This window comes from Halovenus anhuiensis (assembly GCF_037080055.1).
Taxonomy (GTDB): Archaea; Halobacteriota; Halobacteria; order Halobacteriales; family Haloarculaceae; genus Halovenus.
This window is the reverse complement of record NZ_JBAOJI010000010.1, coordinates 1-82,927: the sequence shown is the minus strand read 5'-3', so window position 1 is coordinate 82,927 and position 82,927 is coordinate 1. Positions and strand designations below refer to the sequence as shown.

Here is an 82,927-nt window from a genome sequence, read left to right as displayed (position 1 = left end):
CTGTCGAGATACTCGTAGGCGTCGTAATAGCCCATCACGATCCGGTCGAAACTGAACTCCTCGCCGCCCTCGGCGATGTCGTCTCGTATTCATCCGAGAAAAAGTATTCTGCGTGGGGCGTGTCTCGCTCGTTGTCGGGAAGCACGTAGTCTGTTTCAATGCGCCCGTCAACGGTTGCCAGCGACACGTATTCGTCGTGGAAGGTGGCGGTACGGTGGTCGTAGACGACGTGTGGGCTGGTGAAGTGGGGCATCGACGCTTTCTTGCCCTGCTTCCATTTTTCGACCACGCTCTTGCAGGCGTCGGCGGCCTTGTTTCGGGCGGCTTGGACATGGTTGCTGTGTAACGGTGTGTCGTTTCGCACGTCCTCGTAGGTCTCGTCGTGGAGCGTGGTCTTGCTCGTCGTGACGTATTCACCCTCGAAAGCGTGGCTCGTCACGTAGTTAGCGGCCCACAGGAACTCGTCTACGGTGTTGTGGAGAAGTGCGGTGTCATCACTGTCCACGTCGAGTTTGACAGGGACAGTACGCCGCTTCTCCATACATCATAAGTAGCCTTGATGATTCAAAATTATTCGGGAGTTGGCCCTGTCGTAGTCGGTGGGCTGTCGCACGGAGCGTACGCGCTTGCTCCCATCCCTTTAGGGGTGGGTTTCCGCGCTGTTTCCGGTATGAGAGCCGAAACAACTCCCAAATGCATGGGGACTCGGTCAAAGAGGCCACCCACACACCCTAGTGTCCGCAATTCCGGGGTGGGAAAACAGGTTGGATACCCCGCCGAAACGCGTAATTCTTGGAACCGTGTGCATGCTCTGTCAAGGGCGAGAGGATGTGACTGTGTCCATGGTTTCCTGAATGGTGACCACCATGGACAGATTCAATAACTGAAGAAAATCACCACAAGGCGTTCTGTAGCCGAGGAATCAAAGCGGATGGGATTCAGGACCCCCACACACCCTGGTGTCCGCAATTCCGGGGTGAGAGAAGAGTCACAAATCCAGGTGCTGAGGGTTCAGTATATAAAGAGTCTGCTGGACAGAAACCAATTGCAATAGGAAGTGCTGTACTACTACTTACTAGCATCTTTACCTAGACTAGTAGAAAGAGATAAGAAGGAAGACAGTATCAGACGAGAAATATCATCACGCCGGTCAATTCGGAGGCTGTTTCAGAGACAATAGGCCTGTCTCTCTACTTTATGCTGTCTTCTGCCCCCCTGTCCTCATCGCGGTGGAATTGCGGACACTGGGGTGTGTGTGGGTGTGGACAGAGCAGACATTCTGGACTTTCCGGACACTAGGGTTTTATTATGTACGCCTTCATCATCAGAGTCAAAAATGGGATCACGATACGACGCGTCGTCGGCGGTGTTCGAGGACGAACAACCACTCAGAGAAGGGCATCGTCCTGACGACCTCCCAGAACGTCAAGAGGAGTTGGAAGAACTCCATATGGCACTCCGACCAGCAGCCCGTGGTGTCGGAGCAAACAATGCGTTCTTATACGGTAAAGCAGGCCAAGGCAAGACTGCTGCAGCGAAACGTGAACTTGCTGAACTCGAAGAGCATGCTGAAAACGAATCGACGCACCTCGACCTCACCACTGTGTATATTTCGTGCCAATCTCACGACTTATCCACCACGTTCAGGTCTGCTTCACGGATCTACATGGAACTAACGGGGAACGACCGGCCTACCGGCCATTCGACAGATACTGTCATGGACATGATGTTCGACGCGATGAACGACATCGGCGGTACTATCATTATTGTCCTTGACGAAATCGATACGCTCGGCAGCGATGATCGACTTTTGTATAGCTTGCCCAGAGCACGATCTCAAGGGTACGTTGGTGAGCACGTGTACCCGAGCATCATCGGGATCAGTAATGATCTGCAGTGGCGAGATAACCTCTCACCAAAAGTTAAGAGTTCTCTGTATGACGACCAGATCCTGTTCAGTCCGTACAATGCGGACGAAATCCAGCAAATCCTGCGTCGACGCGCTGCGAAAGCATTCCAGCACACGGAACTCATCCCGCTTGGTGATGTTGCTGATCCCGAGGCGGCAGCTGAAAACCCGGATTGGAAAATCGTTGAAATCGATAACACAGGCGACGAGTACGTATTCAAAAGCGACGTATTGACGACTGGTGCGATTCCGCTCATCGCAGCGCTGTGCGCTGAGGATACGGGCGATGCTCGGCAGGCAATCAAGTACCTTCGGAAGGCTGGAGAGTTTGCTGATGTCAGTGATGATGCGATCATAACAGAAGAGACTGTCCGGAAAGCACGGTCGCAAGTGGAGAAAGAAACGGTCAGTGAGGCGATGCGGGAGATGACGACCCAAGCTCAACTTGCGTTGGCGGCGTTAACGATTCTTGAGAAAACAGGTGATACGCCAGCTCGCACGAAACCGGTGTACGGTGTGTATACGGGGATTGCCGATGAACTCGGGTCGAATAAGCTTGTCCAGCGCCGAATCCGCGAACATCTTCTTGATTTAGATATGCAAGGCATCATTACCGCGCGGAAGAAAGCTGGAGGGTCTAGAGGCGGTCCGGCATGGCATTTCTCGCTGCAGGTGAGTTCTGACATCGTTATTGACGTGTTGAATAGTATTCCACGACTTGATGGGATTGAATTCGATCAGATCGGGACGGCGTCGACGCCGAATCTTTCGGATTTTGACTAAGTATTGCCGAGTAGCCTCGTGGTGAGTTTGTGAAGTACCCGGGTCAAGTGGTTTGAGAGACCTCTTCTCTTGTCATCACGGAACTCTTCGATTCCGCACGAGCCCGAAGGAGTCACCCTGAAACGCCTGAGAAATCTTTTGATGGCTGGTTGGTCTTTGTTCCGCGTTCTGTGTGAGGATACTGATGTTTTTACGACGTGAACTCGTGGTAACACGTGTAGTGATGAGCAAACCAGACAACCTAGGGACTATTCCACCACGGAGTGGTGTTGAAGTCCGCGGGCACGTTGTGGTGTTGGTTGTCCCGAACCTGAGTGCGTTGCGCCGGGAGAAAGAACTCGAATGGACCTGCCAGCAAATCACGCGGCAAGCCCCAGCAGAAGCGACGACAGAAGCAGCGACTGAATGCATCCATGGGCTACTCGCAGTAACTCCGTGGGTGACTGACAGTCTTCCGAGCCCAACGATGCTGGAGAAACACTGCCAGGAAATCGCGTCTGAATTCGACATTTCAGACATCGGAATCGTTGCGTCGGCGTCGTTCAGCGCTGACAACATCGAGACGTACGATTCGATCACCGATGGGCTTGCGGCGTTGCGTCGTGATCCACAGCCTGACCCCGCGTGAGTCCAAGATTGGGTTTCAGTAAAAGGCCATCTTCTGTTCTTCCCGTCAAACTTTGTCTCTTAAGAATATTGACAAATTCCAACTATCTGATACTCCGAGTTGTTTCAGAAAGAACTCTGAAATACGGCTAGGGGTGACTAGCGCCTACTGTCACCTACCCACCGACTAAAACTGGTGGACTTCCGCACTATCTCAGCTGTGAACGAGAATGTCCGGGTTCTTATCGTCGCAGCACTGACCGTGAACATAGTGAGGTATGCCTCAGAAGCAACTCAACCGAAGACACGTCTTAGCCGGCGTTGCAACCGCCGTTACAACGACGGTTGCTGGATGCTCAATCACGTTCGAAGATGGAGAGCAATCCTCTGAAGATAACTCATCCGGTGAAAACGGAAACACAAACACAGGTACCCAGCCGGGTCAACCAGCGTATCAATCTCAAAGTATCAACGTTGGCGTGGTGTTGCCGGGGTGTGTTGCTGGTGATTCCCTGTCTCCAGACGTAGTCCCAACAGCAGCACTGCAGGACGCCATTACATCCGGGCTTTCTGGCCACGTCACTGCGCCAGTCAATGTTGTCGTCGAAAAATCACAAACTGGAACGACAAGCAACGCGACGATCCGGAATACACAGTCCGGGGTAAGAGATGAAACACCGCAATCAACAGTAACCGTAGAACTAACTGTGATTCCAGTTTCACCGCCGACTAACCTCGCTAGTGACAGTGCGGCTGTCGGTATGCAGACGCAATCAGCGATGCTGACAGCGGTTGCGGAGAACAACTTCGATGTGGCGGTTGTCGTTACGCGACCTGGTACATTTCGCCATGACATCACAGCGTCTGGTGAGTTCGGCGCGGCAACTACGCAAGTAACGATTCCACACAGCACCGTCACCGATCAACACCCAATCGGCGTGCCAGCGTCATGGTTCAAAGGCGGAGATCTCGTAAGTGACACGTATCAGGCAATACCGATCGCGTACGACGCGTTCGTGATTGCGAGTCACAAAGATATCGTCGCCCGTGCTGGCGAATTACCCGGCACGATCCCGGAACTAAACCGATGGGTAAGTGAAGGTCGCTCAACAGTCTCTGCAGAAGCTCCGTCTAAAAGCGGTGTTGTTGTGCCGCTCACATCGAAAGGCGAGAAAAGCAGAGCGTTGTTGGCGTTGTTCCGAGCGGCTGGAGTGCACAGTTCATATCCGCACACCGTTGGTGTGCCGGAAGACACAGCTGAGGGAGAGGTTTTCGCTGGCGGAGACGACGGCATCAAATCTGTGTATGATGTTGTCACGGAATTCAAACGCAGCATCGATCCTCGATCAAGAAACAGCACCGAGGGCGATGCGGCAGACATGATCGCGTCGAAAACCGCGCCAATCGCTGTTGGAAGACTCAGCCGATTCTTGCAGCACCCTGACAGCAAATCGTTCGTGTTCGGGCATTTCCCAGTCGGCGGCGCAGCTGGGTCTCGGTCAGGGAAATTCCGCGAGGCAACCATCGTCGAGGGAGTGTGCGTCGGTGGTATCATTCCTGCAGAACCAGGAGTCGTGAAACCGAGTGAAACGCCGTTCAAGCAGGCGTTCAATCAGTACGCTGCGCCTGAAATTGTGCGGAGTGTCTCTGCACACGTCTCACCAGAGATTCCGAAAATTAACCGCGTATACGCGCCTGGTGTTGAGAAAGATGCTGTAGGTAATCGAGCGAGTGGTGGTAATATACTCCAGAAACTCGCTACTACGGGGATGCCGTGGCCATTGGCTGGGAGTGTTACGGCGGCTGAGACGCTGGCACCGATTGCGATGCAGTACTTGGCGGAAGAGATACCTCGATCTCGGTTAGCGGTCATTACTGAAGGCGCTGAGACTGAATTACAGGGGTTGTATTGAATCGGCCTCAGCAACTGGTTTGTGTACGGTTTACCGGGTATTCGTTCCGAAAGTACGTAAATTCAACAAGAAAGAGCGGGTGTTCTTGCCGCGGGGTTATTTTGTTCCAAAGGCCTGGCGAGAGCGGGGTCGTTGACACTTCCTGCTGCCAGTGCCTTCACAAGTACTTGCTTGTGAAGAAATTGATCCTGTTTGGGTTAACAGAACTCCGTACTTCAAGAACACCACGATTCACAACCACGTCACAGTGATTTCTAGCGTCACGACAGACGCATATCTCGGTGGTCGAATCGGTTCATCTCCAGTGTTTGACGTGGCGCGGTCGAGAGAACGCATTTGTATCCTCTGCGGTGGTGTTGTGCAGAATTAAACCCAGACATCTTCGATACACCAAGATGGTCGTTGTCATTGTGGAATCTGAACGAGAAAACCCGGGTTTAAGAGTGGACATCGATAATGCTGACGTGATGTTGGATAGACTTACAATTATCGACAATGACAGAGCTGTATCGATAGTCATCGGAGTGATTTCGATGATTGCAACAGTTGTGGTGTTTGCCGCCGTCGTTCCCGGATTCGTGTTCGGAATCGGTGACAGCGTCAACGAGAGTGCCCTTCAGGCACAATACGAATTTAATCACGACACGTCTCCGAACAGTGGCGACAGGGCAGTGACGATTCCCTACGACGGCGGTGAGGCGTTGTCCGAGGAAAGCGTCGGCGGGTTCAGAGTTGTTGTCAGCGGCGCAGCGACGAACAAAGATTGTAGCCTCGGTGAGAACAGTGATTTACCACCGCTCGAAGTCGGTGACGATTTTCAAACCAATCGAGATGCAGCTGACGTATAGACACGACAAATTAGAAACGGAATCCACGGTGTACCTACATGACCAACCACAGACGCGACAACAAGCACGACGACCCCCACACTGACCGCTCAACTAGTGACGAGACTGCCGAACGGAATCGACGAAGCGATGAATCAAATAGTCGTGGTGAATCACAGCGGCAGTCGGAACGCACTGACGATGAACGGCGCAACGAGACCAATGTTGATGATAAAAGAGAGAATCCGAGAGAGAGGCAAGGCGGCGAGTGGCAGGATCAGGAACAGGCCTCAGGTCTACGCGGAAACAGACGCAGGCAGAGAAATGACGACTGGCAGAAAGATGAGACCGCGGGCCCGTCCCGTCGTGATCGCCCGACAAACGGGCATCGTGATGAATCATCACGACGGCCTGTTGCGGAAGAAGCACCGCAGCAACAGCCTCGGCAGCATCAACGACAACAGCGGACGCAGCGCCAGCGGCGTGATCCGGCTGGCGGTCATGGTGATGAAGAGCAACAGGCAGACTGGAATGACGTTACTACTGAAATCAGTCGGAGTTTGAGTAATTTAACGAGCGCAGGCGGTGATGCGGCGGTGCTTCCAGTATCCGCTGGGATGCAAGGATTCACTTCCGGGGTGGTGATCGCGGTTCTGTTAACCAGTGTTCTGAACTTTTCGCCGTTGCTGGTCCTTGTGCTCATGCTGGCAGTCGTTGTAGCTCGTGTCGTGTGACTTGTGCAGATGACCGCGTAGGCCGTCAAGACCGCGAAAACCCCGATATCTTAGCTATTTCAAGGCGGAGGGCCCACGGTTAAGAAGCGTCGGGCTTCCGGCCCCGAGCAAAAAAGGGTAGGGTAGAGTAGTTCACACCGGGCGTGAAGCGTACACAGTACACCTGAAGTGTGTCAGCGAAGAATCGCGTGTTTTTATTCTTCTACGTTGAATTACTGTGTATGAAGCGGAGGTTCGACTTGCCGGTGCGTCAGTCACGGAATAGACGTGCGATGATCAGCGTAGCAAAATTTCTGCTATTAGTCCTGTCGTTCATGTTGCTGTTCACTACAATCGGTGTGTACCTCTCCGGGTGGGGTGACCACAGCGAAGAAGATCCGCGTGGTGAATACACAGTTTCGTACGATCACGACGCTGGTGAGTTACGATTAACGCATGAGAAAGGGCCGGCGTTACGGAATTCGACGACGGGCGGAATTGCGTTCGTGGTGAGAGACGCGAATTTCTCAAAGAAACCACCGGTTATCGTTGAGTTCGGGCGTGAAACACCAGCTCCAGTGTTTCGTGAGACGATCACTGAAGTCGACATGGAGTATGTCGAGGCTGGTGACACGATCGGGATTTTGTACCTCTCGCAGAGCGATCTCGAATCAATAAGCAGTAGTGCCGCTACGAGCGGCGGTGAGGGCGGAAGCAGTGGCATGCCTGGTGAGAAGGCGCAGGAAGACAGTGAGTCTGGGGCTGCAGCGAATTCACGACAGTCGCCGGGGACTGGTGGGAATTTGAGTTTAGAAGCTGCGATTGGTGAGTCGATGGGTGACGCAGGCAGTGGAGACGATGACCGCCAAGCACGTACCAAGGCTGCGCGGGAGTTCGATGCGACCGTGATGTACGAGTACACAGTTCCGGAGGAAGGGACTGGTGATTCGGCAGTCCAATTTGGTGAAGTCTTGGACTTCAACGACTGAAACGCGTCGTTTTAGATCACGTTGAATGGTTATGAGCGGGATTACGACCATTTTTGACACTGTGGTGAATTGCTTATTATACGGAATGATTCAGCAGCAGCGAACCCGGCAAGCCGCCGGTGACAGAGCGTTAACACGCCCGCAAAACGTGATTGTTTTCGCCGCAATAACCGTGACGTTGTTCGTGGTGATTACCGCGTTTTTTGCTGGAGTTGGCGGGCATCCAGATGAACCACCGAATGGCGAATACACAGTTTCGTACAGTGCTGATGCGGAGAATCTGACAGTGTCGACAGCACAAGTTAGTCCTGCAATCCACGCGAGCGATAACGGGGCGTTTCTTGTGTTGTGGGGCGGTGAGCAGGGCGGAGCAGAGCTTATTGAATTCGGCAGGGATACGCCGGGGATCATTACTGGCGGGCAAACGATCGCTGAGGTGAACGTCTCGACTGCACAACACGGAGACTCTGTGCGGATCGTGTATTTATCGCCGACCCAAACAGACGCGTTGACTGATCCGGACCTAGACCCGCCGACAGAAAGTGACGTGACTACCGTTACGACGCTGTCGATCCCGCCTGAATCCGTTGGTGATGCAGAGGCAAGCTTCAGCGTCGGCGTGTGATGCCGGGAGGTGAGCAACAGCACGGGGAACCTCACCGTGGATAACAAAAAACACCCTCACCTGCGACCAACCACAGCAGTACCCCTTCAGAACTACTCAACAACGACCACAACTAATCCATGTATCGGATAGGTCATTTCGGTGTGAACGCAGCTGTCGCTGCCATCTTCACAGTCCTGACAGCCCCGGTCGCGTCGATGCCGCTTCGCATGACTGCTGTCGTTGTCATCCTCGCGTTCGCCAGTCTCCCCGATATTGATACTCGATTCGCTGGCATGACGAATCACGCGGCGGTCTGGCAACGAGTTCCAGTCCAGCACCGCGGCGTTACGCACACCGTCTGGTTCGCCTTGTGTGTCGGAACAGTCACCGCTGGAGCGTTCACATTCGTTCCATGGCGCTCGCAGACGAACTTGTTTATCGTATTGTTCATCGGGTTCACCGCCGGGTTCCTGAGCGTGATCGGGCATCTTGCAGGCGACGTGATTACACCAGCTGGCATCACGCCGCTGACACCGCTCGATGATACGAAGATCACACTGCGATGGTGTACGGCCAGTAACCGTATCGCAAACATCGTCTTCCTCGTCGGTGGCACGATTCTTCTAGGGGTGACGCTGTCGATTTCAGTAATCACAGCTGCCGTCACGTGACTGCAGCACCGCATCGAGGCTTGATGATAATGACGATGAACCGAAACGGCACCGACGTAACCCTAACTTTAGCTCTGTAATTGACTGATGTAGTTCTCATATGCCGATTCAAGACGCGGGAGGCATTGCGGTGTAATCCCAGCGCAGTACCGCAGGACGCGCGTCGGATGGCTTCTCGTCGGGAACACAGACACGACAGACCCGTCTTTGTACTCTCGGACAGTACTGTTCTCGATAGCCGCTCTCTCCGCCGATACATACGCCGGGCGCGCTTGGACAATGCATAGGGAATTCTGAGCGGTCGTGGCCGACGCACAGAACTCCGTTTCGGTTACTTCCAGTGGCGGTGACGGCTGTGTGCCAGCCGAGACTGTCCGCGCAGAAGTCTCGCTTTGCTTTCCGGCACGCGAAGCAGTTCTCGCATCGTGGTTTGCCCGTGGCTGTTGTTTCGGGGATTGCTCGTAATGTTCACGGGGTGTGTGGAGAGTTTCAGCGACTCTTACGAGCGATGTCGGATCACGAGCGAGTATCTGGGCATCCGTTGTTGGCATCCCAGCTCCGGTAGTCTCACTTGCGGCTTGGTCGGCCGACGGTGCTGTTGGTTCTGACGCCGCGTGTGATGATGGTGGTGCGGGTGATTCAGGCCTTCCTGGATAAGTCTGCGAGTGAGGCGGGTCCGATTGTGCCTGTGGCTGAGGGTGCCGCGAGGACCCACCAACGCGTTCCATAGCTGTCTGCAGTAATCTTTGATACACATCACGAACTGCCGTTAGCGATGGACCTTGATCTGCAGCAACCGTCTGGATCGTCGAAATCGGTGCGGAGAACACGAGTTCTCGGAGTAATTCTGTCGTGATCACACCGGAATGATGCTTAGGAACCGGTGGAGTGTCCGCGGTCAAGAGCTGATACACAGTTGCCGCGATACGCTGATTGGCGTCCTGGAACACCTCAGTTATCCACGGAGCCACTAACCTTTCGCGTGCGTCGAATTCCGATACAGGAACGTCGACTGCGTCGTTATCGACGACGAGCAACGAATCGACGCTTGCCACCCATCGGTTGAATACTGCAGCTGTATCGGCGAGTAATTGTTCTGGCAGACTGCGCGACGGCAGTACGCCAAGGCCAAGAATCCCGAAATCAGTGCCCGGCCCGCAATCATCGCGGAATGATGCGAGTTCATCAGCAAGCACGGGAACACCGCCGCCACCGGTGCCGCGCGCGAGCCCGCCGACGATCAGGCATACGTCGCAGTCACGTAACTCGTCAGCTGCGGGCTGCAACACAGCGTGACTGGATGTAGCCGCGAATGATGCCCCACCTCGTGCATTAGTTTTCGCCCCGCGTGAACTCCGGAGGACACTCTCTCGGCGAGGATACACAACCTCTGATGATGGGTGGTGTGACATGGAGCGGATTGAATCAATCACGCCGATAAATTCGCAGAGTTCTGCCGCAGTCAACGCATGCCGTTCGTCCTCAATGACGCGTTCCTGTAGTCGATTAGCTTGCGCGTTCAATTCACGTATCTCTTGAGCTGCCGCACCCCTTTCTTTGAAATTGTCCGCCAAGGGTTCACGTCCAAGGCCGAAATACACTTGCTTCTCAGCTGCAACACCCGGTGAATCGTTGGCGTGGTATCTGAGTAGTTCCTCTTCTGGTATTGGTTCAGTTCGTGACTGGTCTTCGAGGTCTTTTGTGATTATAGTTTCTTCGTCAGGGACGAGGAACGATTGTAAGTCAGTGTCTGCAAGGACGCAGTCTTTGATCGTGTATCCACTCCCAGCGTCACCACTCCAGTTAGGGTCCTGAGCGAGGAGTTCTCTCGTAATTCGGATGCCGCATCCGCCGACACCGATCACTACTACATTCATGGTCGTGATCGCAAGTATCTCCTCAGCGGAATTAAACCCGAGTTTTCTCGTTTCGCTGTTGCAGCGCTGTGGTGAGTTGATCTCAAACTTATAGATTTTCGAGGCGGAAACCCACGGCTTGCGGTGGGTTCCTGACAGAGTGTCTGGACTGTATGAAGTACATACACTGAATGCGGAGTAGACGGTCTATGAACGCCATAGAACACGGGTGCTATCCCGAGTTTTTATAAACCCGTAGCGGGTAATGAAGGATAGGTAGTCAAACGCCGAGAATAGCACTCGGTATGACCGACTCCGCGGTAGATGCCTGTGTGCTTAGAGTGCAGAGGCAGTCACTCCCCGACCCCTTCAACATCGGACGATGAGGGGTGGAAACGCTGATGTGGTGGTAAGCGACAAACAGCAAGACGGCGGGATTCCTGTGTTGTCGCTTCCCACCAGTTCGCCGGTACGCGTCGGCTCGTGCAGAGCGGACGACAGGCTCGCACGAAGAACTGACAACTACGTTGCCACGCGGCACAAAAGGAGTCACCACGCGCACCAAGCGTGGTGAACCCGAAGCATCACCTTCGGGCTCCTATCGTCGCGCGTTTCCGCTTCGGTCATCCCGCCATAGCGAGATGACGCGGCGTTTGACCCGAACCACCGAATCATGATCACCGGAATCTCCACGGAAACGCACGACAGATCGTACAGAACCGAACCGGTTAGAGCGGTCCAGTTCTCCCGACCTCGCACGCAATCTCACGCCTCAGAGCGCTCGAAGACTCCAGAGCAACGAACACGGCGTGAAGCCGCGAAGCAGCCCAGAGTCACGAACACTACGAAGGCATGTTAGACAAATACCTTTTCGGACAAAAAAGTTCCGCAAAGCGGTTCACAACGCCGATACACAGTCGGCAGTACCGTTCTCAAACCTCGCGTGTTAACTGTTCCTCGGTGACCGGCGTTCCTCACCACTTTTCGACGGAGGGAGAGCAATGACCGGGAACGGCCTATCATTTACCAATAACGGCATCCCGGAACCCGACGCACAACAACTGACGCCGCCAGTCACCGACACCGCAATCACGTTCAACACTACCAACATCAACACGTTGGAAGACTCAGCAGTCTCACCGGAATCAGCAGAAGCTGATGTGCATCTTACGCTCTCCGGTGAAAACACCATCACCGAGGTTTGGAACGAATTGTGTTCACACCCGGCGATCGTCGAGGCGTACGGGCGCGCGATCCGAACTATCGCTCAGAACCGCACTGTAACCGAATTCTACAGCGATCTCAACGAACTCGGCATCACACCCAGTTTCGGGCACGGTAACCCTGCATCGCTTTGCGTCTCCGTAGCCCGCGGGCAGCAACCAGCCTTATACAGGTTCGTTGACGCTGTCAGTACGCTCGGCCAAGCACGCGGCACAAGCACTTCAGATATCGACACTGCTGCTACGCTTCTCCGATTTGCTGTCCTCAACCCTGCAGACCACGACACCGAAAGCCACGCCGCCAGCACCGGTACGGAAACGCCGGATACACAGTACACCGTCGATCCGGCGCAGAAGCTCTACATCGAAGCCACGATCACCAGCAAATTCACTTCGCAGAAACGGCATCAACGCGTTGACCTGTGCCACCTCCTCGACACTCTGGCAGCTACGCACGATGTGACGATCAAATGCTCGCCAGTCACGGAAGCGGTCCTGCGAACAAATCATACCGATGACTTACAAATTGATCCACCAGGTGTTGCTGGCAGCGACGGTACACCCCGGAGCGAACAAGCAGTGACTACTGCCGTTGCAGACCTTGACCCGGATACGGTCGCGGCTGATGTGCTGCGAACGCTCACCAACACCGCGACCGGAACCCGGCTTTTTTCAGAATTATTCGCCGCAACTGAAGCCGCAAACTCAACGGTCAGAAACGCGCTATCCACACTCGAATCCAGTGGGCTAATCGAAAAAACCGGGCCGCAAAGGCAGCGACAAGCCACAATTCTCCCGACCGGTGAACGCGTCATCGAAATCCTCGATGCCGAATATGGCCGGCAAACCTCGCTTGACAACGCGTTCCGCGCTGCCACTGAATCCAGGACAACCACTGCTACCGATTCACAAGCGTCGACCGCAGAAGCCAGCGTTTACACCCCCGAACTTTCAACTAACAATAACCGTGAAACGAGCGCTCGTGACGCAAAAGCCCCGACTGAGCACCCGACCCAACCAGTTACAGCCGGCACCGATTCACTCAGCAACGGTGAAGAGGGTGAGTTGACGGATAGCCACCCCGATGAATACGCACCAGCGTTCGTTTCGTCGGAGCCAGCACGCGATTCAACCGAGGAAGATGCGTATCGGGTGCTTCGGATGCGGCCTGCGCACCGGGATGCGTTGCACGGCGTGGTGAGCGAAGGCAAAGGACGTGGACCCAACGTGGTGTGTATCGAATCGGCGTTGCCGACCGGGGATTCTGAGACTGTAAAAGTCGTTGACGTTGACGATGATCGTAACGTGGTGGCGGTGTCCGTCGCTGGGAATTCAGCGTACCAAGTCGTGACGAGTACATCGTTAGCGTTGTGCTCGCCGAGGGTGCTGGAGTTGTTGTCTGAGGAGCGGTTGTCTGCCGCGATCGACGAGTACGTCGAGGAGGAGTTACCGAATGCGCGAGAGCAATTACTTGCTGAGCGGGTTCGTGAGTCTGAGTCGGTTGATGATCGGAGTGACGTTGATTTGGCTGAGGCAGACGTTCGTGCTCGGAGTCGTGAGCGAGTGATGCAGACGATGTTGTCGGAGCGGTGTTTGGGGTGGATTGGGTCGGCTGTCGTGACGGACCCGGGGAGCGTGGCAGATCGGTTGCGTGAGGTTGCTGATGGGATTCGAGACGCGATTGCTGAGGCAAGTGCTGAATCGGACGCGGAAACTCGTCGTGAGAAGCGCAGCGATATTATGCAGTCTGCACACGGGTTAGCGGGTGTCGTTGCGGATTTACTGGAGTTAATTGGTGTTGATGTGTGTCGGGAGATCCGCGTCAGCGAGCATTTCTCGACGGATAGATTCGGCGAGATTGCGGAGACAATCGTTCACAACGTTTCGGTGTCGTCGCGGTACGGTGATGCGGTGGCGTATCGGCAACTGTTTGAGCATCGTGATGAGAAGCGGTCGTCAACGCCGGATGTGGATGTATCTGCTGTGGACCCGTTTGGTGACGCGATTGGGATGTGGGTAATTCGCAGCGAAGCTGCGTCACGGTATCATGAGGCGGTTACTGAAGAGGTGGAGGCGTGGCATGACCGGGTGCAGGAGGACGCGCCGGAGTTTGCAGTGCCGGTGACGGTGCAGAGTGGTGCTGGGCGACAGGCGTTCGCTGTGGCGGCGGCGCAGACGCTGCAACGGAAAGAGTTGGTGTTGAGTCGGCCTGCAGTGTCCGTGTTAAGCACTGTGTGTCGGGCACCGTTTGCGGCGACGGCTGCGTTAGAGCGGATCGTGCGGGCTGCGGATGCTGGGAAGCGGCGCGTGTCGAGTGTTGAATTGAAACGCGTGTTAGCAACGCTCTCGTCCGAAAGCGTGTTTCCACAGTACACAGACTCTGTGTCGGAAATCTTGTCTGCGGTGTTAGCTGTCCCTATTGGAGAAAAGGTCCGGCGAAGTGAATTAATGGAGCGAACGGGGTTGTCGGTGAAACCGTTCAAATCGCATCGTGATGCGATTGCGTCGTGCGGGTTTGTCGATGTTGACCGCGCTGCGAACGGTGAACCGGTGTATGCACCGGTGCTGGGGTGTGAATCCGCGGGCGTCGAAATTTCAGCAGTCGGCGAGAGACACCGGTCGTATCGTTCGCGTGGTGGCGACGCACCGGACGATGAGAGTCGTCGTGGTGGGCGTGACGACGACAAACAAGTGCTGTGCGATGGTGGTGTGATGGCTGTGTTCGACGAGTACGCCGGGCCGCCACCGGCGGGTACAGCGCGAGGTCAGCCGGAGACGACAGTTGGTCCTGATGTGGCTGGCAGCTCGAGATCCTCCAGTCGCCGCGGTGGTGGTGTACGAGCAAATCCACCGTCGTCGTGGCCGAGTGTACTCGGTAGTGAAGACAGCGCTGGGGTTACAATTGAGGCGGAGTGGGTGACTGGCGGGTGGCCGTCGCAAATCAGTGAGGAAGCAGATACGTTGTTAGATTGGTATCGTGATCGTGTGAGTCACGACGCGGACGGATACACAGGCAGTCGAACTGTATCTGCGGAGGAGTTAGACCCGACTGAACTGACACTGTTATCGTTGTGTGGCGTCGGGACGACGGGGATTCACCCGACGGTTGAGCGACGGTCGACGGTGTTGTTGGGGCCGTCTGTGACTGTGCAAGAGCAAATCGGTGAGACGGCAAATTCGGGAGTATGCGGTGATGGTGAGACCGGAACAAGCCGACGCAGTGGCGACGGCGGTGTGTCTCTGGGCTCGGTTGTTCCGCAGCGGTTGTACACAGATATTCGGTCTAATGAAACCGGTGCTGGAGGAGATCCGCAAGCTGCAACCCGAGTACCGGCGCAGCGTGGGACTGGAGTTGCTGATGAGTCGTTGGCGGGACGGACACGACAAGGGAGTACGGAGAGTAAAACTGGAGATGAAGTTGTGGTAGCAGATGGGTTGGAGGCAATTCGAAATAAAGCCGATTCGATCCGCGGGTTCACTGGCTCTGAACATGATCGTGGAAGTGGAAACGCGGAGTGAAACCGTGTATACGCCGTAACGAGGGGTTGGTGTAGAAGGCAAAGGAGAGGGGTTTGACGCTGGTGCCCGGTCAAAAGCTGAGGCCGAGAGTTCAGTTGTTGGTCGTGATGATGTCAGTGGCCAGTTGTTGATCGTAGTCCATAGTGAGCGATTGCTCGTCCTCAGGGAGTAACGCCGCAACAACGAATACGCCTTTGTCGGCGAAGTATTCAAGCAGGGCTTCTAGCCGAGAGTTATCGAAGGCTTCGACGGAGTCAATCAGAATAAACGGGATTTCATCATCGAGGTCGTGGGCGAGGTATCCGGCGAGCGCGACGACCATCCCGATCATTTCACGTTCTGATTCAGAGAACGTCTCGATCGAACGGTTTTGTCCGTTGCGGATGACGTTAAGTTTGAAGCCTTCAGCTTCCCGCAATCCAGTTTCACTCCTGTTTTTGACCTCCAGCCAGATTCTGTCGATGTTTTCGTAGTCGAGTGCTGAGACCAAGCTTTCCATCTGCGTGTTAAATTCCTCAACCACCTGGTCTTCTCTATTTACAATTTTCTCACGTTGGTTCTTGATAGAGTCGCTGAGATCGTCAATCTCGGTTTCTAACTTCTCAGCTTCGGGTTTTAGCTGCTGTGCTTCCTCGATTTCTGCCTCTATTTCAGCGATTGTTTCCTCTACTCTTTCCTGCTCAAGTTCGAGCTCAGTGATTTTACGTTGGATTGTGTCACGCTGTTCAAACAGTTCTTGTTCAACGTCTTCTTTTTGCTCACGGAGCTGGTCGAGTTCTGCTTGTTTGTCCGCTAGTTCGTCTTCTACGTCGCTGAGTCGTGGTTTTTTATCTTCAAGTTCACTTTTGTACCGTTGAATTTCGGCTTGCTTGTCTTCAAGGTCAGTTTTGAGCGTGTAGAGTTGTTCAACATCTGAGGTGATGGTCTCGATTTCTTCATCAAGCGAATTAATTCGTTGAATGATCTTGTAGCGTTTCTTTGATACTGCGCTTTTGAGTTCGGAATCCAAGTGTTCGTGTCGTTGTTCCAGCTGTTTTTGAGTGATTGATGCTCCGCAAACGACGCACTCCCGTTCTTCGGTGTCTGATGAGGCCGTGAGTTGGCTGGTTAGCTCGTCTGCCGACGTAGTTTGGGTTTCGGAGTCTTTCTCGGTGTCTGTTCCCGTGTCTGTGTATTGTTCTTCTGCATCTCGAATGGTGCTTCCACGATTGTTTTCTAATTCGTCTGAAATGAATCCGGTGATTTCGTTAATCGAATCGATTAGCGAGTTAAACTCCTCTTCCTGAGCTGCGAGATCAGATCTCTTTGCCTCAATGTCTTCGACGGTTTCCGCAGCAGACGGAACATCACTCCACGGGATTTGTTCTTCGACCGGCGGCTCAGCATCTACATCCACACGTCGTAGCCGGTTCAGTGAGTCAACGTCTTTAGTAATAATTTCCTGATTGTAGTGTGTCGCCAGCTTGCTTCTAACCTCCTCGATGTCGCGTTCAACCGCTTCAATCGAGTCTTCAAGCACATCTATATCCGTTACGATATCTCGCTTTGTGGCCTGCAGGTCATCGACTTCAGATTCGACAGAACTGATTTCCTCATCAAGATCGGTATCGGGCTGGTCCTGGCTGTGACTTTCTAATTCATCCTCAACGTCTGATAAACTGGTTTGCTTATCGCTGAGTTCTGATTGTATCTCCTCAAGCCGATTTTCTTTCTTTGTCTTTTCTTCAATTTTCTCAGTAAGCCCCCCGATTTGCCGGTTTTTGTCGTCGAGTTCCTGTCGCTTATTTTTCCGAGTGGATTTGAGGTCTGATAACTCAGCCTCGATCGCCGCTACGTCCAACGGTTGCATTAACAAATCACGGAGTGACTCTGAGTCAATATTTTCAACAGCTTCACGCGCTGGATTTCGTTCTAGAAGAGAAATGAACGTATCCACCGTTTTTTCATTCGAATAGAGCGAATCACCGACTACACTCCCCTTCTGCGTATGCTTTTGCTCAAGATCAACAAGTAAGTCATCGTCATTTTGTATTTCAAGAGAGATTGACCCTGCTCCTTCATCGGAGTGCTCATTTACTGAGGGAGCCGACCCGCCGAGAATACTGGTAAGAGACTTGAGAAATGATGTCCGACCAGTCGTATTTTCGCCTGATAACACAGTCAATCCTGGAGTAAACTCTGTTTCAGCTTCTTCAATCCCGCCTAAATACTTGATTTCGACGAGCGCTCGCAAGTCGGCCGGATCGATTCCATCAAGACCTAGTCTGGAGTTAGAATCCGTCGTTGCCATGCGTACACTGTACAGAACCGGATGACAAAAATACGTTGATACTACTAACTAATCGTCTTAGGCTCAAACACGGACGGTAGTCGTCTCTACAGCTGGTCCAGATCAGTCTTTTTCATCGGGTTCTTCATCGGCAAGCAATCTCTCGACGTTCACAACATCACCGGTTTTAGTGTTTTCAACCGTCACATCAACAGTTATCCGCATATCATCAGGGGTTGATGGGACCGTTATATCTTCACCGATATCAGCGAGTCTGCCGTTCTTCTGTAACGAAGCAAGCATTTGCGGCGTAATCGCTTCAATCCGGTTGACCTTCGATAGCAGAGTTTTTCTGGCGACCTCTCGCGTAGTCGGTGACCGGCTCGTGTCAACTTCCATGTGTTCTTTCAAATGAGTTTGAATCGACCGGTATGACGTGTAATCCGCGCGAAGGTCGTCGGTGTCAATCCCAATTGTCTCTAATGAACTTGCGATTTCTCTTCTAGTTTGCTCTCCAACCTCCCGCTTGTTGCTGAGAATCTCATACACATCACGAGGTCTGTACTTCACTACCTGCTGACTGGAAGGCTCATCAGCAGTTGTGATGGCAGCTTCCGTGACTAACGCGTTGAAATGTGCGTCAAGATCACGAAGACTGTCGCCGGTATGGTTGCTTGTGGAATCACCGTGGTATCTGGCGGCGAGATACCGGTCGAATTCGGTTGGATAGCCGTAATTGTGACTGTTCCACGGGGCTGTTTCAGCGTAGTCTAACACGTCGTATTTAGCAGCTATTCGTGTGACTTTACAACAGGAACTATCGTATTTAGCGTCAGATTGGGTTTCAGGGGCATCGGTCATTAGGATCGTCTTCGCTATGTGTAAAGTTAAAAACAGCGAGATGACAGTCCCACGGTGTTCAATCTTCCACGCTAAGTTCCCGTCCTCTAAGAGCCGCTGAAAGCGGCGAGTAGGCCGGGTTGGTTCACACACGCTCGTCTTTTCCAGATGTACACGCAATTGTTTTGTCTCGTCCTGCCATACGCTCATTTGTACAGGCAGAGTGCGTGGACTGTACACAGCCTGTATGGCATGGGCTTCCGTCTCCGTGCCTTCCACTGCGGTAACTGAGCATGTCCCCTGCCTCGGGTCGACAACACCAGGTGGAGGGCCAATAGGTGGAGATCGACAAGTTGGCCGTGGCTGTGTTTTCTTCACAGTTGTAAGTGTGAAGTTTGGGCTGTTTGAGGTCTGGTCGGTGATCTGCGTTGAGAATCGGTGAACCGCCGGACAATAGCGTCCTCTTACAGTCCATCCATTTAATCTATGCTATTCAACGCATATACCCCACTAACTCCATAGACTTCATACAGTTCATACGCTCTATGGAGTTCATACACTCCACCAATAACATAGACTCTATATGTTCTCATCATTCTATGCACTCTATTAGCTCTATGGACTCTATACAGTTCATACACATCATGGAGTGTATGCACTCTATCTAGTCCAGTAACTCTAATCACTCCATCAACTCTATGATTCCCATAGGTTGTATGGATGGCATAGAGTAGATGCAGTGTTTTAAGTACATTCACTTCATACAGATGCGTATGCGACACAGTCCACGCACACACCGGGAACAATCCCGCGCGGTAAACCACCACACCGATCATCAAGACCGTCAACCAGGAGGTGCTGACGAATGCTGAGTTACGCAACTTATTCAGAAGCAGGCGGCGTCGGGAAAACCACGCTCGCTGCGAACCTAGCGAAAGCACACGAACGCGCCGGCCTTGATGTGCTCGTTGTCCCCCTCGACCCGCAAGACGGCAACCTGTCGTACTATTACGGCGTCGACGATGAGCGTGATGCAGACGTAGACACGCTTGTCCGGCACATGATTGACCGAGGGACCGGCGAATTTGACGATCTTATCCGTACCGCAGAAGGCATTGATATCGTTCCAGAACACAACATGCTGTCGTCGTTGGGCCAGTACCTAGATCGTGAAAAACAGCAAGCCGAAGAACTCGGAGAGTCCTTTGGAATTCACGCTCAACTACTCCGTGTACTCCGCGAAAACAACGTCAACGAAGAGTACGACGTGTTGATTTGTGATCCACCAGCAACCGAAGGCCCGCACCTGTACAACGCGATCAACGCGACGAGATCACTGTGTATCCCACTCGAACCGTCGCCGAAGGGGAACGCTTCAGTCGGCGGGCTTGAATCTCTCGTTGAGGGATTCAGCGCTCAATTCAACGCGGACGTTTCGGTGCTTGCGACAGTCCCGATTGAATTCAAGGATACGCGTGATCAAAACAGCATTCTAGCGGATGTTGAGTATTCAACGCCAGAAATCATCGGTGAGCGAGCATCGCTTTTCGAGGGATCGTGGGGAGAGCACTGCAGTGCGTTCACGTACGTCGCCGAACACCGGAGTCGTGTCCGAGATTACGAGGTCGAGACGTTAGCGAAACTCGACCGGATTGCCCGGCATTTGGAGTCAACAGCTGGCATCGAAGCGCCAAACCCGCCGGAGCCCGGAGAATTACAGGAATCTGAAGCAATTGCAGGTGATCAACAATGAGCGGAATGAAAGACGGTGCTAACATCGATCCGTTCGCGGACGATGACGAAGACGAAGAGGAGGCGCAAAACGAGGAAGTAACTGAAATCAAAGACGCGGACAACGATGCGGGTAGTGAGTCGTCGCAACCCTCTGAGGAAGCACATGACAACGGTGATGATCAGCCTAACACAACGGATAGTACTGACAGCGGTGATGAATCCGTGACGGAACAACACTCTCAGAAGTCACAGACAGAGACAGCTGAGTCCGGGAGCGAACGCGACGTGAGCGGTGCAGAGCGTGCTGCTGGCAGTCAACAGAGTCAGTCGATTCCTGCTGCGGATGTCGATGCAGCGTGGTTGCTTGATGCGGATACTGATGATCGCGGGGTTGTGCAATTCCGTGTTGATACGGATGCGCGGTGGGAGTTCCAAAACGCCGGGTACACCGCCGTTAAGAAAGAATTGCGGAACATAGATCGCGGGTTAGCTGATCTTGACAAGTGGCAGTTGCAGACGGCAGCTTTGAAGATGTTGTTAGAGCATCCTGAGGAATGGGCGGAGACGGCGGCTGAATTAGCTGCTGCAACCGACGAATAACCGCACAACGATTTGGGTAGGACGATAACAGACGCGGTGGTGGAAGATCGGGGGAAGAAATTTTGTGTCCGGACCATCGTCTTGACCGTATGGCAGATATCCCGCACCCGTCCGATTCGCCGTATGATACCGGTGACAGCGTTCGGATTTATCTTAGCGAGGACGATGCTGATGCGCAATATCATGGCCTTGTCTGTGAGGTTGTTGAGGATGATCCAGATGGATTGAGTGAGGTGACCGGCCGAGATGTTGACAGTCATCATTATCGCGTTCGACGCGTTGATACCGGGGATGAACTGCCGGTGTCGTTCCGGCATGCAGATCTTGTCCCGCTGTCAGAGTGGCCGGAATCGTGAGGGAGGCGGTCTGTCAGTGACCCGCTTACTGAAACCGTTGGTTGCCGGGGTGATCCCGTTGTCAGCTTCCAACGGCCAAACTCGGGGTGTGGGTTTCCGCGCTGTATCCGCTGCGTAACTGTTTGCGGTTGTGGTGAGCAGTGGTTGGGATGTCGCCTCCTCGTTGCTTGTCTAACAGACAGCGTTCATACACAGTCCAGTGTTTAACAAGCAGCCGTGGTGCGCTGGCAAATCCAAACTTCAAGTTTCTCCTCGAAATCCCGCGCAATCGACTGTGTAAAGGCGGTCAAGGCGACTGCCCCGGGGCTTGACCCGAGGTGAGTTCACATAGTCAGCGTGCTGGGTGGTAAGAATCCAGTGAACTACCTGGCGGTCAGCCCTGTGCTAATGGCCTAATGTTCGGTAAACCTCCGAGAAGTCAAGCGAATTTGTGATCTTATAAGGGGCCGGAAGAGCAAACTTAGGTATGTCCACGAGAGAATCTGAACTCGCCGGTCAGTCAGCAAATCAAGCAACACTCTCGCAGTGGAACGACTCACGTGGCCCGCTGCAGTCCAGGGTCACGGCGCACGACGTTACTGAACAAGACCCGCCCGATGAGGCGATTCGCATCACCGTCGACGACGAACTCAGCACTGAGGATCTGCCACGCAACGCCGAAGTCAGCAACGCCTTATTCAAAGGCGAGTTCGTCGCCGGGGCTGGCTGCCTTGATCTAGCTGTTTGTGCTGCTGAGTCAGAGTACATTTCCGCGCCGACTGACACGCGGCGCTCCAATTTAACCGTTCCAGTCTCCACTCGCAAAGACCCGATTTCCGGAAAATTATGGGGTGGTGGAACGTTCACGTTCGAGGGCGCGGTTACTCAGGCAGACGTAGTTGAGGCAACGTGGCGGTTAGCGACAGATCTCAAGTCGCACAACGTACCAATCCTCGATGACATCACTATCGGCTTGCGGAATGTTGTTGTGACGTTCGACGCTGCCGGTCACCACGTACAATTAGGTGACGCTGCGGTCTTCTTAGGCGAGTCGTTTGAGACACAGTACGACCCAGAACAACACAACGCGTTGTTCATCCAATCCCGATGCGAGTCGGAGAGGAATCCGGAAGACGATGACTGCGCGACTGACGCCTGTCAGTCAGCAACCAACGTTCACGGACACAATGCAAGTGCTGGCCAGCAGTGGCCAGCCTCGGCGAGTCGTCGTGAAACTGAAGCGGGCAACCATGTTGATGGCGCTGTAGATGCAGATGACTCTTCTCAGTCCGACAGTGCTGATGACCGATCAGCATCAACGATTCACTGTTCGCTGTATTCGACTGGAAGCGCGTATGTGACGGGTGCAGCGACGGTCAGTGAAGCCACGGTGTACTACGAAGCGATTGTGGATGAGTTGCGAGATGCTGGGTTGTTGCGGCCTGAAGCAACGTTCAGCTAAAATTAAAGCACCCATTCATCGTCGAGATCAGTGTCTGAAGACGCGTCAGTTTCAGTGCTCTCATCATCACTGTTATCGCCGTGTTCACCGTGAGTCGTGGGTTCGTCGGTGTCGCCGGCGTTCTCAGCAACCGCGTTTTCCTCGCTGCCGAGGGCGTCAGCATCAACGTCAGCGGTGGTGGTGTCTGTGTCGGCGTCGTCGGGGGAGAGATCGGGAGCGCCGTCGCCATCATCGGTGTCGTCGTGATCGTCTTCACTGCGCTCGATTTCTCCGGCGTTGTCTGTACTGGTGTCAGCGGTAGCGGCGTTGGCGTCAGCAGCGTCGGGAGTCACCGTCGTGTTGTCGCTGGACTCACTCTGGCTGATGAAGTCCTCAGCTGACGATTGGTCTTCGCTGCTCACAGCGCCGTTAGCGGGTTTTTCTTCAGCCACGGTTGATTCCCCTTCCTCAGCTGTTTCATCAGGCGTGTCGGCAGTGTCAGCGCTTTCATCGGTGTTGTTCGCCGCCGCCGGATCAAATATGTCGGCATCAGAAACTGCATCGAATTCTTCCTGAGCGGACTCACTATCCCAGTCACCTTCGTTGGTATCGCTCCGGGCGTCTTGTTCGCCGATGCTTACAGCCTCGTTATCGGCGTGATTACCGGCACTCTCACCATCGTTCCCGGAACTGTCATCAGTCGCACGGTGTGTTTCACCGGTGGACTCGCCGTCATCATCGGTCACTGCATCAAGTTCTAATTCATCGTCAACCGTTGAGTCATCGCTTGACTCACCAACTTCTACATTCCCCCACTCGATGCCATCATCACCGCCAATCGACGGCACGTCATCAGTATCACCGTCAGCAACACCGCCACAATCCTCACCGATATTCTCAGTACCGACATCACTACTTCCTCCACTAGGGCTGGCCTCGTCAGTGTGTTCCTGAGTTGTATCGACTGCATCAGCAACGCTCGGCACATCACCCTCAGCACCGTCACCACTCCCGCTACCGCTGTTTACAGACGCGTCTGCAGTGATTTGCACACGCTCAGGGCGCGAGGGTGCGGTTAATTCAATTTCTTCAATCTCAACAGCGCCACCCGCATCGTCTGCGTCAGCGCTCGGTGAAGGCCGTACAGGCCGATGCAGTACTGGTGCATCTTGGTCAGCTTCAGCTTCAGGCAAGGATAGGACTGCCCAGTCATCAACGGTGGGACGCCGATCGAATTCGTGGACAGGGCGGAATGGATCTTTGATCTCGCTGTACTTGTCGGACATGTCACTCCGCGAGTCGAAGACTTCCTGCTCGATGCCGCTATCGGTCGGTGTGAATACTTTCCACGTTCCCGTCTCAGGGTCTTTCCCGCCCCATGCTGGCAAATCCGGTGACCGCGGAACTGCGTTGCGGAAGTGTTGCAGTGGGAGTTCCGACCGTTGAGCTGATTGACTGAATGTTAATCGAAGGCGTGGGTCGGTGTCTGGATCGCTTGGATCGATCCATGTTGAGTCATCTGTCGTCAGTAAGTCCCAGCGCGTTCGGCCAGCATCGCTGGGTTTGAGCGCTCGCCAGTAGTGCTCTCCGCTGTCGGACTGCACAGTCGATTCGACGTGCAGCGGGTTTGTACTAGTGTACAATCCGCAAGCGGCGTCAGGCGTGTGAGCGCGTTTGTGGTACGGTGGGTTTTGTAGCGCTGTGAGCGTCGTGTTCAGCTTCTCTTCTGATCCGACGACGAACACGCAGCGGGCGTCGTCTTCGACGGCTTTGGAGAGGTTCTGCAGTGTTTGCGCGCCGTCTGTACTCTGCTCAACCTCGACATACACGTCTGACGGTTCCGGGCCGGCGACCTGCCATAACTCATCTGTGATGGAGTCACTCCCGGGGTGAGAGTCAAGCAACTCACCAATATCAAGATCGTGCTCGTCGGCAATCTCTGTTACTGGTCGTGCGTCACCGCTGATGCTGATTTCCGGTTGTGGCGGCGTCGCAACTAAATCTGGTTCTTCACCACCGCCATACTGGTCAACCACGTCAACGTCGAACCCGACAGCAGTCAGGTAATCACGGACATCCAAGGCGAGTTGATGATGGAGTGCACCGCCAGCGCTCCCACCACGACCACTGGATACGTCACGGGTTTTTTGCCGGCCAGCCTCAGTTAACGAGATAATAACGTCATCGTCTTGAATTTCTGTCCGGACGTATGATTCCGGGAGTTCCTCGACGATGATGCGTTCGAGTGCTTGGTCGGTGACGCCGTCGTCTGCGGTGGGTGGTGCGAGGTTCGCACGGTTACGAATCTCGTTGGCGACTGCGGTGACGCGCACACCGTAGTCAGCCTCAACGGCACCGGCTTGGATTCCAACTGCGTCAATCGCGGCTAGCATCGTGTCAGTTTCGATTGCGATCCCGTTTACGCCCGTGTTCAGCGACACTTCTCCGCTGACAACTTGTTCTACCATCGATTCGCCTTTCGCAACAGCGTCGCTCGGGTCAACACCGTACCGGTCAAGCGCCGGTTCGATGATGTCTTCCTCAACCTCTCGCCGCGTCCGAATCGGCGGAGCTGGCGGGAACGTGTTGATTTTTATCGGATCGCTTTGACCATCAGCTGTCGTGGTTTTGACGTACCCGGTGTGATCGTCGAGGTTCGAGATGTCTTCAGGTTTAATTCCTTCAAACCGCCCGCAGACTTTTTCAGCTTCACCTTGCTCGCTGTTTCTCCCGGCGATTATGGTTCCGACTTGATTCAAAATTGCGTCCTCCCATGCTTCTGTATCTTGATCGCTGAGCACGCTGAGTTGCCCTGGGTACTGCGAAGCGAGTAACAACCCTAAGCGGAATTTCCGGGCGTTACTAATCATGCTGGGAATCGGCGTTGAGTACGTAAATGCGTCGTCGAGTTCATCTGTCGCCAAGAAAAACGGTGTCAATGCGTCGGAACTGGTGGGGTCGTAACGGTGCCGAATCGCATCCCAGAGTTTGTGAGCCAGCACGGACGCGATGGCGACAGCTACGTCAGACGAAATGTCATTCTCTTTCGGGTCGCACACGATGATTTTCCCGTTTTCGATGGCTTCGACCATGTCAAACGTCGAAGTCGGGTGCGCAACGGTTTTTCGTGCTGTTCTGTCGAGCACCCACTGCATTACACGACCAAGTAATGGCTCTAAATCTTCTTGTTCAATGTCTTCATCGATCATTTCGAGTTCGTCGATAACCTCATCAGCCCTGTCAACATCGCGTTCTTTGAGTTCCTCGATGAAGCCTTGGCGGATGTCCTCGTCGATGAGAATTTTATGCACGCTCACCAGCGTGTAGTCCTCATCTAAATCTAAGAACAGTTGAACCAAGACTTTCAGGACGCGTTTCATCCGAGCGTACAGTTTTTGATCGCCGGCAATCGGTTCAAGCACCGCGTTAACCATCCGAGAAACCCGGGCGTCGTACTCGTCTTCGCCTTCATTTGGGTATTTCTCAATGTGAAGAAAGCTGAGTGGTGTGACTTTATCGTATTTACCGACCGGCGGCTGAATGAAAATCACGTCGTCAGTGCGGTGTTCTGGGATTCGTTGCAGTAAGTCGTATACTCCGTCACTATCCGGATCGATGAAGCAGAATCCGTATCCGCCGTATGCGAGTTGTACGAGCGAATTTACCAGCGACGTAGATTTCCCCGACCCAGTCCCGCCGAAAAATGCGAGATGCTGGAACCAGTTCTCACCATCCGAGGAAAACGGGACGAAACGCGTTCCAGAGTATGGGTTTCTGGCGTCGGTGTATCCGAGCCAAATCGGGACTTCAGGATACAGGGCGTTGTATTCGAAGGCGGTTCGCGCGGTCAACCCGGCCATTGTTTCGCTGTCGGCTGATCGGTGTTTTTTTCGGAGATACGCATTACTTTCAACGATTTTGTCGTTGTGAACGGTGTCCGGCTCGAATTCGTGAATATAGTCAGTTCCGAACACGTCGCACGTTACGCCCCATTCATCGGGGTTGACGGGTTCGAACTCGTATTGCGGTGCTGAATCACCGCGTCGGTGAGCGGACTTGTGTTCTCTTGTCGGCGCGTCAGGGACTCCTTCGGTACCGGTAGAGTTGTGTTCTGGGGTTTGATCGCCGAATAATCCGGGTGCGGTGTGGTCTTCAGAATCACTGTCCGGATGATCTTGTGGTGGGTTCTCTTCACCGCTAGCCATTGTTGCCAGCACTAAGACGCGTACGGATAAAATACTCTGCATTCTCTACGGTCACAGTGAACCTGCGATGGTCACATGGTGAACTCATCTCGGAGTCAAGCCCGAGGTCGTCGGCTTAAATCGTGATACACAGAGAGCATCCCGCCGTGAACAGCGCGGAGAATAGTATACACAGTCAACTGAATTAAGGCCAACACGTACCGTATTCACAGCATCAACAGTCTGCTTGCGGACGTACGCAGATACTCCGGTGTGCACCGTTAAGATTGGAGTCAGTTGTCACTCGGATACCACGGGTGATCGCTCTCGACCTTCGGATCGAAATCGGATGCAGCTGCAACTGCGCGTCGATCTTCATCCTTGGCATCGTAGTCATCAAGATCAGCCACGGACGGCGAATCGGATCGCGGTGCAGCTCGAATCGGATACAATTCACCAACGCTGTCATCGAACCGCGGAGCGGCTTGCGGAACGCCTTCTGCGGCTTGTTCGGCAATCCAGTCCATATTGTCACAAGCGACTTGCTGGTTCGGTAAATGCCCTAACACAGCAACTTCGTTACTCGGCATCCACAAATCCCCAGTTAAGTCACGACTTGCGGTTCTTGAAAACAATTTCTTCACCATACGAGTTCGCGTCGGTGCGACTTTCCGGAGTTTTTGCTCTGCTTCAAACATGCCTTTGAGTTTTTGTGCTAGCCGCTCGGACAACGATTCGACTTGCCGCGCCGTCGCTGGTGTTCTCCCGGTGCGATCGCCCGCGACGTACAACCGGAGATTCGTTGCAAACCCGTCTTCATCAGCACGGTTTTTGATTTCGTCAGCGTAATCTTGCTCGTCACTCGTTGAGTCTCGTTTCCGGTCTTTCTCACGTTCATTATACGTTTCAATCGCTTGGTCCAGCGTTTTCTTCCGCGGGTACACTGCCCATCGTCGCTTGTCAGCCCAGTTACTCCCGACGGGTAGCGCTGTGAGTTGGACGACTGCGGCAAGCGAATCGTTTTCGATGTTGAGTTCCGACAGTAACTCTCCCATCGGGTCGATGTATTCCCGCGTTGTTTGAACGCCTTCTACATCCCGATCTCCGGCGGCGCGCTCATCAACTGCTCTGTACGCGTGGTATCGTGGCCGTTTTGCCCGAAATTTCGTCGTTGTAGCGATGTTCCCAGTTGTGAAAAGCGGGAGTAACCCGCTTTGCGGCTTTTGTTCATGCCAGCGACTCGGCCAGACCTGCTCAATTTCAGCGTTCGGGTACCGTGAACTGATCGAGTTAACCACTTTTTTGGCTGAGTATTCTTCACCGCGCTTATTCCAGGCGAAAATGCGCACGTCAACGGTTGATTCGTGCAGCCAAATCTCGAATGAGAAAATCGGGGAAACGTTGACGAACTTGAGATACGTCCGGAACATGTCCGCGAACCCTTGCTCCCAGACAACTTTCCCGCTATGTATCGGCGTTTGAGCGTATTTGTACGGGCGGACTTTGAACAGCATCGGTTCAGCGCCTTTGTGCGTTATTGCCCGTGTTTCTTTCACTGCGTCTTCGATAGCTGGTGTGATTTCGTGTGACTGGATTGTTTGCGTTGTGCCGGTGAGTCGAGATAATAGTCGCCCGGTGCGGAGCACGCCAGTTGCATCGAAGGGAGCGTTCGCAGTATCGTGACTGTGGAACTGACTGACGTATTGTTTTCGCAGGGACTCTCCAGTAGTGGCGTGGAACGGCAACGTCATGTGTGTTTGTGTATTTGTGCTTGGTGCGTACATAAACCGTGGATTTCGCAGTCACGGTGACTGATCCTCAATGCCGAGGCGCGCACTATAACGGGTTCTGGGTGAAGAGACGAACATTTAATCCGTCGAATGCCGAATCACATATAACGAGATGACTAACGACTGGAGTAGCCCGTCAACCGGCGACGATACCACCGACGACTCAAGCTGGGGTGGAGAATCACATCCACAGCGACGACCGCAGGGTGATCAAGACCGAGATCAGTCACAGCAACAACACAGTCGTAATTCGAGTCGCAGACCTGACGATACGTGGGGAACTGCACAGCAACGCGGGCAGTCTTCGGCTCAGAAGCGCCACCGACAACGGAACACATTCCGGCGGTTACGAGGCCGAGTTATGCGGTCGCAGTTCTTACGGCGGTTCCGCGGAGCAGGATACCTCGTCAAATTCGGTGCGCCGCTGTTACTACTCTTGACGCTTGTAATGTTGTTCTCAGCAACAGGAACCCCGACGCAAAGCGGCGCTGGCGGTGGCGGTGGATTCTCAGGATTCGTGCGCTTCATCGTTGTCACGCTACTGTATTCGACAGTTTCGATGGGGCTGGCCATGGGGATGGTATTTGTGTGGGCCATCATCGCGTCTCGCTTCACCGGTGCTTCCGTTATGCGGTGCATGATTGGTGGGAATACGGTGTTGCTTGTTGGAGCGTTGTGGTTGATTCCATTCTCCCGGCGACTCATCAGCGGCGGCATTGACGGACTGTTCTTCATGATACACCCAAACGGCCCGTTAATGCCGTTGTACAGCATGTTGCTGATCGTGTTAGTGTTGATGTCGTACAAATTCCTTCCGACGTTGCTCTTCCGAATGCGGTAAGACGACTGCTGTGTCATCGTCGGTGGAATTCAGCGATTTCCCACGACGACCGTGATCGTTTTCAACACAGCGTGGCCGATTGCCCAACAGCGTTTTCAGAGTGTCTGCTTCCACTCCACGACAAGAAAGAACGAGGAGACAAACACTTAATTGCATCATTAGCGTACTGGTGTGTAGATTTATGCCAGAGAATCGTGGTGATGAAGACTCTGCGCAACACGACCGCAGGCACAGTGACGGAGAGCATGATCGAGGAACGGATACACAGGCAGAGGGTAGTCAGTCTCGTGATGCATGGGTAGATTATGATTCGCGGACGGGACGAGAGAATCGTCGCGGAGGGCTGAGAGGCCGAGTTATGCGGTCGCAGTTCTTACGGCGGTTCCGCGGAGCAGGATACCTCAAAATCATCGGCGTGATTCTTGCCGTGCTTGGTACGGTGGTTATCACTGGTACGTCTGGTCCGCTTCTGTCCGGGGCTGGTACTTCGGATGCCGGGCTTAGTTTCGTTCTCCGAATCATTCTCGAAACGACACTCCTGTTCACGATTACTGCTGTCCTAGTCGCGGTGTTCTCGCTGTTAGTCTCCGGATTCACATGGCTTCTCAGCCTGAGGAAAAATCGGTCACGAACCCCTGCTACGTTGATCGTGATTGGGGTGAATTTCTTGGTTGCTGCTGTTATTCTGTTCCACATTCCAACGTTGCAACCCGGCCCGCAGTTCGATATTGTTAGTATGCTCGTTGCGTCAGTCGGGTATCTTATTCCGCTTTTTATCGCGTTTTTCGTTACGGGGCAGGCAAAGTCGAAGGCAAAGCAGTCAGCTAAACCGAAGTGAAAGTCGGCTGTGGGTCGTCGGAATTGATTTGCTTCCATTCTACGGGTGGAGGAATCTGGATGGTCTGGTCTGTTTTGCTCGGAAAGCTGCTGATGGTATAGGGGTGTTTAACTCGGTTAGAGGGGTGTGTCTGACCAGAGCAGAGTGGGTTGTCCGGCTCCACTCCGCACTCACCCTCGGAAACTTCACAAATATTTGTTCGTGAAGTTGAGGGTCGGAACGCAACAACGAAAACAATACACAGTCTCCTAGACCGCGTTCCAGCAATTGACACACTCAGGCAGAGATACTCGGGCTAGGAACGGGACTGTCGCCAGTACGACAACTGTGTACACAGTCGACAGTGGGAGCAGACTGAGTACTCAACACCGGGGGAGTGCAAACATCACAGCGGATGCAGCGCGGAAGCCCACCGACTTTAGCCCTTGGTAGCTGACAAGTACTCTTCACGCACATCAACATCGATCGTATCGGCAAGTGCCCGATTTACGCCGAGCGCGAATCGTTGTTGCCTCGTCAACAGCGCGGTTATCGTGTCCGCGTCTGTGCCTGCACTCTTGACGAACGACCGGGCAGCAGCTGGGTCTGCAAGCACAGTCTCACGCTGCGTTTCGGTGAGCGGTGACGGGTCATCGTCAGGGTCGACGGCGCTGGCTGTGTACTCTGCAAGCAGTTGTTCGTGCGAGTCGATGAGCGTGGTTGCGGAGATGAATCCAAGTTCCGTCAGCACGAGATTGAGGGCTTGTTCGTGCTGGTCTATTCTATGTGCTAATTTTGATAATTGTGTCGTTCTGTCTTCGTGTTCGGGGAACCAGTCTGGTGTTCGCGGATCAGGGATGAGGCCGTCTTCGACAGCATCAACCCCGGCTGGTGTCAGCCAAACAGCCGAGGCTTTACTCCCTCCAGTTTCTTTTTGTCCGCGGTTGCGTTGCGCGACGAGTGGCCGATCAACGCCAGATTCTGGCTCACCACTAAGTTTTCTGATACGGTATTTGACTTGGCTTCCGTTGAGGTGGGTCGCCTTCCTAATGTGGCTTGTCGTCGTTTCTGATACCGTTGATTCTTGGTCGGAGTCGACAGTGGTTTCGTCAGGGTTGTCGCTGAGCTCAGTTGAAGAATCCGTGGTGGGATCACTCTTTAATTCTGTGGATTGGTGTGGAGTTCTGATACCGGTTTGACGAGCAATCACACGGATGACTTCACGGTCGGGTTCGGAGAGATTCTGTATATCTGATTGTTTATACGATTGACTGTCGGTGGGTGGATTGGTCATCCTGATTTATGCTAGATCCCCCAGTTGTAAAAATTCTGGATTATTCAGACGTGTAATTCCAGCTTGTGATTACAGGTTTATTCAAACTGCAAAGAGGGTGTTCTCGGCGCAGTCCACAGATTAAGGGTGCGTGCTGTGGCTGAAGGGGTGGGTTCGGTTTGGGGGTGGGGTGGGTGGTGTTGTGGTGAGGGTGGTGGTGTGTTGTGTTGGTGATAGGTGTTTGGTGGTGGGTGAGAGCGAGGGTGGGGGAAAGGGTTGCGGTGTGCGTGGGGTTGGGGTTGCGGTTTCGGGTGTGTTGTGTTGGGGTGGGTCGAGTCGGGGTGGGTTGGGTCGGGTTTGAGTGGTGGTTTTGGTTTGGGGGCGGGGTGTTGGTTTGGTTGGGGTGGGGTGCGGTGGGGTTGGTTCGTGGTGGGTTGGTGGTGGTTGGTTTTGGAGGGGTAGGTTCGTTGGTGTCGTATTTTGTGCGGGGTGGGAGTGGAGTGTTCGTGTTTGGTTTGTGAGGTGTTCTTGGAGGGGTTGGCTGCGGGTCCGGTTCGGCGGGCGGGGTGTGTTTGTTTTCTGAGGCGTTGGTGGCGGCGTCGGTGCACAGGGGTTGGTGACGAAACCGGTTCACAGGGGTTAGGTGCGTGGTTTGCGCGAAGGAGTGAGAGTCGTGGTTTCCTGTTCACAGGGCGTGGCGGTGCAGGCAGCACCGGAGGGGTAGCGGTGATCACGATGCGTCGAGAGTCAAGCGAGCAGTCAGTACCGAGGCGTTGGTGACGCCGCCGGGTTCGCGGCGTTCATCGACGCGGCCTTTGCCGGGATGCTCTTCCACGCGAGTCAGTCTCAAAACGCTCGTGCTCGCAAGCAGCCTTCCAACACGATCACGACATGAACCCTCGCCAACCCAGACACGTCTCAGCCTTCCTCCAACACACTCCCACTCCGACACACCTTGACAATACTACCGCTGACAAACCCTTCGGACACACACCGCGACGCCACAACACACAGTCACAAACGCACCACGCGTGACCGCAGAAACAAACCGCCTGCTCAATCGCCGCGCGGCGCTGCGCGCCGCTTGGCTCTCTACCGCTCCGCTACAGCTCAGCAGTTATTGCTGCCCGCCGCGGGAACTGTGTATGCCGTCTCACCATCTCACCCCACCGATACGGAACAAAACTTTTTAGTGTATGTAGCTCTAAGGGGTAATAGAGGGAGACAGAATGTCGACTACGAACACCCGAACCACCAAACACAGCACCGTCAACGAAATCGAACCCGAAACCACCATCGACATCCACGGCGCAGTCCTCAAAGCCGGCGGCATCCGAAGCACCAGCCGAGAAGTAGATCTCCAACAAGGAGAAATCGAACTTGCCGACCAAACTGTCGATGCGATCAAATGGGTTAACGGCCGCGACAACCTCGAACGCATGCCGTCCGGCCCGTTCCACATTTACGGCGCAGTCTACGACACGTACAACGGATCTGATCAAATCAAAATCCGCAGCGACACCAAGCTCGAACCCGCGGACGAAAACGAACTCACCGGCAAACTCTCCCAAGCACTCAGTGCAGGCCGACACGCCCGCTCCCACACTGACAAAAACGTCCGCCGCGATCAGCAGACCAGCAACACTCCCGAAACTCCTGAGGAAGCCTACGACCGGTTCCTTAAAGTTCGAGATGTGATCGAATCGAACCCTGCTGACCTTTCGACGCGGACCGTCCGCTTGCAGTGCCCGTTCGTTGATGCCCTGTGCAAGCACGAAGTGCATCACGCTCATCTGCTCCGATGGGCTGGGAGTATTAGTCCGTGTAATTACCGTCCGCAGCTGATCGACGAGCGAAAAGTCAAAGTCACCAACCGACACGACCAAGTGTTCGTTCGATCTCCGCGCGGCGACGCGGACCCTGACCGGTTTATCCTCGAAGTCCCCGATGAAGGCATGTCGATCGTCGAGTCCGAGCTCGAATATGGTGACTGTCATCCGATGGACGCCCGGGTTTCCTCGACGCACCAGGGCGGTCCGAACACGATTTCTGTCGATCGATCTGCGAAAAGCCTCATCACCGTGATCCGCGAGTTCGTCGCTGCTGATATCCCTGTAATTGTTCCGTGCGATGATCAACACATTCTCGATACGCTCGATCAGCAGAAACTCTTCAGCGCCCGGCGACTCAAAGAAGGACTCGTGACTTGCCTCAATGTTGTCGGACACGAAGCTTGGCGCAGTCTCCACGATTTGATTCACGGCCCGAATAATTCCGCAAATCAGGGTGGGAAGCAAGGTCAGTCCTCGAACTCGGGTCGATACTGATTCCTCGACGTGTGCTGGATTGCTGAGTGAGAATCCGAACTTTTACACTGTTTCGTTTCACTTTAGTTATAAGAAAATCTCGTGAGCGCACGCCACACAACCCCTAGGATCGCACGCCACACAACCCCTCAAAATGAGCGCTAGCCACACCCCTGTGAACGCTCACTACACAACCCCTGGAAACTGCGTCCAATACACCGCCACGACGGAGCCAGCCAACACACTCCCAGCACGGACCCAACCCCGCACAATCCGCATGCATACACAGTCTGCGGGATGAGAAGAGAACCGAAACGCTCCGACGGTCCTTCCGTGCTCGCTCACTCCGCTGCGCTCCGTTCGCTGCGCGCGTACCACCACGCATCCCGAGACCGGCATCCAAATCACTACTCGGGATATGACCCCGTGGCCGCAGGGACAAACCGCCTGCTCACGCGCCGCGCCTCGCTGCGCTCGGCTTGGCTCTCTACCGACCGCACAGCCTCTGCTCGACTTCTTTTGCCCCGCCGCGGGAACTGTGTATGCCGTCTCACCATCTCATCCCACCGGAACAGGACAAAACTATTTAGTGCATGTGGCTCTAAGAGCTTGGTAGAGGGAGAAGACAATGACGACTAACTCAACCACCAACTCAACTCGAACCACCACTGCAGACCGAACCTTCCCGATCAGCTGTGACACCGAGGACTGTGACTTCGAGGCCCCCGCACGCGACTGGCCGTACCACGGCGAGAAAGGACCGCACAGCATGATCACTCCATACTGCCCCGAATGTGGGCGGACCAGAGACGCACGGTAATCCTGAGAGGACCAAACAATGACGCCACCAGAACCCTTCGACTGGAAGAACCGAGCAAGCCAAGAAGTCCGTTGCACGGACTGTCACGAAGTGATGCGAGTGGATGAGATGGATCTCTACTTGTACAACTGCACTGCAACGTAGCCCCCGCTTCCCTGCCGCGTTGTTTCAACCATTTTATACAAACGGGGGCGGGAGCGCACGCCACACAACCCCTCGGAGCGCACGCGATACAACCCCTGGAAAAGAGCGCTAGCCACACCCCTCAGAGCGCACACGACTCAACCCCTCGGCCTGCAGCCGATCCAACCCCACCACAACTCACAAGAATCACTCTACACCGCCTGCACACCACTGAACCCACTAAACTGTGTACACAGTCGACAATGGGATGAGGGGAGAACCGAGACGCTCCGGCGGTCCTTCCGTGCTCGCTCACTGCGCTACGCTCCGTTCGCTGCGCGCGTACCACGCATCCCAGTGATCAGCACTCGGTACTCCTCAGTTATCGCTGATCAAGACACAGCAGGAAAACCGCCTGCTCAAATCGCCGCGCCTCGCTGCGCTCGGCTTGGCTCTCTACCGCACCGCTACAGCTCAGCTCGACTTCTTTTGCTACCCACCGCGGAAACTGTGTATCCACCGGCAGAACAGACTCAGTGCCAGGGTTTAACCAATGATGGGTTCTTCAGCGAAATCAATTACCACTTCTCGCGTTTGCCAAGTTACGTGAATACACAGTCACTGGGCTGTGTATCGGGCAGTGAACTCCTAACTCTAAAAGGGTCTAACAAAAAGACTATTTTTTAAGTAAAGCAATAGGCAAGACATTATCGAAGCACCATGCCAAAACTCGATAATGACGGGAGCAACAACCCTGTCGAACTTGACGACTTAGAGATGGACGAACTGAAAACGCTGCGCGATCAAATCACCGCTGAGATTGAACACCGACAAACCGCGCAGGCTGGCGATCCAGCGGAAGTCGTCGACATTTACATGGAAGACGCGGTTGATCATTTCAGAGGGAAAACGAAAAGCTCCAAATCACCGGAAGTCGGCCCAGCAAAAACCGTTCACAACGGCATTCCAGTATTCGTGTGCTACAAGGCAGATACATCGAAGAAAAACAGCACCTCACGCTGGGTGAAGATTAACGACGATTGGATTTGGGAGTCAGACCGAGTCGTCGCAGACGAGGAACAATACGGCGACACAGAATACCCGTATTCATCGAAACTGTCGGTGTTCGCTGCTGATCTTGAAGTCGGTGACACCGTCGAGATCCACAATAAACGAACCCATGGGAGCGGGAGTACCCGGCGGTCAACCTACGAATGGGATGGGACCAGCTTCGAGTCAATTTGAATCCTTAGGAGCGGTGACAGGGGAAAAGGCCCACGCGTTTAGCTGTTGGAGCTGGTCGTCCATTGACGCTGGTAACGGGCTGCTCCTGTCGTGTTGTATTGTGTTCTGTCTGTCTGTTCTACCCGTGAACAGCCTACCAGAAAACAAATAATTTAAGTATATGTCGGGCTAAGATGACGGTAAGATAATGACAGCACCCCCAGAGAACGGCCGTCACATCAACACTAACGACCTCATCGAAGATCTCAAAGGTGTTGCCGACACTGTCGACGGCGCGCTCACAAAACGCGAGTACGACGAGCACGGCACGTACAGCCCTGCCGCAGTCATCGATCGGTTCGACTCCTGGAACAACATGAAAGACGACCTCGGGCTTGCAGTTTCGTCGCCCGGTAGAACTGACGGTGAAGACGTACAAATCCCGACCGACGACTTGCTTGCGGACTTGCGCGCTGTGGCTGAGGAAGCTGGCGACCAACACCGTGTCGATAAAGATTACTACGAGAACCACGGCACGTACAGCCTGTCAGCGTACGTCGACCGCTTCGGGTCATGGAACGACGCGAAGCAAGCAGCTGATTTAGCTCCGCAGCATATCCCGCCAATCTCGGCAGACGGATGCGTTGATTCCGTCAGTGTCGTTGCTGAGCGCGTCGACGGCAACCTGACGTGCGAAGCTTACGACGAACACAAACGTCCGATAGATCCGTCAAGCGTGACGGTGATTAATCGTGTCGGGTCCTGGAGCGAAGCAAAAGAGCGGGCTGGCGCGGCGCAGTCACCGAAAGAAATCACGCCTGAAGTAATCGTCGAGGACATCAAACGCGTGGCTGACAGTGTTGATGAGTCGTTGACGCTTACCGAGTTCGCTGATCACGTTGAGTACAGTGCCCAGACTGTCCGGCGCAAGCTTGGATCGTGGACAGAGGCGAAAGACCGAGCCGGTGTTGAGTAACCTCAGTTATTCAATCTGCGCAAAGCGCCGGTGTGTTGTGTTGAGGGCACGGCGTCGAGATACAGATCACTTATCGTGGGGTGTCGTTCCGGATACTCCTCAGGGGTTGTATCGCGTTCGATAAAGGGGTTGGTTTCCAGTCCTGCGATGGTTCAGTTGTGTTTGCTTGATTGCCTGGTCGGACTGCGTACACAGTCAGTGAAGTACCCCGTCCACGGTGGGGGGAACTCGCGCTGTGTTTCGTTTAGACTGTGTATCGGGCACTGACTCACCTTCCGTTCTGAAGAAGTCTAAGCAAAAAACCACTTTTTAAGTAAAGCAATAGGCAAGACATTATCGAAGCACCATGCCTAAACTCGATATCAGCGGCAGCAACATGACCGTCGAACTCACCTCCACTGAAACAGTCGCTTACGAGGAAAGCTACGGCGAAAATGCCGAAGTCGTCGAATTCGAGGACACGAGAGAACTCCCGCACGAATGGATTGATCCAACTAGTACACATGCTATCGGTAAATTCTGAAAGACAAACTCACCGTCGCTCGCCCGTGAACAGTCTACGACATATCGACACAACAACAACAGACCAGAACACAGAGGACCACCAGTAATGACAGACAGCGATATTGAACAGACAGACCAGATCGAAGCACAGCGCGACAAGACACTCACAACGGTCAGAGAGCATCTCTCGGATGTGGCGGAAGCGGTTGCCACGTTGCGAAACGAGAGTTACGGAAAGCTCACTCTCTCGACAGAGAGTGGATACAAGTACACACTTAAACACGAAGATGGCAGTGTCGAGTGGTTCCGCCGTGACGACAGTGGCGGGACGTACATCATCTCGACGAAAGGCGACCCCGCAGCGACCGAGGTCGTCGACGGGATGGAAGGTTACGACGAGTGGATTACGTCAGTCAACGAGTGGATTCGTATTCAGGGAGAGGGACTTAGCAGTGCCGAAGATACACTCGCTGAGATGGAGTGGAAAATTGAAATGGTCGAAGAACTCTCTGAGCAGGTAGCCGAAGTTCGGGACGACGTGACCGAACAGCTGTGGGATGCGCTTGATACGGTTGCAGGCGTGGTCAAACAGACGCTTGGCGACCAGTACGGCAAGCTAAACTCCGAGGTCGACGGGACGGAGTGGACAATCAAGTATCAGGATGATGGGTCGGCGAAGTACCTCAAAGTCGGCGGCGATTACCCGCTTGGGAATGATGACCCCAGCCCCAAGCAAGCGGTGATGGTCGCTAAGGGCTTCGAGGAGTGGGTCGAGAACATCAACGACTGGTTGGAACGCAACGAACAGGAGATGCGGCTGACCGTCGATGTGAGTGAGGTAGAGGCCCCAGTGGTTGACGTGCAGGCCCGAGGTGACAGCGATGAAAACTGAGGATGTGCTGGCCGAGGTGGACGCGCTGGCGGAGATGCTCACCGAGACTGAGGCCGGGCTGACGGACATCCCGACGTTGGTCAACGATCGCAAGGAACAGACGTTGCTCACGATCTTCGCTGACAGCGAGGACGACCGCACGGCAGTTAGCAAGTGGTTTTCCCACCTCGTCGACGGCGACGAACAACAATCGGCGGTCGAGGCCGTGTTGATTGACGACGAGGCGGGAGAGCCAACCTACGCACTGGTGCGCTCTGAGATGTATTCCTCACGGAAACAGCACTCCGCCCCTGACGATGGCGACGACGGGACGTATCACGCGCTGTGGGTAGTGGGCCACGATGACAGTATCGCACAGGAGTTTTTCATTCATCGCGTCGACTGGAAACGCCGTTTCGAGAAGCCACTGACCGAGGCCGACTGGTCGATTAGCGATGTACGCCGCTGGCTTGGGTTCGACCTCCCACTCCCTGACGCTGGCGAGGAGCTTGAGACGGGGATGTGGTATCAGTCACAGGGAGATGTGGCGCTGCGCGTGACACCCCTCTCAGCGAAGATCGAGTCAGCCGTCAAAAGCCGGGCTAACAACGAAGTGAACCGAAAGACAAAGCGAGCGCGGCAGGATGCCGTGGACGACTCACCACTGGCCGACGTTGACAGCCTCTCTATCACAACAGGTAGTCTTGGTAGTGGGCGGTTGTCCGTGCGAGCTAAACCCTCAGATACAGACGGGCTACGCGACCTGCAAGAGCGACTCGGCGTGTCCGAAGATACAATCCGTGGGATGATGCGTGATGACTGGCAGAAACTTACAGCCGGGCGACGAAGCGACCTGATCGAGCGGTGGGTACGGAATCAAATCGAGGAAGCTGTCGACGAGCCGGACGAAGAAGCAATCAAAGCCGAAGCCCGCGAACAGGTCGAAGCGGAGATACCCGATGACCTGACACAGACGAACGTCAGAGTCGGCAATCATCTTGTCATCTTCGAGGAGGGGTGGCAGAACACACCCGGTACAGGAACAGGCTCGCTTTCGGGCGAGGCACACGTCACACTCCCCACAGAGACAGAAGTGGTCCTCATTCACGACGAACACGGGACAGTCAGGCGACGACTTGGGCCGGGAATCGTCTCAATTGATGTGCTGGACCGACACGAACGAGCGTGAGAACAATGGATGAAAACACCGACACCACGGCAGACAAACAGGCTCAGACACCAGACGATCTCAGTGCAGCAATCCTTGAACAGACGGGCGTCAACCGACTCTCCGAGTTGGCATTTGCTGAAGACGAAAGGGGCGTCCTCTACGCTTCGACAACAGAGGAAAACGTAGCCGAGCGCACGGTAGTCAAGGTCGATATTGTGCAGCAGAGCGCCGAAGAAGTCGATTACGAGAGTGCCGAAGAAAAGTCACTGACACGAGTCCCTGACGCGATTTCCGGGGCCACGCACGACTGAATCCGTCCTTTCTGCGGTCGTTGGTTCTTAGTGGGAGCTACTAAGTAAACAACCGCCGGTCGACACCTGCTCAGTCCGGGGATTAGTCCACCGAATAACTGCGGACATGGCGGGGTGAACGTGAGGCGCACTAGACTTGTTGCTGTTGGCGGCCTGTGTCGGTCGTACATCTACAGGCGGGGCAGGCCGAGTGCCTCGGGGCTTGACCCCAAGGCAGTTCACCTGCCGCTCAAACCCATTAGAACTCGCAGCACAACCCCTCGGGGCGCACACTACACACCCCCGCACGCTACGTGCTAGCTACACTCCGCGACTGACTCCCTGAACAAAAAACCACGTTTTACCCTCGTCTACCCGCACAGTTCAAACATGGGCGACACCCACAACGACGCCGACACCGACAGCAACAGCGACCACGCCGACACCAACGCACCTCACACTGATCGCTCACAAACCACCTCTTCACCACCGCGTAGTCCCGTGCTCACTCGGCGAACCATTCTTGGAATCGCCGGCGGAGCTGCAACAGCCACGCTCGCAGCATCGTTCCTCACATCCAGGACAAACAACACCAGCACGGCCGCCAGCGCCGACGACGAGCCCACCAACACAACACAAGCACGCACAGACGATCCCAACACAGACACGGACACCGACGACGACGCCGACCGCGGCCCTGACGTGCAACGCGGTGAACCCATGCTTTACCGACCAACCGACGACGACGACCACAACTTCCCATTTTTCCTGTACGCCCCAGCCGATGAGGACATCGCCGCAGACACAGGCCCCGACAACAAACCCTTGCTCGTCGAACCGGTGAACCAAGGCTCCGGCGACGACAACCTCGAAGTCCACGTCGATGTAGGACGGCGCATGGTGACGCGCGGACGGCAACGCACCCTCGCCGACGAACTCGGCTGCGCATTACTCGTGCCCGTCTTCCCGAACCCGACGAGCGGCAAATGGGACAACAAATTCGTGCAATCGCTGGACACGAACACGATGCACATCGACGATGGGAAATTCGAGCGTGTTGATTTGCAACTCATCAGTATGCTTGACACCGCCAGAACCATCCTCGACGATACCGCCGACATCACGACGCCGCGCGACGCCATGTTCAACGGCTTCTCTGCGTCCGGGGACTTCGTCGATAACTTCACGATCCTCCACCCCGACCGCGTTGCGAGCGTGACAGCCGGCGCGATCAACGGCATGGTAACGCTGCCAGTCACCGAGTACCGCGGTGAACAGTTGAATTACCAAATCGGCGTTAATGACGTTGCGTCGCTCACCGGCTCGGAATTCAACCGCAGCGACTGGGTAGACACGCCGAAATTGTGCTACATGGGCGCGCTCGAACAATCACCGAACGACGATACGCTGCCGTACCCGGACGTGTGGGACCGCGACGAAGCCGCGAAAGCCCGCCGCATCTACGGTGACGACATGCAGGAAGAACGGATGGTTATCAGCGAAATGATCCACGACCGCGTCGGATCAAACTCTCAAATCCGCGTCTACGACGGCATCGGGCACAATTACTCCAGTGACATCATCGAGGACGTACTCCTGTTCCACGCCCGCCACAACGACATCAGCGTGAATAAAGCATCCGTGTCGGAGACAGCCGCCCGATACACAACTCCCAGTGACACGTCACCGCAATCGCGGCTGATCGATGAATTCGACGATGGAACAAACTTGCAGGCGCGGTGCAACGACGAAACAACGACGACCGGTGCGGAAATCGGGTTCACAGAACCGGTTCTCGTCGGATCTGATCACGTAACGATCAACCGTACCGTCTCACAATCGTTCGGTGACGGGCGAACTCGACTGATGCCGGAAACCGGCGGTGGAGCGTGGGGAGTAGATCTCGGCTGGCCGCAAGCCGGTGCGAACGGGACTGCAACGCACAGGATCAACTCACGTGTCTTATCACTCGGTGAGACAGTCGAAGCACAACTGTACCCTGCTGACTGGGCATCCCTCGATGACGTTGAAGCTACTGCGTGTACAGTCGTGTCAGGCATCGCATTCGCTGACGTGTCCGGGCCGGATCGCGGTGCTGACGCGGTGACTGTCCGTGCTGTGGTCCCGGACACGCCGCCAACACCAACAACAGCGACGACGACGCCGGCGTCGGGAACCACTGATACCGCTGCGTACCGGCTCGTCGTGTCGGTGAACGGAACACGTGTGCGAACTGATGACCACATCGATGACGTAGACCCGTTGACGGTCGAGACGCTCACAGTTGAACTCGAAGATCGAGAATTGACGAGTGGGGACACGGTTACAGTAATGTTCGCAGCTGATGTCCCGACCGGTGGAGTCTCCAGCGAAGACGTACAGCGCGTTGAACTTACTTCGATCAGCTCTACTATCGCGCCGGGCGATGCTGACGTGACGGTTACTGAGTGCGAGACTGGTGCTGAATTAACCGTGTCCGCGTCGGTGCCATCGTCGTATGACCCGGGGCGATTCGCGCAAGTTCGAGCGTACGCTCCGAGCGCAGTGTCGTCGTGGGGGGAGATGGTGACGACTCTCCAACCCGGTGAGACGCGCGAAGTCCGCGTAGCGTTATCTGATTTAAACTCGCTTCCAGACGGGGTGTCACCGGGTGACGTGACGCTGGCGCTGGTTGAGTGGGATGATCCGTACCGTATCCAGCCGTTAGCAACAGATTCGCTTTGAAAACTGACTGCGTGGGACATCGAAGGAAATCGTCGGTTCCGTGCGGTGTGTCGTCTTGAGTTCCGGTCGCGGCGGCAATGAGAGGCCCGGAGTGTTTGCGGACACTGGGGTGTGTTCCGACAGCGCACCCAGAGGGGTTCGGTGAGGACGGCCTGAGGGGCAGTGCGGTCTAGCCTTCAATCTTCGGGAGATTTGTGACGTGGTGAACCTCTCCCGGGGTCAAGCCCCGAGACAGTCGCCTTGCACCGTGATACACAGCTCGGCCCGCGGGCTGTGTATGCATTCCAATTTCAAACGCCGAAAAGGAGGGTCTAACGAGAAACTCCTTGTTTAAGTACACAGGAGGGGGAAGAAATTCATAGAGGAGAGACAATATGAATCTCGAAACCGCCGTTACCACACGACATCAACTCGAAGCGGCCTACAACAAACTGAAATCGAACGCAGACGCCCCAACCACCATCACCGTCACAATTGACCACGCCGAATACCGCGTCAAAAACATCGACCACCAAACAGACCGGCACGGTCCAACTCGCATCATCGTTGACTTGCAAAACGGAGATCAACTCTGCTTCGTGCGGCATTGTGATGGCCGATTCAGCGGCACCACCGATTACACCGTTACGCTGCGCACCGGACCATTACATGACCGCGAGAAAAAACCATTCGACAACATCATCGTCCGGCGCGTCGTGGAAATCCCGTCGAAAACCCCGATTACGAGCGACAATGCAGTGTCGCTCGCCGACATGCAATAATCCGCACACCCCACCTATCGCATCACTGCAAGAACACGCGTACACACTTTACGTATGCCTGAACACGACACACCGCACGGCACTCTCGAACCGTCCGCTCAACGTACCCTCTTCACCGACGACGGTGCCGACGATCTCACCGAGGACATCAAACGCGTCGCCAGCGAGGTCGACGGCCCGCTTACCGTCGCAGAGTACGACGAGCACGGCGAGTACAGTCACACGACGATACGGAATCGCTTCGGCTCCTGGAACGGGATGAAACACGAACTCGGCCTTACAGTCTCACCGCGCATTGCAACTTCACCGCGCATTGCAACTGAGGAGCTAATCGAAGACTTACACCGTGTCTTCGAGGAGATTAACGGCCCGCTCACAAAAAGCGAGTACGACGAACACGGCGAGTACAGTCGCACGACGATACGGAATCGCTTCGGCTCTTGGAACGGGATGAAACACGAACTCGGCCTCGAAGTCACAGGGCCGTACATTGCAACCGAGGAACTAATCGAAGACTTGCAACGCGTCTTCGAGGAGATTAACGGCCCGCTCACCCGAGCCGAATACGACGAACACGGCGAGTACAGTTCATACACGGTCAAGCGCCGGTTCGAGTCGTGGACCGACGCGAAACGCGAAGCCGGCGTGACTGACCGCCACCCGTCAGTCACTGTCGACGACCTCATAACCGACATTGAACGCGTCGCCAGCGAGATCGACGGCGCGCTCACGCTCGCAGAGTACTTGGATCACGGCGCGTACACCGCCGCAACGATCATGATGCACTTCGACAGTTGGAACGACGTATGCAACGCGGTTGGCGATGTGGTCGAGTCCGTCAGCGACGGTCCAGAAGTCACAACCAGCGACATCGCAGCTGATATTAACCGCGTCGCCAGCGAGGTCGACGGCCCGCTTACCGTCGCAGAGTACGACGAGCACGGCGAGTACAGCGATGGTACCGTCAACAGTCTGTTCGGGTCGTGGAACGACATGAAAGACGAACTCGGGCTTGAACTCGCGGGACCGTACATTGCAACCGATGACCTTACCGAAGACTTACACCGCGTCGCCAGCGAGGTCGACGGCCCGCTCACACAACGCGAGTACCGCGAACACGGCGAGTACAGTCACACGCCGATATGGAATCGCTTCGGGTCGTGGAACGAGATGAAACATGAACTCGGCCTTACCTCACCGCACAGCCCGAGCAGACACGGAGACACAGACCCAGACCCAGACACATAACTACCCACATCCACAATCACCAACCAATGACAACACACACATCCAACGGGCAACGCGTCCCCACCAACGATCTCATCGCAGATATTAAACAAACCGCTGATCGCGTCGACGGCCCGCTCACAAAAACCGAGTACCGCGAACACGGTGAACACACTCGAAAGACGGTTGTTAATCGCTTCGGCTCCTGGAACGAGATGAAACACGAACTCGGCTTAGAAATCTCGTCAAAGACATCTGAAGGCCCGCGACTCACGACGGACGAACTGCTCGCCGATTTACGCGCAACGGCAGAGAAAGCCGGCAGCCAACACCGCGTTGACAACGCGTACTATCACGAAGTCGGCTCGTATTCCGTCTCAGTTTACAAGGATCGCTTCGGCTCTTGGACCGAAGCGAAGCAAGCAGCTGACTTGCCTCCACAACACATGATCCCGATTTCTGCGGATGGCTGTGTTGATTCGGTGCGAGTCGTTGCTGAGCGCGTCGACGGCAACTTGACGTGCGCTGCGTATGATGATCATCGACGGCCGATCGATCCGTCGAGCGTGACTGTGATTGATCGCGTCGGCTCATGGACTGAGGCAAAACAGCAAGCAGGCGTGGAGTGAACACGTGGTTGCCACAGCGCTATCCAAGGGTTGGGTGTGGTGATTCGCTGTCGAACGACGGCTGTTGGATGTGATCGAGATCGAAGCCGTTGATTCTGAAGAACTGGTCGGTTCGTTCACCGCCGATTTTCTGCACAACTTCGATGATGTCGCCGTCGCTGACGTATGCTCTGCCTTTTGATTCGTAATCACGGCGCGTTACGTCGTCATTGTTGTGGACGATGAACTCTCGATCGTACTGGTAAGTGTCGTCGGGGCCGTTGATGACGGCAACCCATTGCTCGCTGTCGTCTGCGATCTCCGCTTCAACTGTGTACGTTTCGTCGTGATCGGCGTCGTCCATTGGGATGATTGTCCATTCGCCGTCGTAGAGGGTTATGTCGAGGTGTGCGCCGCCGATGTCGCTGAAGTGGGTTTCGTCGAGTTCTCCCATGTCTATTGTTATCATCCCCATTCACTTAAACGAGGGGTTTTTCGATAGATGAACGCGGAACCTTCACCCACAACTCCCCCCTTAATCCCAACAAAATAGGCGCAGGAAGCCCTAAAACGCCGAAATAGTACTTAAAACGCCATGTTTATATAATTGAGCTCACTCGATAACGATTGCATGTCGCGCACAAATGCCCCCGAAGTCCGGCGTGCCCAGCACAACGGCGCAATTGTTCTTACCAACCGCGTCGCTCCAAACCGCGGCGACACTGATGGCGGCGGCCCACAATACCCGCAACCCGTGATCGACGACTTCATCGAAAACGGGATTTTCGGGCTTGTCGACTATGAAACCGGTCGATCTGCAAACCCCGAAGATGTCCCGCAACAAGAAAGTAACACCGGTAAAGGCGCGCTCAACAACTACGCTGAATTCACCGAAGTCGGCGGATACCTGCTCGCACACGACGAATTCGGGCGAGTGTACCTTGCCCACGCAACGCCCGGATGCGGAATGTTCACCACAACACTGGTTAATGGCGAGGAAACCGAACTCAAATGCATCAAAGTCGACGCGTACGCCGAAATCGACCATGACGACTGGACCGGACTCATCGACATCCTCGAAGATCGGAGTTACCGTCACACGTTGGCTGGTGTGACCGATTCAAACGAACGCGAGCGCATTGTCTCGGCGTATACTGCCCTCGAACGATCGGGAGATCTCATCTATCCGTGATCCGCTTCGGGGCTTGACCCCGAGGCAGCCGCCTCGACCGCCTGTAAGGCCCACCTCGTATTGAAATGCCCATACCCGCTACCCCGGCGGAACCGCCTCACACCCCGGATACACAGGCACAGTAGCTGACTGGCGGTACGATGATCATCGCTCCTGTCACCGTCACTGGTGGTTTTCTCGCTCACAAACACGGGGGCTTCAAACGACGACGACAGTGCTTTTGCACCCGCACCCGAACTCGTACTGGCGCTGAACAACCGCGCGCATATCTAACAACCACCGTTTCACGGCTCGCTGAGATACTCCGTTCACGTCAGTAGCAGCTAATTCACCGCGAGGCGGCGCTGAAAGCCCTTCATCACGATGAACAGGCGGAGAGTCTTCGTAGCTCTCTCGCCGCCACAACACCGCATCTGATATGCGACTCTGCACCGCGTACCGCCCAATCTCACCCTCGCACTCGCGGGGATCGTACACATCATCCGCGTTGAGTAACCCCGTCTCAGCGTCGTCGGATCGGACTAAATCGATGTGCGTCGGGTATCCATCGCGCGTCCCCAGCTCGCGTAACGCGAAGTCAGACGCTATCGAAACAACACCGACAGTGTACCGCTCCGAGCCCACATCGTACTCTTGTTTCTTATCTTGCCGCTGACGTTGATCCTGTTCGCTATCATATCGTCGTGAATCCGGGTACACGCAATGCGCTTGATTTTTCAGTGATAAATCACCGACACGCAAATACGGTCGCTGTTCAAGTGCTTCGAGACGAGTCGGTAAGCCACTGCCTGGAACGTTCTCGGTTAACGGAGCACCACCAGACCGGACATAATCAACCGTGTACGCCACCAGTGAATACGACGGCGAGACGTGGTGCTGTCTCGTCCCGCTATCATCAAAGTCTTCACGTGCCGAGTCAGCAGTACGAACATCAGTTGTCTCGTCAGATAATTGCCCTTCAAAATACAGCAACAACGCAGTACGTAACGTTGATTCATTCATCAACAAGAGTTCCGTTTGCGTCGCTTGGGTACCACCGTCGCCTGTTGAATTGTGTATCAAGCAGTCACTGCCGACGTGCCCGTGCAACCCTCTGAGCGCAGTTTGTTGTGGAGTCTCTTGCGTAGTGTGCTGATGAACACAGTCTACGTCTGCGTTGGTGGGTGCGGCGTCCTGATCATCATCCGCACGAGGCGAGTTATCCATTTCTCGTTTCATGTTTCGGTGCCGGGAATGGTAAGAGGCGGGGTCTTCACCGAATACGTCTCACTCCAGAAGGACACAGTCACCGGACTGTGTATTCACCGCACACCTAGTTTTGAGGCTGTTGACAAACCGCCCGTTTACAGGGTTGAATCGCGTACAAAAACGCGTACATGACTGACCGGCAACAGCGGCGCGAATCAATGGACATGACTGTCAAGCAAACGTGGGAAGAAGGCAGCGGTGAAACGCATACGCTGTACGCTCGCGTCACCGTGACCGACCCAGACACCGGTGAATCAGGCACGTTCAAACTCCGAAACACGGTCGATATCGGGTTGCAACTGTTCGCTGAAAGCGACGTGTCCAACGACTTCAAAACCCGTGCACGAAGGTGGCTTCGAGAGTTTGCGCCGATCTACACAGGTCATCGGCAGTTCCCATCCGATGGTCGACAACAGGATATCCAGCGCTGAACCATGTCGGGAGTCAAAGCTTTCGCGGGAACTACCGTCAGCGAGGCCTCGAAGTTTTTTATACGTGTACTGGAAAGAGTAGATAGAGACGCCAGTCCAGACACCTCAAACATGACTGACTGCATCAAAGCGAAGCCGCCACGGTCGAGAACCGCGTCGAATTCGAACCGCGAGACAGTGACCTGTTGATGACGGTAACGCACTACGGCTACGAAGACGGTTAATCACGCTGGATCATGACTAACTCAGACACCACACCTACCACATCCACGACCCCTGCTGATGATTACGAACCTGTCGCTGACCACCTGCCCGACATCAGCCCATACCTGCACGATCATGCCTTGTCAGCCAGCGACGACGAAAACACCCCATCCAGAGACACCGATACTATCGACGCGCAGGCACCGCGCGGCAGCACGACCACGCGAGTCCGCGAGTGCATCGCCGCAGCAGCCCAGTACTTCCACGATAACCTGACCGCCGACCACCGCGCTGACATCCGCGATCACTGGGGGCTGTCCGACGACATGATTGATGCTCGACTCATCGGGTACACAGGCCCCGGCGACACGCACACCGACCACAGCACTGACCCAGAACACGCCAGTTCTACATCCGACGACAACGATGTAAACGGCGGTACAGGTGTTGTCTCAGCGCTCACAACACAGGGGTTCAGCACGGCAACGATTCTGAAAACCGGGCTAGTGTCACACCCCGTTATATCGCACGTGTACACGTGCGGTGGGATCGCACCGTCAGCCGCCGCAGACCTCAGCATCACAAACGAACTCCCAGACACCGCGATAACTGACTGTCACCACGACGTACCGGGCGAACTCGCCGGGGTTTCTCACGCCATCGCAACCGGTCACATCAACACAGCCAACCTTGACTTGCAAGCAATCGTCGACGTGCTCGCTGAGCACCCAGACTACACTGCGCAACCATCGTGCTGGTGGGACCGCCGCTACACGTTCCCGTATTTCGTCGATGGCGAACCCAGATACGTCATCGCTCGATCAACGCCGGAATCAGATGACATCGTGTACGGCAACGGCCTCGTTGACTGTACGACACGACAGTCACTCGCTGACACGCCGATTGCTCGTGAACTCGACGTACCCACGGACGCACTGTCGCACGTTACCATCGACGAGTGCTACGCGGAGCTGTACCGCTACCCAGACCGCGACGATAAACACCACGAAGACGTGTTAGACACAGCAATCACCGACATCACCACTGCACTCCAATCCGCACCCACCACTACTACCGCCGGTGACGGCGGCGGGAACGCTACTGGTGACGAGACAGCCGCCGCGACCGGGTACCCTCCTGACGATACACCGCACGGAACCGACGGCGACTCACTGTTCGACACCGCTGTGAAGCACCGGTACGGACTCCGGAGACGCTCTCCAGACACCGCAGCAACAATCACCGTCAAAGACATCCGAACAATCCCACGCGACGTACGGACCGTTCTCGGCTACCACGACATCACCGACGACACGCCGCTGGCAGACGCACTCCGAATCACGCCGCCCGGTGCTGGCGTCGCCGCGAACGAACCCGTGCGAATCGTGAACGACACGCGGCACACCCTACGATTCAAACCGGTTTGGTTACCAGACGGTGCTGACACACCACACAAACACGACCTCGACCCCGGCGACGAACTCACCTTCACCACGGGAACCGGATACCACAAATATACAGTCACTGTGGTGACGGGATCAAACGCTGACGCCCAGGCACCAAGTGACGAGATCGTTCGATGCGGGCTTCTCGCCGCGTTCGACAGTATCGACACGCAGACGCGGTTTGATGCGCTCGAAAATTGGTTATCCGGCGAACCCGGGTTCCATGTTGACGTGGCGAAATACGTCAAACAAACCGTCGACCGGCCGTGGATTCCACACCTCGTCACGGAACCAATTTTCGGGCTTGATTCAGTAACACCCAACGCTCCGGTCATCATCACAGAAGGAGTTACAGACGCGTTACAGGCACACCAACACGGATTCCCCTGCGTCGCGCCAGCAACCACGCATTTCAAAGACCGACACTGGGACGTAGTCCGGAGGGACGTGTTGCCTGCCGCGTCAGAAATCATCGTCGTAATGGACCGCGAACCCTCACAGGCAGGGTTGCACGGCGCGTTACGGACAGCTCGCCGCCTCGAAGCAATCCAAGATGAATACACGCACGCTGATCAAGAATTGTCAGAAGACATGGCCAACGCAATCGATACGTCGATCCGCGTCGGAGAATTACCGCTCCCCGAGTCAGGGGTCGAGACTGATCTCGCAGACTTCCTCGCTGAGCACGACGCCGATGCGTTACAAAACGTGCTGGAAAACGCGATTCCGGCGGTCGACCACGACGAATACAACGCTGACATCCACGACCATACAACTCCCTCGAACCGCGACGACACTTCCCGTCAATCAACCCAGTCACCATCGGACCGCGACGACGAACACACCACGCCGCAGGTATCAGGAACCGGCGCAGAATCCGGACGCGAAGACTCTCCCGCGGACACGAACGCCACTCCGGCGTCACATGCCAGCCAACAAGCAACCAGCACGGATTCTCCCGTCGACGAACTCCAAGAGTTAACAGTTGCTGACGTGATCCCATGGGATGACATCGGCATCACGCCGCGTGGAACCGGGCAACTCTACCGCGGCACTCACCCAGTCGACGAATACAGCGACGGCAATTACTTCGAGATTCGCCGCCGTAAAGACGGGAACATTACCGTGAAAGACTACAAAACCCCGGATAAAACGCAAAACGCGTATTACTACAATCAATTCACGTGGTTAGCGGTCGCGGCTGACTGTGACTGCACCGATGCATGCGATTGTACGCGACCAGGCCGGCATCCGCGCGGTGAACTCACCGACGCAGAAATGTTCTGGGCGTGGAGACACGCGAAAACCGCTGACCACATCCCGCTATCAGATGACGCGCCAGTCCCGATCCGCGCGACGTGGCACGTCGCACGGGAACATGACGTGCTGCCGGAGTACGCCATCCCGAACGACTTTAGCGATGATTTGTGCCCGATCCCGCCAACCGCGTTCAACCGTGTTTTAGACTTGATCGAAGCAGAATACGGCGTTGACCCGTGCCGTGACCGGCGAGAAACAGAGACAAACAAAGGACCAGAGACGGAAACAACAGGGGTGGATACATGACTAAACCCTCGTCTGAATCGGATGCAGAACAAGATCACTCCGATGTGAACAACGAAGGCAGTCATGAACAGCAACAACCCCACAACAGCGAGACACAGTACCAATTTGTCACCGGCAACACAGAACCCAGTACCAACGATGCTGACCGAGTGACACAGCAAGCACCTCACAGGCAGCCACGGCAATCTGAGAACTCGGCAACGCGACAACACCAATCAGCTGATCGACTGTCTCGCCGTCACAGTCGCGCTGCCAGCACGCTCCAAGAAAACCTCCTCGCGCTCACAACGCACTACGGGAGTAGAATCACCGACACCATCAGCCCCGTAATTACACCGCCGGTGTCGTGGGCTGCACGGTGGCTCTCCCTCGCAGCATACGTTCTCGGCGTGCTCGTGATGATCGCAATCATCCCGTTCCTAACAGTGTTACTGATGACTGCAGGTCACCTCGGGCAGTTCACCGCGGTAGTCACCGTTCTCGCGGTGACGTGGTGGATTGCGTATCGGTACAGGAAGCGAGCGAAGACACTCCGAGAGGCAACGACACATGCACAGGCGTCAGCACGACAGCAGTATCTCCGCGAGCAACAAGCACTCTGGAACGTGATCAAATCGTATGCAGCGTGGACGTTACCGATCGTTGTAGCGACGTGCTTGTTTGTCGCTGCGCGGATGACCGGCGTGCCACGAACGCAAATCCCGGGTACATTGTACACAGTTGGACTGTTCTACACGACAGGCATCGTGTTACTGATACCGTACACAGTCATCAAAATTTTCCGTAGGGACGCGTGAACCGCCCTCGACCAACTGTGAACAGTAAAGTGAAGTGAGTCGAAGAATTGTGTCGCCGTAGTCACGAACGCGTCGTCACGAACCTGAACCTGAATCCGAATCCGAGTTCGCCGCCGCGCCGTCGAGTTCCGTATGCCAATTTACCGGGAACGCCGCGCCCGTCACGTCAACGTTCGTTACTCCCGGATCGAACCGGTTGAATCCACGGACGCGATCCGGCGCTAACCAATCCGACCCCATCACTGTCGCTTCGAATTCACCACTCCACACGTCACCGGGTTCTTTCGTCGTAATCGTGAGCGGCATATCAGCATCGTTCACCCTGGTCTGCAGCCTGTTGATGAACGGGGCTGTGTGCCGTCGCATCCCGACATCAATCGTTAGCTCGTACGGATCATCAACTGTGTACCCATCGTGATTCAGCACTGCAGTAACCATCTCGTTCTCCCACTGCCTGATGCCTTCAGCTCGAGCTTCAGTCCGGTCCTCATCATCGTCAGCGACAGCACTCGGCGTCACCCACGTGATCCGCTCATCTTCCGGCACTGGATGGTACGGCCAGCCAGCGGCGAACTCATCATAAGAAGTGTCGAACTGCTCCCACAATCTCGGCGGTTGATACGAATACGCGGGCGTGAACGTGCGTGCTGATTCGCTGAGGAATTCCGGCTGATCCAGCGCGTACGCGACGGCGTGCCGCACACTCGTCGGCACGTTCGCTACGTTGAACAAGAGGAAGTGCACGTCGTTCCGGGTTGCGGCGCTGTATTGCACGCTCCGAGAGAGGTCACTTAAATCACCCCGATCACTCCCTAATTCTAGGCTCGCAGGCAGCGTTCCGTGCGGTTGCCCCGCCTCGCTCAGCGACACATCGTCTGTGCCGAGCGGCAGTAAGCCATCGCCAAACGTGTCATGAATGTACACGTTTACATCACCATCGACGAAAGCGTTCCAATCCTCACCGAAGTCGTAAGCAGGATAATCGAGACCGTCGATGCTCGGCCCAGGTCCGTGATAGTCATCAAAACCATCGAGTTGCGTTAACTCTGCGGGGTCATGACGACGAACAGTGAACGGCCCGCTGCCGATCGGCGCTTGCTCAAATTCACCCTGAGGCACGTTACCTGTGTACCCGTCGATGTCGCCGATGATGCCTTCCGGGATCACGCTGAACGGCGGCGTGGAGATGAGTTCGAGGAAGTTCGGTTGCGGTTTTGCGAGGTGAACACGGAGCGTGTCGTCATCGAGGACTTCGAGTCCCGTCCCGTCGTCGGTGGTATTTTCACCAGGATAATACCGCCTGTGCGCAAGGCCAATGCCGCTGACTGCACTGCGGAACAATGGGACGACTTTGCTGTTTTCGCTCTCGATCCCGCGCCGCCACGAATATTTCACGTCGTGCGCCGTGACTGGATCGCCGTTGTGGAACGTTGCATCGGAGCTTAGCGTTAATGTCCATGATAAGCCGTCATCAGCTTCCGTTGCATCATCGAGCAAGTTGTACTCAACGCCGGGTTCGGATCGTGGTTCGGTGAGGCGGTCGAAGACTTGTCTCGTGATGAGTTCTGTTCGGATGCTTCTGAGCGAGACAGGATCGAGTGAATACCCGTCGACCGTCGTGTCGTCTCGCGGGATTCGAAGACGGCTATCCCCGCCGGTGATGTCGGTGTCAATCGTCGTCGTGTTGTGCCGCAGCTGCCAGAACACGAGTTCATCAGCAGCATCGAACGAGATGCCTTCATCGTAGTATACCTCATCTGCAGCGTGCCCGATTGGTATCAACGGCAGACCGTTTTGCAACGCGGTTTCCATCTCAATGAGTTTCCTATTCCAGTCTTCGGTGCTGAGAGCAGGATCACGGATACCGTTGAACGCGGTTTGATACGTCGACGCAGCCGGTGTGTTCGATTCTAAATGTTCGACCGGGTCGAAATCCGGGCGGATGTCAACCGGTTCCACGTCGTCATCCTCGCCGTTATCGTTGTCTTCCGGCGGTTGCTCTGGGCCTGGGTCTGGCTCCGCGTCAGGAGTTGGACCGGGATCGCTATCATCGCCGTCGCCGTCATCACTGTTGCGCAAGAGGCCAGCTAACGCTCCCCCGCCAGCGAGAACTGCCCCGGCGGCAATCGCTGACCGTCGCGTCACGCCGTCAGAATCATCAGCATCGTCATCATCATCGATTCCAGGGCTGCCGCCGGGATCGTCTCCGTCACCACTACTAATCCTGGTATTAGCGGCATCCTTAGAGTCATCAAGACTCTGAGGCGTCTCTTGAGTTTCGTGAATAGGGTTCGGCGCGTCAGCACAGGGTTCGTTTGAGGGTGTCTCTGCATCTGAGTCAGTTGACTGCTCTACGCGCTCGTCATCCTCACCGATCAAGGGTGAGTCGTCGGTAGAGTCATCGTTGTGTGGCGAGTCCGCAGGCTGGTCGGGACTCTCGCCGTTACCGTCAGCTGTCATACGTCCACGTCGCGTTAAGGCGACGGTATTTAAAACTCTTCGACAATTCGCTGAGACAATCACCGCGGCTGAAAGCGAACGCAATTCCACCGGTTTAATTGCTGGGAGGCTTACGGTAAGACAGACGCGAAAAATGAACCCGCATCACCGTGAGGTCAAGAATCTCCTGTCTGAGCAGCCAATCCAAATACTCTCCACGTCGGCGCTGTCCGACGCAGACAACAGTCACACGATGGACAACGATGCTGGCGCGGAAAGCCCACGTTCAGAACCAATCCCACGGGCAATCTCGAATTTAGGCATCCCCGGGGAATACCAACGCACTGTAGCGAATCTACTCAGCACAATCGATGGAGTGTTCGCTCCCAACGATGTAGAACTTGGCCACCGCGACGATGACCCTAAACCCGTTGAAGGAACCCTTGGCGTCGCTGAGTCACCACAACAGCTGCCTGAGTCGGTCAAAGACACGCTCCCGCGGGCGACGCGATTCGGGTTGCAAGCCGTCGCACGGACCATGACGGCAAGTGACCGCAGGGCGGTACTTCGTGATGGCGTTGGCATTCTGGCCCAGCAGATCAGCGATGGCGACGCAGCGATTGACGGGTATCAACCATCAACGTATCATCATCACCGCACAGCCGAACGCGTTGTAGCAGCTGTTTCACTGGCGTTTTGTGTTCACGATATCCCCGTGTTAAGCCGCGAACTTGCTGCGGTCTGCATGACTGCGAATCTCGGCAACGGTAGTGATATCGACGAGATTGCAATTGATCGCGTTCAGCAATCTCGACGGGAAATGCGGACGACACCGCGGCTGTTTTGTGCGGATCAGGCAACGCGGTCGTGGGTGCTGCGAGGGACGATCGCCATGCGGCTGGCTGCAGAGAACGGATTCATAGAACCGTGCCGGTGTGAAGCAGTTGTTGATGAGGCGGTGGAGCGGATTGATTGGCTGCGTGACTCGTACTCTGATCGAGTTGGATCGCTGGCAAATCAATCAGTTGCGTGTGCGGCGATGGAGGCTGTGCGACGAGAGACTGAATTGCTCGGGATGTCGGCGAAAATCCTAGGAAACATGATTGGCGTGTCTGGCGTGACAATCGGGGAACGGTATAGTGAGTTTTTCGACGTTGAATCGCCTGACGAAACGGAAGAGCAGAACGTTCACAGTTAATGAGAGTGTGGTGGGGCGCTGTTGGTTGGCGGGGACACCGTCTTTCCGGTGGACACACCACTTTTTCACACCAATGCTTCACATCCCCAAACTTGTGAAGTATTGGTGTCGGAGTTACATGCGCGTGTAGCTCTCAGAGAGTCTACGCGATTTGCTACCTTTTATAAAAACGGATTATAGTAACAACAAATAGAACCGACCCACACAGCACGCAAACACAGCACCCCTAACCGACGACGAATCAAATACCGACGATCACAGGCATGGTCCGTACTCTGCCACGTCAAAACTAAACAGCACCGAACAAATCCACCCCTCGCACACCCCCTAATCATGACTGAAAACACCTCACAACACAGCGACACTGACGCGAACTATCAAGCAGAGCTACAAAATTGGACTCCTCAACCGGGCGAACAAGCACGCAATCACGGCCAGTCACAGCGTGAGGATGAGGAACCCATCAGTAAGTCCTCAACACACTCGACAGCGCCGGATACACAAGCAACAAATACCGAATCATCAACCGCGAATTCACCGCGCAGCAACTCACACAACCAACATTCTGCACAGCAGGGTATGTCAGTCAACGCGACTCGACCGCGGAAAACACCAGCATCCGCAAACCTGAGTAAGACAGATACGCTCGGTACGCTTCGACAACTCATCGCAATGTGTCACGTATACCTCTCGGGTAAACAAGTCGATGACGTAATCGAGATTTGCCACGGAACGGATTGGACGGAACGCATTGAAGCTGAGGTTGCTGCTGGTGAAGTTACACCCCGGGCACCAGTCACCGTTGACAGCAAAAAAACAGCGTGTGAAGACGGCACCCAGTCACGCCGAACTAACCAGTATAATCCGTCTGAACGAGTACTACAACACTACCGAGAGTTCGGCGAAACGCCGCTGATGGTCCGATATACAGGCCCACGGCGTGATGCGATCCGTGCGAACGATGCGATTGAATCGGATCGTGAGAACAAACGGTGTGAGTTGCAGGCATTGCAGGCATTAGTTGATGTGGTTGTCAGTGGCATTAGACCCAGCGACAACCGGGACGCGGACAGGGGAGCGTCTGAGCAGGAACAAGCGAAACTCTCCGAAATTGCGGATGTTTGATTGGTGCATGAGAGTTTTCCGGAAATCCGAATCGACGACTTACTTTTAAGACGTAGCAGCCGATAACTGTACGTGAATGTTAGTCGCACAACACGACCGGCATGACAAGCCTATCGTCCAATCAGCCGTCCGCCACCGTAACGATCTCAGTGAAGCCGATACGTACCGGTGCCTGCACTGCGGCGACGAGTTACGCTTCCTCTGCAAACACACCCTCACAGACCCAACGTCGCTGAACGCTACGGAATTCACAGCCAGAACACACCCGCAATTCGGGCGGTTCTACCACGTCGACGGGACCGATTGCTTACAATCTGCCGCCATGTCGAACGCGCACAGAGCTGGCGTCGAACTCGCGTTGTACAAACTCGCTGAACTCCTTGATCACGCTGACCGAATCACAACCGAGCAACGCGTCGGCTCGCAACAACGACACATTATGTGCGATGTGTTTGCCCCGATTACCGGACTTTCGCGGAATCACGCTGACTCACCGCAAACCAGCACAGAAACCACGACGAGGACGACCAATAAACACGGTGATGTATTCAGTTACGAAAACGACCGACGGGGATCGCCAAGACCTGGTGACGTGACTGGTGGTGTCGCCGTCGAAATCTTCCATACGTGCGGGTATCTCAACCTGAAACGGCGGTTCGAAGTCTTGCTCAACCACGGCATCACAACGTTCATCATGATGACCGAGTCTGGGCGGAATTCGGTGAGCGTGATGCAAGACGCTCTGACAGAGTTAACGACCGGCGTGGAGACTTCACAAGGCAACGCGCGCGATTCCGGGGCCGTATCGGTCACGCCGGGCCGCCTCTACGATGGCGGTGTGTTCGACGAGCCGCAGGCGCACATCAGCGTTGATACACAGCCCTCTGTTTCGGGTGCATCTTCGGCTCACGGCGGTGAGCAGTCATCAGCAGGAGCTACTGTCGAGCAAGTAGGTATCGTCGGCAGTAATGTCAGCACGCCGGGGTCACAGACAGCTGCAACGGAGACAATAACGATCGAAAAACCCGCAGACTCACACCCAGACACAGGCGGTGAATCTGTTGACGATGCATCCGGCGACGCTGCCAGAAACACCACGAATACTACTGCTACCGCTACAGATGAGGCAGGAACTGCTGCGATGCCCGACGAAACAGGTCGTCCACTGATCGCGTGGCAATTGCCACGAGAATTTGAGCAATCCGTCACGCTCGGCACACCGATCTCTCCTGGCCTCATCGATGAAGACAACCTACACGCATTGCCAGATACACTCCGATGACCACTGTTGTTGATTCTCACCGACTCAGCATCGATTTCGTCGACAGCGACTGTGTACACAGTCGACAAACTAACATCCATACTCAACCACAATGACGATGAATCAGAACACCTCTAGTGAAGCACAGAATGGCGAGACAACGCGTACTGAACCGACTGAGGACGATAACACGGAGCAGGACACGACAACACCATTTGCGAGGTATTCTAATTACAAATCAGGGACACAGAAACTCGAATCACAACACGCACAGACACGTACGGAGTCAACTGGCGAGACGGCCTCAGAGACAGGGGAAGAAGCAGCGAGTGTTGACGAAGATTCAATAGGTGAGCACAGCGTGGTGACGGACGGGCACGGGCCACCGGAATTCTTGCTTCTCGACGACGACTATGTCACGTGCCAAGTCTGCGAGTGTGTCTTCCCCTCTCCGGAGTTACGACTCGGCCATGAAGTGCTTGCTGCGGCGTTTGAAGACACAGACACAGACGAGGAGAGAGATAGAGCGGAGGATGAGCACGAGGAAGATGAAGGCGCGCAGCAGGATTCATGGGACTCTCACCGCACCTACATCGAAACTGTGTATGGCGGCAACACACAAGGCGACGCCGGTGCAGCATTCACACGACGATTCCAGTCATATGATCCCGGTGAGGTGCCTGCTGATTGCCGATATCGTGAACGTGCACTCGACCATCGGCATGAGGTTGTTGTTGCAGGCGCACTCCAGTGTCTTGCTGATGAAGCGACCGACTGGGCGTGGGACTCCCCAGAAACGATCACGTATCGGTCGCTCGCAGACGCGGTGAACAACCTCGCCGACGAAGTCGGAACACAGTCAGTGTCAACCACAACTGTGAATCGCGTATTGACAACCGTGTTCAAAATCGACGCGGAGCAATGGGCTGTCACGCCGCCTCGATCAGTGCAAGATACGCATGACTCCAGCATTGAATCGCAGGATCGAAGCGAGAACACGCCGTCTTCCAGTCAGGCACAGTCTGGAGACGTGGATGCGGACTCTGGTTCTGAGGCGGAAGAACGAGACGGTGTCGAGTCAGAAGACGCGTCTGCGTCTGCCTCCCCGCATGATGAATCTACGGCAGACTCACAGGACCCCGGTGACGACGATGACGATGATCAATCGCAGTCCGCAGAGACCGAAGAATTCAGCGATTTCACCTTGAAGCAGCAATGCGTTCTCGTTGAATTGTTAGCGTGCGCCGAGTCGGATGCGACGCACGCAGAAATCGCGGATCGCGTCGGAACTGCGCAAAGCAACCCGTCGCAAGTCGGAGATCGAGCCCAACACATCATCGACGATTTCGCCTGGTATCGGCAATTCAAATGGGGCGACTCGCGCGATGAACAGACCGACGTGTTCACAGCGACCACGACGGGCGACAGCGTACCGGCTGCTGTACTTCCGTTTCTCAGATCGCGCGCTGGTGACGCTCCTGTTGATGAAATGATCAACGGGATTGTGCGGAGTGACAGCCTGTCGCTTGCTGCGTTATCAATTCCAGACCCGACCACTTCACGAGACGCCCCTGGCACTGACGACGACAGTGACACGGCGAGTACGATGAGCGGTCGTGAGCGCACTACTAACTCTGTCACGGGCACTGAGACGCTCGACGGCGACGACGGCGAGAATGAACGTTTTGATGAAGATGCGAGTGCAGCTGCTGGCGTGGCGGTGACTGACGCTGAATCGGATGCAGCGACTGTCACGGAAACAAGGCAAAGCACCGACGACGTGCAGCCGCAGGGACAGACCGTCTCGATTGGTGAACTGAGACAGCTCCGCGATCAAATCGAGTTCGTCCTGCGGGCTGCAGAATTACAACAGGACCGCATGCAAGCATCGGCGTCAGCCACGACCGTTTGGGAGGTGGATTCGATGCCGACGGTCGAGAATCGCGGGGAAAATCCTCGGGCAGACAGCGGCGATCCGCAGCACAGTCAACATCAATTAATCGAATCGTATCGGAACTGGGAGTTTGCGCTCTGTGAGCAAGTCTTAGCGGAACTGACGCGCGTGATTGACCAAGCGGAATCCGCATCATCACAGTGACTACTCGAAAAGGAAACACAGTTGCCGTGGGGTCGGGTCAAGAGACCCCGTCTCTCCTCATCACGTGAACTGGCTCGGGCCAGCCCCGAGACATTCGCTTTGAAAATCGAAGAATGAACGAGGCTCCCGCTGACAATCTTCGTTCAGCGAGGATTCGAGGTCTTACCACGATCGCAGTCCTACAGTAAAATATGCGAGATCACCAAGCTGAACAGTCATGCGGACCACAGTGCCCAATATCCACGACGCCACCCTCACAAGACACCGATGACGCTGACGACGGCACGAAATCTCTGATCAAACCAATCACAACCTGGGTGAAAACGCTAACAACCACGCTGCTCCCCGGTCAACCAACCCGGAGAGATCACGCCGACGAACTCGGCGCTGCCGCTCACACTGGCTCCGGCGGTGACGGTGACGAAAGCAGAACGCCGGTTACAATCGCCGTCTCAACGCTCATCAACACTGTTGCGCACAACACGCAACTCACGTCTCCGTCAGCAACCAGCGCAGTCAGCACGAACGCGTCCACGGAGATTTACGACACTGCAGAACCACACGTCCTGTACCTCACCCACGACGACGTTACCGGGAGCGTCGTTGGCCGCAGCGGCGCGGGACACAATTCAACGGCAGGCGTCCCACCGACAGCGTTCTTCAAGCCCGCTGCGGCGCGCACACAACAACTGTGTGTTGCGATTGCAACTTGCGGCGAACAGGCTGTCACGGCACCAATCAGCATCACAGAAGGTGAATTACTGGAGCGATTACGTCACCACGTTACCATCGACGGTGAATCGTACTGTGTCCGGTACGAACTCGATGTTGATCACCGCGCAGTGACCGGCGGCGCGGATTCACTGCAACACACGTCCGCGCCCGGTGACGAACGCGTCGACAGCAACGACAGCAACACGTCCACTGTGTAACAATGCTGGGAGCAACGCTCGGCCTGCTGACCGGGGCGCTGACCGTGTTAGCAGCAACCGTCCCGTTCACTAGGGGTGATTCAGCATCCATTCGAGACCGATTCAGCGTCGTTCGAGCAGGCCTCAGCAAACGAACCGCGGCGTACTTGGTTGTTGTAGCCAGCGTCGTTGCACCGGTCGCGTACGCTGCGGTGCGCGTGACAGCATACATCCCGATGCTGGAATGGGGGTTGCTCGGGGAGAACGTGTTCACAGCGCCGTTGAACACGCTGGTTGAGACAGCCGCTGCTGACGGCTCACAACCCGATACTGCCGGGACAGCCGCTGACAACACGGCGATGATGCTTGGTGATGTCCTGTCAGCTCCGGCAGAACTCGTGTTGCTTGCAGCAGCGACGGTCGCGTTCGCCGCAGCACTCCAGTACGCGTTTGCCGTACTCGTCATCGACGAAGAAGAGTTGTGGCGCGGCAGTTACGCGAAAGTCGCGGTGTGGGCTGTGTTACACATGTTTGCCGGGATTCCGCTGTACGCTGTGATCCCGCTGTTCAGCGCTGGCGTGGTGTACGAGCAAATTCACCGCCGGGACGGATTTGAAGCAGCTGTCGCCGCGCATTACGCGATGAATTCGGTCGTGATTTGGTTTCTGCTCGCTACGGCAGCGTTGCTGTTCCTGCTGTGATTTCCCGAATCTCGTGTCGTGATTAGTTCAGCGACAGAGCGAGAAAACGAGCGTTTATCCTGCTAAATCGAGAACAATACGATAGGAAGCGTATCATGCCACATGACCAGTCGCAGTCACAACGCGACGAGGACGCCCAGTCTTCCCCGAACCAGCAGCGTGATGCCGCCCAACAAAATCCGTCCGATGAGCACGGCAACCCTCAACACCGTCGTGAACACGATGCGGCGCGCGGACACGACCGGCCTAGAGACGCACAACAGCGGCGTAGTTCCAGCGTTGCAATCCACCAACTCGACGCCCTCATAACGCTCAGCGCCGGACTCTTAATCGGCATCGGTGCCTCTTACTTTGGGATTGCTTTGCTAATTCTCGATGGAGTGATCGCAACTAGTTCGTGGTTCGCTGCACTCCTCATGTCGGTGCTTGCAGTGGTTGGTGCGGGGATTCTTTATCGCGTTGCTGAATTGGTGAGCGAACGAATTACGCCTCTCACATCGCTTCCACGCGGCGATCTTGCGATTGTCGGCATCGGTGGCGTGATCGGGCTGACAACCGCGTTCACAATGGCTGCGTACGCGCACGGGCAAACAGGCCCAACGCTACAACTCGTCTTTTCGTCGTTTCCAACCGGGTCCCCATCGCTGCTTTCGACAGCCGGAGCAGCCGTCGCGTTACTGATCCCGTGCATATTATTCATTCTGCAGGATGCGACAGCTGGCGAGCGAGCAATGAAACACCACACCCAGTTCGTGCAGCAGCACGCTCCCGTCGAGGGAGGAGACGCAATTCGAGAGCAGCAACCGCGGCGAGTACTAGACAAGCAAGGCGTTGACATAGCGTCGCAAGACGATGCGCCACGTGTCGATGCAACCATGCCGGATGTGTTGCCGTTCGGCGAGAACGTCGAGTTCCAAACTCCAATCAAGCGTGAGGAGAGTGAGTCAGCAGCTACGCCGGAACAGCAGGCATCAAACGGTGATGGACCCGGCGGACAATCCAACGATACCACTGGTTCACAGTCGTCGTCTTCGGACTCAGAACCGGGATCAGACGCGTCAGGACGCCGGAATCCATCTCACCAGCAACCCCGTGATGGCGAGGGGAATCGCACGGAACAATCAGCAAGAGACGGACCCGCTAACGAGCAAGCGGGTGGTGAGCCGGGAATCACAGCTAATGAATTTGAGTACGACTGGCAGACTGATCCAGACCATGATTTCGGTGACGTTGGCGGGCTGATGGACGCGAAACGTGAACTTGATGAAGACGTGATCAAACCGTTGCGAACGCATCAAGAAGAAGCTGAAGCACTCGGCGTCACTCCGTCAAACATTATTTTCCACGGCCCGCCGGGGACAGGGAAGACGTTCTTAGCGAAAGCGCTCGCCGCTGAACTGAAGTTCCCGTTCGTGGCGTTGAGCGGTGGTGACGTGCAGAGTAAATGGATTAACGAATCAGCTGAACAAGTCAATGCGTTGTTCTCGGAAGCGAAGCAGATTGCGGAAGTGACCGGTGGGGCGGTGATTTTCCTCGACGAACTCGATACGGTGCTGAAAGACCGAACGGCGGTGCGGAGTCACGCTGAAGATAAGAAAATCGTGAACGAGTTCCTGAGTCATCTTGAGGAAGCAACGGATCATAACATCGTGTTTATTGGCGCGACAAATCGCGCTGATGCGCTTGACGAGGCGGGAACGCGGTCTGGGCGGATCGATAAGAAAATTGAAATCGGGATGCCTGATCAAGAACAGCGCGAGGCAGTGTTGCGCGCGCAACTCCGGGATCGACAGCACGAGTTAGGAGAACGTGATATCAAGGGGATTGCTGCGCATACAGATGGGTTGTCAGCCGCTGATTTAGAGTCGCTAGTGAATAGCGCGGCGAAGAAAGCGTTGGGTCGGGACAAGGCAGTGATTGCGCATCAGGATTTGAAAGACGCATTCGACGAATTTGAGGAGTGAGGAGGTACACAGTCCGCAGAACTGTGTATTATAGGTCACCCACAGACTCATATCGTTAGAGTGTCGTGATCGTAGTATGGCAGATAACGTCAAGTCCGGAGACGAGTTCACGACGCTTGAAGAAATAATTGCTGTCGGAGATGAAGTCTCAGCAAAAGTCGCTGTGTCGGCGTGTACAGTCCGAACAGGCAAAGAAGCCGAAAAGTAGGTTGGGAGTTGCGTTACTCTTCGGTGACCGGGCCTTTGTACTCCCAATTGAGGCTGTCGCCGTCATAGGCGAGGCCCTCTCGTTAAACACTCTTCTCCCAAGTGTGAATAACACAGTCACTCAACTGCTACAGAATTTTTCAAGCATATAAGTCAATGGAGGAGATATGACTGAGTACAGACAGCACCGAACCACCCCAAAGCCAGTCGTATAGAGACGCAGAAACGCACACGCCAGATCAACCAATACACACACCAACACACCTAACTTCGAATGCCGAGTGAACTCTCCCAACAATCCATCGCAACCGACCCGCCGTCCGCAACACACGTATTAGCAGATACAGAACGTATTTCCGCTGAATACCGCACAGATAGCGGAGTTTGCTGCCTGTGCGGCGTCTATTCCGACGGCCAGTCAGTCGACAAAGCAACATCAAAGAAATACTTTAGCGACGATCCATTGCTGGCAGTTCCAGACTCCGACCACGTCTGCAAGCACTGCGCATGGGTGATGGACCAGCGGACGTTCAAACAAGGTCACTGGATAGCGCACGCGGACGGTGTCGAATCACCATCCACAGGTGACTTACTCGACAGCTTCCGATTGCTACGAAGAGGAAACATCGACGCGCCGTTTGCAGTCCACGTCACGAGTAGCCCGATCCGATCATCCCACTCGTACATCTGGACACCGGTCAACGCGACCGATGACACCGTCACCGTCGCATACGACAGAGAGCAGGTGCGAATCGACGACTGGAGCGTGTTCTCACAGCTTGTTGCAGCGATCGAAGACCTGCGACTCCACGGGTTCACCTTCGACGAAATCCGCTCCGGTGAACCACGAGTCCGGAATTTGCGTGAAATCGGGCGCGGAACGTACCGCGATCGTGACCAAGTAATTGATCCACACCGACGAACTGCCTGCCTAGAACTGGCGCTCACACTCTCTCGAAGTGATGACGACCAGCCGCGGACAGAACTAACAGACGACTACGACCCGCTCACCACACATGACGATTGAAAAAACAGATCTCGAACAGGTGCAGGATGCTGCGACAATCGCGTACGCGGTATTCTGCCAGACTGACTTCGATAGCATCGACACGCACCGAGACCTCGACGACGAGTTCGCCTCTCGGATTGCCGCAGCAGCACAGACAGACACCGTCGCATCGTTTGCGCAACGACTGGCAGATCGGTGGGGGATGCGTTCACTGGCCAGCATCGACGGTGTCAGAGAAACGATCTACGAGTACGACGAGAACGGCACTGCACAGGAATTCCTTCGAACTATCCGGAATCACAAGGCGCTGGTCGTACTCGAAATGCGTGAACAGTACATGAATCTCAGCGGTAACGAGGATGACAACGAATGAAGACAGTCACAGATATCACCGGCACGTACGAGGCACAGTCACCAATCAGCCACGGCAGCGACGAAGACTTCGGTATGGAGATCAGACTCCGAACGCTGGAGATGGCAGTCAGAGACAACGGCGACGTGTATCACGAGGATGTTCCAGTCATCTCAGGGAACAGCCTTCGAGGGCAATTCCGAGACCTGCTCGCTGAGGACTTCCTTGACCGGATCAGTTTGGACGACGACCCAGTGCAGGTGAGTGACACGCTTTCGGCCGCCCTGTACTCTGGTGGATCGCTAGAGCGGACGGCAGGCGCTGGGAAACTCAACCGGCGACTGATACACAACATCCGTGACCACATCCCGCCGCTCTCACTGCTCGGCACAGCCATCGAGGATCAGATGGTTGAAGGCCGCCTCGACGTGGGGCAACTGTTGCCGATCGCCGTCGAAACACAATCATTCACCGGACGCGACTCCGACCAGTCCGTGTTCGAGTACGTCGATAAAACGTTTTACACGCGACAAGATGATCGCGTCGGCGGCAAACAAGATGGTGAGGAGGCACAGCAAATGAAATACGACGTGCAAGTGTTCATCCCAGGAACGCGCTTCCATCACGACCTGACGCTTCGATCTGGCCACTCAGACATCGAAGCGGCCTGTCTCGGTCACGCGCTCGACCTTTTCGAAGACAGGGCTCGCGTCGGTGGAATGGCGTCTCGTGGCCTCGGAGAAGTCGAATTCGAGTACGACAACCGTCCAGACGGCGAGCGGTACCGCGAGTGGCTCGACGAGAACCAGGAAGATGTTCGGGAGTTCGTCGAGGAGCTTGACGAGCAGGTGAACTGATATGCCACGAGATGTGTACTGCCTGCGCGTTGATCTCGGCAGCCCAATCGCAGCGTCAGATCCGTACATCCATTTGGATAGCTTTGTTTCCTACGGCGCTGCTGTGGAAAGCATCGGCCACGACGGCATCGCAGAGTTGGATGATGGTGGTGAACCAGAGTACTTTGAAGATGAGATGCCTTTCAGGAAATACGAAGTTGACGACGAGTGGGTGTGGGCGACGACCGCCGCCGGAATTGCGACCGGGGAAGCGGCTGGCATCGAGGAGGCAGAGCGCTGGAGTGCGACGAAGTGGCGAAAACACTTCGATGATGACCCTGTCCACCAGATCAAAGAAACGCACATCAACACTTCCAGCGGGTCGTTCAAGTCCTACAACGCAGCACTGCCGTATGCAGCTGCGGACGAACTGACGTTCTTTTTCGAGCCAGCCACAGATGCAGATCCGGAAAGAGTTGTTGAACTCATCGAACGCCATGTCTCCGGGATCGGGAAAAAGCGCTCGCAAGGCTTCGGTCAGATCAACAATATCGATCTCGTTGACGCAACTGGAAGTGTCTCATCGGCGCTTCACCACAACGGCACGATCCTCCGCTCGACACCGGCTGAGTTCGCGTCCCGGGTCGTTGCCAACACACGGTACGAGAGACGGACTGTCCGACCGCCGTACTGGCACTCACATAACCAGTCGATGGCGATTACACCGTTCACTGACTTCCCGGAAGATGCTTTGGAGTCTGATCTCGGCTTAGAGAGCGAACTGACAGCGTAACGATGCAGGATCTTGAACAGCGACGGTTTCGACTGCATGCACGTGCAGATGGTTATCAGCGCCGGATAGAGCGTGCGGGAACGTATATCGAGCGGATAGACGAGCGCTTTGATGCGCCATCACTCCACGTTTCCGGTGGAAAAGACTCGCTCGTACTCTGGCATTTGATGCACGAGAGTGCAATCGAATGGCCTGTCTTTCACTTTGATAACGGGCTGTTGAACGTGCCTGGTGTGACCGAGTTCGTCCGACACCTCGCAGACGAGTGGGAGAGCCAGCTATACGTCCGTAGTTCGGAAGCTGTCAACGACGAACGGATGCTGCTCGAAGAGGGGCACGGCTACAACGGCTATTGGGGCACCTACGAGCGGCTTGCACGCAAGCAGCACTGGGATTGTCGTGTCCTCGGTATTCGGGCGGCAGAGTCACCACAGCGCCGCGATAGGTTCGACGGCCTACGGATACCCACAGACACCTCGCACGACCCCGCGGCGGCACCGATCCATCATCTGAAAACCGCAGACGTGTGGGCATATATCGTCGATCACGACCTCGACTATCACGAGATCTACGACGAACAGGGAGAACTGTACGATGGCATCGATTCACGGGAAAACCGGCTGGTGACGCTGTACGACAGCGAATTTGACTCACTCGGTTCGCAGGAAATATCCCAGTTTATCTATCCTGGCGAGACAAACGAGTTGAAAGACATCGAACAACGGAAATAGTGGGATATGTGGGAAAGATTTATTGTGTTTGTGGGGTAAGTGGGATATATGGGAAAAAGGATAGGCGATTACGAGATCGAAATCGAAGACCGTCCTACCGATGACCGTTCCAAAGCGATCTGTATCGAGCGAGCAGACCTGGAAGAGCAATTCACGTTCGAAGTTCAAGACGGGTCACTCCTCTACCAAGGCCCAATGAATGCAGACGCAATGACATGGACGGAAGTCCCCGACGGTATTCGAGAACTGGCGGAAGGGCATTTTGGAACCAAACTAACTGCCGATACTGAAGACTTGATACAGCGGCGTGAAGCCAACCTGGTATAACGATGCCTGACCCGAAAATCGACTCGAAGGGGCGCATTGTCATTCCCAAATCAGCCCGCGAATCCTGGCAGATCGATACTGGCGACAAAGCGCATCTTCGTGTCCGGTCTCCGTCTGGGAAGACGCAGTCAATAAGAGATGAAGTCGACAGCCGTGGCCGAGTCACGATCCCGATAGAGACACGAGAAACATTGGGTGTTAGCGAAGGCGACCGGGTGGAAGTAGACGTGATCGGCGTGGATGGTGGCGGGTTCGAGTGTGAAGAATGCGGCGATGAGTACGACCTCGGAAAAATCCTCATTCTCGAAAGCGGTGAACGAATCGTCTGCGCGGGGTGCTCAACGCCAGAAGATAGGATCATCACGTAACGATGTCTGAACTCAAAAACTACCAAGAGAAGAACGTCCTCGAAGCCGCCCGTGAGCGGATACACTACACGTTCGACGAGTTCGATCACGTGTATCTCTCCGTGAGCGGCGGCAAGGACTCCTCGGTGCAGATGCAGCTCGTCCGGCAGGTACTCGAAGAACGAGATCGGAGCGAAACCTTCGATGTGCTCTTTGTTGACCTCGAAGCACAGTACAAAGCCACCATCAAGCAGATGGAAACTCTCATCGAGAACAGCGAGCACGTCCTTGGGGACGTATACTGGTGCTGTCTGCCATTGTCGCTCCGGAATGCCGTCTCACAGATCCAACCAACGTGGACGTGTTGGAATCCAGCAGAACGTGAGAAGTGGGTTCGGGAGATGCCTGACTACGACTACATATTAACGGCAGATGATAACCCATTCGACTTTTTCGAGGAGGAAATGGAGTTCGAGCATTTTGTTGATGAATTCGGTCGGTGGTACGCTGAACAGCACGACGGACTCTCTGCGTCTGGTATCGCAATCCGGAGCGATGAAAGCCTCAACCGATTCCGGTCGCTGACCAGCGATACCAAACAACGCTACGGCGGGAAGAACTGGACAACACAACTCCAGGTTGACGACGAGTATCTTGATGTGTACAATGTCTATTTTATCTATGACTGGCGGACGGAGGACATCTGGGGCTACGTGAGCAAGTACGATCTCCCCTACAATGACGTATACGAGCAAATGTGGAAAAACGGTATGTCGATCCACGATGCTCGTATCTGCCAACCGTTTGGCGACGATCAACGAAATGGACTTGACCAGTTCCGCCGAATTGAGCCAGAGACCTGGGAGAAACTACTGAACCGTGTCTCTGGCGTCAACTTCGGAAATATCTACGCTAGAACCTCTCTGCTCGGAGAGTTCAGCAGCGAAAAGCCAGACCATCTCTCGTGGGAAGAATACGCCGTCTTCCTACTGGAGAGTGTGGGCCTCTACAGTCCAGAGCTCCGAGATCATTACACAGACAAGATCACTGGATTCATCGACTGGTACGAGGACGCCGAATACGAAGATACAGGTTGGACAGAAGAAATGGGTCTTGAAGACTTCCCAGACGCACATCCAGACGATCTCCCAAAGAAAGGATACCCATCATGGGAGCGGATTGCGTGGGCGCTTGAACGGAATGACTTCTGGATGAAACGCCTGGGCTTCAACCAAACAAAAGGCGGCAGAGAGAAGCTGGAGATGCTCCGTGAACAGTATGGTGAATCGCTGATTGATCCCAGTGCAACTGACGACAAACACCTCGGTGAATGGGCAGAGAACAATGTCTGACAAAGAAACCCCGCCTGTCGAAGACGACCGAATCGAGGATCGCGCAGATGTCGATGTCGAAGCGTGCGACTTCAAAGAAGTGTACGAACTCGCTGCAGAAGCTCATGAAGATGGTGTAAAGGTACAACCCAGAGATGACGCGGAATGGTATCGTGTTGGAGATGACGCGATAGCCTGCCTCTGGTGGCCACAAAATCGCTCAAACACGGCACGCCTCTCACACTGCTGGGTGCGTGAGGAACGTCGAGGCGAGGGCATCGGCGCTTCGCTAGTCTATCGCCGTGTAGAAGATGCGAGGGCTGACGGTGCAGATATGATAGACACGTACGCATACCATCCCAGTCTGTACGAAGATCTTGGCTTCGAGGCTGGCGAGTCGTACAAGATGGGGACGACGCACATGACGCTGGAGGTTGATGACAATGACTAAACAATCGACACTCGACGAACTGGTAGAGGTACTGGATGACGATAGCGACGACGAGCTAACCGAGGAACTCCTCCTCGATGCTGTTGATCAGTTCTTCGATCAGACCGACGACCTTGACGAACAGGTCTCGGCGCTGAATGCACTCCGAGAGAAACTGCACGAAGAATCGCCGTTCAGCGAGCCAGTTGAGTATATCAAGTGGGTAGACCAAGACAACCTCGAAGGCAACGACTACAACCCGAACGAGGTTGCCACGCCGGAGATGGAACTGCTGCACAAGTCGATCAAAGAGGACGGATACACGCAGCCGATCGTCACGTACGAGACCGAACCCGGGCACTTCGAGGTCGTGGATGGCGAGCACCGGAGTATCATCGGGAAAGAGTACGATGACATCCGTGAACGCCTTCATGACCATGTTCCGGTAACGGTGATCGACAAGCCCGAGGACAAGCGGATGGGGTCAACAATACGCCACAACCGCGCCCGTGGAACGCACCAAATCAGGGACATGAGCGATATCGTCGTTGAACTCTTTGATCGCGGCTGGGATGACGACCGAATCATGGAAGAACTTGGGATGGAACGCGACGAGGTTCTGCGGCTGAAGCAGGTGAGTGGGCTAAAAAAGGCGTTCTCCGATCACGAATTCAGTCAGTCATGGACAGAGTACGAAGATGAACACATCGACGAAGGTAAAGTCGAAGACTGAATTTTCTCAGGTTTGGCTCCTACTCTTCAGCGACCGGGCCTTTGTACTCCCAATTGAGACTGTCACCGTCGCGGGTCACGACGTACTTGTACGGACCGTGGAGGTCGCCACTTTGGCATTTGCAGCCTTTCGACCCGCACGTGTTCTTGCGGATCACGACTGTTCCGCCGCTGCTGGATTCCTCAACCGCCTCGATGGATTCGCCGTCACCGGCTTCGATGTCGTCAGGAGACACGTCTTGACGGTACTCAATGAGGTCGTCAATCCAGTCTTGGACAGCTCGCAAGTCTTCAGAGGACTGTTTCGGGATGCCTTCTCGGAGGTATTTCGGGAGGCCGTCGGGAGCGCGCGGTTTCTCTGGCATTGCTTGGTAAACACTGCGCTCGCGTAGTACTTGAATGTTTACCAAGCAACGGGTAGCGTCGGTAAGCGAAGATGGCATCTACAGGCGGGTCAAAGCGAATCTTACGGGCCCTGTGCCGTGAGGCCGTTCGCGTGGAAAGTTGCTACACCGGTATTGTTGTCAGAATATAATTGGGAATCAAGGGTGCGTAAGAGACGAAGACGGCGTTGACGAGACGCGAACCGTCTCGTTTGCACACCAGAAATCTTCGATTTCCAAGGACGCTGTATCCCATTCCTCAAGGAGCAACACAGGGAGCGAAACGACCGAGTAGCGCAGTAGGAAATGGCGTAGCGCCTGCGATCAGCTAAAACCGGGGCTCGCCAAAGAAGTCCCAGCCAGCGAAATACGAGTTCCCCGAGCGTGTTCGCTCTCATCAGTGTTCTATAGAATCGAAAACACGGCGCTCGACTCCGAGCTTCCAGCCAGCGAAAATCCTGTCGCGGTCTCCCGGACGCTGAACGTACTCATCATGCATGTGATCGTACTTTTGATCTACGCAATAGTTCGCACAGATGCCGAGACGCTTCTTCAAGAACAATAATGACTCTTTTAATTCGTGACTATACTTGATTTTCTCCTCGCCAGCGTCGAAGTCCTCAAGGGTGTCTGTCTCAGTCACGTCTTCGAACCGTAACGACAGACAATCCAGCGGCGAGTGGAACGAGACAGACCCGAAATCCAACAGCCAAAAGTCACTGCCGTCGATCGTGTGCAGATGACAGTCGTCAGCCTGCTCGTAAATCCGAAACAGAGCTTTCCCTTTGACGACGTACAGCGCGTTTTTCTTCACTGAATTTCGTTTGGCCGCAGCTTTTTTATCGGCGCGGTAGTTTTCCGTTCCAAGGCGGGCGAACTTTCTGGCGTGCTTGTTGATGACGTACAAGTGCTCTAAGACTTCTTTTGAGACAGTACCAACAGTCTCGCTTTTCCACGTCGCAGCGCCGCCGTCGTGTTCGGCCCAGTAGTGTCTTTGGAGAACACGGAACGCGTCCGAGTACTCGACTCTCTCGATGTGAGAGAATTGACAGCCAGTGGCGGGGCATCCGAGTTCCATCTGCCCGTTGGTGTCATGGACTTGGCTTTCCGAGTCAACCGTTTGCCGATTCGCACTTCCGAGTTCAAGTAGTTCATATTTGTTGTCTGTGTTCCTGTGTTCATCGTATGCGTGTTTACGGATGGCTGCCTCAGACCAGTCCGTCTCACCGCACTCTCGGCAGCGGTACTTCGTAACTGCAAGCGTATCTACGGCTGGTTGTTGGGTTGACATCGCTTGGTGAGGACTACCCTGTTTTGATACATAAATGTTCGATAAATAGTTAGACACGGACGAGAGCGTGGCTGTCACGTCGTGGAAGTTGATCCCGCAGACACCACCAAAGAATGTTCACAGTGTGGTGTGAAGACAGACAAACCTCTCTGGGTGCGAGAATATAGCTGTCCGAGTTGAGGCTACACAGTCAACCGTGACTATAATGCTGCGTTGAACGTCTGGGAACGCGGTTTGCGGAAGCTAGGAGTGGTTCACTCCGAAGCAACAACGCCTGCGGAGGCTGGAACCGCTGTGGAGCAGGCTCAGCCCGAGGTTGTCTCTGCAAGTTCCGTCGTGGAAACAGGAAGCCCCTGCCTCAAGGAGGCCGTCTCAGACGGCTGAGTAGGCAGGCGTCAGTTCACACACGAGCGTAGCAGTAGTTGAGAACTCGGCTCCTGTGTAGGAATATTCCTACTGGACACTGTGAACAGTGCGGCGAGCTTAACTCGATGGCACAGTTGGGCGATCGTATGCACTCAGCCCGTGTCTCTGCCGTCGCGGAAGCCTTCGCAGCGCTTGGACTGGATCACATTGCGGCGTTCGACCGTGCAGAGCCAGAATTTGAGATGTTCTCAGAGTTACGGGTCCAACAGAAACAGTTGGGTGTGTCGCTCGCTGAGACTATTCAACACCGCATCGCGTTAGGGATGGGGGCAGCGCTGATTAATTATCGTTTAGCCGGTGACGCACAGTCGTTTTGGTCATCGTTGTCGACTGCGGTTCAAGATCATGGGGCTGTCACGTCAGTCCCAGATGTTGAGGCCGTGCTTGACGTGTTTTTGGAGGACCCGGTGAATTCTCGTAGCGTGTCGTACAAGCGGACGCGCGTGGAGCGGTTTTTTGAGAGCGGGTTTGCTGAATGGCTTGTATCGGAGTACCCTAATGTTGAGGCGGTGACTGTCTGGGAGGAGTTGGCGGCAGCGCTCGATAACGACATGGACCTGAAGACGATTGTGTTCGCCATGAAGGTGTTCGACGTGATCGAGTTTATCGAACACGGCGAATACTTGTCGGTGCCGAGTCGTGTTCCGATCCCTGTGGATTTGCAGACGGAGCGGATGGCGTTGTTGTCGGGGATTGTTGGGGAGTCCCCGACTGCAGAGGATGTGATCGAGGCGTGGGGTGCGGTAACTGAAGGTGTCTCGATGCGGTTAGATCGTGAAGTCTCGGTGTTTCGGATTGATAGTATCGCGTGGCAGGCAGGGCAGATTGTCGGGCAGAACAAGGAGAGTCGGAGTGTTGCGGAGAATGCTTTGACGCGGCATTTCACCGGGGTTGGCGTGGGTGAGAGTGAGGCAGGACGGTTGGCTGGTGAGTTGGTGACTGATTTTGATCGGGTGCGTGATTTGGATGTGTTTTGAGAGCGTTGTGGGTGGGGTGTTTGCGGACGCGGGGGTGTGTCCGCCGGTACGATTCTTCGGTGGAATTGCGGACGCGGGGGTGTGTAGTGAGGGCGTCGAGTGCCGTTAATTCATGTACACAACTAAAAGCTCGATAGCGGTGATTTTCGCCTGTTAGTCGCTGTAGCGACAGGGCGTGTAGCGGTGAAATGGCGCAGTTTAGTGTTTGTATAGTTACCAGTCGTCCGTTGTCTTGCGTTTTGGTGTGATATTAGATTCACGTCTAATCTTGGTTATTTGTGTATATAAATTATGACTCTCGGTAATTAGTCCTCTGGGAGGTCAAAGTGTACTCAGATTTTAACCGCTATCGAGACGACACCCCGAGGGTTGAGCATCCTAAAAGACGGTTCCTTCGGGAATTAGGCACTGGCGGGGTGGCGACAACTCCAGTATACAGTAGATAAACTATATAACGATATACCGAATATAGAGCGTTGAGTTGCCCAGAGTTTCGGAGGATGGGTTTATTTTTCATAATTCTATTCGGAAATTGTGGAATATCCTACGAATTTGTACCGGTTGAGAACGCAATAGACATAGTCACTGCCTCAATTAATTGAACTCTGACTAATTTATGGTTATCTCCAGAGTGTTGCCACTCACGAATGGCGAACCGAGGGGCGAGCAGTGTTAGTCAGGCGGAATTAATGCTGAGGAGATCAACTCAACACACTCACCGGCTGTGAGGGCCGGTGCGTAGTCGATTGCGCCGTCAACACTCGCCTTCAGCAAGAAATCGGTCAGTCGCCAAATGTTGTACAGCAACACAGCGAACACGAAGTAGAACAGCCGTACCCGGTAGTCTTTCGAGGATGTCTTTGCGAGGAAGTCGTTCTTGATGCTTTTGTACTCGTTTTCGATCTGCCAGCGGCGACTATACCGCCGACAGAATGATTCAGCCTCATCAGGTCCAACACGAAGATTCGTCGCAAAGACAGCCGTCCCTTCTCCTTTCGTGGCAGTGACGTACAAGAATCGCATTGGATGCGAGCCCGTCTCAACGTGGACCGATGCAGATTCCACAGCGACTTCTTCCCCATCGGCCTCCATCTTCTCGATAGCTTCCCGTTCAGTGCTCGTGATCCGCTTCGGAATGAGATAGTTCACGCCGAGATTGGAAAGCGTCTGAAAGACGTGCCGTGAGTCAAACTCACGGTCACATAGCACCGTTTCGATCTGGACGTGTTCTTGGGCTTGTTGCACTAACCGCCGGACAGCGCGATGAATCTGGTTGGATCGATTCTCGTCCCAGTTAGAACTCTCGCGAATTGGCTCCACGGCCAAGATCAACGGAATATTCTGGCCGACAATCGACAACGTCGCAAATTTGAACGCCCGCTGATCCCCTTCTTTCGTCCCGCTGACCATCGGCATTCCCTCGACCTTGCCGTAGTAAGGAACTGTGGTGATGTCGATAGCCGCAGTGACCGGCCGCCGGAACGAGACCTCTGAGGCGATGGCTGAAAGAAGCTGATTGCTGGCTACATCGAATCCTTCGATGATGTCCTCGGGATCGAATTGCTTGATTGCTCGGAGATGTGTATCACCGTGAGGGCCGTACTCTTTGCCGCGCTGGTATTGGAAGCGAGCAGCTCCCTGGGCTGTTCCACAGCCGACCATCCCCATGAACGTCTGCAACTCGAAAAACTGGACATCCTCGTAGGTGGCGTTCTCACCACGACCCGTCTCGAATCCGTCGAAGCCATGATTCCGTGCGAGGCGAGTCGTCCGATAAATTTGCTCGTCGCTGAAACCATCATCTGCCTCGGTGTCTTCATCAGAAAATGTGTGAGGGTCCTTCTCTGGAGTGAGTACCTCTTCTTTCGGGCGTACCTCAGGCACTGAAATATCGCGGTCGTGGATTTCTTTGACGACGTAGTGTGCGGCGGTTGTGATGAACTCCCGGACGCCGTCAGTGAAGCGATTGCGCCATGTTCGTGAGAGAACTGATTCATCTGGCGTCTTCTCAAGGCCAACCGCAGTCGCGAGCTCAGGATACGTTTCGAGTTGTCGGTAACTCGTCCCTGTAATCTCATGATAGAGAAACAGTCGAATCATCCCATCGAATGAATAGGGTGCTGGATGCCAGTCAGGATAGCTATCCTCCAAGGTGTCAAACTTCGGTTCGACGGCGGAGAGTGCATCGAGTAATCCAGCCCCACCGCGTAATGTATCCCGAAACTCGATACCAACACAATAGGCGTCAGTCAATCGTCGTTCTCTCAGCGGAGGATCTGAACCCATCGTACTTGTCGTTGATGCCTCCTTCAATATTAGCGTCAGAGAATGAGTCTGGGACTGAATATGATGCTCCCGACCGATCATTATTGGTGAGGCAGTGACCGATGAGCTGTGCTGTCTATCAGGAATTAATCAGAAGTGCCCTGCAAGATATAGAGTATGTATGCAGCAAGAAGACCAGCTATTGTTGTTGGTCTAAAATAACACTCATTCTGGGTCGCCACGCTCGTATAACAGATGGTTCATCATAAAAATCAAAGAATGAATGGGCCGACCGATACCGAGAAGCACGACAACCTCGAGCTGGGGACAGGACACTTCGATTGTGGAGCGTACTCCCTTGAGAAAACGTTATCAATTCTTCTCAGTGTCAACTTCGCCGATGAACGTCCAGTGAGTATGGGTGCCGCCCTCTGGTCGCTGTTCTTCCCTGACGTGATAAAGATACGGTCCATGAGGGCAGTCCTCGCATCCTTCCGGACAAGGGACCGTCTTAACGACCTCTGTATACGTATCCCGTTCGTTCACTCTAATAACGTCTTCTCCGGGATGAAGCTCGATTTGCGACGGGGTATCTTCTTGCCACTGGAGTAACTCTTGCGCGTGCACGATTGCTCTGCGGAGGTCTTCCGCAGACAGGCCATTGAGTTCTGTGACGACCGCTTCTGGTAACCCCTCGGGCGGAGTTGGTGCCGCGGAATCGTCTGACATAACCGATAGTTCGTCGTCGCGTGATATAAGCTATCTGTCTGGAATAGTATATAACTCAGAAAAGTCCGGGGTCAGCGACGACCAAACAACCGCTCCCGTAAGGACCGAGACGACGGCCGTTCGGTCAAGAGAACGGGTGTATCGAGACGTTCGATCGTGTCGAACACCAGTGACCCGCGGACGATTCGGGAGAGCAGGCCGCGCTCTGTCGCGCCGATGATTACTAGACTGTATTCCGAACCAACCTCCCCGATTTTGGTCTCCACGTCGCCGGTCTCGATGCGGAGATCAGCATCTTCCAATTGGTGGCCCGCTGCCCAGTCGGTGAGGAACGCACGACCGGACTCTTCTTCTCCGGAGTCGACGATGTGCAGCAGAGAAACGTCCACGCCGATGCTCGTTCGGAGTGCGCGAGCAACCTCAGCGGAGAGGTCCGAGGAGGGACCGCCTGCAGTCGGAACAAGCACGTTGGTGAGATTCAACTCCTCCCCGTCCAGCACCAGGAAGTCACATGGGAGATTATGAGTTAATTCCTCAAGTGTTCCTTCCGCGCGCCCGCCCGCGAACTGCGCGCCGCCGTAACCCATCACGACGGTATCTGCGCTGTGGGTCCGAGCCGCGTCGAAGACCTCCTCAAATCCGCGATGGGAGAGGATCGTTCGCGTCTCGATCGGAACATCGAATTCCTCCGCGTCCGATTTTGCGGCGTTCAGAAGCTCTTCGGAGGACTCGTCGATCCCTCTCTCCGAGGCGGTCTGGAGCGAGGTCTGATCCGGGACTGTGACGATGTGCGTGGCGAGCACGCGGCCGCCTTTCTGCTGTGCGACCGCGGCAGCGAGCGTGATGAGTGCGCTCTCAGTCCGCGGGTTCGCCACGGCGACCATGATCGTCGGCCCCTCGTCCCCTGTCGGGGCAACCGCGTCGGCGGCGTCGACAACCTGATCTGGAAGGTCACTCTCGCGACTGCGGATATACTCTGAGAGTACGCCCTGTTTGGTCGTTTTGTCCCGCGCATACAGGAAGTACCACACTAGTGCGGCGATGACGAACCCTCCCGAGAGCGCGATTTCGATCCCGTCCATGAAGGCCACCAGTCCCAGTGACAACACCGCGCCGAGAATCGGTGTGATTGGGTACAGTGGAACAGTGAAATCGGGGTCGTATTCCGGCGTATCTGCTTCCCGAAACACGATCAGCGCGACGTTCATCAGCGCGTAGACGATGAGATGGAGGACGCTGGCCGCCTTCGAGAGTACCTCGATATCCTGTCCTAAGAGGGCAATGAACACGATGATGAGTCCGCCGGTGACGAGAATCGACCGGTACGGCGTCGCGTAGTTGGGGTGGATCTCGTTCAGCCAGTTCGTGACGATCTTATCCCGTCCCATTGCGAAGTTGATCCGGGCCGAAGCGAGAATCGAGGCGTTGGCAGAGGAAGCCGTCGCCAGCAGCGCCCCGACGGTCATAATCGCGGCGGCCGCGGCGGCGACGCCGCCGATCGGCCCGAGCGAGGACGGAAACGCGACCTCCGCTGCCTGTGCGACAGGCGCGTCCTGACTGAGTTCTGGCCACGGAACCACTCCCAGCATCGTCGTGACGAGAATCGCGTAGATGACGGTTACGATGCCGACACTCCCGATGATCGCGATGGGGAGATTCCGGCCGGGGTTTTTCAACTCTTCTGCGACTGTCGCGATTTTCGCATAGCCGAGGAAGGAGACGAACACCAGCGCCGTGGCGGGGAGGATCTCCCCGGTCCCGAACGGTGCCAGTCCGTTGGACCCGGAGAGCGTCGCATAGTCGAACGAAAAGAACCCTGCGACGGCGAACAGGGTGAGGATCGAAAGCAGGATGAAGACGATGACCGTCTGGACGCCGCCTGTTTCCTTCGCACCAATGTAGTTGACAGCAACGAAAACGAGGCCGGCGAACAGTGCACCGACTTGGATCGGATTAAGGAATGCAATTGCAGGGAGCGGGGCGAACTCGGCGAGGTACTGCCCAAAGCCAATACAATAAAACGCCGATGCGAAAGCCAGTCCCATCCAATCACCCATCCCGGCGATAGAGCCGAACATCGGCCCCAGCGCCTTGTTGATGTAGTAGTAGCCACCGCCGGCTTTGGGCATCGCTGTCCCAAGCTCGGAGACCGACAGCGCGTTGACCATCGCAATCAATCCGCCAACGACGAAGGAGACGACGACGACCGGACCCGCCGCGTTGGCGGCCACACCCGGCAGGACGAAGATGCCTGCCCCGATCATCGTCCCGATTCCGATGGTCATCGCGGAGACGAGACCGAGGTCTTTGGCGAGTTCTTCGTCACTCATCGTTGGATTCGGAGCGCGGAAGAGCAATTACAGGCCGGTCACCTTGGGTGACCAGTTTCAGAGAGAGATCGCCAGAGAGAAACTGCATGATACGGTTTCCACTGCGAGCTCTGTACGCGACTGCACTTGCGTCGACCTCCTCGGCGGCTGCAAATATCTCCCCCACGATATCCCGACCGTATGCCGTATGATCGTCGGCATCGGGGAAGACAGTCCGAACCGCAGCGTAGGACTCTTCCGCGATTTCCTCCGATTGTTCGACCGGCGTTTTGTCGGGGACGCCTTCGCCTTTCTCCACAACGTGGAGCGCTGTCACCTGCTCGGGATCGTACGGTTCGAGGGCGGTTGCCGTCGCCAGTGCATCCTCCTTGTGAGCCACTGGCAAGAGAACGTGCGACAGCAAATCGCGCTGTTCGTTTGCGGACATACAATTAGGTATTTACTGAGGTGCAAAAAGTGGTGTGTTCTCCAACTGTTCCATAATATTATGGCTCCGAAATTTGGTATTCGTTTAATCAACCGGAACAGCATTCTACTCGTTATCATGCTGGGGTAGCGATTCAAGACAAGGAGGCAATAGAGAATCGTGGCTCGCGAACGCAGTGATACAAAAATAAGACTGGTACTATTTTGTGATTCGATTCGTATGTATAAATATGGGTATTGAGATCGATGCTATCGACGAGCGAATCATCCATCGATTAACGCAAGACGCCCGGCACACGTCTGCGCCGGAAATCGCTGAGGAAGTCGATGTCTCGGCACCGACGATCCGGAACCGGATCCGTCGGCTTGAAGAGGAGGGGGTCATCGAGGGATATCACGCTCAGATCGACTACGAAAAGCTCGGCGGGCGGCTCGCCAACCTGTTTTTCTGTACTGCGGTCGTGACTGATCGGGACCGGTTCGCCCAGCGGATTCTGGATATTCCGGGCGTGATCAACATCCGGGAGGTGATGTCCGGTGAGGAGAACCTCCACGTGACGGTAATCGCGACAGATACAGCCGATATCAGACGCATCGCTCAGGAAATCGCGGCGCTCGGGGTCGACATCGACCACGAGGAACTTCTCCACCAGGAGCACTTCCAGCCCTACGAGCCGTTCGGTCCGGATCAGCCGGAAATGGGGGCACCGGTAACCGGTATCGCAGATCTCAGTGAGGATGCCGACTTAGTGGAGCTTCCCGTTGCTGAGAATGCAGCAATCGCCGGAAAAACAATTCAAACGGCGACCGAAGAGGGATTGATCACGGAGGACCTACTGGTCATTTCGATCGAACGAGAGGACGGAGCAAACGCAGAAACTCCTGCGGGTCATACGACGATTCAGGCGGGAGATGTGGCCACACTATTTTCCCGGACAGGGATTGCTGACGAAGCGCTACGTGCTTTCACTGAAGGGTGATTTACTTGTCGTGCAGATTGGCAGAAATCGCTTTCTGGGGTGTGAATCTCACGTAGTCGTCGAGGTAGACTCTCGGTTTCACGTTATAGATTTTGTCGATACTGGTCCTGACGAACCTGTTCGAGCTGATGCTGGATTGCCCAGACTGTCCAGATGAGTACCACGGCAGTTCCGAGGATGATCTCCCATCTGACCAGCGGAGATTGTAAGAGATACGTACTCCCCGTCGCGATACCGGCCCACACGAGAACCACGAACACGATTTGGTTGTTCGATGCTGGTGTAATCTTCGCTGGGATGTCCATTGTTATACGTTCTCGCCAGTCATACTAAATTCTCTCGACGCACTCACTCGGTAGAAATTGACTTGTGAACCGAGCAGGTGGTATTGACGTATGCGTGTTGTAATCATCGGCGCGGGGCTGGTCGGAACATCCATCGCCGCGAACCTCGCCGCGGATAACGACGTTATTGTTGTTGAGGATGATCCAGACCGTGCGGACCAACTCCAGTTTGATCTTGATATTCTCTCAATCTTGGGTGATGGGACCTCGTTAGCGACGCTTCAGGAAGCAGAAGTCGACGACGCTGATATGTTCATCGCTTGTACCGGTGACGACCGGACGAACCTCGTCGCCTGTGGCACCGCGAAGACGTTGGGCGATCCATTCACAATCGCTCGGGTCAAATCAGCCGAGTATCTCCGCACGTGGCAGCGCAAACACGGTGCGTTCGGTGCGGACCACCTCGTCTGCTCAGATCTATTGACTGCAGAAAATATTGTCCGCGTCACCGGACTTCCCGCTGCAATCGACCTCGATCCGTTCGCGGACGGTCTCGTTCATATGGCGGAGTTTGAGATCACTGCCGACAGTCCAGTCGCCAGTCAGACCGTTGCTGAGGCTGATCGATTCAAATCGCTCACCTTCGCTGGACTATTTCGTGATGGTTCTGTACTAATCCCCGGCGGCGAGACGCGAATCGAAGCAGGCGACCGGGCGGTGGTGATCGGGAGTCCGGCAAGCGTCCGTGGGTTTTCGAACGATCTTAATCCATCGACTACCCCCGACAAAGCCGACGACATTGTTATTGCTGGCGGGAGTGAAATTGGCTATCATACCGCCCGACTGCTTGAAGAGCGGGAGTCCAAATCACGGCTCATCGAGAGAGACGAAACTCGCGCTCGGGAGCTCGCAGAGGAGCTTTCGGGGACGGTTGTCATGCATCAGGACGCAACAGATGTGGATTTCCTCTCGCGAGAACACGTCGATGAAGCCGATATCGTCATCGCGACGATGCCCTCAGATGAGCGCAATCTGTTAGTTGCAGTCCTTGCGAAACGTCTCGGTGTCGACCGAGTCATTGCAGTCGTCAACAACGACGAGTACGTAACACTATTCGAAGAGATTGGAATCGATGTCGCGGTTAACCCTCGGGGAGTGACAGCCGAAGAGATAACGCGGTTTAGTTTCGAGAGCGTCGCCGAGAATCTCTCGGTCCTCGAAAACGATCAGGCGGAAGTGCTCGAACTTGAACTCGATTCCGATAGCTCGATGGTCGGCTACACGATCAGAGAACTCGACAGCGAACTCTCCGGCCAGTTCGTTGTCGGTGCACTCACAAGAGGCGGAACGCTGATCACACCACGAGGAGACACAACCCTCGAAGCGGGCGATCACGTTATCATATTCGTCGAAACGTCGTTTGCCGACGAAATCATCGCCAGAGCGTAGCTACGCAGTGTTGCGGCTGCTGGAAGAATTAAGAGTCGACACGTTTTCAATGGGGACGGCTGAAGATGAGAGACATGTATATTATCGTCGTTGGTGCAGGCGATATCGGATCCCCGTTGATCGATATTGCGACGAGATCGGGGAACGAAGTCGTCGTCATCGAAAAGGATGAGCAACGAGCGGACGCGATTGCCAACGAATACGACTGTCTCGTTTTGCACGCAGACGCGACGATCAAGGAGACGCTCAAAGACGCCGGCGCGGAGCAGGCGGACGCGATCATCTCGACCAGTTTCGGCGAAGATCCTGCTGGTAGGCGAGTGTCTCCGTCAGCGTCTCGCGGTCGAGAACGTTCTCGCCTCGGATG

General features: G+C 55.1%; 68 protein-coding genes and 2 pseudogenes. 54 read left to right on the top strand and 16 right to left on the bottom strand.

All coding sequences use genetic code 11. From position 1 onward, the window contains the following. Positions 1-76 precede the first annotated feature (76 nt). Positions 77-541: pseudogene (locus tag V8P86_RS17375) on the bottom strand (RNA-guided endonuclease TnpB family protein); the annotation flags it as partial. Between the two features lie 795 nt (positions 542-1,336). Here V8P86_RS17375 and V8P86_RS17370 point away from each other — a divergent pair. The 9 genes from V8P86_RS17370 (at position 1,337) to V8P86_RS17330 (ending at position 15,616) form a co-directional block, all read left to right on the top strand. Then, on the top strand, positions 1,337-2,692 hold the full coding sequence (locus tag V8P86_RS17370; protein WP_336328556.1) for a Cdc6/Cdc18 family protein: 1,356 nt from the start codon (positions 1,337-1,339) through the stop codon (positions 2,690-2,692). A 223-nt stretch (positions 2,693-2,915) separates the two neighbouring features. Further along, positions 2,916-3,320 carry a hypothetical protein gene (locus tag V8P86_RS17365; RefSeq protein ID WP_336328555.1) on the top strand — a complete coding sequence of 135 codons (405 nt, stop codon included), beginning with the start codon at positions 2,916-2,918 and terminating at the stop codon, positions 3,318-3,320. Positions 3,321-3,576: 256 nt separating this feature from the next. After that, on the top strand, positions 3,577-5,211 hold the full coding sequence (locus V8P86_RS17360; RefSeq protein ID WP_336328554.1) for a hypothetical protein: 1,635 nt from the start codon (positions 3,577-3,579) through the stop codon (positions 5,209-5,211). Positions 5,212-5,606: 395 nt separating this feature from the next. Continuing rightward, complete coding sequence (locus tag V8P86_RS17355) at positions 5,607-6,059, top strand: type IV pilin domain-containing protein (protein ID WP_336328553.1); 453 nt, start codon at positions 5,607-5,609, stop codon at positions 6,057-6,059. A 38-nt stretch (positions 6,060-6,097) separates the two neighbouring features. Continuing rightward, positions 6,098-6,772: a hypothetical protein gene (locus V8P86_RS17350; protein ID WP_336328552.1), complete on the top strand. Its 675-nt coding sequence runs from the start codon at positions 6,098-6,100 to the stop codon at positions 6,770-6,772. Between the two features lie 221 nt (positions 6,773-6,993). Further along, positions 6,994-7,740, top strand: coding sequence for a hypothetical protein (locus V8P86_RS17345; RefSeq protein WP_336328551.1), 747 nt, complete (start codon positions 6,994-6,996; stop codon positions 7,738-7,740). An 85-nt stretch (positions 7,741-7,825) separates the two neighbouring features. Continuing rightward, positions 7,826-8,365: a hypothetical protein gene (locus V8P86_RS17340; RefSeq protein ID WP_336328550.1), complete on the top strand. Its 540-nt coding sequence runs from the start codon at positions 7,826-7,828 to the stop codon at positions 8,363-8,365. A 119-nt stretch (positions 8,366-8,484) separates the two neighbouring features. Continuing rightward, the gene (locus V8P86_RS17335) at positions 8,485-9,018 is read left to right on the top strand and encodes a metal-dependent hydrolase (RefSeq protein ID WP_336328549.1); all 534 of its coding nucleotides are present in this window, start codon (positions 8,485-8,487) and stop codon (positions 9,016-9,018) included. Positions 9,019-11,875: 2,857 nt separating this feature from the next. Beyond that, a complete protein-coding gene (locus tag V8P86_RS17330; RefSeq protein WP_336328548.1) occupies positions 11,876-15,616 on the top strand; it encodes a hypothetical protein in 3,741 nt (1,246 codons plus the stop codon). A gap of 91 nt (positions 15,617-15,707) precedes the next feature. Here V8P86_RS17330 and V8P86_RS17325 read toward each other — a convergent pair whose 3' ends face one another. Further along, entirely contained in the window at positions 15,708-17,906 is a 2,199-nt protein-coding gene (locus tag V8P86_RS17325; RefSeq protein ID WP_336328547.1) for an AAA family ATPase, read from the bottom strand. Between the two features lie 102 nt (positions 17,907-18,008). Further along, a complete protein-coding gene (gene rdfA, locus V8P86_RS17320; protein WP_336328546.1) occupies positions 18,009-18,746 on the bottom strand; it encodes a rod-determining factor RdfA in 738 nt (245 codons plus the stop codon). An 844-nt stretch (positions 18,747-19,590) separates the two neighbouring features. Here rdfA and V8P86_RS17315 point away from each other — a divergent pair. The 4 genes from V8P86_RS17315 to V8P86_RS17300 all read left to right on the top strand — a co-directional run bounded on the left by V8P86_RS17315 (position 19,591) and on the right by V8P86_RS17300 (position 22,856). Then, positions 19,591-20,478 (top strand): ParA family protein, encoded by an 888-nt coding sequence (locus V8P86_RS17315; protein WP_336328545.1) that lies wholly within the window; start codon positions 19,591-19,593, stop codon positions 20,476-20,478. Beyond that, positions 20,475-21,059 (top strand): hypothetical protein, encoded by a 585-nt coding sequence (locus V8P86_RS17310; RefSeq protein ID WP_336328544.1) that lies wholly within the window; start codon positions 20,475-20,477, stop codon positions 21,057-21,059. Before V8P86_RS17315 ends, V8P86_RS17310 begins: the two co-directional genes overlap by 4 nt. Positions 21,060-21,148: 89 nt before the next feature. Next, positions 21,149-21,415, top strand: coding sequence for a DUF8139 family protein (locus V8P86_RS17305; RefSeq protein WP_336328543.1), 267 nt, complete (start codon positions 21,149-21,151; stop codon positions 21,413-21,415). 466 nt (positions 21,416-21,881) lie between these two features. Further along, the gene (locus V8P86_RS17300) at positions 21,882-22,856 is read left to right on the top strand and encodes a TATA-box-binding protein (RefSeq protein ID WP_336328542.1); all 975 of its coding nucleotides are present in this window, start codon (positions 21,882-21,884) and stop codon (positions 22,854-22,856) included. Between the two features lie 2 nt (positions 22,857-22,858). Here V8P86_RS17300 and V8P86_RS17295 read toward each other — a convergent pair whose 3' ends face one another. Continuing rightward, on the bottom strand, positions 22,859-26,386 hold the full coding sequence (locus tag V8P86_RS17295) for a hypothetical protein (protein ID WP_336328541.1): 3,528 nt from the start codon (positions 26,384-26,386) through the stop codon (positions 22,859-22,861). 926 nt (positions 26,387-27,312) lie between these two features. After that, entirely contained in the window at positions 27,313-28,770 is a 1,458-nt protein-coding gene (locus V8P86_RS17290; protein ID WP_336328540.1) for a DUF8128 domain-containing protein, read from the bottom strand. A gap of 400 nt (positions 28,771-29,170) precedes the next feature. On the opposite strand from V8P86_RS17290, the gene V8P86_RS17285 reads away from it, so the two are divergent. Together V8P86_RS17285 and V8P86_RS17280 are read left to right on the top strand one after the other, a co-directional pair. Next, positions 29,171-29,650: a hypothetical protein gene (locus tag V8P86_RS17285; protein ID WP_336328539.1), complete on the top strand. Its 480-nt coding sequence runs from the start codon at positions 29,171-29,173 to the stop codon at positions 29,648-29,650. A 358-nt stretch (positions 29,651-30,008) separates the two neighbouring features. Then, the gene (locus V8P86_RS17280) at positions 30,009-30,488 is read left to right on the top strand and encodes a hypothetical protein (RefSeq protein ID WP_336328538.1); all 480 of its coding nucleotides are present in this window, start codon (positions 30,009-30,011) and stop codon (positions 30,486-30,488) included. 418 nt (positions 30,489-30,906) lie between these two features. Here V8P86_RS17280 and V8P86_RS17275 read toward each other — a convergent pair whose 3' ends face one another. Then, positions 30,907-31,761, bottom strand: coding sequence for a hypothetical protein (locus V8P86_RS17275; protein ID WP_336328537.1), 855 nt, complete (start codon positions 31,759-31,761; stop codon positions 30,907-30,909). 1,208 nt (positions 31,762-32,969) lie between these two features. Between V8P86_RS17275 and V8P86_RS17270 the strand changes: the two genes are divergently transcribed. The 12 genes from V8P86_RS17270 (at position 32,970) to V8P86_RS17215 (ending at position 45,366) form a co-directional block, all read left to right on the top strand. Continuing rightward, positions 32,970-34,067: a hypothetical protein gene (locus tag V8P86_RS17270; protein WP_336328536.1), complete on the top strand. Its 1,098-nt coding sequence runs from the start codon at positions 32,970-32,972 to the stop codon at positions 34,065-34,067. A 607-nt stretch (positions 34,068-34,674) separates the two neighbouring features. Further along, positions 34,675-34,866, top strand: coding sequence for a hypothetical protein (locus V8P86_RS17265; RefSeq protein ID WP_336328535.1), 192 nt, complete (start codon positions 34,675-34,677; stop codon positions 34,864-34,866). A gap of 843 nt (positions 34,867-35,709) precedes the next feature. Further along, positions 35,710-36,234, top strand: coding sequence for a hypothetical protein (locus tag V8P86_RS17260; RefSeq protein WP_336328534.1), 525 nt, complete (start codon positions 35,710-35,712; stop codon positions 36,232-36,234). A gap of 187 nt (positions 36,235-36,421) precedes the next feature. Next, entirely contained in the window at positions 36,422-37,189 is a 768-nt protein-coding gene (locus V8P86_RS17255; RefSeq protein WP_336328533.1) for a homing endonuclease associated repeat-containing protein, read from the top strand. Between the two features lie 346 nt (positions 37,190-37,535). Then, positions 37,536-37,712, top strand: a complete 177-nt coding sequence (locus V8P86_RS17250; RefSeq protein WP_336328532.1) for a hypothetical protein — start codon at positions 37,536-37,538, stop codon at positions 37,710-37,712. Between the two features lie 87 nt (positions 37,713-37,799). Beyond that, complete coding sequence (locus tag V8P86_RS17245; protein ID WP_336328531.1) at positions 37,800-38,585, top strand: profilin-fold protein; 786 nt, start codon at positions 37,800-37,802, stop codon at positions 38,583-38,585. After that, a complete protein-coding gene (locus tag V8P86_RS17240; protein WP_336328530.1) occupies positions 38,575-39,753 on the top strand; it encodes a hypothetical protein in 1,179 nt (392 codons plus the stop codon). Before V8P86_RS17245 ends, V8P86_RS17240 begins: the two co-directional genes overlap by 11 nt. Positions 39,754-39,758: 5 nt before the next feature. Continuing rightward, positions 39,759-40,046 (top strand): hypothetical protein, encoded by a 288-nt coding sequence (locus tag V8P86_RS17235; RefSeq protein WP_336328529.1) that lies wholly within the window; start codon positions 39,759-39,761, stop codon positions 40,044-40,046. A 369-nt stretch (positions 40,047-40,415) separates the two neighbouring features. Beyond that, positions 40,416-42,749 carry a hypothetical protein gene (locus V8P86_RS17230; RefSeq protein ID WP_336328528.1) on the top strand — a complete coding sequence of 778 codons (2,334 nt, stop codon included), beginning with the start codon at positions 40,416-40,418 and terminating at the stop codon, positions 42,747-42,749. 374 nt (positions 42,750-43,123) lie between these two features. Beyond that, positions 43,124-43,510 carry a hypothetical protein gene (locus V8P86_RS17225; RefSeq protein WP_336328527.1) on the top strand — a complete coding sequence of 129 codons (387 nt, stop codon included), beginning with the start codon at positions 43,124-43,126 and terminating at the stop codon, positions 43,508-43,510. Positions 43,511-43,564: 54 nt separating this feature from the next. Further along, complete coding sequence (locus tag V8P86_RS17220; protein WP_336328526.1) at positions 43,565-44,758, top strand: homing endonuclease associated repeat-containing protein; 1,194 nt, start codon at positions 43,565-43,567, stop codon at positions 44,756-44,758. A gap of 26 nt (positions 44,759-44,784) precedes the next feature. Next, positions 44,785-45,366 (top strand): homing endonuclease associated repeat-containing protein, encoded by a 582-nt coding sequence (locus V8P86_RS17215; protein ID WP_336328525.1) that lies wholly within the window; start codon positions 44,785-44,787, stop codon positions 45,364-45,366. A 19-nt stretch (positions 45,367-45,385) separates the two neighbouring features. On the opposite strand, the gene V8P86_RS17210 is transcribed toward V8P86_RS17215, so the two are convergent. Next, complete coding sequence (locus V8P86_RS17210; protein WP_336328524.1) at positions 45,386-45,799, bottom strand: hypothetical protein; 414 nt, start codon at positions 45,797-45,799, stop codon at positions 45,386-45,388. A 177-nt stretch (positions 45,800-45,976) separates the two neighbouring features. Between V8P86_RS17210 and V8P86_RS17205 the strand changes: the two genes are divergently transcribed. Further along, positions 45,977-46,537, top strand: coding sequence for a hypothetical protein (locus V8P86_RS17205; protein ID WP_336328523.1), 561 nt, complete (start codon positions 45,977-45,979; stop codon positions 46,535-46,537). A gap of 198 nt (positions 46,538-46,735) precedes the next feature. On the opposite strand, the gene V8P86_RS17200 is transcribed toward V8P86_RS17205, so the two are convergent. Then, on the bottom strand, positions 46,736-47,539 hold the full coding sequence (locus V8P86_RS17200; protein ID WP_336328522.1) for a hypothetical protein: 804 nt from the start codon (positions 47,537-47,539) through the stop codon (positions 46,736-46,738). 374 nt (positions 47,540-47,913) lie between these two features. Here V8P86_RS17200 and V8P86_RS17195 point away from each other — a divergent pair, with 374 nt between their 5' ends. The 3 genes from V8P86_RS17195 (at position 47,914) to V8P86_RS17185 (ending at position 52,228) form a co-directional block, all read left to right on the top strand. Continuing rightward, entirely contained in the window at positions 47,914-48,216 is a 303-nt protein-coding gene (locus V8P86_RS17195) for a hypothetical protein (protein ID WP_336328521.1), read from the top strand. Positions 48,217-48,452: 236 nt separating this feature from the next. Further along, entirely contained in the window at positions 48,453-51,431 is a 2,979-nt protein-coding gene (locus tag V8P86_RS17190) for a hypothetical protein (protein ID WP_336328520.1), read from the top strand. Between the two features lie 341 nt (positions 51,432-51,772). Further along, positions 51,773-52,228 (top strand): hypothetical protein, encoded by a 456-nt coding sequence (locus V8P86_RS17185; protein ID WP_336328519.1) that lies wholly within the window; start codon positions 51,773-51,775, stop codon positions 52,226-52,228. A 75-nt stretch (positions 52,229-52,303) separates the two neighbouring features. Here V8P86_RS17185 and V8P86_RS17180 read toward each other — a convergent pair whose 3' ends face one another. Then, positions 52,304-54,607 (bottom strand): ABC transporter substrate-binding protein, encoded by a 2,304-nt coding sequence (locus V8P86_RS17180; protein WP_336328518.1) that lies wholly within the window; start codon positions 54,605-54,607, stop codon positions 52,304-52,306. Between the two features lie 313 nt (positions 54,608-54,920). Between V8P86_RS17180 and V8P86_RS17175 the strand changes: the two genes are divergently transcribed. From V8P86_RS17175 to V8P86_RS17090, 18 genes are all read left to right on the top strand, one after another. Next, a complete protein-coding gene (locus V8P86_RS17175; RefSeq protein ID WP_336328517.1) occupies positions 54,921-55,865 on the top strand; it encodes a hypothetical protein in 945 nt (314 codons plus the stop codon). 333 nt (positions 55,866-56,198) lie between these two features. Beyond that, entirely contained in the window at positions 56,199-56,990 is a 792-nt protein-coding gene (locus tag V8P86_RS17170) for a hypothetical protein (RefSeq protein WP_336328516.1), read from the top strand. 322 nt (positions 56,991-57,312) lie between these two features. Beyond that, positions 57,313-58,272 carry a hypothetical protein gene (locus V8P86_RS17165; protein WP_336328515.1) on the top strand — a complete coding sequence of 320 codons (960 nt, stop codon included), beginning with the start codon at positions 57,313-57,315 and terminating at the stop codon, positions 58,270-58,272. 97 nt (positions 58,273-58,369) lie between these two features. Next, entirely contained in the window at positions 58,370-60,349 is a 1,980-nt protein-coding gene (locus V8P86_RS17160) for a hypothetical protein (protein ID WP_336328514.1), read from the top strand. Between the two features lie 317 nt (positions 60,350-60,666). Then, complete coding sequence (locus tag V8P86_RS17155; protein ID WP_336328513.1) at positions 60,667-61,281, top strand: hypothetical protein; 615 nt, start codon at positions 60,667-60,669, stop codon at positions 61,279-61,281. Positions 61,282-61,283: 2 nt separating this feature from the next. Further along, positions 61,284-61,961, top strand: a complete 678-nt coding sequence (locus tag V8P86_RS17150; protein ID WP_336328512.1) for a hypothetical protein — start codon at positions 61,284-61,286, stop codon at positions 61,959-61,961. 95 nt (positions 61,962-62,056) lie between these two features. Next, entirely contained in the window at positions 62,057-63,925 is a 1,869-nt protein-coding gene (locus V8P86_RS17145) for an AAA family ATPase (protein ID WP_336328511.1), read from the top strand. A 76-nt stretch (positions 63,926-64,001) separates the two neighbouring features. Further along, positions 64,002-64,133, top strand: a complete 132-nt coding sequence (locus V8P86_RS17140) for a hypothetical protein (protein WP_336328510.1) — start codon at positions 64,002-64,004, stop codon at positions 64,131-64,133. 273 nt (positions 64,134-64,406) lie between these two features. Then, the gene (locus V8P86_RS17135) at positions 64,407-65,159 is read left to right on the top strand and encodes a hypothetical protein (RefSeq protein ID WP_503629735.1); all 753 of its coding nucleotides are present in this window, start codon (positions 64,407-64,409) and stop codon (positions 65,157-65,159) included. Beyond that, complete coding sequence (locus tag V8P86_RS17130) at positions 65,149-65,514, top strand: hypothetical protein (protein ID WP_336328508.1); 366 nt, start codon at positions 65,149-65,151, stop codon at positions 65,512-65,514. The genes V8P86_RS17135 and V8P86_RS17130 overlap by 11 nt, the downstream gene beginning before the upstream one ends. Beyond that, on the top strand, positions 65,511-66,350 hold the full coding sequence (locus V8P86_RS17125; RefSeq protein ID WP_336328507.1) for a hypothetical protein: 840 nt from the start codon (positions 65,511-65,513) through the stop codon (positions 66,348-66,350). The genes V8P86_RS17130 and V8P86_RS17125 overlap by 4 nt, the downstream gene beginning before the upstream one ends. A 1-nt stretch (position 66,351) precedes the next feature. Further along, positions 66,352-67,122: a Csf3-related protein gene (locus V8P86_RS17120; protein ID WP_336328506.1), complete on the top strand. Its 771-nt coding sequence runs from the start codon at positions 66,352-66,354 to the stop codon at positions 67,120-67,122. Between the two features lie 2 nt (positions 67,123-67,124). Beyond that, positions 67,125-67,853, top strand: a complete 729-nt coding sequence (locus tag V8P86_RS17115; RefSeq protein WP_336328505.1) for a phosphoadenosine phosphosulfate reductase domain-containing protein — start codon at positions 67,125-67,127, stop codon at positions 67,851-67,853. 48 nt (positions 67,854-67,901) lie between these two features. Continuing rightward, positions 67,902-68,180, top strand: a complete 279-nt coding sequence (locus tag V8P86_RS17110) for a hypothetical protein (protein ID WP_336328504.1) — start codon at positions 67,902-67,904, stop codon at positions 68,178-68,180. Positions 68,181-68,182: 2 nt separating this feature from the next. Beyond that, positions 68,183-68,548 carry an AbrB/MazE/SpoVT family DNA-binding domain-containing protein gene (locus V8P86_RS17105; protein ID WP_336328503.1) on the top strand — a complete coding sequence of 122 codons (366 nt, stop codon included), beginning with the start codon at positions 68,183-68,185 and terminating at the stop codon, positions 68,546-68,548. A gap of 2 nt (positions 68,549-68,550) precedes the next feature. Continuing rightward, entirely contained in the window at positions 68,551-69,879 is a 1,329-nt protein-coding gene (locus V8P86_RS17100; protein WP_336328502.1) for a DUF3440 domain-containing protein, read from the top strand. Further along, a complete protein-coding gene (locus V8P86_RS17095; protein WP_336328501.1) occupies positions 69,872-70,309 on the top strand; it encodes a GNAT family N-acetyltransferase in 438 nt (145 codons plus the stop codon). The genes V8P86_RS17100 and V8P86_RS17095 overlap by 8 nt, the downstream gene beginning before the upstream one ends. Beyond that, entirely contained in the window at positions 70,302-71,021 is a 720-nt protein-coding gene (locus tag V8P86_RS17090) for an IbrB-like domain-containing protein (protein WP_336328500.1), read from the top strand. Before V8P86_RS17095 ends, V8P86_RS17090 begins: the two co-directional genes overlap by 8 nt. Positions 71,022-71,040: 19 nt before the next feature. Here V8P86_RS17090 and V8P86_RS17085 read toward each other — a convergent pair whose 3' ends face one another. Together V8P86_RS17085 and V8P86_RS17080 are read right to left on the bottom strand one after the other, a co-directional pair. Further along, the gene (locus V8P86_RS17085) at positions 71,041-71,385 is read right to left on the bottom strand and encodes a DUF6788 family protein (protein WP_336328499.1); all 345 of its coding nucleotides are present in this window, start codon (positions 71,383-71,385) and stop codon (positions 71,041-71,043) included. Positions 71,386-71,800: 415 nt separating this feature from the next. Continuing rightward, a complete protein-coding gene (locus V8P86_RS17080) occupies positions 71,801-72,694 on the bottom strand; it encodes a hypothetical protein (protein WP_336328498.1) in 894 nt (297 codons plus the stop codon). 54 nt (positions 72,695-72,748) lie between these two features. Here V8P86_RS17080 and V8P86_RS18980 point away from each other — a divergent pair. After that, positions 72,749-73,078 (top strand): annotated as a pseudogene (locus tag V8P86_RS18980) (zinc ribbon domain-containing protein); the annotation flags it as partial. Between the two features lie 128 nt (positions 73,079-73,206). Continuing rightward, positions 73,207-74,097, top strand: a complete 891-nt coding sequence (locus V8P86_RS17070; protein WP_336328497.1) for an N-glycosylase/DNA lyase — start codon at positions 73,207-73,209, stop codon at positions 74,095-74,097. A gap of 672 nt (positions 74,098-74,769) precedes the next feature. On the opposite strand, the gene V8P86_RS17065 is transcribed toward V8P86_RS17070, so the two are convergent. The 4 genes from V8P86_RS17065 to V8P86_RS17050 form a co-directional block, all read right to left on the bottom strand. After that, a complete protein-coding gene (locus tag V8P86_RS17065) occupies positions 74,770-76,383 on the bottom strand; it encodes a transposase (RefSeq protein ID WP_336328496.1) in 1,614 nt (537 codons plus the stop codon). Between the two features lie 351 nt (positions 76,384-76,734). Then, complete coding sequence (locus V8P86_RS17060; RefSeq protein WP_336328495.1) at positions 76,735-77,091, bottom strand: hypothetical protein; 357 nt, start codon at positions 77,089-77,091, stop codon at positions 76,735-76,737. A 71-nt stretch (positions 77,092-77,162) separates the two neighbouring features. Then, entirely contained in the window at positions 77,163-79,421 is a 2,259-nt protein-coding gene (locus V8P86_RS17055; protein ID WP_336328494.1) for an amino acid permease, read from the bottom strand. Continuing rightward, complete coding sequence (locus V8P86_RS17050) at positions 79,414-79,848, bottom strand: putative universal stress family protein (RefSeq protein ID WP_336328493.1); 435 nt, start codon at positions 79,846-79,848, stop codon at positions 79,414-79,416. Before V8P86_RS17050 ends, V8P86_RS17055 begins: the two co-directional genes overlap by 8 nt. Positions 79,849-80,077: 229 nt before the next feature. Here V8P86_RS17050 and V8P86_RS17045 point away from each other — a divergent pair, with 229 nt between their 5' ends. Continuing rightward, the gene (locus V8P86_RS17045) at positions 80,078-80,827 is read left to right on the top strand and encodes an Lrp/AsnC family transcriptional regulator (protein WP_336328492.1); all 750 of its coding nucleotides are present in this window, start codon (positions 80,078-80,080) and stop codon (positions 80,825-80,827) included. A gap of 83 nt (positions 80,828-80,910) precedes the next feature. Here V8P86_RS17045 and V8P86_RS17040 read toward each other — a convergent pair whose 3' ends face one another. Next, on the bottom strand, positions 80,911-81,132 hold the full coding sequence (locus V8P86_RS17040; protein ID WP_336328491.1) for a hypothetical protein: 222 nt from the start codon (positions 81,130-81,132) through the stop codon (positions 80,911-80,913). Positions 81,133-81,222: 90 nt separating this feature from the next. Here V8P86_RS17040 and trkA point away from each other — a divergent pair, with 90 nt between their 5' ends. Then, positions 81,223-82,560, top strand: a complete 1,338-nt coding sequence (gene trkA, locus V8P86_RS17035; RefSeq protein ID WP_336328490.1) for a Trk system potassium transporter TrkA — start codon at positions 81,223-81,225, stop codon at positions 82,558-82,560. A gap of 74 nt (positions 82,561-82,634) precedes the next feature. Next, positions 82,635-82,927 (top strand): NAD-binding protein (locus tag V8P86_RS17030; RefSeq protein ID WP_336328557.1); only part of this gene is annotated, 293 nt, incomplete at its 3' end.

Coding starts and splice junctions, on each gene's coding strand:
- V8P86_RS17365 (WP_336328555.1), top strand. CDS start 2,916: ATGAGCAAACCAGACAACCTAGGGACTATTCCACCACGGAGTGGTGTT.
- V8P86_RS17245 (WP_336328531.1), top strand. CDS start 37,800: ATGACAGACAGCGATATTGAACAGACAGACCAGATCGAAGCACAGCGC.
- V8P86_RS17330 (WP_336328548.1), top strand. CDS start 11,876: ATGACCGGGAACGGCCTATCATTTACCAATAACGGCATCCCGGAACCC.
- V8P86_RS17350 (WP_336328552.1), top strand. CDS start 6,098: ATGACCAACCACAGACGCGACAACAAGCACGACGACCCCCACACTGAC.
- V8P86_RS17040 (WP_336328491.1), bottom strand. CDS start 81,132: ATGGACATCCCAGCGAAGATTACACCAGCATCGAACAACCAAATCGTG.
- V8P86_RS17065 (WP_336328496.1), bottom strand. CDS start 76,383: ATGGGTTCAGATCCTCCGCTGAGAGAACGACGATTGACTGACGCCTAT.
- V8P86_RS17055 (WP_336328494.1), bottom strand. CDS start 79,421: ATGAGTGACGAAGAACTCGCCAAAGACCTCGGTCTCGTCTCCGCGATG.
- V8P86_RS17215 (WP_336328525.1), top strand. CDS start 44,785: ATGACAACACACACATCCAACGGGCAACGCGTCCCCACCAACGATCTC.
- V8P86_RS17080 (WP_336328498.1), bottom strand. CDS start 72,694: ATGTCAACCCAACAACCAGCCGTAGATACGCTTGCAGTTACGAAGTAC.
- trkA (WP_336328490.1), top strand. CDS start 81,223: ATGCGTGTTGTAATCATCGGCGCGGGGCTGGTCGGAACATCCATCGCC.
- V8P86_RS17265 (WP_336328535.1), top strand. CDS start 34,675: ATGACGACTAACTCAACCACCAACTCAACTCGAACCACCACTGCAGAC.
- V8P86_RS17285 (WP_336328539.1), top strand. CDS start 29,171: ATGCGGTCGCAGTTCTTACGGCGGTTCCGCGGAGCAGGATACCTCGTC.
- V8P86_RS17355 (WP_336328553.1), top strand. CDS start 5,607: ATGGTCGTTGTCATTGTGGAATCTGAACGAGAAAACCCGGGTTTAAGA.
- V8P86_RS17100 (WP_336328502.1), top strand. CDS start 68,551: ATGTCTGAACTCAAAAACTACCAAGAGAAGAACGTCCTCGAAGCCGCC.
- V8P86_RS17315 (WP_336328545.1), top strand. CDS start 19,591: ATGCTGAGTTACGCAACTTATTCAGAAGCAGGCGGCGTCGGGAAAACC.
- V8P86_RS17085 (WP_336328499.1), bottom strand. CDS start 71,385: ATGCCAGAGAAACCGCGCGCTCCCGACGGCCTCCCGAAATACCTCCGA.
- V8P86_RS17360 (WP_336328554.1), top strand. CDS start 3,577: ATGCCTCAGAAGCAACTCAACCGAAGACACGTCTTAGCCGGCGTTGCA.
- V8P86_RS17130 (WP_336328508.1), top strand. CDS start 65,149: ATGACGATTGAAAAAACAGATCTCGAACAGGTGCAGGATGCTGCGACA.
- V8P86_RS17235 (WP_336328529.1), top strand. CDS start 39,759: ATGGATGAAAACACCGACACCACGGCAGACAAACAGGCTCAGACACCA.
- V8P86_RS17190 (WP_336328520.1), top strand. CDS start 48,453: ATGACTAACTCAGACACCACACCTACCACATCCACGACCCCTGCTGAT.
- V8P86_RS17160 (WP_336328514.1), top strand. CDS start 58,370: ATGAATCAGAACACCTCTAGTGAAGCACAGAATGGCGAGACAACGCGT.
- V8P86_RS17105 (WP_336328503.1), top strand. CDS start 68,183: ATGCCTGACCCGAAAATCGACTCGAAGGGGCGCATTGTCATTCCCAAA.
- V8P86_RS17240 (WP_336328530.1), top strand. CDS start 38,575: ATGAAAACTGAGGATGTGCTGGCCGAGGTGGACGCGCTGGCGGAGATG.
- V8P86_RS17070 (WP_336328497.1), top strand. CDS start 73,207: ATGCACTCAGCCCGTGTCTCTGCCGTCGCGGAAGCCTTCGCAGCGCTT.
- V8P86_RS17150 (WP_336328512.1), top strand. CDS start 61,284: ATGCTGGGAGCAACGCTCGGCCTGCTGACCGGGGCGCTGACCGTGTTA.
- V8P86_RS17290 (WP_336328540.1), bottom strand. CDS start 28,770: ATGACGTTGCCGTTCCACGCCACTACTGGAGAGTCCCTGCGAAAACAA.
- V8P86_RS17050 (WP_336328493.1), bottom strand. CDS start 79,848: ATGTCCGCAAACGAACAGCGCGATTTGCTGTCGCACGTTCTCTTGCCA.
- V8P86_RS17195 (WP_336328521.1), top strand. CDS start 47,914: ATGACTGACCGGCAACAGCGGCGCGAATCAATGGACATGACTGTCAAG.
- V8P86_RS17210 (WP_336328524.1), bottom strand. CDS start 45,799: ATGGGAGAACTCGACGAAACCCACTTCAGCGACATCGGCGGCGCACAC.
- V8P86_RS17090 (WP_336328500.1), top strand. CDS start 70,302: ATGACTAAACAATCGACACTCGACGAACTGGTAGAGGTACTGGATGAC.
- V8P86_RS17135 (WP_503629735.1), top strand. CDS start 64,407: ATGCCGAGTGAACTCTCCCAACAATCCATCGCAACCGACCCGCCGTCC.
- V8P86_RS17045 (WP_336328492.1), top strand. CDS start 80,078: ATGGGTATTGAGATCGATGCTATCGACGAGCGAATCATCCATCGATTA.
- V8P86_RS17115 (WP_336328505.1), top strand. CDS start 67,125: ATGCAGGATCTTGAACAGCGACGGTTTCGACTGCATGCACGTGCAGAT.
- rdfA (WP_336328546.1), bottom strand. CDS start 18,746: ATGACCGATGCCCCTGAAACCCAATCTGACGCTAAATACGATAGTTCC.
- V8P86_RS17205 (WP_336328523.1), top strand. CDS start 45,977: ATGTCGCGCACAAATGCCCCCGAAGTCCGGCGTGCCCAGCACAACGGC.
- V8P86_RS17325 (WP_336328547.1), bottom strand. CDS start 17,906: ATGGCAACGACGGATTCTAACTCCAGACTAGGTCTTGATGGAATCGAT.
- V8P86_RS17270 (WP_336328536.1), top strand. CDS start 32,970: ATGTCGACTACGAACACCCGAACCACCAAACACAGCACCGTCAACGAA.
- V8P86_RS17200 (WP_336328522.1), bottom strand. CDS start 47,539: ATGAATGAATCAACGTTACGTACTGCGTTGTTGCTGTATTTTGAAGGG.
- V8P86_RS17255 (WP_336328533.1), top strand. CDS start 36,422: ATGACAGCACCCCCAGAGAACGGCCGTCACATCAACACTAACGACCTC.
- V8P86_RS17305 (WP_336328543.1), top strand. CDS start 21,149: ATGGCAGATATCCCGCACCCGTCCGATTCGCCGTATGATACCGGTGAC.
- V8P86_RS17370 (WP_336328556.1), top strand. CDS start 1,337: ATGGGATCACGATACGACGCGTCGTCGGCGGTGTTCGAGGACGAACAA.
- V8P86_RS17340 (WP_336328550.1), top strand. CDS start 7,826: ATGATTCAGCAGCAGCGAACCCGGCAAGCCGCCGGTGACAGAGCGTTA.
- V8P86_RS17145 (WP_336328511.1), top strand. CDS start 62,057: ATGCCACATGACCAGTCGCAGTCACAACGCGACGAGGACGCCCAGTCT.
- V8P86_RS17060 (WP_336328495.1), bottom strand. CDS start 77,091: ATGTCAGACGATTCCGCGGCACCAACTCCGCCCGAGGGGTTACCAGAA.
- V8P86_RS17095 (WP_336328501.1), top strand. CDS start 69,872: ATGTCTGACAAAGAAACCCCGCCTGTCGAAGACGACCGAATCGAGGAT.
- V8P86_RS17230 (WP_336328528.1), top strand. CDS start 40,416: ATGGGCGACACCCACAACGACGCCGACACCGACAGCAACAGCGACCAC.
- V8P86_RS17140 (WP_336328510.1), top strand. CDS start 64,002: ATGGCAGATAACGTCAAGTCCGGAGACGAGTTCACGACGCTTGAAGAA.
- V8P86_RS17280 (WP_336328538.1), top strand. CDS start 30,009: ATGCGGTCGCAGTTCTTACGGCGGTTCCGCGGAGCAGGATACCTCAAA.
- V8P86_RS17120 (WP_336328506.1), top strand. CDS start 66,352: ATGCCACGAGATGTGTACTGCCTGCGCGTTGATCTCGGCAGCCCAATC.
- V8P86_RS17175 (WP_336328517.1), top strand. CDS start 54,921: ATGGACAACGATGCTGGCGCGGAAAGCCCACGTTCAGAACCAATCCCA.
- V8P86_RS17310 (WP_336328544.1), top strand. CDS start 20,475: ATGAGCGGAATGAAAGACGGTGCTAACATCGATCCGTTCGCGGACGAT.
- V8P86_RS17225 (WP_336328527.1), top strand. CDS start 43,124: ATGAATCTCGAAACCGCCGTTACCACACGACATCAACTCGAAGCGGCC.
- V8P86_RS17275 (WP_336328537.1), bottom strand. CDS start 31,761: ATGACCAATCCACCCACCGACAGTCAATCGTATAAACAATCAGATATA.
- V8P86_RS17250 (WP_336328532.1), top strand. CDS start 37,536: ATGCCTAAACTCGATATCAGCGGCAGCAACATGACCGTCGAACTCACC.
- V8P86_RS17335 (WP_336328549.1), top strand. CDS start 8,485: ATGTATCGGATAGGTCATTTCGGTGTGAACGCAGCTGTCGCTGCCATC.
- V8P86_RS17170 (WP_336328516.1), top strand. CDS start 56,199: ATGACTGAAAACACCTCACAACACAGCGACACTGACGCGAACTATCAA.
- V8P86_RS17260 (WP_336328534.1), top strand. CDS start 35,710: ATGCCAAAACTCGATAATGACGGGAGCAACAACCCTGTCGAACTTGAC.
- V8P86_RS17165 (WP_336328515.1), top strand. CDS start 57,313: ATGTCGAACGCGCACAGAGCTGGCGTCGAACTCGCGTTGTACAAACTC.
- V8P86_RS17110 (WP_336328504.1), top strand. CDS start 67,902: ATGGGAAAAAGGATAGGCGATTACGAGATCGAAATCGAAGACCGTCCT.
- V8P86_RS17300 (WP_336328542.1), top strand. CDS start 21,882: ATGTCCACGAGAGAATCTGAACTCGCCGGTCAGTCAGCAAATCAAGCA.
- V8P86_RS17125 (WP_336328507.1), top strand. CDS start 65,511: ATGAAGACAGTCACAGATATCACCGGCACGTACGAGGCACAGTCACCA.
- V8P86_RS17345 (WP_336328551.1), top strand. CDS start 6,994: ATGAAGCGGAGGTTCGACTTGCCGGTGCGTCAGTCACGGAATAGACGT.
- V8P86_RS17220 (WP_336328526.1), top strand. CDS start 43,565: ATGCCTGAACACGACACACCGCACGGCACTCTCGAACCGTCCGCTCAA.